This is a genomic window from Roseibium sp., from assembly GCF_965232425.1.
Taxonomy (GTDB): Bacteria; Pseudomonadota; Alphaproteobacteria; order Rhizobiales; family Stappiaceae; genus Roseibium.
Window position 1 is genome coordinate 1145094 of the sequence record NZ_OZ246971.1, and the last position, 115343, is coordinate 1260436.

Here is a 115343-nt window from a genome sequence, read left to right on the forward strand (position 1 = left end):
GCACGCTTCTGGTCTCCGCAGGCAGAAAAACTTGTCGGTCCGCCAATGACAGGAAGCCACTACCTGATCGGCGATAACCCGCGAGGGCCTTGGCAGATCGCTCCCGGTCCGATGCTGGACGGCGGCAATCGATACGCGGCGCGTATTCTCAACACGAGCGGCTCTCTGAAACTGATGGGCTTCCTCATGGATGATGCCGAGACGGGCGCGTTCAGAGGCATCATCGATGACCCGGCCGAAGTTCACGTGACTTCGGATCAACGCCTGACACTTACCGAAACTGTTTAGAAGGAGCGAAGCAATGGCAGACGTGCTTCTGAAAGACATCAGGAAAAGCTATGGATCGGTCGACGTGATCAAGGGCGTCGACATCGACATCCGCGATGGCGAGTTTGTCGTGTTTGTCGGCCCGTCCGGCTGCGGCAAGTCCACGCTCCTGCGCATGATTGCGGGACTGGAAGACATCACCGGCGGCACCCTGGAAATCGGCGGGCGTGTGGTCAACGACATTCAGGCATCGGAGCGCGGCATTGCCATGGTGTTCCAGTCTTATGCCATATTCCCTCATATGACCGTGCGCGAGAACGTTGCCTTCGGCCTTACAATTGCAGGCGCTTCCAAGGCAGAGAAGGATGCGAAAGTGGCCGATGCAGCGCGGATCCTGCAAATGGAACACCTTCTTGACCGACGTCCGAGCCAGTTATCGGGAGGTCAACGACAGCGCGTCGCCATCGGCCGTGCGATCGTGCGCAAGCCGGAAGTCTTTCTCTTTGACGAGCCCCTCTCCAACCTGGATGCGGCCCTGCGGCTCGACATGCGGATTGAGATCGGAAAGCTTCACAAGTCGCTCGGTGCCACCATGGTCTATGTCACGCATGACCAGGTTGAAGCCATGACGCTGGCCGACAAGATCGTGGTTCTAAAGGACGGTTACGTACAGCAGATCGGCGCGCCGATGGATTTGTATCATCGGCCAGTCAACCGCTTCGTCGCAGGCTTTATCGGCGCACCGTCAATGAACTTCCTGGACGTGGAGGTTGCCGGGCGCGATGGCGAGAATGCACGGGTAAGATCCGATCTTGTCGCCGAATTCGCCGCGCCGGTCTGGCGAGACGGCATACCGTCAACGGGCCGCGCGACTCTCGGCATCCGGCCGCAGGACCTTTATACCGTCGACAGTGGCGGGGTTCTGCGCGGCCACGTCACCCTCGCGGAACGGTTGGGTATCGAGACCGTCGTCGACGTGGCTCTGAACGATGGTACGCGACTCCTCGTGTCGCTCGCGGAGGATCGGATTTTCGAACCAGGGCAAGCCATCGAACTCGGCTTCGATCCGGCCCATGCCCATCTGTTTGCAGCCGATACGGATCCGCTTCGGGACGCGGCCTGACCATGAAACCTTCGCTCATTCTGGATCAGCATTTTCGAAAGCTCGAAGAGCTCTTCAGCGCAAGCACTTTCGAGGCGCTGCGAGACCTGTGCGAGGTACATGGCGGTCAGAACTGGCCCATGCCGAACACCAGGATCGATGAGCTTTTGCCAAAAGCAGAGTTTTATGTCGCCGCGCAACCGGTCTTGTCAGCATCTGGTGTTGCACGTGCACAGAATCTGCGGGCAACTATCGAGGTTTCGGGCGCCTTCCGGACCGGTCTTGACTACGAGGCCTGCTTTTCAAGGGGCATTGAAGTCCTGTCCTGTTCTCCAGGTTTCCGAACCTCGGTTGCCGAAATGACCCTGGCCATGATCCTGGCAGGCGGTCGCGGACTTGTCGCAGAGCACGAAGCTTTCCGGCACGGTGCCGAAAGATGGCTGGATGACCGCGAATCGACCGATTTTTCTCTCTATGGACAGACGATCGGTTTCATCGGCTATGGGCAGATCTCGCGCGAAACGCATCGGTTGCTGGCTCCTTTCGCTCCCAACGTACTGGCCCATGATCCCTATCTCGCAGGTGAAACGGAGAACGTCACACTGTGTGATCTTGAGACGCTTGTTGCGCGATGCCGCGTCGTCGTGGTCGCCGCAGTTCCTTCCGAAGACACGCGCGGCCTGTTGAGCGCTAAACTGATCGAACGCCTCCGGCCGGGAGCTCTGGTTGTCTTGATCAGCCGCGCCTGGTGTGCCGACTTCAATGCCCTGGTCAAGGCTGCCGAAAGTGGACGCATAACCGTCGCGACAGATGTCTTCCCCGAAGAGCCCCTGATGGCAAATGATCCCTTGCGCCAGGCCCGTAACGTCATCCTTTCCCCCCACAGGGCAGCGGCTGTGCCAGAAGGACGGCAACTGATCGGAGACATGATCCTTCATGATGTCACAGCCATTCTAGACGGACGGCCTGAACGTCAGTTGAAAGCCGCAGATCCGGACTTGGTTCAAGGTCTGGTCAGCGCACAAAACAACATAGGGGTGCTTCCCAACACCTCATGAGCGGGAGTCGCTATGCGAGATCCGAAAGCCTGCGCCGTTCTGGGCACTGGTGACAGCAGTCTGTTTCCAACGATCAGGTGTGTTGATTTGGGTTATACCGAGCCGTTCGCAGGAATATGCTGGAGATTTGCGCTTGCGAAGCAATTCTGGAATGTCCGCTTCGGGCCGTTTCCGACCAAGTCGCGTTCGGGCGGAGAGTGTGAATTCGCTGCGCTCCGCACAAAGGTCCGAAATGCGGACATTGCTGTCATTTAGGCTCGAAAAAGACTGTTGGCCTATTTCTCGTTGCTGCATAAGGTCAACTGGAAGGAGGACCTGTCGATGCGCCACGTTTTTTTGTCGTTCGCTTTGGCTATATGGGCGTCAGTTCTCCAAGCCCAATCATATGACCTGGTCATTCTGAACGGTCGCGTCATCGACCCGGAAACTGGACTTGACGCAGTGCGGAACGTCGGCATCGATGATGACAAGATCGCGGCCATAAGCGAGTTCGATATGGACGGGGCAAAGGTGATCGACGCCACTGGTCATGTCGTATCTCCGGGGTTTATTGACCTTCACGCGCACGGGATGAACGTGGGCGACATGCGGATGCAAGCGATGCAGGGCGTCACGACAGTCTTGGAGCTTGAATCCGGCATCTTGCCGATTGCGGACTGGTATGAGGAGATGGAAACACAGCAAACACCGCTCAATTACGGCGCATCAGCGGCTTGGACATTCGGTCGTATCGCGGCGTTCTCCGGCGAAGGTCCCGAAGCATCGATTGATTACTTTCAAGACGCTCAAGGGCGGAGCGACTGGAAATTGCAGATCGCCGACCCGTTACAGGCAGCTGAGTTAATGAACCACGTGGAACAGGGCCTGAAGGAAGGGGCTTTGGGGATAGGCATTAATGCGGGATATGCCCCGGGATATGGACAGAAAGAGTATTTTGCGCTTGCGCAAATGGCGGCCGAATACGGCGTAGCGACGTACACACATGTGCGATATGCCTCCAATCTGGAGCCCCAAAGCTCATTTGAAGCGATCAAGGAACTCATTGCGAACGCAGCTTTGACCGGCGCGCATATGCACATCTGCCACATCAACAGCTCATCTCTGCAAGACATTCATGCAACGCTCGACCTCGTTGAACGCGCACAAGCCGAAGGCATCAATGTCACCGTAGAAGCCTATCCATACGGAGCCGGAAATACGGTCGTCGGGGCAGCCATGTTCTCTGGCGAAGGTTGGCGAGAGCGCATGAGTTCCACCGCGCAGAATTTTCAACTGGGCACCGACCGAATGACTGAGGACGAGCTTGCAGACTATCAGGCAAATGAGCCCGGGACGTTTATCACATGGCATTTTCTGGATGAGGATGACCCTGAGGGGTTAGCATTGCTGGACGCATCTGTGACGCATCCATCGGTAATGATCGCGTCCGATGCGGTCTTTTGGTCCTACTTTGACGAGAATGGCGCTATTCAAAACTATGACGGGGACGCATGGCCTTTGCCGGAAGATGTGTTCAGCCACCCGCGTTCGGCTGGCGCATTCGCGAAAATACTACGCTCTTACGTGCGTGAAAGAGGATTATTGTCACTCGAAGACGCAATCAGAAAGATGTCACTCATGCCCGCGCAAACACTAGAAGACTTCGTCCCACAAATGAGATTGAAAGGTCGTCTTCAGGTTGGGATGGACGCGGATATCGTCGTGTTCGATCCTGAAACTATTGCTGATCTTGCAACCTACGAGAATGCAAACCAAGCAGCAGTTGGTGTAAGAACGGTCTTGGTGAATGGCGCTATGGTTGTTGATGATGGTGCGCTTGTTCTCGACGCAGACGCAGGTGTGCCCATCAGGAGAGACGCCGCTCGATAACCAATTAGCCTTACTTGGCATTTACGCTAACTGGTCCGAAAGTAATTTCCGCTTCGGGCACGTTCCTGACCTTTGCCGCACGTTGCACCTAGGTCGCCTCCGGGCCGAATCGTGCCGGAGCCGTCAATTGATCGCAGGCAAGTCTAGACCTCTCAAGCGAAGCGGATACAAAAAGAGGAAGCGGATGGCCGCTTCCCCTCGTGTTGTTTTCCCAATGATCCCCTGGGTCGGGAGGTCAGCTCGAGAACAGATCGGTGCCCGACAGGTCGAGTTGGGCCAACAGCGGATCGTGATCGCTGGCGCGCGTGTCCGTTTCGGCAAACTCGGAGTTCACGTGGACAAAGTCGAAAGACGCCCCGTCGGCAAGATGATCACTGACGAGAATATGATCCAATGCCTGCGAATTGCCCTGGAAGATGAAGCTGTAAATCTCGTCTTCATCGACCGTGTTCGTCAGATTGACGAGGCCGCCTCCGCTGTTTTCGAGGGTCTCGAGCGGGGAGATGAACTCGAATTCGTTCATGTCGCCAAGGACAACGATGTTCGCATTCGGGTCTTCATCGGCAATTGCGTCAACGAAGCCGGCAACGGCCGCCGCCTGGGCCTGGCGTTCGTCCAGGCTGCCGTTGACAGTGACATCTTCCTGCCGCTCATCGAAGGGCTGCTCGGTGCCGAGGATCGGCGCCGATCCGCCCTTTGACGACAGGTGATTGTTGACGATGGTGACCTCGTCGCCGCTGAAGTCGAACGTTGCTGCAAACGGCAGCCTTGCCCCGTCGAAGGCACTGCCTTCGCTCTGGTCACCGACAGGTACAACGGACCCTTCAACCAGTTCGACGCGATCCGTGTTGTAGAGGAACGCCGTGCGGATGTTGCCGCCCGGTTGGCCTCCGGACGCGTTGTCGGTGATGAAGGTGTTGTCGATGAACGCGTAGTTCAGGCTGCCGTTCACGAGACCATCGTCAGCCTTGTCGATTTCGTCGACTAGAAGCTGCAATGTCTGGTTTGCCGACACAACGCCGTCGTCGACGGACCCACTGTTGTCCTGGATCTCCTGCAGGCCGATAATGTCCGGCGTGGCAAGGTTGTTGACGATCTGCTCCGCAATCTTGGTGAACCGGCCGTTGGCAACGTCCATGTCGCTGTCGGTATCGTTCGGATCGAGGTTCAGGACGTTGTAGCTGGCAACCGTCAAGAGATCTTCAGAACCGGTGATTTCGGTCGTCTCTTCCTGGAGAGCGGCGGAAACGATCTGATCGGTAAAGTCGACCGTGGGAGCGATTTCGAAGTTGCCGAAGTTGTAGGTCACCACACCGGTCACGTCGCCGAGCTGGTAGCCGACATTCACATCCGGGAAGTCGAAATCGAGGATGTCACTGTCGAAGTCGATTTGCACTTTCTCCGGATTGAAGTCGTCCGGAGAAATGTTGAGCGTTCCGCGAGAACTGATCCCGGTGGCATCAGCGCCCTGGTCAACAACGCCGAAGATCTCACCGAAGCGGTTGGTCCCGGCGACTGCGACAACGTCCTGGGCTGTGACAAGCATTCCTTCAAGGCTTTCAAAGAAATCAATGCCGTCGGTTTCAGGATCAAAGCCGCCGTTTCCGGAAATCGTGCCGAATGCGTCGTCGTCGATGACCTCGCTCGGCGGGACGCGTCCGCCCTGGCCGATGACCGTTGCCGCAATTGCAGCGCCCGTTCCCGTCACCGTGACGACCGGGCTGACAAGCTGGGTCGTGGAGAGGTTGCGGGTGCTGACACCTCCCGGCGTGAACTCGGCAACCGATGCCTCGACATCGACGGCGTCCCCAACGGCCACCGTCGGGGCGCTGCCGGTGAAGACGAAGATGCCGTCCGAGGTGGCGATATCACCGTCACCATCCGGATCCTGCATGTAGAAACCGTTGGAGTCGACCGCCGTTACCACGCCGGAGGTCATGACGGTCTCGCCTTCGAAGGCAGATGTATGACCAGCGCCCTGGATCTCGTAGATTGCCAATTCCTGTGGCCCGTTGCCACCGCCGTTGTCCTCGTTCCCGGGTGTCGGGGTATTGACGGCCGGGTTGTTGAAGAAGTCGAGGAAGTCCCAATCGGCTTCCGTGTCCGTGTCGACGCCATCAGCGATGCGGCCGACACCTGCTGGGAAGAAAGAGCCATCAGGCCCGAGGACCGGTGCGTCGAAAAAGAAGCTGTCCGTTTCGCCGCCATCGCTGACGCCAACCGTATCGACAACGATTTCCGACCCGGTGACGGTTGTCCCGGTGATACTTGCGGTCTCGACAAGCGCGATCGTGTAGGAACTGTTTTCGATGAAGTTATCCGGAATGGTGTCATCGGCATCGACGCCATATGTCAGTTCCGCAAGGTCGTTGGCGACAAGGTAGAAGCCGTTTTCACCGATAACGGCGTCGTCCCCGAAGTCGAAGCGGCTATCAATGGTGCCGTTCGACGCCTGGTCATCACTTTCGACAACGATCAGGCTAAGGCCCGCGAGCGACTCACCCGGTGTTCCGAACAGTTCGATATACTCGCTGTCGGAGCCTGTCGTGCTGCCTAGAACCTCGTTGATGACCAGTTCCTGTTCAGTTGACAGTGTCAGATCGTAGACCAAGGTTGTGCCGGAGATCTCGTAGGCGACGGCGATCTGCGCGTTGCCGGTCGTGCTCTCATCTGCCGGGATGAAAGCGATGGTTTCAGGCCCATGGCGCGCCACGTCTTGCGGACCGGCATTGTCGATATGAATTGGCGGGATATAGTCCACGAAGGACGCGTTCGCCGGATCATCGATGTTGTAGATCATGATGCCGCTGTCGCGTTCCAGCCCGATGAACGCATAAACGCTCCCGTTGACCGTGCCCGTGATGATGGCCTCCGGCTCCGGCCCCTTTGCGTCTGAGCGGTTTTCGCTGTCATCACCGTCGTCGGAGTTGAAGCGTTCAGGCGCAATTTCCGCGATTTTCTCTTCGAACTCTGAGCCGCTGTCGAAAACCAGATTGCCGTCTTCATCGAAGATCGAAAAGGAGCGCGAGGAGAAGGTGTGAAGGACATCAATGTCTCCATCACCGTCCGTGTCGCCATCCAACGTCGAAACCTCGAGCCGTCCGAGACCGAAGTCTTCGTTCGACAGGTCAAGCTGACCGGAGTCGATCAGCTGCTGCTGCACCGTCGGGTCGATCAGGCCGTCCTGTGCGAGGTCGAAAACCCGATCCTCGTCAAAGTCCCGGCTGTCGCCTTCATTGGCCGTCAGAACATAGGTCTGACCGCCGATCTCTGCCGTTGCAATCGCATCGGGCATGCGGAAGCCAACGAGATTGTCGAACGTCCGGATGTTGATGGTGCCGTCGTCAAGCGGATCAAGGCTCACCTGGCTGTAATCGGTCACACCCAGATCGAAGACATCGATGATTAGCTTGGATTCAAGATCGATTTTGGCGATTGCGTTGTTTTCCTGCAGCGAGACAAAGGCTGTCTTCCCATCCGGGCTGACCGCGATGTATTCCGGCTCGACGTCAGCGGCGAAGTCGACACCTTCCTGAATGCGCAGACCCGCCGCCCGTGCGGCATCCTCAAAGCCGTTGAAGGCCGTAAAATCAAGGATGTGGGCGCTGAAGTCGCTGACATCAATCAGGGCAACCGTGCCCAGCGGGTTTGTCGCAACACCGTCGTCAATGCTGTCTTCGTTGAACTGACCTTCACCCGCAACCAGCAGCATTGTGCCGTCATTGTTGAAGGTCAGCATATCGGGAAGATTACCGACTTCGACCGTGGTAACCAGCGCAAGGGTTTCGGCGTCGAAGAGGGCAACGAAGCCTGGCTGTTCCACAAGTTTGGTCACGCCGAAGTTGGTGACCTCAACCGGCGCTCGGGAGATGGCCACTGCGACAAGGCCGTTCTTGACCGCGACCGATTGAACACCGTCATAACCATCCAGACCACCCAGCGGGATCGTGTTCGCCAGCGTGTCGCCGGCAATGTCGAAGATGTCGATCCGGTCGTTGGCACCGTTGGTGACGTAAAGCAGGCCATCTTCGTGTGCAACCACTTCGGACGCCCCTTCCGGATCGTCCGGATCACCGCTGTCGCCCTCAAACGCGGCCGCGATGGCAAATGCCTTATCATCGTCGAAGACGATACCCTCGAAGACTGTGTCTTCGCGGAAGGTGAGGTTCTGGATGCGCTCGTCGTCCTGTGGGCCTGTGTCGGCTTCGTCGTAGGCCGAGCCGCCGTTGTCCGGGTTGAAGTTGTCATCCAGATACTCGGCCAGAGCATCCTGCTCCGATCCGTCGGCGGCAAACGTGGCGTCGCCGGTGAAGGCGTCGTCGTCGTTGCCGTCCGCATCGAGGTCGATGAGGTCCACCCGATTCGGATTGGAGAGGGTCGACAGGATCTCGTCACCGGCATTGGCGAGGAAGTTCAGCGTCACGATGCGGAAGCTCTCCGCCGGATCGCCGACAATCTGGCCATCGCGGACAATCGCGGAGATCAGGTTGCCGTCGGCATCGAAGATGCCCGCATTGATCACACGCTCACCGGCGGTGTCGATGTTGCCGTCGACATCGTAGGTCTGCGCGGTTCCGGTTTCGTCGAAGGAGAACTTCAGGCCGGAGATCTGCGGGAAGCCGCCGGAGACGCCGTCGGGCAGGGCGCTGACCGCGCCTTCCAGGAAGGCCTTGATCTCGGTCTTGGTGATGTCAAGCAACGTCAGACCGTTGTTGAAGGCCAGAGTGGTGGCAATGTCGTTCTGGCTGATGCCGCCTTCCGGTTTGACTACATTGCCGTCTTCGTCGAGGATTTCCTCGTTCGGAACACGTTCGGCCTCCGTGCCGCCGGCGGGCACGACGATCTGGCCGATATTAGCGCGAATGCCGCCGCCGTTCTTGATGGAGATGACGACTTCGTCGCCAAGGCCTTCGGCTGCGATGATCTCGTTGGCATAGGCAAGGTTGGCATCCGCGGTCAGGTTGCCGAGATTGGTCTCCTGGGTGCGCACGCCATCGGGATCATCTGGAGCGAAGGTGCCCGAGCGGTTGCCGTTCAGGAACACGTCCGAGACGCCGAAGACGTTGGATTCGGTCGCCACGATCTGCGCCTGAATGGCGTCCGTGATCGCGTCGATTTCCGGGTCGATCAGATCTTCCGCGTTGAGGTCCGCAACGCCCTGGTCGTCGGTGGCATAGGCACCGGAGACGTTCTCGTCGTAGCTGTCGGCGATGATGTTGCCGTCTGCGTCGAAATCGACAACCAGGCGGCCGACATATTTGTAGTTGCCGTCGGTGTTGACCACGGCGGTTGTGGTGCCGCCGGCATTGGTGATGAACTGCGGGTATTCACCCTGATCGCTGTCGCCGTCGCGAATGCGGTCGTTGTCGTCGAACAGACGGGTGTTGGAACCGCCGGCGACAATGATGTCGACGTTTTCAAGACGCGTTGCCAGATCCTGCTCGATGCTGATCTGCTGCATGTGGCTCAAAAGGATGACTTTGTTGAGTTCCGGATTGTCGCTCAGCAGCTGGTCGACCTCGGCCTGGATGATGGCCGCAAGTGCGTCGAGTTCTTCATCCGTCGGCGAGCCGCTGGCCCAGGCCGGGGAGATGCCCAGATCGTCTCCGGGGCTTGAGATTGACCGGATCGTGGGAACGGTCGCGCCGATGATGGCTATCTTTTCGCCGTTGACATCGGAAATGGAGGAGGAGGTGACAATGTTCTGGAGCGTTGCCGTGTCCTGACCGCCGGCCACCTCGAGCGGTGCAAGGTTGGGATCGGTGGAGAAGTCCAGGTTGGCCGAGAGATAAGGGAAGAGTGCGCCTTCAAAGTCGGCGCCTTCCAGATCCGTGCCGTCAAACGCGCTGTTGGTGAAGCCGCCGGTCGCATCGCCGCTGATCAAGCCGGCAAGCAGCCCGGTGCCGAGGTCGAACTCGTGGTTGCCAAGGGCGATCGCCTGGACGCCCAGCTCATTCTGGATCTGGATGTCGGCAATGCCCTGCGAGCCGAAGACCGCTTCAGACGCATCGAAGAAGAGGCCCGGAATGATCGCATCGCCGGAACTGAGGGTCAGGGTGTTGTCGGCAATGCCGTCATCACCGAGATCTTCAGCGCGCAGCGCGTTCAGAACGCCGGACAGGTTGTCGATGTTGTCGATCGTTGCCGCGTTGGCTTCCTGATCGGCGAAATGCAGAAGCTCAAGCGTGAACACTTCAGGTTCGATCAGGCTGATCGTCATGTCCCTGAATTCGAGATATTCGATGTTCACGAACGTGTCGGTACCGTCCTTGTTGCTCTTGCGGAGATCCCTGACCGTGCCGGCATCGAGGTCAACTTCGTAGTGTTTGCGTTTTCCGGAGAAGATGAGCGTGTCGATGCCTTCGCCGCCATCTGCGAAATCGTTGCCCCGGCCACCCTTGATGTTGTCGTCACCACGATTGCCGAAGAGGTTGTCGTTACCCCGGCCACCGTTGATGTCGTCGTCGCCGCGATTGCCAAAAATCGTGTCGTTGCCGCGACGGCCGAAAATTTCGTCATCGCCATTCAGGCCAAAGATGGTGTTGCTCTTGTTGTTGCCCTTGATGGTGTCTTCACCTCGGGTGCCAATGATCAACCGGCCGAAGTTGAAACCGTTGCCAAAACCAAAGTCGAAAGGCTGGAAGATACCGCCGAAAATGGAGGAGTGATGATGGCCGCCGAGCCCAAACTTGGCAGAGTGGTAGCCCTCAAGACAGGCCGAAAGGCTGCCCTGTGCGTCTTCCATCTGCTTATTGTGGCGTTCGCCGATCTCGTGTGTTCTGGAAAGGAAGTCACGTGAAATCTTGGACCTGAAGTGGTAACCCATAATCAACCCTCGCCCTGTTGTTTGAAATATTCATCTTGAGCGGACGTGTCTTTAGTAATGCTTAAGTATAATTTTACGCAAAACTAAATACATCATCAATAATACTCGAAGAATGCCCGAATTTTTGTAGGGTTCGGGTCATAGCAGTCTTTCTTGACACATTAATGAATGGTTAATGACGTAAAAATTCTGGACTAAATACCACTTAGCCGAAGAACTACTATTCCCTGTGAATGGAAAGGATTGTAGGGTGAAAAGTCGCTTCGAGGAGGGTGTGGATAAAATTCAAAAAAAGCGGTTGTTGCCACTTTTGCACACTCGGTTAGAAAAGTGAAAATTGTCAGTCGTGCAGCATTCACTGTACGGGGCACCAACGTCCGCTATGGGCGAATTCCGTTGAAAAACTCCTGTTGTGCTGAGCCAAGCGCGCTGATTCAATCTCCTTATTGATTTTGGAGATCCGCGCGATGATGGGTCCGAGACAAGAAGCGCAAGGCGCTTTGTTTTACGCGTTTTCGGTTGATGATCATGTGCCGAAGGATCATCTGCTGCGGGCGATTGACCGGTTCGTTGATCTGGCAGATCTTCGCAAGCATCTGGCTCCGTTTTACAGTTCCACTGGCCGCCCATCGGTCGATCCGGAACTGATGATCCGGATGCTGATCGTCGGCTACACGATGGGGATCCGCTCGGAACGTCACCTTTGCGAAGAAGTTCATCTCAACCTTGCCTATCGTTGGTTCTGCCGTCTTGACCTGGCGGCCCCAATACCGGATCACTCGACTTTCTCAAAGAACAGACACGGGCGGTTCAGCCACGCCTGGATGGGGTTCGTTGGCTACACATTCGACACGCTCGCCCATTGCAGAGACGACAACGGCCTTTATTTCGCAGCTGGATTTGCGGGTCAGGCGTCGGCTTGGCCAGCTATCTCGGCATGCGCATGGGCAGGAAAGCCTCCGGCCTTGAAACCGCACCCTCCGTATTCGAACGCATTCCCTTCTCGACCCGCCGACTCTATTCCGGATACCCTTGGTTCTTGGCACCGGCGCTGCTGGTGTACCAGCTGAGGGACAGGCTTGGCATCTGAAACTTGCGGGTCGCGTGTCGCCAGCGAACTAAGCGCGAGATGGCTCCAACGGCGGCGAAACCAAACGTCTCGCCTGTCGGAGGTGGTCAGGCCGTTTTTTTGTGGCAATGCCGGGAATGGCTATCGAGGGCCGGAAACGGCAATCAACTCTGGCCTGATAATTCGAGGGTTGGGCAAGGCTCAGCTGCCGACCCTAGGGCTCATCCCCAAGGCGCAATCGCGGTTACTCTAGGATACCAGTATCTGACTTATAAAATCGGCCATTGGCCCATGGGGACGATACAGTCGGCAGGCGTTGCTGTTCTGTCTCCAAAACCCATGCTCGCATCATTCAGCAGCGATAGAGTCTTCCAACCCGCAATGCTTCAACAGTAAATTCGTCTGGTTAAATTGTTTATTGCCAGTAATCTCGCGTCCCACCCAACTCGGCTTGTCAAAGCACTGATCCGCACTGTGCAGTTCGATTTCAGCAAAAAGCAAGCCGCCCAACGTGCCATGATACTCATCAATACACCAAAGCCCATAACTCACCGGAACATAGAAACGAGTCTTTCTCAGTATTTCCCCAATCCGATGATCCCGAAGCATTGCAACTCCGTCTTCCTTGGGGATCTCATACTCAAATTCGTCTCGTGTGATGCCGTTTTTGGGCCCTTTAACAGTCAGGGTCGCGCGACTATCGTAGAGCCGGACCCGGATTTTCCGTCCTTCGTGGATCGCCAAAATCCCATCCTGGATTTCCACGCTTCCCGAGACATGCCGCCTCCACTCATCCGATACAATAAGAAATTTCCGTTCAATTTCTTTTGCCATATCGAGGCCCTATTCGCTTACTCCGAGATACAATCTGACTTAACTGTAATTCCTAGACATCTGACTGAAAAGAAAAACTTTATTGTCCCTGATGTGCTGCAGAAAGAATTAAAGGCAGCTCGCCCTCAATCGGGCGCGCTGTGTCACAAATGAATATGATGTGGTTTCCTGCGCCCGGATAAGGCGGCTATATTGCCGTGCCGATGACGAAAAATCGGCGCGGTCGAACACGAGACCCGATTCATTACCCAACCGACCTGCCACAATGAACCGGAAGTATATGCAGGCATTTGGTGAAACTGCCTCTGCAGACATACTTAAGACCGTCTTTGCCTCCAGGCGGCAAGGCCAGTTTGCGTTGCGCAAAGGCAACATCTCGCGATCAAACCAACCAAGCGTCAGTTTTTTGGCTCGCGTAACCATGCGGTGTCATCTTTGCCCTGCATGCTAGCGGCAGTTCCAATCTCGCGTCTCGGAGTTTCAAATGACACGTCTTTCCGTTCTCGGGGCAATTGCCGGCCTGACGGTCGTCTCAACCCCGCTTCACGCTGCCGATTTGCCGGTAGCTCCGGAACCGGTCGACTATGTACGTATCTGCGATGCCTACGGTGCGCGCTTCTACTACATTCCCGGCACAGAGACCTGCCTACGGGTCCGGGGACGGGTCCGCACCGAATTCCGCGTCCGGAATTTCGGGGATTCCCCAAATGCCTGGGATCAGCGCGACACGGACGGTTACCAATGGCGAACACGCGGTTACATGTACCTGGATGCGCGCACGGCAACCGAGTTTGGCACGCTGCGCACCTATATCGAATGGTACATGCAGCAGCAGAACAACAGCGGCGGCTTTTCCTTCGAGAAGGGCTACATCCAGTGGGGCGGGGTGCTTGCCGGTTACACGAGCTCGAACTTCGATTTCTTCACCGGATACTCGATGGATGCGCAGATCGAGTCCTATTCCGACCAGACGATCAACCAGCTTGCTTATACTTTCGCATTTGGCAACGGATTCAGCGCAACACTCGCCCTGGAAGACCGCTCAAGCCGCGAAACCGGCATTGGCCTGAATGGCAGCGTTCTCGACTATGGCGGCACACGGATGCCGGACGTTGTCGGCGTATTGGCCGTCAGCCAGGGATGGGGCCAGGCGCAGCTCATGGGTGCCCTGCATCAGGTTTACCCGAATTCGACCTATAACGGCATCACCGGCGGATCCGAGGACGAACTCGGCTGGGCTATCGGAGCGGGTGTTGAACTCGACTTCGACTTCGCCGCAGGTGTCAGCGTCGCGCTGCAGGGCGTTTATACCGACGGTGCCAGCGGCTATGGTTCGACGGGCTGGGTCGACCAGATCACAGATGCTGTCTGGGACGGCAACAGCACCGAAACGACCAGAACCTGGAACGTCTTTGGCGGCGTGAGCGTCGGCCTCAACGATCACTGGATCGTCAATGCCGAAGGCGGTTACCACAATGTGGACGCTGGAACGGACGCCTATGACTTCACCCAGTGGAGCGCCACGGGCAACGTCATGTGGGAGCCGGTCAAGGGTTTCGAGATGGGCCCGGAAATCCAGTATCGCGACATCGACTATGATGCGGCATCAGGTTTGGACGATACCCAGCAAATCTTTGGCACTTTCCGGCTTCAAAGATCTTTCTGATCAGACCGAGGAGGCATCTGAAAACTCCGGGCCGGCGGCCCGGAGTTTTTGTTTCAAGGGTGCTTGCCGGTCCATTTTTCCCGGATCATGTCCCAAAAGCGCGCTTCCAAAGATCACCGTGGCCCGCGCCTTCGGCGATCAGGAGTTCCTTGGGGTCGGATGCATAGCCACCAGATACCGGTACTGCGGACAGATCTGCCGTTGGTGGCAACTGAACAAGCGACGGCAATCCGGAGACAGCCTGGGAGTTGCATGCGACGGTTGGCTGAGACATGCACGTTAGTCGCCTCGAGCAATGCCCGCTTTGTCCGCATTTCGGACCTTTGTGCGGAGCGCAGCGAATTCACACTCTCCGCCCAACTTAGACCTTTGACACGCGACTATTGTCACCTCGCTACTCTGGAAAATCTTCGATGCACTTTGCCAACGCATTTGCCAGTTTCTGGAGTTCCACCGCCTCTTTCGTGCGCCCACCATGCTTGTAAGCTGGACTTGCCTTCCCGGGCTTCGAGCCACCACGAGCACCATGCATGCGGCAAACGGACCAGCCCTTCACTGCGGGGTTCTTGCATGGCTCACCCGTCCGCTTTGAACGCGCCGTGCACCGTGGCGCCTTGTGCATGGGGTATGCGTCAGCTTTTTTCATTTCCCGCATTTCCGCTGTTCACGTTGCCGACAATCGCCTGACCGCCGTCAGAGACGTTCACATCCCGAACTCGAACAGGATCAGCGCGGTACTTCTTCAGTGTTTCAATTTGGGTCGTGAAGGTACGGCAGAGCTTGTTCAAGGTTCTTTCGGCACTGTCGACCGCCTTTATGTCTTTGTTGCCGTAGAGCATCCATCGGCTAGCCCGCATGATTGCAAAGTGCGTCGCAGCCATTTGGGTAGCTAGCATGCCCTCAAGCTGATCGCGCGGCTCAATTCCTTCCACGATCGAAGCCACATATGCGCTCGTCCGTTCATCGAGGTCTTCGGTGTCTTCGTTGGCGATCGCCAAGATGTTCGCGGCAATGCCATGGATAAAATCCTCGTCCTTCGAGCCAAATAACAAAGCGCCAGCTTCGGGGCTCTTGAGCTCGATAACTCCATCATCGCGTATGGTCAGTGGTTTCCGTTTCGACCCTGATTTTTGTATCGCAACATCGTCCGACATGGTCCTTCAGTTCCTTTTGAATATGGGTGTTTCGGGAAGTAATGTTCAGTTACCGTCTGCAAGCTGCCAGGGGGCGGTAACAGCGGTAACAACGGTAACTTTGCCTGTTCCAGGACTTAGAAACTGTTGGAATTCGGAGGATTGTTACCGCTGTTACCGCTGTTACCGGGGGTGGGGATTCCCGGTTCTTCGGTAACGAAATGCGCATTTTCCGGGTGGATATACTGACCGTGCCCGGTTTTCTGCGCTTCTCCAGCCGCAACCATTTTGATCAGAAGCCGCCGAACGTTACCGGGCTTCATACCGGTAACATCTGCGATAACGTTTGGCTTCCATGGTTCGGTAGCATCGCGAAGAGCAGACAAAATGCGAGATCGCTCTTTGGATCGATGCACTTCGGCAGCATCGCCCTGGATAGTCCAAAGGCCGCCGTCAAAGTGCATTGCGACATCTATTTCCGCGAGGTCTCGGCCGCGACCATAAAGAGTGGTGCCGTTTGAATCCTTGTCGAGCAGGAAGGTGGTATCTGCGACCGCAGAAAGACCGTTGGATCCGGACAGGGCTTCAAGCGGATCGTCAGCACCACCCTTCTTGGTATGATGCAATGCCAGAAGCGCGACATTCCTCGCCTTCAACCAACGCTGGAGAGGTGTGAAGATCCGGTAGTCTTTCTCGTATGCGTTCTGTGAACCACGGCTTACGGGTTTGATGTGGGACAAAACATCAATAACGATCAATCGCGGCTCCGGTACGGATCCCAACCAGTTTCCAACCGCGTCGGTAAATCCGGCATCGAGCGGAATAACCTCGGTCGCCCACCTCAGCCGTCCGAGATCCGGCGCTCCATCGGGAAAGAAGGTTCTGATCCGATCCTGAATGCGCCTGGGGCCATTTTCCATATCGATATAGAGGACATCGCCTTGCTCACAGGGGATCGACCCCATCGCACATCCACCGGTCGCGACGGCCACTGCCCAATCGATCGCAAGCCACGTTTTGCCCAACTTCTGACGGCCTGCAAGAACCGAAAACCCCTCGGGTAAATAGCCCGGAATAGCCCAACATATTTCTGGGTAGTGGGTTTCCAGAATGGTGTTGGTGTCGAGGACGGTGAAGGTTTTGCCTGATTGAGATTTGGCGCCTTGCTGGCCCTGCAATAGGTCATGGGTGATGTTCTGTCCATTTGCCTGAACCCATTCTTCTGGGGAGACAAGTTCGCTCATGCCGCCCTCCTGTCGGCAAAGTCGGTGCCGACGACCTTTGGTGCAAGGATACGAACTTCTCGGCCAGCGTCATGCCAACGCCCCGCGCACTCCGCAGCCGCTGCCTGACCCGTTCCGCTCTTGTCGTTGTCCGCAAAGACCGTCAGGGCCTCTATGCCTGACAGTATAGGAAAGGTTCTCATGCCACCCGCAGAGAGGCAGGACCAGAGTGGTCGAAAGCCAGCAGCAAGTAGCGCGAGACCTGTCTCGATACCTTCACAGATATGCAGGCCCTCAAGGACGTCCTCATCCGGAGAAAGCTTCACACAGCCGCCGCCGACGGGCCCCAGCATCTTTTTGTCCTTCGGATTGAGGCGAGTCCTGTGAATGGCCCGAAAGGTGTTTGTCTTGACGTCAAACACCGGAGCGATCAGCGCAGCGACTTTCTCACCGCCGAATGGGCACGCAGGATGAAATCGCAGCGCCGCAGTCTCGGGCACCGCCGAAAGGCCCCGACCCAAAAGATAAGCCTCAACCGGGGAGCCAATGGCCGATCGTGACTGGTCCCAGATCCGTTGGGCAAACGCCGTTCGATCTGTTTGGCTGGTCTGCTTACGGTTCGATGTCGCAAGCGGCTGAATGGGTTTCGACCCGGAAACCCCGAGAAGTTCGCGAACATGCTTACGGCACTCTATGGGATCGTCGCCAGCGAAGGAGTGTACCAAGAAACCATCGGGTGCAGTGGGCTTGAACGATACATGAAGGCTACGGTCCGAGCCGCTGTGACCTGGACCCGGGATCAGGATGCCGTCATGAGTTGGGTTGCCTCGGAGCCGCGACTGGTTTGAGCTCAATCTCAGCATCAATCAGCCTCCCAGTACTTGAGAGGTTGAAACTCGTTTGGACGCATTCAACCAGGTGTCAACGTCGCTTTGGCGATAGAGCACCCGACGGCCAGCCTTGAGATAGGCCGGTCCGGTTCCTTCAACGCGCCAGCGTTCGAGCGTGCGCTCTGAGATATCAAGTCGCTCGGCGACGGTTTTTTGGTTGCAAAGTGGATCTGGCCGCATTTCCAACAATCCTTTCGATCATGAGCGCGTCGTTGCGCCGATGAGCGAAAGATTGTCGGTTGTCGCTCAGAATGCGATCCGGCAAAGGGTTCGACTGTTTCGGGTGAAAGGGTTCATCCCTTTGAATAAAGGCCTGAAACTAAATGTCTTTCATCCTCTTGTTCCCACCCTTCTTATCCTCAGGGCGGCGGAGGAACGTGGCCATCTTCTCTATTTCGTCGTTTCTCCTGTTTGGGTCGAGCGCACCAAACTCAGAAGGCCAGTTGGCAATCAGCCATTCCTTCACATTGTCCTTGATCGGCATGTTATCCGGATGGATCTCAAGTTCTCTGGACGCTCTGATCATGAAGTGGATGTAGGGCGAGAGGAATGGCGGCAAAGAATCTGAAGCAAACGATGGCACTTGGTGAGACGCAATTCTTTCTACTCTTGATTGGAGAGCGGCAAAGTCAATAGTCACATCCGCAAAACTAGTCTTCCATTGCCAACCTTCGTTTCTCGGGCACCTCAACTGAATTTTTTTCAAGGTCTCATTGTTTATCAACCACGTAAACTCTGGTTGTGACACTTCTATTTCTGAAAGCGAAAAACTGACGTCTTTAAGTAATATACGCTCTGGATCAATTTGATGATCGCGTAAATATCTAACTGGTGGGCTCCAATCTTTCAGTTCCGGCTGATCGGCGGAATTAAGGTAGTAATTATGGGCCTCGAATGTCAGATCGCCTTTCAATGCAATCTTGTTTGCGACCATCATTAGAAAGAAGGCGCGCCTTTGATCGTCTGGTTCATCGACAAAGACGGGGGCCTGTTTAAAAACTTTGTCTGGAAGCGGCGTGACATTCTCGTTGAACCAAAGAAAGGCCTGCGACAGCAGACAACGGTCAGGAACGTCAAACATAGCTTTTCCTAAGTGCCACATCTTGTGAGGAACTATGGCTCGTCCTAAACAAAAAAAGCAAGGCCATGCGGTTGCTAGTTGGTTGCTAGCAAACTCTTAGCGGCCTGTTGCCCTGACATAACACATTGAAAAATTTGGCGCACCGGGGAGGATTCGAACCCCCGACCCCCAGATTCGTAGTCTGGTGCTCTATCCAGCTGAGCTACCGGTGCTTCGGGTGCAGGGACGGTCATTCAGGCTATCTTGAAGCGAATAACGGTCCTGCGCAGCGGGGCCGCGTGTGCCCCGGACAGGGCGCTTACCTACTGCGCCCCGAGAGGGAATGCAAGGGACTTTTTGAACTTTTTTTCAAGGAATTGTCACGCGGTTCCAAAACTTTCAGGAAAGCCAAGGAATTGGGCGCAGGCACAGGCAACGCCTCGTGCCGGGATCCCGTTCAGGACCGGCGGTCGGGAACCTTGAGACGGAAACAGGCGCCCGGTCTGGTCTCGTCCAGATCGATGCTGCCGCCATGGGCCTTGAGCAGTTCGGCGACGATGGCGAGACCGAGCCCGACACCGCCCTTCTTTGAGCCGCTGTGAAACGCCTTGAAGAGCGCTTTCCGGGTGTTTTCGGGAATGCCGGGCCCGGTGTCGGAGATCACCACGTGCACGCATTCCCCCTCACGCATCGCCTCCATGGTGATCCGACGAACAAGCGTCTCGTCCTTCTCCGATTCAAGGGCCTGCAGCGCGTTGCGCACGAGGTTGAGCAGCACGCGGAAGATCTGCTCCGGGTCCGCGTCGATCTCGATGTGCTCCGGTACCTTGTTCTCGAAACCGACCGTGTCATGGTCGTGCAGCCCGAGAACGTCGGCAACATCGTCCCCGACCCGCTGCAGGGCAAGCAGGCGGCGCTGCGGCGGGCGTTCCTGCGCCTTGCCGTAGGACATCACCGCCTGGGTGTAGCCGACGGCCCTGTCGAGGGTCGCAAGGATCTTCGGCGCCAGCCGGCTGACCGTCGGATCCGGCACGTGTTCCAGGCGTTCCAGGAACAGTTGCGCGGAGGCCAGAAGGTTGCGCAGGTCGTGATTGATTTTCGAGACCGCGAGCCCGAGATCGGCAAGGCGCTGCTTCTGCTGCAGCGCCCGCGACAGGGCCTCTTCCATCGCGGCGAGCCGGATCTCGGCATCGCCCAGTTCGTCCTGACGGCCGGAAACCGTGATGATCCGGCTGGTGTCCTCGGGGTTCTCGGCAAAGCGCTCCATGGACCGCGTCAGGCGGCGGAGCGGGCGGATGAAGAGCGCGCGCAGGGTGATGTAGACAAGGCTCGCGGTGATCACGGAAATGAACAGCGACAGCGCGAGGATGCGGCCGGAAAAAGCCAGCATGTCCTGCTGCAGCAGGGTCACGGGCAAAACCACGTCGACACGCTCCGTGTGGCCCATCTGGCCGACACCGATCACGCGCATGACGCCGTCTCCGCTGTAGGTCAGGATCTGGAAACTGCCGATGATCGAGGAAAGCGCCGAAACGTTGGCCATGTCGACCACGAAATCGACTTCTCCGGGCACGTCGTTCATGGCGATCAGACTGCGCCGCGTTCCCTGGTCGAGCGAGATCGCAACCGCGCCCGTCGTCTGCAGCAGTTCTTCCTGCAGCCTCGGTGCGATCGTGCTCGTTTCGGCCAGCACGGAAGCGGCAACACCGGCGGTCGTCAGCCGGTCCATCAGCCAGGTGTTGCGGTAGTTGGCGATGGACGGAACATAGATGAACACTTCCGACAGCATCACGAAGACGACGGTCAGAAGCAGGAGCTTTCCCGACAGGCCGCTGAGTCGGGGCCGTTCCGACCGGTCAATCGCCCGGGGTGTCTTTCCCGTATCGTCTGCAGGGACCGCTGCGCCTTCCGGCGCGCCCTCATGCTTCATCTTCTGTCCGTCCCAAGAATCACTCTGTCATAGGCTCATAAAATAAGCCGCAATTGTCTGAAAATATGACCTAAACCGGCAACAACAACGACAAAACTCATCCGAACTTGCGCAAGATCGCAAGCAACCGGCGCAGCCAAACATTCTTTGGCGCGTCCGCATAGTACGAAATTGCCGCGCGCCGCACCAGTTCTCCAAGCGTCGGATAAGGCGCAATGAAACCGGCCAGGTCCTTCATCGTCATCTTCTTTGACAGGGCCAGCGAAAGCAGATTGAGAATTTCGCCGGCCTGGGCTCCGACGATATCCGCCCCGGCCAGTCGTCCTCCCGGACCGACGATCAGTTTCAGTTTTCCCATGGTTGCACCTTCCGCCTGGGCTCGGTCATTGCCGGCATACTCGGCACTCAGGACCTTCACGGCGCCGCTATAGGCCCGCTTGGCTTCGGTCACCGTCATGCCGATATGCCCGAGCTCCGGCGAGGTGTAGGTCACCCACGGTACGAGTGTGTTGTTCATCTTGACTGGCATGCGGAACAGAATCGAACGGATGACGAGGCCCGCCTGGTATCCGGCGACATGGGTAAACTGCAATCCGCCGGCGACATCGCCGATCGCGTAGACCTTGCGGTTGGTCGTGCGCAGACCAGCGTCGACCTCAATCCCCTTGCGGTCGAACCTGATCCCGGCCGCCTCCAATCCGAGATCCTCGACATTCGGTGCCCGGCCCGTCGCAACGAGCAGATGACTCGCCTCGGTCTCCAATGGTGTTCCGTCGGCGGTCTTCGCAAAAATCTTCACCCCGCCGTCCGCAGCGGCGACGCGCTCGACGGCCGTCTCTTCGAGGATCTCGATGCCTTCGTCCCTGAGCGACTGGAGAACGATGCCGGCCAGCTCGGGATCGTCCTTGCCGAGGGACTTGGCCGCCTCGAAAACGGTGACCTCAGCGCCCAGGCGGCGGTGTGCCTGCGCCATCTCCAAGCCGATCGGCCCGCCGCCGATAATCGCCAGGTGACTAGGTGCCTCGCGCAGTTCGAACAGGGTCTCGTTGATGAGATAAGGCACCTCGTCCAATCCGGGGATCGGTGGCACCAGGGCCGTCGACCCGGTCGCGACCACGAAACGGCGCGCCCTGATCCTGACATCTCCGACCGCGACCGTTTTTTCGTCCGTGAAGCGGGCGGCCTCGCGCAGCACCGTGACACCGAGACCTTCGAAGCGCTCCTGCGAATCATGCGGCTCGATCGCCGCAATCACGCTGCGCACATGATCGTTGGCCCGGGCAAAGTCGATTTCGATCCCTTCCGTATGAATGCCGAACCGGTCCTGCGCCCGGTTTCCGGCCGCGGCTTTCGCCGCGGCGAGCAGCGCCTTGGACGGCACACAGCCATAATTGAGGCAATCGCCACCCATGAGGCCCTTTTCGATCAGCACGACCTCAACGCCGAACGCGGCAGCAGCGGCGGCCACGGAGAGGCCACCCGAGCCGGCACCAATCACACAAATGTCGGGGGTGAGCAGTTTTGCCATTGAGGGCTCCGGTTGCGGTGAATGAGACAAAAGCGAAGGTTTCGGCCGCGATTGTCAGGCCGAGCGAATTCTTTTGAGGACGACCGGGATAAGGCTCGCGATCCCGAGCGCGAAGAAAGCCGCCAGCAGCTGAGGGGTCACCAGCGCAGATATCTCGATTTCGCAGGTCCCGGCCGACGCGCAACCCGGATTTGCAGCTTCCTGCGCCTCGATGACGCTGTCGAGGCCGGACCCGATGAAGGCAAAGGCGAAGGTTCCCGGGATGATGCCGATGAAGGTCGCCAAGGCGTAGGTGGGAAGACGCACCTGAAAGATCGCGGGTGCAATGTTGACGAGCCAGAACGGAAACACCGGTGTCAGCCGCAGGAACAGGAGATAATTGAAACTCTCATTGCGGAACCCTTCGGCAAGGCGTGACAGGAACGGGCCGGCGCGTTTTGTCAGGACTTCCCCGAAAGACGACCGTGCGACGAGGAAGACAGCACATGCCCCGATGGTGGCCCCGACAACCGTGACGGTTCCACCCGCGATCCAGCCAAACAGGAAGCCGCCGGCGATCGTCAGAAGCGAGGCTCCGGGAAAGGACAGCGCGACGCAGACGATGTAGGCCAGACAGAACACGGCGAGCGCCGAGAGCAGGTTCTGGTCGACAAAGCCGATGAGTTCCTGGCGCTGCATGATCAGGTTGGACAGGGTCAGCTGCTTGTGCAGGCCCTGGGAAAAGGCAACGATCATCAGGACGACCAGGACGACCAACGGAAGCCACTTCCTGAATCTGCCCGAGGCGGACGGTTTTCCCGTTTCCTCGATGTCCTGTTCCGTTTGCTTCGGCCCGGTCATTCGGTCAGCCTTTTCCCCCAGCATGTCACGCCCCATGAGAAGTTCGTTTGCGGCGATTCTTGATGACGCCGTAGTGGTCTTTCTGCCAGATGTACCTTAAACGTCTTAAAAAGAACCGTGCTTCACCGATAAGTGACGCCATGGTGTCGTCGGTTCACCTGTGCGTGAACGGATTTTCCGCCCGAGATTCTTGGCCCACAACGTTGACTTGAGACGGCGCGGCGCTTATAAGCGCGCACGACTGGGACATGCATTCGGACCCAAGGCTGTTTTGAGCCGCGCTCTTCCAGCGCTTCGGATGCTTCCACCAAAGAATTTAAAAATGAAAAGGGCCGCGCACGAACCGCGCGGGTAAGAACGATGAAGCGTACGTATCAACCGAGCCGTCTTGTCCGCAAGCGCCGCCACGGATTCCGCGCACGTATGGCAACCAAGAACGGTCGTCAGGTGCTCGCACGCCGGCGTGCAAAGGGTCGCAAGAGCCTCAGCGCCTGATCGGCAACCTGTGCGCAGTGCGCCGGGTTGGCGGCTGCTGCCAACACCAATCCGCTGCCATGGACACTTTGAAAAAGCGCTCCGAATTCCTCGCGGTTGCCAAAGGCGGCCGATTGGGTCGGCGCGCTTTCGTCGTTCAGGGACTGAAGCGCAACAGCGACGCGGCATCGCGGGTCGGCTACACCGTCACGAAGAAAACCGGTAACTCCGTCATGCGCAGCCGCATCAAGCGGCGCCTGCGGGCGGCGGTCGGTGAGCTTTGCCGTGACGATATTCCGCAAAATGCGGATTTTGTGCTGGTTGCACGCGATTCCGCGCTCACTCTTCCCTTTCAAAAACTCGTTGCAGACCTTAAGTCAGGCCTAAGCCAAGTGCTGGATCCGGAGACACCGCGCGGACGGGGAAAACCGCGCCGGGGAAACCGGTCGTCTCAACCGACACCGCGCAGGAAACAGGGGTAATACCAGTTGATCTCCGAAAACCGAAACACGATTCTGGCAATCGTACTGTCCCTGATCGTCCTGCTCGCCTGGCAGTACTTCGTTGCCACACCGGAACTGGAACGCCAGCAGGCCGCCATCGAGGCGCAGCAGCAGGCGGATGCCGCACGTCAGGCCGCAACGGCCGGCGGCGCCAATCCCGATGCGCCGCAACCTTCGGCGTCTTCGAGCGGGAACGCGGCCCTTCCGGCGCAATCAGTGGGTCAGAATGCCGTTTTCGGCAGTCGTGAACTGGCGGTTGCCGCCAGCGACAGGGTCGTGATCGACACGCCGCGCCTCGAAGGTTCGATCAACCTCACCGGCGCCCGCCTCGACGACCTGCGTCTCAAGGACTATCACGAGACCGTCGACAGAAGCAGTCCGACAATCGCGCTGTTTTCGCCCAAGGGCAGCCCGCAGCCCTACTACACGGACTATGGCTGGGTTGCCGACCCGGGCACGAATGTGGCACTCCCCGGACCCGACAGCGTCTGGACCGTGGAAGGCACTGCGACACTGACTCCGTCGACACCCCTGACGCTGAGCTGGGACAACGGCACAGGCCTCGTCTTCAAACGTACCTTCTCCGTCGACGAGAACTACATGTTCACCGTCGCACAATCCGTCGACAACAGCTCCGCCGAAGCGGTAACGCTTTATCCCTACGGGCTCATTGCGCGGCAGGGCATTCCGGAAACGACGGGTATCTGGATCCTGCATGAAGGCCTTCTCGGCGTGTTCGGCGAAGAAGGCCTCCTTGAGGTCGACTATTCGGACCTCGAGGAAGAGGGCATGAACCGCCCGGCCAAGGTCGACAATGGCTGGCTCGGCATCACCGACAAGTACTGGGCCGCGACGCTTATCCCGGTTCCGGGGCAGGAGTTTCAACCCAGTTTCAGCTTCTCCAGCGTGACCGGCAATTTCCAGGCGGACTATCTCGGCAACGGCGTCGCCGTTCCGGCCGGGGGAACCGCGGAAACAAGCTCCTACCTGTTTGCAGGCGCCAAGGAAACGAAGCTCATCGACGCCTACGAGGAGTCCATCGGCATCAACCGGTTCGAACTCCTGATCGACTGGGGCTGGTTCTACTTCCTGACAAAGCCGATGTTCTTCGCGATCGACTATTTCTTCCATCTTCTCGGAAACTTCGGCGTCGCCATCCTGGTCGTGACGGTCATCATCAAGCTGATCTTCTTCCCGCTGGCGAACAAGTCCTATGTCTCAATGAGCAAGATGAAGCTCGTGCAGCCGCAGATGACCGAAATCCGGGAAACCTACAAGGATGACCGGCAGAAGCAGCAGCAGGCTCTCATGGAGCTGTACAAGAAGGAAAAGATCAATCCGCTGGCGGGCTGTCTGCCGATCCTGATCCAGATCCCGGTGTTCTTCGCGCTCTACAAGGTCCTGTTCGTCACCATCGAAATGCGCCATGCGCCGTTCTTCGGCTGGATCCAGGATCTGTCCGCACCGGATCCGACGTCGCTGTTCAACCTCTTCGGGCTCATCCCCTGGGATCCGCCGCAGCTGCTGATGCTCGGCGTGTGGCCGCTGCTGATGGGCATCACCATGTTCATCCAGATGAAGATGAACCCGGCGCCGCCCGATCCGACCCAGCAGATGATCTTCACCTGGATGCCGGTCGTGTTCACCTTCATGCTGGCCTCTTTCCCGGCCGGTCTCGTGATCTACTGGGCCTGGAACAACTTCCTCTCCATCACGCAGCAATATGTGATCATGCGCCGCCAGGGAGCGAAAGTTGAGCTATGGGACAATCTCGGGTCCATGTTCAAGCGAAAGAAGCCGGCCTCGGACGACGAGGCTGACAAGGCCGAAAAGAGCTGATACAACCCAAGGCCCCGCCACCCGGCGGGGCCTTTCGATTTGACAAGAAAACCAAAGGAGCCTGCAATCCGATGATCCGATGAAGCAAGACCTAATCCGCAAGGCGAAGCCGCCAACCGGCAGGTCGAATGCGTTCGATACGCAACACACCCTTCCCTTGTTTCTTGCTTACCGGAGGTCTCATGCACGGCCCTTCTCCAGACACGCTTCATCCGTTCCACGGCGAAAACCACACCGTTTTCCTGAAAAACGTCATCACCCGGCCAAACATCGAGGTGGGTGACTACACCTACTATCATGATTTCGAGAACGCTCTCGATTTCGAAAACCGGAACGTGCGTTACCATTTCGACACTATCGGCGACCGGCTGAAAATCGGAAAGTTCTGCGCGCTGGCGTGCGGAACCAGCTTCATCATGAACGGCGCCAATCACGCCCTGACGGGGTTCACCACCTATCCGTTCCACATCTTTGCGGAGGAATGGATGGAGAAGTTCGACCCGGAAACCATATTCGGACATCTGCGCGGCGACACGATCGTCGGCAATGACGTCTGGTTCGGGACCAATTCCACAATCATGCCAGGTGTCACGATCTGCTCGGGCGCCATCATCGGCGCGCATGCGGTCGTGGCCTCCGACGTTCCGCCCTACGCGGTCGTCGTCGGCAATCCGGGGCGGGTCGTGCGGCTCAGATTCGACGAAGCAACCATCGAGCGTCTTCTCTGCGTTTCCTGGTGGGACTGGCCGATCGAAAAGATCTCCCGTCATCTCAAGGCGATCTGGGGTGCGGATATCGACGCGCTCGAACAGGCAGCCCTTGAGACCGAACACGGCCTCGACGGAAGATCAAAGGCAAGCTAAAAGCAGCCCATGAGCGACGAACAAACCTATTCGCAGGAAGACCTGGAAGCGGGCCGGCTGATGTTTGCCCGCCCCTGGGACTTTCTGACCAGCGTGACCGACATGTCCAACCTTCCGGACGCGGCGGGCACGGAAATCGCCTTTGCCGGCCGGTCCAATGTCGGCAAGTCCAGCCTGATCAACGCGCTGACCGGCCGAAAGGGTCTTGCCAGAACCTCGTCGACGCCCGGCCGGACGCAGATGCTGAACTTCTTCGTTGCCCCCGATACACCGCTGACGATCGTGGACATGCCCGGCTATGGCTACGCGCAGGCCCCGAAGGAACTTGTCGACGCCTGGACCAATCTGGTCTTTTCCTACCTGCGCGGCCGCCCCAACCTGCGCCGGGTGATCCTGCTTGTCGACAGCCGGCACGGGATCAAGAAAAACGATCTGGAGGCAATGGCGCTGCTGGACAGAGCTGCCGTCGTCTACCAGGTGGTGCTGACGAAGTCCGACAAGATCAAGCCGCCGCAACTGGCCCGTCTCGTTTCCGAAACAGAAGCAGCACTTGCCAAGCGCGTCGCGGCGCATCCGCTGATTGTCGCGACGTCCTCGGAAAAGAACCGGGGCATCGATGAGCTGAGGGCCGAGCTCTGCAATCTGGCCAACCAGTAGAGTTAGAACCCAGCCGTCAGCAGGCGATTTGTGCCGCCCTGACAAACCGGTTATAGCAGGGACCCTCTGATCGTGTTCTTTAGGTGATGGACCCATAAATGAGACTGAAATGGCATGCGAATTGGCGAAATCCCGTTAGGAAGGGTGTGCGGAGCGGGCTTCCTGCCCGGTCAGCCGAGCTGACGCCACGGGGTGAAACCATTTTCATGTCCTTCGGATTTGACCGGCTTGCGCCTCCTCCGCGTTGCGAAAGGCTTGAAAATGAAGCACATTTTCCGCGCTTCCGCGCCTTGACGATAAGCAATCCGCCTCAAACCCTTTCGGCCTCATTTATGGCTCCATCACCTATGCCCAGTTGAGTAGTAAGCCTCGATGACAAATCCCGACATGTCCAGCCGCGCGCACATCATTGCGCATGCCCTGCCCTACATGCAGCGCTACGACGACAAGACCGTTGTCGTGAAGTACGGCGGCAACGCCATGGGTGATCCGGCGCTCGGCCAGGCCTTCGCGCGCGACATCACGCTGCTGCGTCAATCCGGCGTCAATCCCGTGGTCGTTCACGGCGGCGGGCCGCAAATCGGCAGGATGCTGCAGCGGCTGAACATCGTGAGCGAGTTCAAGGGTGGATTGCGCGTCACCGACAAGGCCACCGTCGAGGTCGTGGAGATGGTCTTGGCCGGGTCGATCAACAAGGAAATCGTCCAGATGATCAATGCGGAAGGCGGCCGCGCGGTCGGCCTTTGCGGCAAGGACGGCAATCTTGTCACCGCGCGCAAGCTCAACCGCACCGTTGTCGATCCGGACAGCAATATCGAGAGCGTGGTCGATCTCGGCTTTGTCGGCGAGCCGGCACATGTCGATCCGACCGTCCTGAGGCTGGTGCTGAAGGAAGCCATCATTCCCGTCGTCGCGCCGGTGGCGCACGGCGAGGACGGTGAGACATACAACATAAACGCGGACACGGCTGCCGGCGCGATCGCCGGCTCCCTGAGTGCAAAGCGGCTGCTTTTCCTGACGGATGTTCCCGGTGTTCTCGATAAGGAAGGCAACCTGATCAAGCAGCTCACCGTTTCAAAGGCCCGCGCACTGATGGCCGACGGAACGATCTCGGGCGGCATGATCCCCAAGGTTGAGACCTGCATCGAGGCGCTTGACCGCGGCGTGGAAGGCGTGGTCATCCTTAACGGCAAGGTGCCGCATGCGGTTCTTCTCGAACTGTTCACCGACGGCGGCGCAGGGACGTTGATACGCCCGTGACCGGAAAACGCATCCTGCCCGTAGAGGGCCAGCACGCACACCGCCAGGACCTGCGGGTGTTCAAGGGCGTGGAGGCCTGGGTGTTCGACCTGGACAACACGCTTTATCCACACGAGGCGGACCTGTTTTCGCAGATCGATGAACAGATCTCCCTTTACGTCCAGAGGATCATGGACCTCAACCGCTCCGAGGCGATGGTGCATCAGAAGGCGCTGTATCACGAATACGGCACCACGTTGCGCGGGCTGATGACGACGCAGAACATCGATCCGGACGACTATCTGGCCTTCGTGCACGACATCGACTACTCCGGACTTGAGCCCAATCCGGATCTGGCGGCGGCGATCGAGGCCCTGCCCGGAAAGAAGTTCATCTTCACCAACGGCGATCGTCCGCATGCGGAACGCACCGCAGCCGCGCTCGGTATCTCCGATCATTTCGAGGACATCTTCGACATCGTGTCCGCGGATCTCGTGCCAAAGCCCAATCGCGAGACCTATGACAAGTTCATCGAACTGACGGGCATTTCTCCGGCCCGGGCCGCGATGTTCGAGGACCTGCCGAAAAACCTCAAGGTTCCGCACACGCTCGGAATGCGCACGGCATTGATCATCCCCACGGGATCGCGCGCCGTCTTCGAGGAAAGCTGGGACCTTGAGGGCGATCCCTATCCCCATGTGGATTTCGTTACCGAGGACCTGACCGGTTTTCTGAAGGCGGTTCTGGGGTCCCTGCGCTAGAGCGGGCCGCAGATCGGTTACAGCATATACAAAGGCTTTCCGTTGCCGCCATCCTTCGAGACAGCGCTTTGCGCTTCCTCAGGATGAGGGTGCAGAGTTTGTCATGCGCTGCAACGGTTCCTTCGTCACCCCGGACGAACAGCGTGAGATCCGGGGCCGGGGAGCCCGGGTGTGCCGGGACGGGCATCGTACAAACCGCCGGGCGTGTGCCTCTCCGATCTCGGCTCGCGCTACGCTTGGCCGGGATGACGAGGGTGCGGGACGATTCGCTCGCGCCATTCCTCGGACCAGCCGTCTCTCCAACGAAGAAAAATGCTGTCTCGAAGGATCGGCGGAAGCGTCTGTTCAAGATTACAGTCTGGTGCCCGGTTCACCATCGCACTAACGCGGTGCTACCAAGTCCGGTGAAACTCCTTTAGATTGAGGAAAACTCAATCAACCGGAACGCGTTCGCACATGGCTTCCCTTCGTGCCCTTCACGCCTTTTCCCTGCTGGCCCGCCATGGCCGCGCGTCGATTGCGGCGGAAAAGCTCGGCGTTTCTCCCTCCGCGCTGTCGCACCTCATGCGCAAGTTGGAGAGCGAACTTGGGGCAACACTGGTCAATCGCGATGGACGGGGGCTGACCCTGACGGATGAGGGGCAGCGGCTTGCGCTCAGTCTCGGCGACGCCTTCGACCGGATCGAAGAGGCTGTCGACAGCTTCAAGCGGCGCGGACGCACGGAACTCAGGATCAGCACGGTCTCCACCTTCGCGACGCGCTGGCTGATCCCGCGGCTGCCGGACTTTCAGGCCGAGCAGCCCGATGTCGAACTGCTCCTGTCGACCTCAACGCGCATGGTGGACCTCGATCGCGAGAACTATGACTGCGCGATCCGGCTGGGGACCGGCAACTGGCCAAGCGTCGAAAGCCATCTCCTGTGGCGGGAACATCTCGCCGTTGCCATGGCGCCCGGCCTCGTGAGCGGCAAGGACCCTTCAGATCCCGCCGTCCTGGAGAGCCTGCCTCTCCTGCACAGTTCCGCCCGCAGGAGCGACTGGACCGAATGGCTTGAGACGGCCGGTATCGCGCATCCCGATATTAACTCCGGAACAGTCCTGCAAAGCCGCGACCTTGCGATCCAGGCGGCGATTGCCGGCATGGGCGCCATCGTGATCGACCGTCGGTTCGTGTCCCAGGAACTGGACGCGGGACATCTGGTTTCGCCCGATTGGACGGTTCGGGAACTGGAAACCGGATACTGGTTCGTCAGGTCGCCCGTGAGGACATTGACCCGGCCCGTTGCCGCGTTCCGGGACTGGCTGCAAGGATCGGCAAGCGCCTAGGGCCAAGATCATATCCGCGCAACGCCATGGCCGCAGAAGGGCCGGTTAACCGGAATCGACCTAACTTTTAATAAATTTATTGTTAATTTGCACCATCTCGTTTTTTACACTAACGTGGCGGAAAATAATTTTGTGCAGTGCAGTTGATGCCGCGTGCATCCAAGGAGTGACAATGCGTTCTGCGATTATGGGATTGGCATTTTGCCTTTCGGCCGCGCTTGTACCCGCGAGCGGACAGGCCATGGTTTATACCTTTGATTTCGACGAGTTCAGCGGCGGTGACGTGATCACGTCCGTCACGCGCGGCGCGCTGAGCGCCAGCGTTTCGGCGACCGGAGGTATCGGCGAGGTCGTCGCTTTCGACACGAACAATCCGACCGGTGGCGATAGCGATCTGGGCGCCGATATCACGGATCTGTCCGGGACACCCAAGGCGTTCGGCTTCATCCCGATCATCCAGGAAAACGGCAGCGTGAACAACGGAACAGTCAGTGATCCGGATGACGCAGCCGGTGGCGGCACATTCACGTTTGTGTTCAACCAGATGATCCGTTTCCTCGGTGCCGACTTCATCGATATCGAAGAGCCCGGCGCGACCATTCTTCTGGATGGCGTTCCCATCCTCGGCCCGGTCGGCGCCAGTGGCGACCGGCAGTTCGCAAGTGTCGACGGCGACCCCTTGAACCGGTTCGGCACAACACTCTCGATCCAGTTGGTAGGTTCCGGTTCCTTTGACAACCTGTCCGTTGCCACCGTGCCCCTGCCGATGGCCGGGTGGCTGCTGATCAGCGGGGTTGGCGGACTTTTCCTGATGGGCCGGCGCAGGAAAGCAGTCTGAGCGCATCCTTCTTAAGGACATACCGTTGCCCGCAGCGCTTCAGGTGCTGCGGGTTTCGCGTCTTCACGCCCACATCCATTCCTCGGGTGCGGACGTCCCGAGGTAAACCCTAGCGTTTTTCAGTTGGCTTCGATCAGAAGATCGCCGAGCGACTTCGCGCAGTCTGTTGCCTGGTCACCGTGTAGCGGCCAGTCCTGCATCAGTCCTTCGACGATCAATGTGATCTCTCCTTGCCGGTCCGGAAGACCCGACAAATCGGCGACTGCCTGCGCCACCTCGTTCTTATGTTTCGCAAGCAGGGCGCGGAGCCTCTTGTCCCGTGGCGCGGCGGCGACCGCGGCGTGAAACAGGCAGCCGTGGGCGGCCTCCGACGCCATCCAGCCGGCTATTCTATCAATGAGTGTATGCAGCGCCGGTTTTCCTGTTGCCGGCACGTTGGCGAAGACGAATTGCATGTAGCGCCGATGGCGGTGCTCCAGCGCGCACAGCACCATTTCCTCCCGCGACGGCACGTATTTGTAGAGCGTCCTCAGGCTGACGCCGGCCGCCTCGCGCAGGCTGTCGATATTCGGCTCCGCAAATCCGTTTTCCGCAAAAGCGCGCTCAAGCCCGGCTGCGATCCTGGTTTTCGTGTCGGTCATGGTTGACGAGGTAGAATAAATCCTCTACCTGAGCAAGTAGAACAAACATTCTACCGGAGAAATTCCATGTCCGTTCCCGAAAAAATGCATGGTGTGGTCCTGATCGGACACGGCGGTCCAGACATGCTGCAGTGGCGGGAAGATCTCGACACGCCGCGCCCGGCGCCCGGAGACGTGCTCGTTCGCGTGCTTGCAGCCGGTGTCAACAACACGGACGTCAACACGCGTATCGGCTGGTATTCAAAGGGAGACAATGACGCGGAAGACGCGGCCTGGACGGGCGTTGCGCTGAAACTGCCGCTGGTTCAGGGCGCGGATGTATGCGGCACGATCGTTGCCGTCGGTGAGGGGGTCGACCCGGGACGGATCGGCGAACGTGTCCTGATAGAGCCCAGCCTGGTGGAAGCCGACGGCAAAACGCTCGCCTCACCGTGGTATTTCGGATCGGAATGCAACGGCGGCTTTGCCGAGTTCACCAAGGTGGCCTCGCGCCATGCCCACACGGTTACTTGCGATCTGACCGACGCCGAGCTGGCCTCGTTTCCCTGTTCCTATTCGACGGCCGAGAACATGCTCGAACGCACGGGCGTCAAGGCAGGCGACACGGTGTTCGTGACCGGCGCTTCCGGCGGTGTCGGCTCGGCAGCGATCCAGCTTGCCAGGGCCAGGGGCGCCAGGGTGATCGCAGTGACAAGCCCGTCGAAATCCGATGCGCTGCTGGCGCTTGGCGCTGACAGGACCCTCACCAGGGATGCGGACTATGCCGGTGAACTCGGGACCAGTTCCGTAGATGTGGTGATCGATCTTGTCGCCGGCGAGAAGTGGCCCTCCCTGCTCGATATCCTGAAGCCACGCGGGCGGTACGCCGTCTCCGGCGCAATCGGTGGCCCCATGGTGGAACTCGACGTACGCACGCTTTACCTGAAGGATCTGTGTTTCTTCGGCTGCACGGTTCTGGAACCCCAGGTCTTCGGCAACCTTGTCAAACGGATCGAGGCCGGGGAGATCAAGCCGCTTGTTGCGGAGACCCATCCCTTGCGCGACATCGCCATTGCGCAGGACGCATTCGGGAAAAAGGGTCACATCGGCAAGATTGTTCTGGAAGTCGCTTAGGTGGATCTCCGGGTCCGTCCGGCGCGGCGTCAGCCCGCCAGGATGATGCCGACGACGGCCGCGACGATCAAAAGGCAACCGAAGATCTCCGAGCGCGTGATCACCTCCTTGAAGACCAGCCAGGACGCCAGGAAGGTGAAGACCAGTTCGATCTGGGCGAGGGCGCGGACATAGGCGACATTCTGCAAGGTCATGGCGGTGAACCAGCCGATGGAACCTGCGACACCCGAGGCGCCGACCCAGATCGCGGCGCGCCAGGCTTTCAGGCTGGCACGCAGTTCTTCCGGTTCGCGCATGCGCATCCAGATGGTCATCGCGAGGGTCTGGAACAGGGTCGCATAGACAAGGGCCGTCGCCGCCTGCATCGCGACGGTCGTCCCTTCCAGTGACAGGGACGCAGTGCGATAGGCAACCGCGGATGCGCCGAACAGGGCTGCCGAGGCCAGCCCGATCAGGGCGGGCCGGCCGAAAAGCGATGAGCGAACGGCCGAAACGGTCAGCGGCACACGCGCAAGCGAAATGACAATGACGCCAGCGATACCGATCATGATGCAAAAGGCGGCGGCCCAGGTGACACGTTCGCCCAGAACCACAAGCCCGAACAGCGCCGCCTGGATCGGTTCGGTTTTCGAATAGGCCGTGCCAACCGCAAAATTGCGGAAGGAGAACAGATAGATCAGCAGGAAGGTGGCACCGATCTGCGCCAGTCCGCCGAGCGCGCCTGCGATGAACAGGGTCGCAGTCGGTTCCGGCAGCGGACTGGCGAAGACAAAATGCAGGACCGCGGCATAGACCAGGGCGAAGGGTGCACCGTAGCCGAAACGGACGAAGGTCGCGCCGGTGTTGCCGAGCCTGCCCTTCAGATGCTTTTGCATCGCCGTCCGCAGGTTCTGGCAGAAGGCGGCAAATATCGTGATGGGGATCCAGAGTTCCACGTCCGTGCGCTCGCTTCAGTTGATGTCAGATCACCTTATGCTGTCCGCTTTCTTTGGAAACTAGCGCAAACGGCAAGGGTCACGTTATTTTTTCTCAACAGAGACCAAACGCGGAAGCGACGGGTTCCACGTGGAGACCGAGGACAACGCGCCTGTCTCGCGGCTCCCCGATCCCGGCTCTGCGCTGCGCTTGGCCGGGATGACGACGGAAGGCAGACACGCATCCAGAGGAAGCGCGAAGCCCTATCCCGAAGCAACATGCTTGTGTTGCCAGTCCCCTCTCTCCAATGTCACCCCGGACAAGCGAAGCGATATCCGGGGCCCACTCGTTTCCAGAGCCTTGATCGTAGTGCGCGTGGTTCGGACCTGACGCCAACACGCCTGCCATCGATTTGCGGCACCGTGGATTGGATCCCGGATCAAGTCCGGGATGACAGCAGATTTCAGTTCACCGCCCTCTCCTCGGTCGTCACCCCGGGCGAACAACGTGAGACCCGGGGCCGGGGAGCCCGGGTGTGCCAGGACCGACATCGCACACACCACCAGACTTCTGGCTCCTCGATCCCGGCTCTGCGCTGCGCTTGGCCGGGATGACGACGGAAGGCAGGATCAAGTGAGCGCGAGAAAGTCGCGTCTCGAGGGAGGCCGACAACCTGTCCCGCTGGTCAGGCCATACACACCTTGTCGTCCCGGTTTGCTGCGCAAGCGGCAAGGCCGGGAACCAGTGGTCCGTGCGGTTGGCCAGTGATAAAGACGGTCAGGCAAGAGTTTACTGGATCCCTGCCTTCGCAGGGATGACAACGAAAGACTGTGCCACAGACGCTTCCGCCTCACATCCGCAAGACCTCATCCTGAGGAGGACCTTCAGGTCCGTCTCGAAGGACTGGCGGCAGGATCCGGACGCGCGGCATGTTCTTCAAGACAGCGCTGATGCGCTTCCCAGGATGAGGCCATGGATCAGAGGGACGGCAGTCAGGAGCAGGACGGTCGGAGCGCGCACCTCGTCCATCGTTTGCCCGGGCGACGTGCATGCGCGGAGCGGCAATGTCGCCTTCGGAACACTTGGTATCCCGGCAATGCTTGACAGGGCTCGGTCCGGCGGCTTAGGTCCGCGCACGCATTCATCAACGCCCGGAGAGTTCATCCAGATGACCCACGACCTTGCCGCCCTGTCCCAGATTATTGACGCGGCATTTGAAGACCGCGCTTCCATCGATACCTCCACCACGGGTGACGTCCGCGATGCCGTCGAAGCGACACTGACCCTGCTCGACCACGGACAGTTGCGCGTTGCGGAAAAGAAGGACGGTGACTGGATCGTCAACCAGTGGGCCAAAAAGGCGGTTCTGCTGTCGTTCCGGCTCAACGCCATGGAAGTCATCAAGGGCGGTCCGGGCGAAGCCGTGTGGTGGGACAAGGTTCCGTCCAAATTCGACAGCTGGAGCGGGCTGGAATTTGAACAGGCCGGTTTCCGCGCCGTGCCGAACTGTACCGTGCGCCGTTCCGCCTTCATCGGCAAGGGCGTCGTCTTGATGCCGTCCTTCGTGAACCTCGGCGCCTATGTCGACGAGGGGACCATGGTCGACACCTGGGCGACGGTCGGTTCCTGCGCGCAGATCGGCAAGAATGTTCACCTTTCCGGTGGCGTCGGCATCGGCGGTGTGCTGGAGCCCCTGCAGGCCGGTCCGGTGATCATCGAAGACAATTGCTTCATCGGTGCCCGCTCGGAGGTTGTCGAAGGCTGTGTCGTGCGCGAGGGGTCCGTCCTCGGCATGGGTGTCTATATCGGCAAGTCGACGCGGATCGTGAACCGCATGACCGGCGAGATCAGCTACGGCGAAGTGCCGCCCTACTCCGTGGTCGTTGCCGGTTCGATGCCGACCGCCAGTCTGATGGGCAACGGCGAAGCAGCTCCCAACCTCTATTGCGCCGTCATCGTGAAGACGGTTGACGAACAGACCCGGTCGAAGACAGCCATCAACGAGCTGTTGCGCGACTGACCGTCGTCACGCCGCCAGGATCCGGAACCCCGCCTCACAAGGCGGGGTTTTTCATGCCCGCCAGAGAATACCCACCACCTGCCCGATCACGAGTGACAGAAGGATATCGAGAACGACGACGCCGATCGCCAGACTGATCGATGCCTGAAGCACGATCCTGGCGATCAGGAAGTGGTACCAGAGGATCACACCCAGACTGGTCAGCGACAGCAGGACTGCAATCCCCGGCGATATGATGCCGAGCAGGAACAGGATGTAGGTGATCATGTAGGGTACGGCGGTCAGCAGGCTTGTCCAGTTGCGGACCACGATAAACGGCACATAGCGCTGGGAAATACCGATGGGGGCGGCAATCAGCGCCAGGATGACCGGCAAGGCGAGCCAGTTAACGCCATGCCCGAAAAACTGTGCCGTCCAGAAGGCGCTGTCGGGGAACCCCTCCGGATGAAACATGTTTTCCGCGATATAGAGTTGCTTTTCGAACAGACCGCTCAGAAGAAACAGCGGGATCAGTAGAAAGATTACCTGAAACGAGCGCCAGAAGCCCTGGAGCGACTGATCGAAATACGCCTGACCTTCCGGACGGTTGCGCAACAACAGCCAGGACCCGTCGAGAGCCGCACGGATTTCGTTCATGCTGATCAAGGTCGAGCCGCTCCCGGTTCCATTGAAAAGTACCTGATGAGAAATCTTTTGTAGATTGCGGTCAGGCGGTCAAGATCCTCCAGGCTCACGCATTCATCAACCTTGTGCATGGTCTGACCGACCAGCCCGAACTCGACAACGGGGCAATAGTTCTTGATGAACCGGGCGTCCGAGGTGCCGCCGCCGGTGGACAATTCGGGCCTTCGCCCGGTTTCCGACTCAACGGCCGCGCCCAGCGTCTCGATCAGCGCGTCGTCCTTCGTTAGGAACGATTCGCTGGCGTCTCTCTTGAATTCCAGCTCGAGTTTCAGGTCGCCAAGTGCAACGGCGGCAAGAGTGTCCTGGATCTTTGCCTTGAGACCTTCAAGCGACCATGCGTCGTTGTAGCGAATGTTGAACCGGGCCTCGGCATGCGCCGGGATGACATTGAAAGCCGGATTGCCGACGTCGACCGTGACGATTTCCAGATTGGAGGGCTGGAACCGCGCGTTGCCCGTGTCGAGTTCCAGGGCTTCAAGCGCTGTCAGAAGCCGGACGAGCCCGGGAATGGGATTGTCCGCGAGATGGGGATAGGCGGCATGCCCTTGCGTGCCGGACACGGTTATGGTGCCGGAAAGCGATCCCCTGCGGCCCACCTTGATGGCGTCTCCCAGACTTTCCGGGTTGGTCGGTTCCCCGACGATGCAGGCATCGAAGCTGTGGCCCTGCTCTTCGGCCCACTCTAGCAGCTTGACCGTGCCGTTCACGGCGGGCCCTTCCTCGTCGCCCGTGATGAGAAAGGAAATCGCCCCACCGAAATCCGGACCGGCCTCGCCCAGGAACTCCAACGCAGCGGCGGCGAAGGCGGCAACTGCACCTTTCATGTCGACCGCGCCGCGGCCATAAAGGATGCCGTCGGAAATGTCGGCGCTGAACGGTCCGTGGGTCCAGTCGTTCTCGGCGCCTGCCGGCACGACGTCCGTATGCCCTGCAAAGACAAAATGCGGACGTCCGGACCCGATCGTCGCAAACAGGTTCTCGACGTCGGGCGTGTCCACGTCTGAAAAGACGACCCTGGAGACTGAAAATCCGGCTTCCTCCAGGAGTTCCTCGAGCCGGGCCAGTGCCCCGCCTTCCGCGGGTGTCACGGATGGGCAGCGAATAAGGTCCTGGGCGATGGAGACGGCATTTGACGGCATGACGGGCGGGATCTCACGACAGAATTATGATGGAAATTGGATGGCGTCAGCTCTTGCGCCAATAGCTGTTGGGCAGCGGGCCGTTCTTGTTCGCCTGCATCTGGCTGGGAATAAAGCCGAGAACCAAAACAACGATGAGATTGATACCCGGCAGAAAAATGAGCAGAGCCCAGAAACCGCTCTGACCGATGTCCTGAAACCGCTTGATCACGATGGCGAGTTCGAACCATTGGAGCACGAAAAACAGAAGCGGGAACAACGGATTTGAACCGGCAAAGGCGCTTGGCGTCACATCTTCCGGGTTCGGAATACCCGGGATGGACAAAAACCAGATGCGAATTGCGATGCCGATGATGACCCAGACAAGCGCAAAACAGAGCCAGTAAGGCTCCCTGCCGATCCGGCCGAAGGGACTCATGAGGGCCCATACCGGACCTGGTGCGATATTCGCGCTCTGAGGGGGCGTGTTCATTCAATCCGGCTCGCGTAAATTAGTCTTGGACACGGAGGTAGACGCATAAGCGCCCGGGATCAAGCACCGTCGTTCCGTCGAACATTCGCAAAAGCCGGCTGGTGTCGCCGCAAGATCACGAAAAGTGTCCACATGCTGGAATTTACGCGGCGGAATTTTTATGGATTATGCACCGCAAGCATGTCTAGTTTAATGTGATTCAAAAACAACACCGTCGGGGGGCCCCATCATGACCGGTGCTATACAAAAACTCATATCCGCCTGCACTTTAGCATTCTTTTTTTCGATAGCCGTTTTGACAGTGTCAACGGGAATGGCTCAGGACGCATCGTCCGAGCTGCCGCCACCGCTGCAGCCCGAAGCCATGGAAAAACTGGTGTCGGACCTTGATCCGGAACAGGTCGAGGCGCTCACGGACCTGATGACGCTGCTGCAGCAAAGCGCCGCAGCAGGCGAAGCTGCGGACGCAGTGCCCGAAGGCCCGGGGCTGATCGCGCAACTGCAAATGGCTGCGGGAAATTTCGGTGGCATGGTGGTCGGGCATTTCCAGAACCTTCCCGACCTGTTCACCAGTCTGTTTTCGGCCATCGGAGCGCTGTTTTCCGGATCGATCGCGGGCCCGATACACTTTCTGATCGGCGCCATCGCCATCATTCTTGCCGCTGGCTTTGCCGCCGAGTTCCTGGTCAACCGCCTTGTGGCCAGCCGGCGTGACACCATCCAGAGCAAGTCGCCGGAAAGTCTCTTTGAAACCGTCAAGCTGGTGTCCACGCGCGCCGGTTTTGATCTCGGCGGCCTGATCGTCTTCGCCGTTGTCGCGCTCATTGTCGCGCGGGTCGCGGTTTTCGATCCCGTCACCCGCTCCTATGCACTCGGCGCGGTCTTCTGGATCGTGTTCATGCCGCGGCTGGTCGCCGCGCTATTGCGCTTCGCCCTGGCGCCAAACAGGAGCGAACTGCGCCTCGTCACGGCTGACGATCCGACGGCGAAGTCGCTCTACCACAGCTTCACCACGCTGTTTGCCGTGGTCGGCGTCGCCTTCTTCCTGCGTAACCTGATGGAAGGCGCCGGAACGGATGCCGGCGGAACCTTCCGCTTCTTCGTCGGCTTCGGTGTCAATGCCTGGATCATCGCGGTGATCTGGAAAGCCCGCCACGGACTGACCAGCATTATCCTGGGCGACGAGAACGATCCGACCTCGGGTCTGGAGCGGATGGCGCGGTTCTGGCCCTATTTCTCCATGGCCTTCATTGCCTTCAACTGGCTGCTGGTGCAGTTCACCGCGAGCATGGGTGTCGACGCGTTGACCGCGGGGCGCTCGCTCGCCGTGATCGCGCTCGTCGTCTTTGCGCCGTTTCTCGACACGATGGTGCGCGGCATCGTTTCCCATATCGTGCCGCCCATGCAGGGAGAAGGCCCGGTTGCCGAGGCGGCCCACATGCAGACCCGGCACAGCTACGTCCGGATCGCCCGTGTCGCGCTTCTGGCGTTTCTCGTTCTGGTCGTTGGCCGTATCTATGGCCTCAACCTGCTTGCGCTCGGCGGCGATGACGGATCCGCCGTTGCCCGCAACAGCGTCATTTTCCTTCTGATCCTGGCGGCCGGCTATCTTGCCTGGGAAATCACCAACCTCTGGGTTGCGCATCAGCTGGCAAAGGATTCGCCGCCCGCGGAGTCCCAGGACGACGACGCGGAAATGGGTGGTGCCGGAAAATCACGGCTTGCCACGATCCTGCCGCTGATGCGGGTGGTTCTTCAGATCACCATCATCACCCTCACCGCGCTTCTCGCGCTCAGCCAGCTCGGCATCAACATCACGCCGCTCCTTGCCGGTGCGGGCGTGATCGGCCTGGCCATCGGTTTCGGGGCGCAGACGCTGGTGCAGGACGTGGTTTCAGGTGTGTTCTTCCTGATGGACGACGCCTTCCGGCTCGGCGAATTCATCGATACGGGCGGCACCCAGGGCACCATCGAGAAGATCTCGATCCGCTCGCTCCAGCTGCGCGGAACGAAAGGCGCGGTTCATATCGTTCCCTATGGCCAGATCCCGAAACTGACCAACCTGTCGCGCGACTGGGTGATCATGAAGCTGAAATTCACGGTCCCGTTCGATACGGATGTCGAAAAGGTGCGCAAGCTCTTCAAGAAGATCGGCCAGGAAATCATGGAGATGGAAGAGTTCAAGGACGACCTGCTGGCCCCCTTCAAGGGACAGGGCGTCGCCGACGTGGACGATGTCGGCATCGTCGTGCGCGGCAAGTTCACCACCAAACCCGGCAAACAGTTCGGTGTGCGAAAGGAAATCTACAAGCGCGTGCAAAAGGCGTTTGAAGAAAACGATATCCAGTTCGCACGCAAGGAGGTCCGGGTTCAGCTTCCGGAAAACGCCAATCTCGACGACAAGCAGAAGGAGGCGCTCGCGTCCGCCGCTGCTGCAGCCTCGGCCGCGGAAACGGGCAAACCGCCTGCGTAACCGCGAGATTTCCCGAACCGGCGGGCCGGCCTTGTCGGATCCCGCCTGTTCGGACTTGCCCAATCTTTCGAAATGGAATGCTCCGGCCCGATCGGCGGGCCGGCGCGACGTAAGCCTTTCTCCTCATTGAGCGATGCCGCCTTCCATGCCTAAAATCGGCTGTCTGTAGGAGGGCAGTCTTCTTTTAATCGGCTTTGGGAGGAAGCTGGCACATGAACGAGAATACGACGACCCCGGTCGAGCACGGGACAGACACCGCGCCAGCCGCCGGGGCATCAGGAAACGCCGCGAAAGATAAGCTCCGGCCGATGCCGCTCGTCAACAAGATTACCGCCGACGATGTGATCGATGCGCTGGCCAGCGGACTTGCCGATTTCCGCAAGGCGCCGGTCTACGGCCTCGCGATCGGCGCCCTCTTTGCCGCCGGCGGCCTGTTTGTCATCCTGAGCGCCGCCGCCCTGAAAATGAGCTACCTGTCCTACCCGGCCGCCGCCGGTTTTGTCCTGATCGGCCCGTTTGCCGCGGTCGGCCTCTATGAAGTCAGCCGGCGTCTGTCGACGGGCGAGGAGCTCTCCTGGTCCGCCATCCTGGGGACCATGTGGGCGCAGAAGAGCCGCGAGCTGTCCTGGATGGCCTTTGTCGTGCTTTTCATCCAGATCATGTGGATGTACCAGGTCAGGCTGCTGCTGGCCCTGTTCCTCGGGTTCAAGTCCTTCGCGACGTTTGATGAGTTTCTGACGGAGGTCATCACCACACCGGAAGGCCTGATGTTCCTCGCGGTCGGACATGTCGTCGGTGCCATCCTGTCGCTGATCCTGTTCTCCCTGACCGTGATTTCCTTTCCGCTGCTGCTGGAGGAAGACCGGGATTTCATCACCGCGATGATCACCAGCGTGCGTGCCGTCGTCACGTCCCCGATCCCGATGATCGGCTGGGCGCTTGTCGTGACGGCGCTGCTGATCGTGTCGATGGTGCCGGCGTTCCTCGGCCTGATCGTGGTCCTGCCCGTTCTCGGACACACGACCTGGCATCTCTACAAGAAATGTGTCGTAATCCCTGAAGAGAGTTCACAAGGCGCGGTAAATTAACGAAGGTTTGCGGTGACCTCGGAATAGTCTTACGTTGAATAAACGCTGCCTTAGCCCGAGTGTGGCACAACATGACGGTTATGCGGGATCACCAGCTTTGCAAGGACGGCGCATGAGCGAAGCAGCAAAATCAGCAACACCCTGGTCGGGTCTGGCCGGCATGGCATTCGGCGCCCTGGCGCTTGTCCTGGCGCTTTTTCTGCACAGCGCCGGACCGCTCGATCCCCAACCGACGATCGGCCAATCAATCGGCGAGATCGCGGCGGATATCCGCACATCTGCGCTGAAAGGCCTCAAGGGTGAGGAACTGCCGGAGCCGCAGGCCCAGGCGTGGAGCCTCGACCGGACGCTCGCGGTTGTTGCCTATGTCCTTGCCGGACTTGCGGTCGTCCTTGGTATCGTCGGTCTCGTTCTGAGAGAAAACCGGCGCGTTGCCGTCGCGGCCCTCGGCTTTGGCGGCATCGCAATCGGGTTTCAGCTGTTCGTCTGGACGGTCATGATCATCGCAGGCGTGATGATCATCGGATACATTCTGACCCATCTCGGCGACATCTTCGGCGGATTTGGCTAGGGACAACAGTCTGTCGCTTCATTTATGGGTCCGCACCCTAGTCCGCTTCGATGTTCTCTGCCTTCTTGTCCTGCCATTCCCGCAACAATTCGATGTCGGTTTCGGCAGGGCGGTAGTCGACGCGCGTCAGATAAAGTCCATCGGCGGGCGCGACCGGGCCGCAGGCCTTGCGGTCACGGGCCTGAAGCGCCTTGGTGATGGCGCCCGGACCCCATTTGCCTTCGCCGACAAGCCGCAGCGAACCGACCATCGAGCGGACCTGATTGTGCAGAAAAGACCGGGAGGAACACTCCGCGATGACGAATTCGCCGTCCCGGAAGACCCGAAAATCCTCGAGCGTTTTTTCCGGGCTCTTCGCCTGACAGCGCGCGTGCCGGAACGTTGTGAAATCGTGGTGGCCGACAAATTCCTGCGCGGCCTCGTTCATCGCGTCCGCATCGAGATCCGGCTTCACGTGCCAGGCAAGACCGAGCTGATGGGTCAGCGGCGGCACGCGGTTGTGGATCCGGTACCGGTAGGACCGGCGGATGGCCGAAAAGCGGGCATCAAAGCCCTCATGCATTTCGGCGCAATCCAGGATCACGACCGGATCCGGCTGGCAGTGAAAATTCATCGCTCCCATGATGGTCCGGACGGGCCAGGGTTTCGAAAGATCCGCATGGCAGACCTGTCCGGTCGCATGGACCCCCGTGTCCGTTCGCCCGGCCCCGCCGATCGTGACCTCTTCGCCTGAAAACGCCTTAATGGCGCGCTCGATCACGGCCTGAACGGATGGTCCGTTGGCCTGCCGCTGCCATCCGCAAAACGGGCGGCCGTCATATTCCACGGTCAGCTTGTATCGCGGCATTCCGGAAAGCTCTGTCTATTCGAATTCTTGGAACGGAGTGGCAAAGGCCACTTCGATGGGGAGATCCCGGGAGCCCGCGTCGGTCAGAGCCAACGCCATGAAAGCGTCGCCCGCATATGGTCCCTGAACCTTGCGCGCCAGAACCGGATCGAAGCCGAAGCGCGGATAGTAGGACGGCGGACCGAGCACCAGAACAAGATCCTCCCCGATCTCCTTCAGCCGGTTCAGCGACGCGGTGATCAGGGCGGAACCGACGCCCTGCCGCTGGTCTCCCGGCCAGACGGAAACCGGTGCAAGGCAGGCAACCTGGAGCCCCTGCCCCGGACCGATCGCTGCCGGTGTGACACGGCTATAGGCGACATGGCCAACCGTCTTGCCGTCTGCATTCACCGCGACCTGCTCAAGGACCAGGGCGCCGCAGTGACGCAGTTTCTCGACAAGCCGTGCTTCCATGTCGGACGGAAAGGCAGCTGCCACGAGATCGCGGACGGTGGCTTCATCCTTTGCCTCCACTTCGCGGATCGTCAGGCCGCCGGCAGTGGTGTCATCGCTCATGCGTGTCTCCTGTCGCCTGCATCTAAGGGTACGGACTCATGAATGAGGCCGAAAGGGTTTGAGGCGGATTGCTTGACCGGGAAGGAAGCCCGCTCCGCGCACCCTTCCTGACGGGATTTCGCCAATTCACATGCCATATCGGTCTCATTTATGTGTCCGTACCCTAGTGCGGTGAATTTGAAGTTCGTTCGAAGCCCGCTGCAAATGAGTCGAACTTCAGATTCAGGTGACTAGTCCAGGCGTGCCCCTTCAGAAAGAGATGCGCCGCGCAGGAAGTCGGCCCCGCTCATCGGCTTCTTGCCCGCCCTTTGCACCTGCTCCAGGCGGACGGCACCGGAACCACAGGAGATCACCGGGACCTCGGCCATGTCGATGACGGTGCCCGCCGCTCCGGACCCACCGGCAACGGAGCTCCTGAGGACTTTCACACGTTCCGGCTTGCCACCAAGCGGCATTTCACACCAGGCACCGGGAAAGGGCGACAGACCGCGAATGTGATTGTGCACCTCTTCGGCCGACTTCGACCAGTCGATCCTGGTTTCCTGTTTCGACAGTTTCGCCGCGTAGGTGACGCCCTCCTCCGCCTGGGGCTGCTCGCCGAGCGCGCCGCGTGACAGGGCCGCCAGGGCACGGACCATGAGGTCACCCCCGAGGCCCGAGAGCTGGTCATGCAACTCCCCGGCGGTCATGTTGGCGCCGATCGCAACGGTTTCCGACATGCAGACCGGACCGGTGTCGAGACCTTCTTCCATTTGCATGACCTGCACGGCGGTTTCCGTGTCACCAGCCATGATGGCCCGGTTGATGGGGGCAGCGCCACGCCAACGCGGCAGCATCGAGGCGTGCAGGTTGAGGCAGCCGTATTGCGGAGCGTCGAGCACCGCTTTCGGCAGCAGAAGGCCATAGGCGACGACGACGGCAACATCCACGTCCAGCGAGGCGAACTTTTCCTGCTCTTCAGCGTCCTTCAGGCTCTTCGGCGTAAAGACCGGGATGGCGAAGGACTCGGCGGCCTCGTGGACCGGGGACTTCTTCAGGTCCATGCCCCTGCCAGCCGGCCGTGGTGGCTGCGAATAGCAGGCAATGACGTCATGCCCCTGTCCGACGATTTCCATGAGGGTCGGCACCGAAAATTCAGGTGTACCCATAAAGACGACGCGAAGAGACATGTGGCTCCTTTGAGCTTCACCGTTAATCCCGAGTTTCGCGCCCCTTATTGCGCCTTAAGCCGCTGCGGGCAAGTGCGCAGGTGGCTACCGACGAAAACGGACTTCTTTCCAAGTGCAATCGCTCGCAAAATAAAGGTGTCGCTCTTCCAAAGGTGTCATCCCGGCCAAGCGCAGCAAGCCTGCGCACTGATTCTGAATGAACTTTTCTGCTGCGCCGTCCCGGACCTGATCCGGGACCTCCGGTGTTCAGCCCAAACAGGCCCCGGTTCGAGACCGGGGCGGCGAAGCCGGTGTGAGCGAGGCGAACACTCTTGTCGGTACCACCAATAAGTCGCGCCTTCGGCGCGAAATACCCCTGGTTTCCGGATCGGCGCGCAGCTTGCGCTGCACTTGTCCGGAATGACAAACTTTTCCAACAGTTTGTCATCCCCGCCAAAGGCAACGCGGGCCGGGGACAGGCAACTCCGTCGAAGCCTAAGCCAGACCGGGCCACAGCACCTTGAGACTGTCCGTCATCATTTCCATTGCGATGGCGGCGAGGATCATGCCCATGAGGCGGCTCATGACGCTGTTTGCGGTTTCGCCGAGAAACCGCTGCAGAAACGGGGCGGAGAAAAAGGTTGCGATCAGGACGGCGATCGACGCGGCGACGGCGGCGATATAGGCGATTTCCTGACTGAAGTCGTGCACCTGCCCGCGAAAGATGATCATGGTCGAGATCGACCCGGGGCCAAGCAGGATCGGCACGGTCAACGGGTAGATCGCCGGATTGTCCTGCGCCTTCATGTTCGCCTTTTCCTTGTCTGATCCGTGATGCACCGGGGTGCTCTGGCCGCGAATGAGGTCAAGTGCGATCAGGAGGATCAGGAAACCGCCGGCAAGGCGGAAGGCATCGAGGCTGATGCCGAAGACCTTGAGGATGATGTCGCCGGTCAGGCCGATCACCAGTGCGCCCGCGGACAGGCTGATCAGCAACGTGAAGGCGACCTTACGTTCGAACGCAGGTCCGCGGTCCGAGGTCAGGGCGAGAAAGACCGGCAGATTGGCGATCGGGCTCATGATCGCAAAGAGCGCGGCAAAGGTCTTCAGGAACAGTTCCTGATCCATACGTCCGCTCCCCTTTCCGCTGTCAGATCTTGCCGGCGAGTTTTGCCTGCTTGGTGAATTTCTTGACGACCCGGTCGCGCTTCAGCTTCGACAGGTAATCAATGAACAGTTTCCCGTTGAGATGGTCAAGCTCGTGCTGAATGCAGGTCGCCAGCAATCCGTCGGCCCTGATCTCCTTCTGCGCGCCGTCCCGGTCGAGAAACTGCACGGTCACCTCGGCCGGGCGTTCGACATCCTCGAAATATTCCGGGATCGACAGGCAGCCTTCCTGATAGACCGACATGTCTTCGCTCGACCAGACGATCTCCGGATTGATGAAAACCATCGGTTCCTTGGGCGCATCTTCCTTTGCGACGTCCAGCACGAACATGCGCTTCAGAATGCCGATCTGGCTCGCCGCCAGACCGATACCGGGGGCATCGTACATGGTCTCCAGCATATCGTCGGAGAGCGCGCGGATGTCATCGTCGACCGTCGAGATCGGCGTACAGACCTCGCGCAGGACCGGGTCCGGGATTGTAATGATCGGGCGTTTTGTCATGCGCCTGACATAGGCAAAAGCGCGGCGGGGGTCAACGCGGAAATCAAGGGCTTCAGGCGTGTTTTCAACGTTTCCGGATCCGGTTGCGGATGTGCCTTGCGACCGAATCGTTCTATGTTTGTTTCATGAACGAGATTCTGTTTGAGGTGAGTGGCCGTCCGGTGACGGCGCTTGAGGCTGCCATTGCGGGCGGCCTGTTCCTGCTTGCGTTGATTGTCTGGCTGGTACTGAAGACCATGCGCCAGATCCGCGAACGCGCGGACGCGGACAGTGCCGCGACGGAGCGTATCCACGAACTGGAAAGCCATCTGTCGCAGCTTCTGAAATCCCAGGGCGAAATGACGGGCCGCATGCAGACGATGGCGGAAGTCTTCGGCACGCGCCAGTCTGACATGATGCGCGCCGTCAACGAACGTCTCGACGGCATGGGGCACAAGCTCGGCCTGTCCATGTCCGACACGACCAAGAAAACCCAGGACGGCCTGAGGCAGTTGCACGAGCGTCTCGCAGTCATTGACCGGGCACAGCGAACCATCACCGACCTGTCCGGGCAGGTCGGCCAGCTGCAGGCGATCCTGTCGAACAAGCAGACGCGGGGTGCCTTCGGGCAGGGCCGGATGGAAGCGATCATCCAGGACCAGATGGCGCCCAGCACTTACTCGTTCCAGGCGACGCTTTCCAACAACAGCCGCCCGGATTGCCTCATTCACATGCCGAACGGCGCACCGTCCCTGGCAATCGATGCGAAGTTTCCGCTCGAGGCCTTCAACCTCCTGCGCAACGCGGAAACGGAGGAACAGCTGAAATACGCGCAGTCCCAGTTCCGCCGGGACTTTGCCAAACACATTCAGGACATCAGCGAGAAATATCTTCTGCCGGGCGAAACACAGGACACGGCGTTCCTGTTTGTTCCGTCCGAAAGCGTATTCGCGGAGCTGAACGAGGGCTTCGAAGACCTGATCCAGAAGGCACACCGGTCCCGGGTGGTGATCGTGTCACCGTCGCTGCTGATGCTGTCGATCCAGGTGATCCAGTCGGTCCTGCGGGATGCCAAGATGCGTGAACAGGCGCATCTCATCCAGGCGGAAGTCGGTCACCTGATTACGGATGTCGGCCGTCTCAACGACCGGGTCGGCAAGCTGCAGTCCCATTTCGCGCAGGCGAACAAGGATATCGACCAGATCCTCATCTCTACAGACAAGATCACCAAGCGGAGCCGCAAGATCGAGGACCTGGAGCTCGGAGAAGCGGAAGCGCAACGCGAAGAGGTGGCCGAGCCCCGTGAGCCGCAGCTGTCGCTGGCTCCGAAAGCCTAGGTCCGAACCCCAGCCAAATCCGTCAGGGCGTGTCCAGCCGGCGGGCGTTGGTGACCGCGCCCCATTCCGTCGCAGCAATACGCTCGACCGCGCTGTCGAGCGGCTCGTAGGCGACCGTCATCGTAAACCCGTTTGCATGCAGTAGCATGTTGGGTCCGGTGACAATCCCGACATGCCCCTTCCAGAACACGAGATCCCCGCGCCGGAAAGCCGATGGATCATCGTGCGGGATTTCATGCCCGGCATTGTGTTCCTGCATGTCACTGTCGCGCGGGATGTCGATACCACCGGCCTGCGCGGCCAGCTGGACAAGCGCTGAGCAATCCAGCCCCACACTGGTGCGCCCTCCCCACAGGTACGGGGTGCCCAGCATTTCCTCGGCAACGCCGACCCAGTCCGTCGCAACGTCGTCAAGGCCGACCAGATGCTTGCCGACAACCGCCGAGCCGTCGCTCAACAGCGCATATGTCAACCCGCGCGTTTCCGTTTCGCCGACGACCGTCACCTTCGAGCCGATCGAGAGAAAGCCCAGCGGCGGGAACTTCAGATCCGGGCCCGGATAGCGATAGGTTCGAAGCGCCCGAACCCGGTGCGTTGCCGCCTTCACCGGTCCCAGTCCGTCCGAAGAAATCCAGCCGACATATCCGTCCGTGTCCAGTTGACCCCACGCCCAGCCTTCCGCGGTCTTCTCGTAGACGGTCATCCACTCACCGCAAAGGACCTCGGTATCGATGGGACAATCCGGCCGGGGGTCCGGCCGCATGGCGAGACTGTCGGCCGTTACCTGCAGAACCTCGCCCTCGACGAAGCGCTCGGCTTCGACCCGCCCCTGATAATCCAGTGCCGCCAGATCGAGGCGGACCGGGTGAAGGCGGCGGTCGAACAGGTTTTTCATTTTCAAATCGGTTTCCAAACAGGCATGTGACGGCTATCGGGGGAGTTCCCGGGCCTTGTCTACCACGAGATCGCCCAGGTGTTCGAGGTAAAGAGCGCCCTCGACCGTACGCGTGATGATCACGTTGCGCTTGTCGGCCTCGTCGCGCTTGCGCGACAGCAGCCGGAGACCGCCGAGCGTGTCAAGTGCCCGGGTGATGGCCGGCTTGGTTACGTTCAGCTTGGCGGCAAGACCGCGCACCGTGTGCGGCGGCGGCTCGAGATAGACCGTCAGGAGGATCGTCAACTGGCGCGCCGACAGGTCCTGCTCGCTGTCCCGCACCAGCGCCAGGTTGACTTCATGCAACAATTTCAGTGCCTGAGAGGCGCGTATGTCGACAACCATGACCGAACCGATTTTACTCCTTGGCCATGGGTATCGAAACACAAAAACGTTTCGGACCCGTTATTGTGAGGTGGCATATCGCTCGGAGATGACGTCGAAGAGACACCTGATGCCCTGCGTATCGCCACCTGCCGTCTTGCCGGGCTTGTCCGCAGGTGCCCATCCGTAGATGTCGAAATGCACCCAGCTCTCCGTGTTCTCGACAAAGCGCGACAGGAACAGGGCGGCGGTGATCGAGCCGGCAAAGCCGGTGCCGGACGTGTTGATGTGATTGATGTCCGCAACCTTGCTGTCGAGATACTTCATGTAGGGCTGCCAGAGCGGCAGACGCCACAGGGGATCGGCCGAGGCTTCCGAAACGACGGCAATGTCATCGGCAAGGCCCTCGTCATGCGTGTAGAAAGGCGGCAGATCCGGTCCGAGGGCAACGCGCGCCGCACCGGTCAACGTTGCCATGTCGATCATGAGATCCGGCGTTTCCTCGTCTGCGAGCGCAAGCGCGTCGCCCAGTATGAGCCGGCCTTCCGCATCGGTGTTGCCGATCTCCACGCTCAACCCCTTGCGGCTCGCCAGCACGTCACCCGGACGGAAGGCGCTACCGGCAACGGCATTTTCGACGCAGGGGACAATAACACGCAAACGCACGGGCAGCCCGGCCGCCATGATCATCGAAGCAAGACCCAGGACGTTTGCCGCTCCGCCCATGTCCTTTTTCATCAGCGACATGGAGTTGCCCGGCTTGAGATTGAGACCGCCCGTATCGAAGACGACCCCCTTGCCGACAAGCGTCACCTTGGGATCGGTGTCCTTGCCCCACGTGAAATCGGCAAGGCGCGGCGCCCTGGAGCTGGCACGCCCGACCGCGTGCACCATCGGGAAATCCTGCGTCAGCAGATCCTCGCCCACGACAATGTGCCCCGCGCCGCCATGCTTCTGAAAAAGATCGGCGACAGCAGCAGCCAGTTCCTCCGGACCCAGGTCATTCGCGGGCGTGTTGATCAGATCGCGCGCCAGCTGCACGCCATCCAGAATGATGCCGATCCGGTCCAGATCGACATCCGTGCCGACGCCCAGCCGGGAAACCTTGCCGGACGGCTTCAGGTAGCGCTCGAAGCGATAGGACGACAGGCCGAACCCGAGCGCGGCCTGGTCCGGATCGGGGAACCCGTCTGCAAGGGCGTAGTCCCCTTTCGGCAGGCTTTTGACGAGCGCGCCAAGCGCAAAGGGGTGCGGCAAGCCGCTGTCTTCAACGCCGAACAGAACCGCTGTGCCATGCCTTTCGGCCCCGGGGATCAGCAATGAGGACGCGGGTTTGCCCGTGAATGCATTGAAACTGCACCATTGGCCTGCACTGTCCCCGAGCTCTGAAAGAGTGCTGTCAAGCGTCGCCTCCGTGACCGCAATGATCGGGGTTGCGTTGGGCATGTCGGACTTGCGGACCAGGGATTCGCGCACGTTTGAAACTCCATGAAACGGGATTGCCGGTCTCCACAGGTAAGCCGCCTTCGCGAAAGACGCAATACGGGTGTAAATTCGCCCACCTTTCTTGCAAATCGCAACGGTGCTTAACCATCCATTAGGGTTAATTATTTATTTCTCTAAGGGACCTTCACAGCTGCGGACAACAAGGATGTTGAAAATGCAAGCGCCCAGAACAGGATCCGTCTCACGCCGCAACAGAGTGGCGTCTGCGCTCGTGGCCTTGACCGCACTTGCGCTGGTAACCGGATGCGCGTCGAACAAGTCCAATACCGGCACCTATTCTCCTGCCAACGGCACGCACACCGTCAGCCCGGGCTCAAACCTGGCGCGGGCGGAAGTCTCCAAATGGGCCAAGACCTACGAAAAAGACCGCAGCAACCGGACCGCGGTGCTCGGCTACGCCAACGCGCTCAACCAGAACGGCCAGATCGAACAATCACTGGCAGTGCTGAGAGCAGGCGTCATCGCGCACCAGAAAGACCGCGAGATTGCCTCCGCCTATGGCAAGATCCTTGCGATGAACGGCCGGTTTGACGAAGCCCTCAACGTGCTCCGCCGCGCACAGCGGCCCGACCTGCCCGACTGGAAGATCATGTCGGCGGAAGCCGCGATCTACGACCAGACAGGCAAGCATGAAAAGGCACGCAGCCTTTACAAGCAGGCGCTCAAGATCGCGCCGGACGACCCGAGCCTCTTGAACAATCTCGGACTGTCCTATCTCCTGTCGAACAAGCTGCCAGACGCCGAATACACCCTGAGACGCGCCGCCAGCCTGCCCGGTGCGGATAGCCGCGTACGCCAGAACCTGGCGCTCGTTCTGGGCATTCAGGGAAAAGTCGAAGAAGCCGTCGAGGTTGCCACCTCCGAGCTTGATCCGCGGCAGGCCAAGGCGAATATCGCCTATCTGCAGACGATGATGCAGAGCCGTCAGCGCAGCTGACGCAGACCTGCGAGCGGCAGCACCCGTCTTCCCCCTCATTTATGGGTCCATCGCCTAGTCCGTGATCCGTACCCGATCGCTTTCCAGCAGGTCCCCGACCCAGTCGGGGACACGCATTCCGGCGGCTACCCTTTCGTCCTGCGCGTGTTCTGCCGCGCGCACTTTTTCAAGGCTGGCAATGACATCGTCCAGTCTTTCGAACGGGACGACCACCACGCCATCCCGGTCGGCAACGATCATGTCCCCCGTCTCCACCTCCTGTCCGCCGATCTGGACCGGCATGCCGACGGTTCCGGGTCCTGACATGTGCGGCGATGCCGGCGTTATGCCGGCGCACCAGACCGGAAGGCCGACCTTCACGATTCCGGTGTAGTCGCGCATCGGGCCATCGGTAACGAACCCCGCCGCCCCGCAATTCCTCATCATGCCGACGAGACCATCGCCACCGGCGGCGCAACCGGTGTGAGCTGCAAAGGCAGAGACCACGATATCGCCGGGCCGAATGTATTTGAGCGCGGCGAATGCGGCCAGCACGTCGGCAGCGCCGCAATCGGCGGTGAGTGCCGGTCCCGCCGCAACGCAGTCCAGGTCCCGTCCAAATCCGACGGGCGCGATGTTGCGCGACAAGGCGCCTCCGCCGTGAAGCGCATCGACCACAAATCCGGTCGATACATCCTGAAAAGACGCGATCTGCTGCTCCGTCGGCCGCCTCATCGAGGCCTTGATCGTGAGGATTGGAGGGGCTTCGATCATGTCGATCTCCTTCGCCGTTGTCATGACATCCCCGGCAGTTGTCGGATTCCGCTGCCGGATTGACAAGTCACTTCGGACGAAGAACAGGACGGCAAAAACGAAAAAACCCGCCGGTCATCAGATACCGGCGGGGTTTTTCGTACTTGTGCATTTCAGCGGGCCGGTTCGGGCCCCCTTTTTGATCTTCAGAAACCTTCCAGGTCCATGACCTGCATGACCGCCGGGCTCATGATGATGAAGAACAGGACCGGCAGGAAGAAAATGATCATCGGAACCGTCAGCTTCGGCGGCAAGGACGCAGCTTTCTGTTCGGCGAACAGCATGCGCTGCTCGCGCGTATCGTCCGCCATCGTGCGAATGGCGGTGCCGACCGGCGTACCGTACCGTTCTGCCTGAACAAGCGCCATCATCACGTTCTTGACACCATCCACACCCGTGCGTTTGGCAAGGTTTTCGTATGCCGTGCGGCGTTCGCTGAGATAGGACAGCTCGGCTGTCGTCAGCGACAATTCCTCGGCCAGGTCGACTGACTGGATCCCGACCTCTTCAGCGACCTTCTGAAAGGCGCCCTCGATGGACATGCCCGATTCGACGCAGATCAGCATGAGGTCGAGCGCATCCGGCCAGGCACGCTGGATGTTGAGCTTGCGCTTGTCGATCTTGTTCTTAAGGAACAGGTTCGGCAGAAACGCGCCGACGCCGGCGACCGCAATGGACAGGCACACCTTGGTCACCGTCGGCAACCAGTCCGGGATAACCACGAGCGAATAGAACAGCGCAATGACCAGCAGCACGACCGGAATGGCAACGCGCGCCGTCAGGTAATAGTAGAGCGGCGCAGTACCGCGATAGCCGGCCATTCTCAACTTGTCGTTCGTGCTTTCATCGGAAAGCATTTCCCTCAGGTTGAGCTGGTCGACCAGGCTCTTCATCTGAGCCTTCGGCTGATTGCGAAGGGACGCGCGAGCGTCCTGTTGCTGGTTGGCCTGCAACCGTGCGCGCTCCTTGGCGCGCAGCTTGTCGCGCTCCAGGGCGACCGACTTCATGCGGGTCTTCAGCGTGTCCCGCGACAGGATGGGTGCCACCAGCGAGAAGATCGTGCCGGTGACCGCGACCATGGCGAGCAACCCTGCAAGAAACTGGCTCGATGCAATTGATTCCAGATCCATGCCGCCCCCTTAAAAGTCGAAGTTGATCATGTGACGCATGACCATGATGCCGATGAACATCCAGAAGAGGCATCCGCCGATGATGATGTTGCCACCCGTGGTGGTGAACAGCAGGCTGATGTAGTCCGGCGCAATCAGGTAGATGATGCCGCCAACACCGAACGGCATCGCGCCGATGATCATCGCTGACGACTTGGCTTCCGAGCTCAGTGCCTGGATCTTACCCTTGAGCGATTTGCGGCCGCGCAGAACCTTGGACAGGTTTCCGAGCGCTTCGGCCAGACCGCCACCGGCCTTTTGCTGAATGGCGACCACGATCGCGAAGAAGTTGGCCTCCGCGACCGGTACACGTTCTGGCAGCTTGGCAACGGCATCTGCAAGGGAAAGGCCCATGACCTGGGTTTCGGTGATCTTGCGGAATTCGGTTGCCACCGGCTCGCGGGATTCGCGGGCAACCACCTTGATACAGTCCGCAAGCGGCAGGCCCGCCTTCACGCCGCGCACGATGATATCCACACCGTTGGGCAATTCCGCCAGGAACTGGTTGAAGCGGCGCTTGCGCTTGTTGCCGACATACCAGCGCGGAAAGCCGAGAGCACCGGCGAAGCCGGCCGCGAACGTGATCCAGAGGTTGCCGCTGGCAACGAACCCGACCACGAGGAAGATCAGGCAGGAGAAGATGCTGAAAATGACGAAATGCTTCATCTCCCAGCCAAGGCCCGCCTGCTCCATCTTGACCTTCAGCGACACTTTCTGCTGCCGGTGGTGCTTGGCCTTCTGCCTTTCCTCGAAGTCCTTCAGCTGATCCTGGATCGACTTCTTGCGCCGGTCATTGTCCCGGATCTGCTTCCGCTGTTTTTCAGATTGCGGCCGTGCCGCCACCGCCAGCATGCGCTGGTCGCGGCGTTTCGTTCCGGAAAGCGAGGGCGCGAACAGGCTGAAAATCAAACCGCCGACGGCGAACATGACGAGAAGCGCTACGGCGATCCCGGTCACCTGTGGGGTCAAAAAGTCTTCAAATCCGGACATCCGCTTCTCATTCCGCTACATAGTCAGGCAGTTCGGCAGCATCGAGTGCCTGTGCCAAACGCGATTCCTCGCCAAAATAACGCGCACGCTCCCAGAATTTCGGCCGTCCAATCCCGGTGGAACGGTGGCGGCCGATGATGCGTCCATTCGGATCTTCACCGACAATGTCGTAGAGGAAGACGTCCTGCGTCGTGATGATGTCACCTTCCATGCCAACCACTTCGGTCACATGGGTGATACGGCGGGATCCGTCGCGCAGGCGGGCGGCCTGAACGACAACGTCGATCGACGAGACGATCATTTCCCGGAGCGTTCTGGACGGCAGCGAGAAGCCACCCATCGTGATCATGGATTCAAGCCTGGAAAGGGCTTCGCGGGGCGAGTTGGCGTGAAGCGTTCCCATCGAACCATCGTGACCCGTGTTCATGGCCTGCAGCAGGTCGAAGGCTTCCGGTCCGCGCACCTCGCCCACGATGATGCGCTCAGGACGCATACGCAGACAGTTCTTCACGAGATCGCGCATCGTGATCTCGCCCTCACCTTCCAGATTGGGCGGACGTGTCTCAAGGCGCACGACGTGAGGCTGCTGGAGCTGAAGTTCCGCGGAGTCCTCGCATGTGATGATGCGCTCGGTGCTCTCGATATAGGCGGTCAGACAGTTCAGGAGTGTCGTCTTGCCCGAACCGGTACCGCCGGAAATCAGGACGTTACACCGTGAGCGCCCGATGATCTGGAGGATCGTCGCCCCTTCCGGGGTTATCGAGCCGAACTTGGTGAGCTGGTCGAGGGTGAGCTTGTCCTTCTTGAACTTACGAATGGTGAGCGCGGGACCGTCGATCGAAAGCGGCGGCGCAATCACGTTCACGCGAGAACCGTCGGGCAGGCGCGCGTCACAGATCGGGCTCGCGTCATCGACGCGGCGGCCGACCTGGCTCACGATCCGCTGACAGATATTCATCAGCTGGGCATTGTCGCGGAAGTTCACGCCCGTCTGCTCGACCTTGCCCGCAGTCTCGATATAGACCGTGTGCGCCCCGTTCACCATGATGTCGGCGATGTCGTCGCGCGCAAGAAGCGGTTCCAGCGGCCCATAGCCCAGAACGTCGTTGCAGATGTCCTCCAGCAGGTCTTCCTGCTCGGCGATGGACATGATGACATTTTTCAGGGCGATGATGTCGTTGACGACGTCCCGGATCTCGTCACGGGCATCTTCGGCGTCGAGACGGGCCAGCTGCGACAGGTCGATCGCTTCGACAAGTGCGTTGAAGATCTGCGCCTTGGTTTCGTAATATTCGTTGTTCTTCTTTTTCGGTGCGGGCGCAGGTGCCTTGGCTTCCGGTGCCGGCGCAGGCGCCGCTGCAGGCGCAGCTGCCGGAGCGGGTGCCTTTTCGCTCTCCGCGGGCTTGGCCTGGGCTTCCGGCTCAACGGACGGGGCCGGAGTTGGCGTTTCCGCAGACGGTTCCGGTGCGCCCCCGGGGACGCCTTCCGGACGTGCTGTCTGCGCTCCAGACGATGAATTGCCGCGTCTTCCAAACATAGCGATCTTTCAGCTCCGCTTACGAACCAGTTAACCGGACTTTCGTTTCAATTTAGAAAACAAGCCACCTAGCCCAGACCGCGTCACCTTCGGCGGCTGAACCTTGCCGGAAATGGCATTTGCGAGGTCGTCGAACTGACGAGCCACGGCGTGCTTTCCGTCCATTTCACTGATCATCTGGCCGTTGTTCGCCGCTGTTCCGAACAGGTGCGGCTCAAAGGGAATGGCCGCCTGGACCGTGAGCCCGAGGGCACTTGCAAACTCGTCCGGCTTGATTTCCGGCCGCTTGGGAACATTGACCTTGTTCATGACGAGATGCGGCGCACGGTCATTGGGACGCAGTTGCTTCAGCATGTCGACGGCATTTTTCGCATTGCGCAGATTGGCCAGATCGGGTTCCGCCACGAGAACGATCTCGTCCACATTCAAAAGCGTATTCTTGACCCAGGCGTTCCAGGTATGCGGAACGTCAAGCACGACGTTGGGCACACTGGCGCGCATCGTTTCAAACAACAGCTCGAACGACTTTTCGCTGTGGTCATACGTTCTTTCCAGCGTGGCCGGTGCTGCCAGCAAGCTCAGATGCTCGCTGCACTTGGAAAGGATGCGGTCGAGATATGTTTCATCCAGACGGTCGGGCGAGGAAATCGCTTCAAAGACCCCCTGCAGCGGATCCTGGTTGTAGTCCAGGCCCGCCGTTCCGAACGGCAGGTCGAGATCCGTGACGACGACTTCACTCTGGAAATTGCGTCCCAGCACCCATGCGCAGTTGTGTGCGATGGTGGACGATCCGCAACCGCCCTTTATGCCGAAAAACGCGGTCGTCCGGCCCAGAGGTTCGGATTCGGGATCCGCGTACAACTCCGCGATCGCGCCGATCAACTGATAGACATTCACGGGACTGATCAGATATTCGCTCACGCCGCGCGCGATCAGCTCGCGGTAGAGAAGAACGTCGTTCATGTTGCCGATCACGATCACCTTCGTGCCCGCGTCGCAATACTCGGCCAGCTGATCGAGACTGGTCAGGAGCTCTTCGCGCTGCCCGTTGGTCTCCACCATGATCAGGTTGGGCGTCGGTGCCTGGGCGAAGACGTCGATGGCCGCGGGTATGCCGCCCATTTCCAGCTTGAGATGCGCCTTCGCCATCCGGCGGTCTTCCATCGCCGTTTCGGCCATGTGCATGGTCGCATCGGTCAGGCAGAAGCCGTGCACGGTAATCCTCGGCACAGATCCGATATTCGCCGTATCCTCAGCCCCTGCGTACTGGTTTTCAGCAGGTTCCGACATAGGATCGAGATAGCCCGGCGTGTCCTGTAGTTCTGCGTTCGTGCTCATGCTTCCACCTATTCTGAGACTTCCGCGCCGACACCCTCAGTGTATGTGCTGGTGGTGTTGGAACCCGTGCGGTAGTTTTCGATCACGACGGCGCGCCGTGCCTGATCAGCCGGAGTAGACGCCCGCGGCGTCAGCAGGTCCGAAGGATTGTCGACCATCGCCGCGAGGTTCGATTGTGTCGCACAACCGAAGTTTTCGTATTCGGTGTTTTCGCCGATGCCGCCGCCGATATTTTTCGGCCAGGCCCCGCAAGGTCCGGCGGTTGCCTGCATCGCCGCATAGGACAGGCGGATCGGCGCTTCGGCCTTGGGATCCTGTACCGCGTAGGTCCGCGTCGAGATCCGGGACCGGCTGACGCCACCACGCTGCAATGCGTGCCTGATGTCTCCGGTCACCGCGTGAACGGCGGCTTCGTTGGCACCACCCGAGGGCACGAGAATTTCAACGGCCCCATTTCCCTTTCTGCGGGATTCGACGGCAAATGCCGTGATCGTGCCTTCGATCGGACCGTACAGATTGCGCGTGTTCTGCCCGATCGGCAGGTCCAGCGTCTCCGGCTCCTCCGTGATGACGATCGGATGCCTGTACCGATAGTCGTGAGAGGCGAGCAATTCCGCGTTGCTCTGGGTCCTGTTCTGGCAGCCTGCGACAACCAGGCACCCTGCGAACAGGAGGAGGGATTTGGATGCGGCAGATAACCGGACTGTCTTTTTCGTCTTCATCCGTCCGTCCTCACTTGTAGATAAAGCCGACCTGGCCGTGGTACTCGCTCTGAACCACGTCACCCGTCGGATTGAAGATTTTGTTTAGCCGGTTCAGGAAGATCGTCTCCGCGTCCGACGGCGGCATCAGGTTCTTGTCCGGCCGTACGACCTTGTTCCGTGCGATCGGGCGGACGACGTAAGGTGTCACGAAGACCGTCAGCTCCGTCTGATCGCGCAGGAAGTCACGGCTCTTGAAGAGGGCTCCCAGGATCGGGATCTGCATCAGTCCGGGAATGCCTTCGATGGACTGCTGGTAGGATTCCTGCAGCAGTCCTGCCATCACCAGCGTACCGCCCGACGGCAGTTCCACCGTTGATTCGGCCCGCCGAACCTTCAGCGCGGAGATGGTGATGCCGCCGGCGCTCACTGCACCTTCATTGCTGAGCTCGCTCACCTCCGTCAGGACGCGCAGGCTGATGCGGCCTTCCGAAAGAACCACCGGTGTGAAGTCCAGGCCGACACCGAATTTCTTGAATTCGACGGTGACCGTGTTGTCTTCCTGGGCAATCGGGATCGGGAATTCACCACCTGCCAGGAAGCTTGCATTTTCGCCGGAAATGGCTGTCAGCGTCGGTTCCGCGAGGGTCCGGATGACACCTTCTCTCTGCAGGGCCTCGATCTCAGCGTTGATCGACGCCGCGCCGCTCAGGAAACTGACACCTGCGGTGGCCTGGTTGACGATCGACGGGTTGACGTTGAAGCCCGGCTGGTTGCTGAAGTTCGGCGTGAAGTTCCCGGTACCGACACTGCCGTTGAACTGGACACCGAGCTGCTTGATGATCGACCGCTCGACCTCGGCAACGGTCACTTTCAGATGAACCTGATCCTTGCCTTCGACGGTAATGAGATTGACGACGTCCGTCGCGTTGTCATCGCCCTGGAAACGCGCCGCGATGTCGGCTGCCTGCTGCGCCTCCAGCGTGCTTCTCGCAGTGCCGCTCAGGATGACGTTGCCGTTGACCGATTCAGCGGAGATGTTCGAGCCTGGGATCAGTTTCCGGATGATCCTGGCCAAATCCGAGGTGTCGCTTTCCACGCGGATATCAAAGCTTGCCAGTTCGCGGCCACTGCGGCTGAACAGGACCAGTCTGGCCTGCCCGGCCGTGTTTCCGAGAACGAAGATCCGCCGCGGCGTTCTGAGCACCGCATCGGCGATTTCCGGGTTGGAGATCAGGACATCCGCCGCGTCTTCCGCCAGATTGATGACCACCGAGCGGCCGATACCGACATTCAGGATCCGCCCGCTTGCACGTTCACCTGCAGCAACATGGACCTGGCTGGGAAAATTGCTTTGTGCCTGCGCTGCCGGCACCGTTGCCGAAAGGAAGGCCGCCAGGATTGCAGCAGCGGCTGCAAATCTGAGAATTTGGTTTTTCATCGCGCCCCTCATGCTTGAGGTCCTCGTCAGATCCGGTTTCATCTCGAGACCTTCTTGCTGGTGATGCCGTACTTCACGTAACTCACATCGTTACGGCGGCTTTTGTCTTCTTCGGCGTCGTCCGCCGAGTCCTGTGCACTGCGCAAAGCAAGGGAAATCGTTCCTGTCTGCTGCGCCTGTGCGACAATTTCCGATTCAGCGAGCGTCAGCTCCAGGGTGGCCGTCTTCTTGGGCGACAGGTTCTTCTGGTCCTGTTCGCCAGCCGTGGTCGCGTCGATCGCCAGGACCCGCTTGTTTTCCAGGATCGTCTCGCTGAAGACGATGTCGTCGAGGTTCCGCGTCAGGATGAGGTCCACCTTGTCACCCGGCAGGATGAAGCCGCCGGCGGTCGTCTCTTCTTCCACGCTCACTGCGATCGCGCGCTTGCCCTTCGGCAGGATCGCCGACATGAAGCCCTTGTCGGTATTGATCAGACGCTCCGGCCGGATCGGTTCGCCGGCGAAAATCGGCGCCTTGGCGATTCGGCCCAGAAATTCCTTTTCCGCGGTCGGGTCGGTTGTCTTGGTGACCGACCCCCTCGGCAGCGCCTCCTCTGGCCAGTCGGCCCAGGCGAAATTGTCATTGGTCAGCTTCCCGCCGAGCGGAATGTCGACTTCCGCGACCAGAACCTTCACCTTCGATGTCTCGACAGGTGCCTGAACAATTTGTGGAGCGGGTTCGCCGCCACCTGACAACATGACCATACGAAATGCCAGCAGCCCTGCTACCACCGCGACGACCAGTACTAAGATTCGAGCGAATTTCATGGCAAAAACCCAATGATCCTGTGCGCAAATGCGTTTTGTGAGCATAGGATGACGGGTAATTGGTCAAAACATGGTTAACCAGGAGTAGAAGTTTTTGGTTAATTTCCGTTAACTTTACTAAAAAACGTCTAAATCGCTTTCAATTTGCGAAAATGAGAACGAATTGGACCGAATACGCGGCCATGAGCGCACCATTCTTCAACAGTTTTCTTCGAACACAATCAGCTCGGCCGGAGCACGCATGGCCGACAAAACGGCATTTACGTCAACAAATGCGGTTTCCCGGGAAGGATTCAGCCGGGTGCGGGCTCAGTCCAAGCCAGGGAATCGGTCGCGGCATCGTATCAAGGGGGCGTTGAGCGCGCCAAGCCCGGGACGGGCTCACCTCTACCGCGGGAACAGTTTCCGAACATAAAGACGGGTTCGACTGTGCCGATCCGCGCAGCCGGAAGTGCGTACGGGGCAATTCACCTTGTCTTGCAGATCCCGCAACACCGCTCTTGGGCGGTTCAAAGCCATACGGAGTTGGCGAAGCGGCCTGAAAAAAGAACCGGCGCAAATGTGAAGGCAGTTTCTTGCGGCAATCGGGGGGCTGTGAAGACGCTATATATATAGGTGGGCTTTCCGCGGCATCGGAAAGTACCCCTAGTAACCGGTACCGATCATCTGGAACCAGGTGGTCATCGGATAGATCTGCAAACCTGCAATCGCGATCGCGATTCCATAGGGGATCCCGCTTTTCCTGTCATGCAGCCGCACAATCCATTCCTGTCTTGCGAGCGCGTTGGGCAGAACGACGTTGGTCCTCATATAGAGCAGACCCATCGTCAGGAACATTCCGTAGACCGACACGAGCAGAACAAAGCCGGCAAGTTCGGGCGTGAAGCCGATCCAAAGGGCCATCGCGGTCAGGAACTTCGCATCACCGCCGCCCATCCAGCCAAGCGTCCAGAACAAAAAACACACCGGAAACACGACAAGCGCGCCGAGCCCGTGCGTCCCCCAGGCTACCAGCGGCAGTCCGCTCGCAAGGGACAACGCGACGAATCCTACGATCAGCAGGATCGAAACCCGGTTCCGAATGGTCATGGTCAACAGATCCGACGCCCCGCCGAAGGCGACCAGCATCGGAAATACGACCAAAAGTGCAGCTTCGAGCATGAAGCACCCGTTTCTTGTTTCGTCGGGTCGATTTTAGGCAGGCCAGGTTAACGAAAGACGGACAGGCCAACAAAAAACGGGCGGTAAACCGCCCGTTTTCGTTTCAGAGCACCTGACCAGGTGCCGTAAAGTCGTTCGACGATTACTTGATCGAATCGTCGAGCTTGCCAGCGATGTTGCTGAATACGGCAGTCAGGGACGTACCGGCCAGTGCAACAGCGGCGATGATGACGATGGACAGAAGACCAGCGATCAGGCCGTATTCAATTGCAGTTGCGCCAGATTCGTCTTTAGCGAAACGGTTCATAAGAGATTTCATTGTATTTGCTCCAAGTACCACTGAGTTGACAGCTTCAAGTTCGCCGGATCTTTTTTTGGTCCGTTCGAACATGAACTCACCTTAGGGCTCAGAGCTTTCCAACCAGTTAAAGCGACCACAGAAACCAGCATTAATCGTGATATGTTTAACTATAGTTAAAATTTGGTATAGATAAAAAATAGTTAATGCATACATAGTATTGAAGTATTATTATAAACGAAATCCGTTTTTCTTTATATTTTCTAATTTTTCTTATTTCTGAGTAATTCTTTTCAAAGGCGAGAGTGTAGTTTGCCAACCTTCTGCCAACGCATACTTTCAAGCCGCTCGAATAGACGGCCGATTCCATTCTCTCGCGCGCAGTTTCTTCGGAACTGTTTCGAAAATCATCTCAAAACAATTCGAACGCAACCAGCCCCCTGACAATAAAGTCAGTGTTTTCTAATTTTCGCGGCGTTAGCAGATCGTTCACCACGTTTGCGGCATCATCTCGAAAGGATCGACACGAATGGAGTATTCATAAGCATGTTTATGAACCTAATCAGATGGACTGGCGTGCTTGTGTTGGCAGTTCAAGCAAGCACCGCAATGGCTCAGGACGGACCGGTAATGGTGACAGTGGATCGTGCGAAAATCTTCCGGATTGAAGATGGCGCGTCTGCCGTGATCGTTGGCAACCCGTTCATAGCGGACGTCTCGCTGTTCGACGACAACACGGTTGTCGTCACCGGCAAGAGCTACGGTTCGACCAATCTGGTCATTCTGGACGCCGACAGCAAACCGATCGTCGATGAAGTCATTACAGTGCGCGCTTCCGACGAAGACGTGGTTGCCGTCTACCGCAAGTCCATGCGCACATCCCTTTCCTGCAGCCCGAGCTGCGAGCCGACGCTTCGCTTGGGCGATGGTCTGGAAGCTTTCAAGAATGCAGCTGATCAGGCCACCAACAGGAATTCACTGGCGGCCGAGGCTGCGGGCGTCGAGTAACCGCCCAGAAACGTGAGAGAACGATGATTGGCAGATTGAGACGCACGTGCTTCCCAGGCAGGAGAAAGATCAAGTCTTTCGCGAAGGACCGGGACGGTGTGACCGCTGTCGAGTTTTCGATGGTGGCTCTGCCATTCTTCATTATCGTTTTCGGTATCATCGAAGTCGGCGTGTCGATGTTGGTGAACCGCATGGTCGACAACTCGGTGATCAGCGCCGCCCGCATGATCAGAACCGGCCAGGCGCATACGAGCGGCTTGACGGCCGAGCAGTTCAAGACCCAGATCTGCGATTTCATGCCTTCATTCATGTGCGATGCCGACCGGATCGTCGTTGAGGTCGACAGCGTCGGGTCATTCGCCGACGCGGGATCGACCGACAGCCTCTACGACGCCGAGGGCAACCTGAAGGATGACGACGATCTTGCCTACAATATCGGCGGCGCCGGAAACATCGTCATCGTCAAGGTGATCTACAAGTGGCCGATGATGACGTCGGCGCTGAATCTCGCTCTTGATGACAATGGTACGGAACGTTATCTCACCTCAACCTTGGTATTCCGCAATGAACCCTGGGAATGATGTCAGAAACAGCTTCATTGACACGAAGCAAATCACATCGGACGCCGCGAAAGGGCTGTGCAAGGACGAACGTGCCGTTTCGGCGGTCGAGTTCGCCATGATCCTGCCCTTCATGTTCCTGCTGCTGATCGGCATGACCGAACTGGCAGAGGCGCTCAACCAGGACCGGAAAGTCAGCCGTATCGCGAACTCCATCGCCGACTTGATCGCCCAGGAAGAGGGTGTCTCGACCGGTGACCTGGATTCCCTCCTGGTGATCGGCGAAAAGATTCTGGATCCCTACCCCGCCGACAATCTCCAGGTCATCGTCGCCAGCATCACGTTCGATGAAGACGGCGATGCCACCGTCGACTGGAGCCGGGACTCGGCCGGTACGGAGCCCTGGTCTTCGGGAGCCGTCCCACCGATCACGCTTCCGGGAACAGTTGCCGTTCCCAACTCCTCCATCGTGGTTGGACAGACAAACCTGACCTACACACCGAGCTTCACCGGTCTGTTCACGGGGATTTTCAACTGGAGCCCGTCGGCGCTCGACCTCAGCGATACCTATTATCTTTCGCCGCGGATCACCGGAACGGTGACCTGCAGCAATTGCTGAGCTGATCATTTCGCCCCGATACCAAAACTTGCGTATTTGTATCGTCGTACAATCCGGGTAATCTCAGGCATGGATGTTGCGCTGCAATATCTCCTGTAGATCCTGGGTGAGACGACCGATGCCGACAAACAAGACCTTCGAACAGATCAACGTGGGCGACTGCGCGGAAATCGTGCGGGAGTGTTCCAGCAACGACCTGCTGGTATTCGCGCACGCCTCGGGAAACCACAACCCGATTCACCTGCCCGACACCGACTGGACCGGCGACGGGGTCGTCGACAAACCCGTCGCGCCCGCGATGTGGGTCGGTTGCCTGGCATCTGCGGTTCTGGGAAATATCCTGCCGGGGCCGGGAACCATCTACAAGTCGCAGTCCTTCCGCTTTCTCGAAGGTGCCGCCGTCGGTGACCAGCTGCACGTGAAAGTGACGGCAAAGGAAAAGCGACCGGAGAAAATCATCGTTTTCGACCTGACCGTGACGCGTGGCGACGGTGTCCGGCTGGTGGAAGGCGTTGCCGAAGTCAGGGCGCCGGGCGAAACCATCGAGTTCGATGCAAGCAACATTCCTGCCCTGCTCGTTCAGCGGCACCGCCATTTCAACAAGATGATCGAGCTTGCCAAGACGCTGCCGGCGCTGCCGACGGCCGTGGCTGCACCTGATGATCCCAACTCGCTGGAAGGTGCGCTGATGGCCGCGCGCGAAGGCCTGATCCACCCGATCCTGATCGGAGCGAGGGACAGGATCGAAGGCGCCGCGAAGGAACTCGACGAAGACATCAGCGCCTTCCAGCTGATCGATATCGAAGACGAGATGGAGGCCGCGGGCCGCGCGGTCGCCCTGGTGCACGAAGGCAAGGTCAAGGCGGTGATGAAAGGTCATCTGCACACAGACCACCTGCTCCATCACGTGGTGAAACGTGACGGCGGACTTCGCACCAAACGCCGGATCAGCCACGTGTTCGCAATGGACATCCCGGGCCGGAAAACACCGGTCCTCATCTCCGACGCGGCAATCAACATCACACCGGACCTCAACACCAAGGTGGACATCACCCAGAACGCGATCGACGCGGCGATTTCGATCGGCCTCGAAACGCCGCGCGTCGGCATTCTGTCGGCCATCGAGACCGTCAATCCAGCCATACCGTCCAGCCTTGATGCAGCGGTGCTGTCGAAAATGGCCGAGCGCGGCCAGATCACGGGTGCGATCGTGGACGGGCCGCTGGCCATGGACAACGCTATCGACGTGCAGGCGGCCCGGACGAAGGGCATCACGTCGCTGGTCGCGGGTCACGCGGAAGTTCTGATCGTTCCCAATCTCGAAGCAGGAAACATGCTCGCCAAAGAGTTGACATTCATCGCCCATGCGGAGGCCGCCGGCCTCGTCATCGGCGCCAAGGTGCCCGTGATGCTGACAAGCCGTGCCGATGATGGCCGGGCGCGTCTGGCCTCGTGCGCGCTCGCAATGCTCTATACGCACTGGCAGACTACCGGGAGCCCCGCCGGGATCCTGGACCGCGAGGCCGACTGAACATGGCCCCGGTCATCCTCGTCCTCAATTCAGGATCCTCGTCCATCAAGTTCACCCTGTATCACGGAACGCAAACGGAACTCTCCGGGCAAGTGTCCGGGCTTGGTGCGTCCCCGCATCTCAGTCTCACCTCGCACGCCGCGTCGCTGACGATCGACCGCGACCTTTCCGAACATGACGGGCGCAACCACCACGACGTCCTCATCGCCCTTCTGCCGATCCTGGAAGCCGCAATGAAGGGACGGAACGTCGATGCGGTCGGGCACCGGGTCGTGCACGGGGGAACCGACTATGTGCAACCGGTGCGCATCGATGCGTCCATTCTGGACAAGCTCAAGGCGCTCGAGCCTCTCGCTCCCTTGCATCAACCACACAACATCGCCGGCATTCTGGCCGCGCAGGATGCCTTTCCGGAGGCCGCGCAGGTCGCCTGTTTCGATACCGCGTTCCATCGCAAACATCCGTGGGTCAACGACACGTTCGCCTTGCCGCGCTCCTATTACGAGGAAGGTGTCAGGCGCTATGGATTCCACGGCATGTCCTATGAGTATATCTGCGACTATCTGAAACGAAATCACCCGGACGCATACGGCGGCAGGGTCGTTGTCGCCCATCTCGGCAACGGAGCCTCCATGTGCGCAATCCGGAACGGACAGAGTGTCGGCTCAACCATGGGCTTCACCGCCCTCGACGGGCTGCCTATGGGAACGCGCTGCGGACAGCTTGATCCCGGTGTCGTGCTCTATCTCCTGACAAGCAAGGGCATGTCAGCGGACGAGGTGTCGGATCTGCTTTACAAGGACTCCGGCCTGAAGGGCCTGTCCGGGATCAGCCAGGACATGCGCACGCTGTCGCAGAGCAGCGATCCCCGCGCCAGGGAAGCGATCGACTATTTCGTCTTTCGCATCAGGCGGGAACTCGGCGCCATGTCCGCCGTGCTGAGCGGTCTCGACACTTTTGTCTTCACCGGTGGCATTGGCGAGAACGCGGCGAATATCCGTTCGCGCGTGTGCGCCGGTCAGGACTGGCTCGGAATGGAGATCGATGAAGGCAGAAATGACGAAAACCGGATCGACATCAGTACGGACGCCTCGCGCACCAGCGTGCTGGTCATTCCGACGGACGAGGAAGAAATGATCCGCAGACACACCGAGGCGCTGATGTGACGTTGTGACTTTGGCAGTGCGCGCCGTCAATCGCGCGCAAGGACCTTGGCGAAGTCGTCTTCATAGGTTCTCAGAACGGGTCTGTAATCGGCGTGCACGACCGGCTCGAAGCCTCCGGGCAGATCCGGTTCGATAGCGAGATACGCATCGGGCGCTTCGCGGCGCAGATCCATCAGGCCGGCGCGAAGGCGGCGCTTGAGCGCGTCCGGCAGGTTCTTGGCGACCACGTGCGCCGAATAGGGAATGGGGGGCGACCGCCAGACAATTTCAAGATCGCTGAACCCCTTTGCGCCGGACACGTAGTAGTCGTTCAACGTTCCGGCCGTGAACCCGTTCTTGGCCTCTCCGGCCAGGCTCGACCACGCGAGCGACGCCTGCACACGTCCGTCCAGGATCGCTCTCAAGCCCTCAAGCGGATTCTGGACTTCGACCAGGGTCTGGAAATGCGCGCGGGCGTTGACCCCGTCCGCGGCCAGGTTGGCCAGGGGCACCCGGTACGCGGCCACGGCATGCTTGTTGCCGACAGCGAGACGCGTGCCCTTGAGGTCTTCAAGCGACGTGTTCCCGGCCCCGCGCTTGCTGACCAGAATTGCATAGAACCGGGCCGGAAAGTCGTCGGGGCCTGCGGTTACGAGCGGCTCGACACAGTCGCAGATCCTGTGTGCCGCCGCATATGCGGACGGGGACAGGCGGACGTAGTCGATTTTTCCGTCCACGATTCTCTCGATCGCATCTCCGAGCGTATCGAGCAAAAACAGGTCAACCGGCAGGTCGACAATCTCTTCCATGGCGAGCCGAAAGGGTTCCACACGGTCACGGGCAGTGTCATCCGCTGCCACGACCACGCCGAGACGCAAACGATCCGGCATGTCCCCGGATGCTTCGGCCTGCGCGGCATTTACCCAGCCGAAGGTGAAAAGAATCACTGCAACAATTTTCACAAACCTGGTCAGCAAGGCCACAGTCCTGTCATAAACCTTTGAGTAAGTTGCGAAAAATTCCCGGCATGGTCGATCACCCGACCACCATCAATTTGGATCGAATTATGAACAATTCTATCACGACGGTTGTCTTCGATATAGGTAATGTGCTGCTCGAATGGAATCCTGAACATCTTTATAAGAAACTGATTCCCGATGCGCCCGAGCGAAAGCGCTTTCTTGACACGGTCTGCACGCCGGACTGGAACCTCCAGCAGGATCTTGGCCGCACCTGGGAAGATGCCGTTCAGACCTTGTCAGCCGAACACCCTGACAAGGCCGATCTGATTGCCGCCTACTCGGATCGCTGGCACGAAATGGTTCCGGGTGAGGTTCCGGGCGTGCGAAGCCTGCTGCTCAATCTGAAGTCCCGCGGCACGCCGCTTTACGCCATCACCAATTTTTCGTCGGAAAAATTCGCGGAAGCCCAGGACCGGTTTCCGTTCCTCAAATCGAGCTTCGCCGACATCGTCGTGTCTGCGGAGGAACGGCTTCTGAAACCCGATCCACGGATCTACCACGTGCTGTTCGAACGCAATGCCCTTGCGCCTGAAACCTGCTTCTTCATCGACGATTCAGCGGCAAATGTTGACGCGGCCCGCAGCGTCGGCATGGCCGCTCACCACTTCCGGACAGCGGACGCACTCGCGGAGGAACTCGCACAACTCGGCCTGTTGCCCGACGGGGAAACGCGGTGATGCCGAACCAGCGTACCGACCCATGAATGAGGCCGTCTCCTAGTGCGATGAGGTTGAAGCTCGTTCGAAGCCCGCTGCAAAGTGAACCGAACTTCAGATTCAGGTGACTAGCCTGCGTAACCGTCCAGGACATTCACGCAATTCGTGCCGAGCTCTTCCACGGCGTAGCCGCCTTCCAGGATGAACAGCGTCGGCACGCCCACCTTGGCGAGCCGTTGGCCGAGCAGAAGGTAGTCGTCACTCTTGAACCTGAACCCGGCGATCGGATCCTTCTCGAAACAGTCCAGCCCCAGCGACACGATCAGGGCGTCGGGCTTGTAGACCAGCAGCCAGCGGCACGCCTCTTCCAGTGCGGGAACATAGCTCTCCCAGTCCGTTCCGTGCGGCAGGGGCCAATTGCGGGTGAAGCCTGTTCCGGCGTGTTCACCGGTCTCGTCGGCAAATCCGAGGAAATAGGGATATTCGACCTTCGGGTCCGCATGGATCGACAGGAACAGAACATCCGGGCGGTCATAAAAGAGCGCTTGCGTGCCGTTTCCGTGGTGATAATCGACGTCCAGGATGGCAATCCGGTTCATGCCGCCGTCACGAAGATATTGCGCCGCAACGGCCGCGTTGTTGAAAAAGCAGTAGCCGCCGAAGAAGTCGAAACCCGCATGGTGTCCGGGCGGACGGCACAGCGCAAACGCGGAGGTTTCACCTTCCAGGAGCAGCTTTGCCCCCGTCAGGGACGTCTCCGCCGACGCGCGCGCGGCCGCGAAAGTGTGTTCCCCCAGAGGTGTTCCGGCATCCATCGAGTAACGGCCGAGCAATCCGTCGATATGTTCTATCTCCACGTCCTGGCGCAGGCTTCGAATGGGCCATACGAAGGGAAAGGCTTCCTTGGTCCGTCCGGCCTCGGTCCACTTGCTCCAGAAACTTTCAAGGAAGGACACGTAATGCGGTGCGTGCACCCGATGGAGGCACCGCATGGCAAAACTTTCGGGCGCAATGATCTCGCCCAGTTTGCGATCCTTCACGGCGTTGAGGACAAACTCGGCCCGGGAGGGTATTTCGACCGCCGGTTTCAATTCGCCATCGGATATTTCCTGTAGCGGCGCATGGGCGAGCTGAAGGTCAGAAAAAACCGTTTTCATGATCCGTCCCTTCCGTTGCCACCGTTTCGCTCTGTGTCTGCCTCAGACAGTCTCAATGTAACCCATCTCAGGAAAAACGGAATTCCGTTACATGCGTGTATGTCTCGGACGGATGCAGCAGGACGGGGGTGAAGTTGTCCCGGTTGACGCTGTCCGGCCACCTTTGCGCCTCCAGGCACAGCCCGGCATGCGCCCCGTAGGTTTTGCCCCCGAGACCGGGAACGGGAATATCGAGACGCGCCGCATCATAGAGCTGCAGACCGGGCTCCGTCGTCCAGACTTCCATGCGGCGCTCGCCGTCCCGGTCCTCAAGGGCCGCTGCGAACTCGACGGTCTGCCGCGGTTGCCCGTCCAGGCAGAAATTATGGTCGTAGACGACGTTCTCCTCACCGGATCGGCGTTTCAGCCTGCGGCCGTCGCGAAAGTCATACGGGGTCCATTCCACCCTCCGGACCTCACCCGTCGGGATCAGGGCATCGTCGACCGGAAGATAGTTTTCCGCCGCTATTTCAAGACTGTGACCCAGAATATCGGCACCGCCGTCCAGATTGAAATAGCTGTGCTGGGTCAGGTTGACCGGCGTGGTCCGGTCGGTCGTCGCTGTGATCTTCACCCGCAGCGCACCTGCTCCGGTCAGGGTGTAGCGCACCAATGCCTCGACACGTCCGGGATACCCCATCTCGCCGTCCTCCGACACAAGCTTCAGGAGCACGCTCGCCTTGTCATGCTGTTCCAGCTGCCAGTTTCTGCCGGAGAACCCCGAAGCACCGCCGTGCAGGTGGTTCCGGCCACCGTCATTGCAGTCAAGCTGATACGCCGTTCCGTCGACAGTCATCCTGCCGCCGGCAATGCGGTTGGCGCACCGTCCGGCAATCGCACCGAAATAGGGAGAATGGTCGAGGTAGCTTTGCAGGTCTTCAAAGCCGAGAACGACGGACTGGCCATCGACCTTCAGGTCGCGGATGATCGCGCCGAAGGTCAGCACGGAGGCTTCGAGCGGTCCCTTTTTCAAGGTGACTTCCCGAACGGGTGAGCCGTCCGGCAACGTGCCGAATTCAGTGATCATGTCGTCTCCCGGGAAACCCGCCTGCCCCACCGCAAGGTGATCGCGGGCGGGACACAAAGCAAGTCCTAAATCGTCTGGTTGTAGTCACCGACTTCAGTGTTCTCGCGCAGAATGCCATCCACGGCCCTGAACATTTCGTGGAGACGTTCCTCGGAAACCGGGCTCTCGACCACGACCACCAGTTCCGGCTTGTTGGAGGACGCGCGCACCAGACCCCAGGTTCCGTCATCGCTCACGACCCGGATGCCGTTCACGGTGATCAGGTCCGTGATCGCCCTGCCTGCGACGGTGTCGCCGTTTTCCTTCATCTGCTTGAAGCGCGCAATGACCCGGTCGACGACATCGTATTTGACCTCATCCGCGCATTTCGGCGACATCGTGGGCGAGCCCCAGGTCTTGGGGAGATCCCGGCGCAGATCCGCCATCGACTTGCACGGGTTCCTGTCCAGCATGTCCAGGATCGCGATTGCAGACACCAGACCGTCGTCATAACCGCGCCCGATCGGCGCATTGAAGAAATAGTGACCGGACTTTTCAAACCCGACAATTGCGTCCAGTTCGTTGACGCGGCGCTTGATGTAGGAGTGCCCCGTCTTGAAATAGTCCGTCTTCGCGCCGTTGGCCTGCAACACAGGGTCGGTGTTGAAAAGACCGGTCGATTTCACGTCAACGACAAACTGGCTGCCGGGATGAATCGCTGAAATGTCCCGTGCCAGCATGACACCGACCTTGTCGGCGAAAATCTCCTCGCCCTCGTTGTCGACGACGCCGCAGCGGTCTCCATCTCCGTCGAAGCCCAGTCCGACTTCCGCACCCACTTCCAGAACCTTGTCCCGAAGCGCGTGCAACATATGCATGTCCTCCGGATTGGGGTTATAGCGCGGGAACGTGTGATCGAGCTCTGCATCCAGCGGAATGACCTCTGCGCCAAGCGCTTCCAGGATCTTCGGCGCGAACGCACCCGCCGTACCGTTGCCGCAGGCTGCCACGACCTTGATCGGCCGCTTGAGTTTCGGCCGGTCCGTGAGTTCCCTGGCATAAATGTCGGCAAAGCCGTCAACGAAGCGGTAGCTGCCGCCGCCCTTGAGTTCGAAAGCGGCCTCCAGAACGATTTCCTTCAGCCGCCCCATTTCTTCGGGCCCGAATGTCATCGGCCGGTCGATGCCCATCTTGACGCCCGTCCAGCCGTTGTCGTTATGCGAGGCGGTGATCATGGCGACCGCAGGCAGATCCAATGCAAACTGTCCGAAATAGGCCATCGGCGACAAGGCCAGACCGATATCATGCACATTGACGCCCGCCGCCAGGAGACCGTTGATGACGGCCATCTTGATCGACGCGGAATAGCCGCGGAAATCGTGACCGACAACGATGTCGGGACGCACGCCGCGTTCGTGAATAAGTGTGCCGATTCCCATCCCCAGGGCCTGCATCCCCATGAGATTTATCTCTTTTTCGAAGAGCCAGCGCGCATCGTACTCGCGAAAGCCCGTCGGCTTCACCATCGGCAGGCTTTCATATTCAAGCGTGTTCGGCGTCAGGCTCGGGAGGGGTTTGGGAAACATCGGTTCCTCGCATTGGATTGAAGGATAGGGTCGGGACCCGCATGCCGGCTCCGGGTCAGAATCACTGGACTAGCACGAGTGTACCACTGGAAATGTCGAACCGCTTCAGCTGGCCGAGAGCGGACATGCCGAGCAGCGGCACGCCCAGGCTGTCGTCTTTCAGAACGATTGCCTCGACATTCCGGAACCGGATGGCACCGATCCTGATCTTGTCGATTTCGGCGCGCGCACCGTAGACCGTGCCGTTTGCCGTACCGATCGGATGCTTGTAGTCGGAGGCGGACAGGAAGATCCCGATGTCACTGGCAACCGAGGCGGGCAGAGCCGTCAGGGTCGCACCGGTGTCGACAAGCATGTCCACGCCGCGCCCGTTCAGGTACGCATCGGCGACATAATGTCCCCGGCGGTCAACGGAAATCCGGTGCCGTCTCGGGCCGGAGCTCTCCTCCTCGTCCCCGCGCTCCCGTTCGGCGCGCTCTGTCCGGTCGGCTGCTCCAAGCCGCGCCTCGACGAGGCTCGGCACCACAGGTGCCAATCCGACGAGCAACAGCAGAATGACAAGGTATCGCAGCATGGGGTTACCCGGGTCTTTCCAACGGACACCCGGCTTACCACGGTTTCCTTAGCGGCCAGTAAAGCCAATTCAGACGATTTGATCTGCGAGGCGGCGAATGTCCTCGCGGCGCGGCGCGCTCGACTGCGCACCCGTCGCCATGCAGGCCAATGCTCCGGCGGCGACGCCTTCCTTTAAGGCACGCCCGATGGGTGTTACCGCATCCAGTGCAGCGGCCAGCGCCCCGCAAAATGCATCGCCCGCGCCGGTCGTGTCGACGACCCTGAGTACCGGAGAGGCAACCTCGAAACGGTCCCCGGCAACGCCCGCCTTCACCCCTTTCGCACCCAAGGTCACGACGACCCGGCGGGTGCCTGTCGCAAAGTGTCCGATAAAGGCATCGAGATCCGCAGCCAGGCCTGCGCGCGCGGCGATGTCCTGCGCCTCGCTCTCGTTGACGACCAGCGTGTCGACGGCATCGAGGCTCGAAACGATGTCTTCCCGCGGCACCGGTGCCGGGTTCCAGAATACGGCGGCGCCGGTCTCGCGGGCACGCCCGATTGCCCGCGTCATCTGGCCGAAAGGCACTTCTCCCTGCAGGAGCAGCGTATCGGCATCGGAAAGACAGCCGTCGAGCCAGTCGGCGTCAACGCGGGCATTGGCGCCGCTGGCGACGATGATCTGGTTTTCGCCCCTGGCGTCGATCCCGATGAAGGCAAGGCCCGACGCGCCGGGCAAGGAGCGGACCGCCGACAGATCTACGCCGGCGTCGCGCATATTGGTCAGGGCGAGCGGTCCGAAGGCATCCTGACCGACCGCGCCGACCATGCGGACCGACGCCCCGGCGCGGCGCGCCGCGAGCGCCTGGTTCGCGCCCTTGCCTCCCGGGAAGGTCTGATGATCCGGCCCGCTCACTGTCTGCCCCGCCCTCGGCAGTTCCTGAACGGCGACGACAAGATCCAGATTGATGGAGCCAAAGACCGTGATCATGACCGGCCCGCCGGGTTACTTGGTGCCGTACATCCGGTCGCCAGCATCACCGAGACCGGGAACGATATAGCCTTTTTCATTCAGCTTCTCGTCGATCGCCGCGGTGTAGATCGGCACGTCCGGGTGCATCTCGTTGAATTTCGCGACACCTTCCGGCGCGCCGAGAAGGCACAGGAAGCGGATGTTGTTGGCACCGCGTTCCTTCAGTTTTTGAACCGCGGCAATGGCGGAATTCGCGGTGGCCAGCATCGGGTCGACAACGATCACCAGGCGCTCGTTCAGGTCTTCCGGTGCCTTGAAGTAGTATTCGACCGGCTGAAGGGTCTCCGGGTCGCGGTAGAGGCCGACATGTGCGACGCGCGCAGAGGGGACCAGTTCAAGCATGCCTTCCAGCAAACCGTTGCCTGCGCGCAGGACCGAGGCGAAGACGAGTTTCTTGCCCGCAAGCGTCGGTGCCTGCATTTCGGCAAGCGGCGTCTCGATGGTCTGGCGGACCAGCGGCAGATCGCGGGTGACCTCATAGCACAGCAGTGTGGAGATCTCGCGCAGCAGACGCCGGAAACCCTGCGTCGATGTTGCCTTGTTGCGCATGATGGAAAGTTTGTGCTGAACCAGCGGATGGCTGATGACGTTGGCTCCGGACATAGAAGCAGACCTTTCGTAACACATTGCGGCCATTTGCAAACTCAAGAGACTGATGTCAAATGGCTTTCCGGCGTTGTTATTGCTTTTGGCAGCCGCCTGCGACCATCGATAGCGGCCTCGTCGGAGGCTTTGTCGGGTATCGGATCGCAGATTGAGCAGCTACCCCTGTAAGGGTGTTCTTACCTTGGTAGCACGCGGAAAGAAAATACTAAAAGCAGCAATAAGAACTCAGCGCCCGGGCTGTGAAAAAGCCGCAGCGCTCGCGGCGGCATATCCGGGCACCATCCTCAGATCGCCGGGTAGGGTTGCCGCGAAAAGTGTCTTGTCCGGATGGTCGAAGCCGCGTTCGGTGCGTACCGCGCTGCCGGCGGAGACGCTTCCGTCTGCGTGGACGTCTTTCCCCGCTGGTCCCTCACCCTTGCGACGATCCACTCGCCCACACCCCAATTTATGAAAAATGTCGCGACGATCGTGACGGCGTACTGGATTGTTATGGCTTCAAAACTCCAGTCTGCCGATCCGGCAATCGCGCCTGATGCCAGCAGAAGGCGCGCCGTCACGACCATCGCAAGACAGGCGTAGCTGCGGATGATCCAGGCAATGTGCCGCTCCAGATCACCGGATACGATCGCGTGAACAGCCATGAAGGTCGCGAGGCACCAACCGGCGGCGCCCGCCGTATAGGCAATGCTGGTCACCAGCATGTCATGGTGAAGCGTCCATGCCAGCGGAACCGCAGTCGTGGATGCGATCACCGACGACACCACGTAGGTTTTTCCAAGAACCATGTGCCAGCGTGACTTGGTACCGCGCAGTATCAGGAGGAACTGGACAGCGCCGCTGACCATGGCGAACGTGCCCGCAATTCCGTGCGCAAAGAACGGCAATTTCGGATGCGCTGCAGCCATCTTGAGGAACATGACCGTTCCATAGACGAGGGGAAAACTGTCCCGGACAGGCGCACCCAGTTGCCACGCGACGTAAAAGATCATCTTCCAGGCCATGAAGGCCGCAAAGACCAGGCAGAAGAGCAGCAAAAGAGCCGCCGTGACCCGCATTGCGTTTTGCCGGCCCGCCACGTTTCGCAACATGACTGCACAGTCGTTGGCGTAATCGATTGGCGCTGGTCGCATCAGAATGTCCTCATCGGTGTTCAGCGCGGCAAACAATTTGCCGTCCCCAAGGACAATCTGTGCGTTAAAGAGGCTGCTTACCTGTGATGCGGGACACTCCACAAATGCAACGTTTCCGACGCTTGCAATGAAGAGAAGAAAATGCCGGATCCCAGGGTACGGACCCATAAATGAAGCCGATTTGGCGGCAGAAATGGCAAAATCTCGCAAGGAAGCGTGCGCAGAGCGGGCTTTATGCCCGGTCAAGCGCGGTGACGTTGCGAGGTGAAGCCATTTTGCCGTCCTTCGGATTTGGCCGTTTTGGCCATCTGCCACGTCGCGAAAGGCTTGAAAATGAACCACATTTCCTGCACTTTCGCTCCTCGCAGTTGGTCAAAACGATCCAAACCAAATTGACTTCATTTATGGGTCCGTACCCTAGGCCCCGAACGGCAACCAGAAAACACCGCCGGGATTGAGAAAACGCCCGAGTTTTTCCAATTCGCCTTCGGATTGCTGCAAGGCGCGTTCCCCGGCGCGGCTCGTTCCCCCTTCCAGAATGCAGGTCAGGGGCAATTGATCTTCCGGCACCTCGAGTTCCGTCCTCAAAAGGTCCGCGAGCCTGTCGGTCAGCGCGGTGGTCACGCCGCGGATCTCGACCATCCTGTCGCGCACGCTGTCCTCGGTCGGGGATTCCGGACCATCCTTGATCTTCAACACACCCGAGAAGACAAACAGCGCGGAGTGCATGTCGTCCGCCGGGGCCGTCAGAAGCTCCAGGTCCGCGACCTCCAGACCGGCCCACGCATAGGGCTCGACCAGGGCGTAGACCATTTCCTGCGCCGCCATGTGGAAGGGATAGATGCTCGCGTTTTCCGCGCCGTTCAGCGCCGAATGCGCGAAGCTGTCTCCGAGCGTGATCTCACCGCTCTCCGCCCCGCCCGGCCAGACCGGCGCGAGCGCTTCGAGCAGTCTGTCCAGCAGGTTGCGCGCGCTGACGGCACCTTCCGCCTCCCGCGCGGCCCGGACCACGAGAAGGCCCGGACGCGTGAAATAGCCTTCCGAAAACAGATCGGACCGCAACGCCAATGCCTCGCCCAGGCGCTTGAGGTGTTTCTGCATGGCATCCAGCAGATCCGTGTCGTCCTGAAGGTCCCATTGCAGGCCCGATGCGAGCTCGTCCTTTTCCATGCGAATGAGCGTTTCGGCATCAACGCGATAGGGATCGGTCATCTCGCTGGAAAACGATCCGGCCGCGAACATGTGGAAGGCCGCGAGCGCGGATGCATGTTTGCCGGACACGCGCGTGCCCGTCATGGGATCCTCGAACGTCCACCCCGGCGGATGCATCGTCTTCATGTATGCGGCGAGGATTGCCAGGTCGGCGGCTGCGGTAAGCATGTGTTCCGCACCCTCGAACGAGCGCGCGTCCGCGAGAGCGGCCCAGCGGTCGATGCCGCCGGCCTCGAAGGCGCGCCAGACCCCGTAAGGCGGGATATGAAAGTCAGGATAGGTTTCCTTGGTGGTTTCCAGCAGAACCAGCAGCGCATCACCAAGGTGCGACAGATCCACCTGAACGTGTCTGAGTTTCCCGTCCGCGGCAAGCGTGAGCAGATCCTGAGACCTGCGCCGAATTTCGCGCGGATCAAAATAGGCCAGTGCCGAACTTTCGCTCGCCATGCCGGGTCACCTCCCTCAGTTGCCGCTGGTTTCCTGTACTGCGCTTTCCAGCCTCACCAGCAGCCGGTTCCTGGTGGCCGCATCGCAGAAAGCGGCTTCGATTGCCGTCCGCGTCACCGCGATCTGATCCTCAAACGACCAGTTGAATGTTTTTGCGACCGAGCTGTATTCCTTGCCGAGCGTCGTTCCGAAGAATGGCGGGTCATCTGAATTCAGGGTGATCTTCACCCCTTCCCTGCGCAGGATGTTCACCGGGTGAAAGCGCAAATGGGAATAAACACCAAGCGCGACATTGGAGCCCGGACACACCTCGAGGACGATCTCCTCGTCGGCAAGTCTCTTGACCAGCTCCTTGTCTTCGATCGCTCTGACACCGTGCCCGATGCGCTTGACCCGCAGAAACTCAAGAGCTGCGATAACGCTGTCCGGCCCGCCGAATTCACCGGCATGCGCGGTCGTCCCAAGCCCGGCCTCAGCCGCCATGCGGAAGGCCCTGGAAAAGTTGGCGGGATGACCGGAGCGTTCGTCTCCGGCAAGACCGAAACCGGTCACCAGCGGATGCGGGGTCGCGATCACTTCCTTGGCGACGCGCTCCACCGAGGCCGATCCGAAATGGCGCACGCCAATCGCGATCATGCGGCCCTCGATCGCAGTTTCCGTCTTGGCCCGCTCGATCCCGGCAGCCAGCCCTTCGACATAGGATTTGTAGGACAGTCCGGCAGCCTGGGCGTGATCCGGCGAGATCGTGATTTCACCGTAGATCGCGCCTTCGGCTGCAAGCATGCGGAAATAGGTTTCCGCCAGCAGCGCGTAATCGGACGGCGTCTTGAAAACCGAACTGGAGACGTCATAAGCCTTCAGAAAAGTGGTGAAGTCCGACCAGACATACTTTCCCTTGCCGTCGATGATTTCGCTTACGTCGATATCATGCTGCCTTGCCAGCCTGCGGACCAGGCTCGGCGGGGCCGCCCCCTCGATGTGACAATGCAATTCAGCCTTAGGAACGTTCACGTTTCACCCATCTCCGGCAGACCGGGGCATGACCTTTCAGCGAGGTTTGCCACCCTGATCACTATCAAAGAAAACTCGACCCGTGGGGACCTTGCGCAATTCCGAGATGATCGGCAATGCTCTCGCCGATATCCGCATAGGTCTTTCTGCCACCAATGCCCCGGCCCGTCACGCCGGGTCCGGTCGCGATTACGGGAACATGTTCGCGCGTGTGATCCGTTCCGGCCCAGGTCGGATCGCAGCCGTGATCGGCGGTCAGCAGCAGCAGATCGCCGTCTTTCAGCCGGGAAATCATCTCCGGGAGCCGCCTGTCGAAATGCTCGAGCGCGGCGGCATAGCCGGGCACATCCCTGCGGTGTCCGTAGAGAGAATCGAAGTCGATGAAATTGGAAAAGACGAGGTCACCGTCTTCCGCCATGTCGATTGCCTCGAGTGTCCGGTCGAAAAGCTGGTCGTTGCCTGCCCCTTTCAGCACTTTCGCGACGCCCTGGTGCGCAAAGATGTCCGAGATCTTGCCGACACCGATGACGGTCCGGCCCGCTTCGCTCAAGCGGTCAAGCAATGTCGGTTCGGGCGGCAGCACGGAATAGTCGCGCCTGTTGGGCGTGCGTTCGAAGGTCTGCGCGCTGTCGCCCAGAAAAGGACGCGCAATCACCCGGCCGATATTATAGGGGTCGGCAAACTCCCGCGTCGTCTCGCACAGCTTCAAGAGCCGGTCGAGGCCGAAATGGTCTTCGTGCGCCGCGATCTGAATGACGGAGTCGGCGGAGGTATAGAAGATCGGCTTGCCCGTTCTGACATGTTCCTCGCCAAGTTCGGCGATGATCTCCGTACCGGAGGCATGCTTGTTGCCCAGAACACCGTCCAGCTGCGCTGCGGCACAGATCGGATCGATAAGGTCCGCCGGGAAAGTCGGAATTGTGTTCGGAAAGTAGCCCCAGTCGAAGCGGACCGGTACGCCGGCGATCTCCCAGTGACCGGACGGCGTGTCCTTGCCGTTCGACACTTCGGCGGCATAGCCCCAGATCCCTTCGGGAGTGCCGTCATGGTCGAGCCCGGGCACGTCCTTGCCGGTCGACAGGCGCGCAGCAGCGCCCAGCCCCAGACGATCCATGTTGGGAACGGCAAGGGGACCGCGGCGCAGTCCGTCCCGGTCGCCCTCGCCACGCGCACAGCATTCGGCTATGTGACCCAGCGTGTCGGATCCGGCGTCACCGAAGGCTGCAGCATCCGCCGCACCGCCGATGCCGAAACTGTCCAGCACACACAGGAATGCTCGAGGCATGGGTCTCTCCTCAGTTCTCTCTCTTGCCGGTCGTTGGAACCGGAGGGCCGGGACAAGTGCACCGGCCGGCAGTTGCTCAGGGCGCGATGCGATCAACCACGCTCGGATGATCTTCAACGTCGATGGCCGATCCGACGGAATAGGCGTTTCTCACTTCGATTGCCGCCGCCTCGGCTTCTTCTTCCGTTCGCGCGTGCACGATGGCCAGCGGCGCATCCGCATCCACGGTGTTGCCGATACCCGCAAGATCGGTGAGACCGACCGAGGGGTTGATCACGTCGGCCGCGGCCCTGCGTCCGCCGCCAAGTGCGACGACCGCGACGCCGACGGCACGGGCATCGATTGCCGTCACGACCCCGTCCCTGTCGGCGTAGACGGGTGCCTGGACCGGCGCCTTGGCGAGATAGAGTTCGCTTTTTTCGATGAAGTCGGCGGGACCACCGAGGGCGTGCACCATCTGCCCGAATTTTTCCGCTGCCTTGCCGCTGTCGAACGCCTCGCGCATCATCTCCGCCCCGGTATCCGCCGTCGGCGCGATGCCGCCCGTCGCCAGAAGTTCACCGCCCTGGGCAACGGTCACGTCCCACAGGCGGTTGTCGACAGACGTGCCTTTCAGGAAGTCGACCGCGTTCTGCATCTCAACCGCATTGCCGGCTGCCGAGGCGAGCGGTTCGTTCATGTCCGTCAGCAGGGCGGTCGTTTTCAATCCGGCTCCGTTGGCAACGAGAACGAGGCTCTCGGCGAGTGCACGTGCCTCGTCCAGGGAGGCCATGAAAGCACCGGTGCCCCATTTCACGTCGAGCACGAGACCTTCCAGCCCGGCCGCCAGTTTCTTGGACAGAATGGACGCGGTGATCAGGTCGATGCTCTCCACCGTCGCAGTGACATCGCGAATGGCGTAGAACCGCTTGTCCGCCGGCGCCAGATTGCCCGTCTGGCCGATCACCGCACAGCCGATGTCGCGCACCACTTTCTTGAACAGCAGATTGTCCGGCTGGGTCTGGTAACCGGGGATGGTGTCGAACTTGTCGAGCGTTCCCCCGGTGTGTCCGAGACCGCGCCCCGATATCATCGGCACGGCAGCGCCGCATGCGGCGAGCGCTGGCGCGAGCATCAGAGACACGTTGTCTCCGACGCCACCGGTGGAATGCTTGTCGAGGACCGGCGCCTCGATCTCCTGCCAGTTCATCACGTCGCCGCTGTCGCGCATGGCAAGTGTGAGGGCGACACGCTCATCAATGGTAAGTCCCTTGAAGAAGACCGCCATGGCAAGGGCGGATACCTGCCCCTCCGTGACGGTTCCGTCTGCGAGACCCTTGACGAAAAACGCGATTTCCTCCGCGTCGAGTGCGCCCCCGTCGCGTTTCTTCCGAATGAGTTCCTGCGGCAGCATTTTGTTGGATCCTTTTTGGTGCCGTTAGTAGCCTTGGGCCGGTGCCGGCTCCGTGCCCTCGATCGTCGCGATCAGGGCGTCCAGAAGACCGCTCGCCCCGAAACGGAAGGTGGAGGCGGAAGCCCAGTTGTGCCCGAGGATCCGGTCGGCGAGCGCGAGATAGGCCTCGGCATCCTCGCTTGTCCTGATGCCACCGGCAGGCTTGAAGCCGATCACCCGTTCGGCGTTGTCGCGGCGGGCTTCCTCGATTGCGGTGAGCATGATCTCCGCCGCTTCAAGAGTCGCGTTGACCTTGACCTTGCCCGTGGACGTCTTGATGAAATCGGCCCCAGCTGCGATGGCAACGTTCGACGCCGCGTGGATCAGGAGCGGATCCCCGATTTCTCCCGTCTCCAGGATGACCTTCAGGATGGCCGGTGCGGGAATGGCTTCCTTGACCCTGATGATCTGCTCTTCAACGAAGCCCTTACGGCCCGCGACAAAGGCCTCGTACGCCATGACGTGATCGATCTCGTCGGCGCCGTCCTCGATGGCTTTCAGCGTTTCGGCGACGACGGCGCCGGTCTCCACACCGCCTTGCGGAAAGTTCACCACCGTTGCGACCTTCACGCCGGTCCCGGTCAGTTCCTTCGCGGCCTGCGCAACGAACCGCGGCCAGACGCAAACAGCGGCGACCGAGCCATGATCGGTGACGGTGCGTTCCGTCAGCTTCGAAATGTCGTCCGGCGTGCAATCGTCATTCAGGTTGGTCAGGTCCACCAGCCCGAGAGCCCGTTTTGCGTTTTCAATCCTGTCGCTCATCAGCCGACCTCCTTCACGAATGCCCGTACCAGCTGTTTCATGCGTTCCATGCCTGTCAGCGCGACGCTCTTGGTTTCGTCGTGGGACAATTCGTGGGTCTGCATTCCGGCGCCGTAGTTGGTGATGATCGACATGGCGACCACGCGCAGTCCCAGGAACCTTGCAACAATGACTTCCGGCACCGTCGACATGCCGACCGCATCGGCGCCCAGCATCCGTGCAGCGCGGATCTCTGCCGGGGTTTCGAACGAGGGCCCGGAGAACCACATGTAGACACCGTCCGCGATCGGATCACCGGTCTCGGCGGCAACCTTCTTCATCGCCGCCTGCAGGTCCCTGTCATAGGCGGCGCTCAGATCCAGAAAGCGCTTTTCGTCTTCTTCACCGATCAACGGGTTCTTGCCGGACCAGTTGATGTGATCGGAAATCAGCATTGGCGAACCGGGGGCGACCTCCTCCCGCAGCGAACCGGCGGCATTGGTCGCCAGCAGGATATCGCAGCCGAGTTCTTTCAGGGTCTCAACCGGTGTGCGCATGACCGTCGGATCACCGCTCTCGTAATAGTGCGCCCGTCCGGACAGGATGACCACCGGAACACCGGCGAGCGTTCCGGCGACGAGTTCGCTGGAATGCGACGTCACGGTGGACACCGGGAACTCCGTCAGGTGTCCGTATGGTATCCGGACAGCATCCTCGACTTCTTCGGCAAGGGCACCGAGGCCCGAACCGAGGATCATGCCAATCTTGTAGGAACCCTTGCGGGCCGCACGGACTATGTCAGCGCATTCACGGCCGTAACCACTCATGGTGGGTCAGTCCTTCTATTTTTGCTCTAATTCAAAAGCGGCAGGCAGCAGTTCCTCCAGCGTGAAACTGCGCTTGATGCCGTTCAGGTCCGCGACATGGACAACGAGATTGTCCGTGCCGAATTCGGCGAAACGCTGGCGGCAGACACCGCAAGGCGTGCAAAGGGCCGCGTCGCCGACAACCACGGCTTCTTCGATCTCCCGGTAACCGGCGGCGATCATGGCGCTGACCGCGCCCCCTTCGGCGCAAACACTGACGGGGTAGGAGGCGTTCTCGACATTGCAGCCGGTAAACACCGTCCCGTCAGGCGTTCTGAAGGCCGCCCCGACGAGAAAGTTCGAATAGGGGGCATAGGCCTTCTCGCGGACTGCCTTCGCAGCATCGAAAAGCGCGTCCAGATCGCTCATGACCGCTCCTTGAGATACGGGATACCGGCCGCCTTCGGCGGGATCGCCTTGCCGATGAAGCCGGCCAGCAGGATAACCGTCAGAATGTAGGGCAGAGCCTGGAAGAACTGCACCGGGATCTCGCCGACACCGGGAAGCTCCTGACCCTGCATGCGGATCGCGACGGCATCGAGGAAGCCGAACAGGAGGCAGGTCAGCATGGCGCTTGCCGGCCGCCACTTGGCGAAGATCAGCGCAGCGAGCGCGATGAAGCCCTTGCCGGCGGTCATGTTGACGCCGAAACCGGCTCCCTGCGCGATGGAGAGATAGGCCCCGGCAAACCCGCACAGGATGCCGCAGGCTATCACGGCGCGATAGCGCAGCCAGGTCACCGAAATACCGGCGGTATCAACGGCCGCCGGGTTTTCGCCAACGGCGCGCAGGCGCAGACCGAAACGCGTCCGGAACAGGATCCACCACGTCAGCGGCACTGCAAGGAAAGCGGCGTAGACGAGGATGTTGTGGCCGGACAGAAGCTCAGAATAGATCGGCCCGATCACCGGGACGTCGCGCAGCTGCTCGGACATCGGCCAGGTAACGTCGGTAAAGCGGCCGCCTTCGGGCAGGGCCGGCGTGCGCCCGCCCTGGCGGAACCAGGTCTGGCCGAGCAGCGCCGTCAGACCGGCGGCCAGAAAGTTGATGGCGACGCCCGACACGATCTGGTTGCCGCGGTTGGAGATCGACGCAAAACCGTGCAGCAGTCCGAGGGATACGGACACGCCGATACCGGCGAGCAGACCAAGCCAGGCATTGGCGGTGATATAGGCCACCGCCCCTGCCCCGAATGCCGCGCCGAGCATCTTTCCTTCCAGGCCGATGTCGACGACGCCGGAGCGTTCCGAATAGAGACCGGCAAGGCAGGCAAGCAGAAGCGGCGTGGACAGGCGAACGGTCGAATCGAGGATCAGAATGAAATCTTCAAACATGATTACGCCTCCTTGGCCTTGAGTGCCTGGGAAGGCGTGAACAACTTGATGATCGCTGGCCGGAACATGTACTCAAGAGCGCCTGCAAACAGGATCACGAGACCCTGGATGACGATGATCATGTCGCGGGTGATGTTGGGCATTTCGAAGGAAAGCTCGGCCCCGCCCTGGTAGAGCATCCCGAAGAGAATGGCTGCCAGGATGATGCCGACCGGATGCGCGCGGCCCATCAGGGCAACGGCAATGCCGACGAATCCATAGCCCGTCACGAAGTCGATCAGGAGACGGTGCTGGGATCCCATGATCTCGTTGATCGCCATCATGCCGGCCAGGCCGCCGGAGATCAGCATCGTGATGACGATCGTGCGTACCGGCGAAATGCCGGCATAGACAGCTGCCGTGGCATTGGCACCGAAGGACCTGATTTCGAAGCCGAGCTTCGTGCGCCAGATCAGGAGCCAGACGAGCAGACAGGCACCCAGCGCCAGGAAGAGCGACAGGTTGACCGGCGCATAGCCAAATCCGAAAGACGGGAAAATGTCATTGAGGAACGGCAGGCGGCCGCCGTCTTCGAAGGTTCTGGTCTCCGGCTGCATCGAGCCCTGTTCCTTCAGCATGCCATTGAGCAGATAGACCATAAGCGACGACGCGATGAAGTTGAACATGATCGTGGTGATCACGACATGGCTGCCCCGGGTTGCCTGCAGCCAGGCCGGAATGAAGGCCCAGGCTGCGCCCGTCAGGGCCGACCCGATGACGGCAAAAGGCAACGTGACGTACCAGGGCACAACGCTGTCGAACGCCAGGCAGGCAAACGCGACGCCCAGGCCGCCGAGATAGGCCTGGCCCTCGCCGCCGATATTGAAGAGACCGGCATGAAAGGCGACCGCGACCGCCAGTCCGGTGAAAATGAAGTTGGTTGCGTAGAACAGCGTGAACCCGATGCCCTCGCCGTAGCCAAGCGATCCCCAGACGAGGATCTGCACCGCTTCAAGCGGGTTCTCGCCGATAAGGACAACGACCAGGCCCGACACGAGAAACGCGGCAGCCAGGTTGAGGAAGGGAATGAGGCCGAGATCGACCCAGCGTGGAAGCTGACCGGCAGTCATTGCACACCTCCCTGCGCGGACGGGGTATTGTCGACGCCGGCCATCAGCAGGCCGAGGTCACCTTCTTCCGCATTGGCTCCGCGTTCACCGACGATCCTGCCGTCGAACATCACCAGGACCCGATCGGACAGCGCCCGGATTTCGTCCAGTTCGACCGACACCAGCAATACGCCCTTTTCGGCGTCGCGCAGTTCCACCAGCCGCCGGTGGATGAACTCGATCGCGCCGATGTCGACACCGCGCGTCGGCTGGCCGACCAGAAGCACCTCCGGGTCCCGCTCGATCTCGCGCGCCAGAACGATCTTCTGCTGGTTGCCACCAGAAAAATTCGCGGTTTTCAGCATCGGGTTCGGCGGGCGAATGTCATATTTCTCGATTTCGGCGACCGCGTTTTTCTTGATGGTGCCGAGATCCATCAAAAGGCCCTTGGAATAGGCCGGATCGCGGTGATATCCGAGGATGGAATTTTCGTATTCGGTGAAGCTGTTGATCAGCCCCATCCGGTGGCGGTCTTCGGGAACGTGCCCCATGCTCTTTTCGCGCATGTCGGCAGCATCAAGCGTGCTTGTGCTGAGATCGATCGTTTCCCCGTGGATTTTCAGGGTGCCGGTGGTCGCGCGGCGGATGCCGGAGAGCGTTTCCAGAAGTTCGGACTGGCCGTTGCCGGAAACGCCCGCAATGCCGACGATTTCGCCGGCCCTGACCGAAAACGACACGTCCTTGACCACCTGAACGCCTCGGCTGTCGGTCACGGTGAGGTTGGACACTTCCATCACCGGCGCTTTCGGTTCCGCAGGCTTCTTGTCCACCCGCAGCAGCACCGAGCGGCCGACCATCAGTTCGGCGAGTTGCTCCATGGACGTGTCCTTGGTTTCCACCGTGGCCACCATCTCGCCGCGCCGCATGACCGAAACCGTGTCCGTGATCGCCATGATTTCACGCAGCTTGTGCGTGATCAGAAGAACGGTCTTGCCTTCGTTCCTGAGGACTTCGAGGATCTTGAAAAGGTGGTCCGCTTCGGCCGGTGTCAGGACGCCTGTCGGCTCATCGAGAATGAGGATCTCGGCGCTGCGGTAGAGCGCCTTCAGGATCTCGACCCGCTGCTGAAGGCCAACGGGAAGATCTTCAATCAACGTGTCGGGATCGACCCTCAGTTCGTATTCTTCTTCCAGGCGCTTCAGCTCGGAGCGAGCGCGAAACAGGCCGCCGGCGAGCAACTGGCTGTCTTCGGCACCCAGCACGACATTTTCCAGGACGGAGAAATTGTCCACCAGCATGAAGTGCTGGTGGACCATGCCGATCCCCATCGCGATCGCCGCCTTGGAATCGGGGATCGTCTGTTTCGCACCGTCGATGAGAATGTCTCCGTCATCGGCGTGATAGAAGCCGTAAAGGATGGACATCAGGGTGGACTTGCCTGCGCCGTTTTCCCCGATGATGCCGTGGATGGACCCTTTCTTCACGACAAGGTCGATGTCCTTGTTCGCGTGAACCGGGCCAAATCGCTTGTTTATCTTTCGCAGCTCGATTGCCGGCGTTTCGCTCATGCCTTCCCCCAGGCCCGACGGTTGTTTCCTGTCATTCTTCCTGCCCCCAGTCGACGCATCTGCGGATCAGAGCGGACACGCGCCTTCGGTCACCACATCATGCACCTTGATACGGCCAGCGGAAATGTCGGCGACCGCCTTGTCGGCAGCGGCTTTCATGTCGTCCGAAACGAGATCCGCGTTGTTTTCGTCCAGCACCCAGTCCATGCCGCCCTCGGCGAGACCGAGCACCTGGATGCCCGGTGCGAAGGTGCCGTCCCGGGCGGATATGAAACTGTCGAACACCGCATTGTCGACCCGCTTGCGGATCGAGGTCAGCACCTTGCCGGGATGCAGGCCGTTCTGGTTGCTGTCCGTGCCGATCCCCAGGATATCCGCATCCGCGGCAGCCTGGAGCACGCCAAGCCCCGTTCCGCCGGCGGCCTGAATGATCACGTCGGCGCCACGCTGGATCTGACCGATTGCAAGTTCGCCGCCGCGCACCGGGTCGGTGAAGGCCGCAGGCGTGTCCCCGGTCATGTTGAAGACGACGCTGACTTTCGGGTTCGCGGCCTGCGCTCCCTGCTTGTAGCCGCACAGGAACCTCTGGATGATCGGAATGTCCATGCCGCCGACAAAGCCGATGGTTCCGGATTTCGTCGCCATGGCCGCAAGCAGACCCGCGATATAGGCCCCCTCCTGTTCCTTGAACACGTAGGAGCGCACGTTCGGCTGGTCGACGACCATGTCGACGATCGCGAAATCGGTCTCCGGAAAGTCCGGCGCGACCTGCCCGAGCGCGTTGGCCTGGTTGAAGCCGATCGCGACCACCGGTTCGCTGCCACGGCTGGCAAAGTTCCGCAGGGCCTGCAGGCTCTGGGAATCCCGTTCCAGGGCAAACTCCCGCACGGCCGCACCGGTTTCATCCTGAAACCGCTGCACGCCCGTGTAGGCACTTTCGTTGAAGGAGCCGTCGAACTTGCCGCCGACGGAATAGACGATCGCGGGATCCGCGAAGGCAGCCGACGCGGTGAATGCCGCGGCCAGGGCCGCTGTGAACAGTCCAGATTTCAAGCTGATCATCCGATCCCCCGGCAGAACGTTTGGGCGGCAGGTGATATCAGGTGGATGCCTCCGCGCCCCTGGGCGCGGAGGCTGAGTTTTCGAGAACCCTCAGTTCGGGCAGGATTCGTCGGACATGTAGTCGTGGACGACGATTTCGCCGGAGATGATCTGCTGGCTCGCCTGCTCGACGGCGGCTTTCATCTCGTCGTTCACGAGTTCCGCATTGTTGTCGTCCAGCGCCCAGTCGACGCCGCCTTCCTTGAGGCCGAGGACTTCGAAGCCGGAGGACCAGCTGTCGTTTTCCGCGTCTTCGAACGCCTGGTAAACGGCAATGTCGACTCGCTTCAGCATGGAGGTCAGAACGGAGCCGGGGTGCAGTCCGTTCTGGTTGCTGTCGACGCCGATGCCCAGCTTGCCGGCATCAGCTGCCGCCTGAAGAACACCGATGCCGGTGCCGCCGGCTGCGTGATAGACCACGTCGGCACCGCGGTCGAACTGCGACTTGGCCAGTTCACCGCCCTTGACCGGGTCGTTCCAGGCCGCACCGGTCGTACCGGTCATGTTCTCGAACACCTCGGCATCCGGATTGGCGGCTGCCACACCCTGCTTGTAGCCGCAGGCGAACTTGCTGATCAGCGGGATGTCCATGCCGCCGACAAAACCGACCTTGCCGGTCTCGGAGGCCATGGCGGCCAGAAGACCGACGATGTAGGAGCCTTCGTGCTCCTTGAAGAGAATGGAGCGGACGTTGGGCAGGTCGACGACCATGTCGACAATCGCGAATTGCGTGTCCGGGAATTCCGCGGCGACCTTCTCGACCGCGTTGGCCTGCGAGAAGCCGATGGCGACGATCGGGTTCATGCCGCGCTTGGCAAAGTTGCGCAGCGCCTGTTCGCGCTGGCTGTCGTTCTGGATCTCGAAATCGCGGTACTCGATGCCGTAGTCCTGCTTGAATTTCTCAGCACCGGTGTAGGCTGCCTCGTTGAACGACTTGTCGAACCGTCCGCCGAGATCGTAAAGCACGGCCGGCTTGGTTTCAGCCGCTGCGGTCGCGACGGTAAAGGCCAGTCCGGCAAGCGCCGTGCCGATGGTTAGAAGCTTCTTCACGTTTATGTCCTCCGACATGCGGGGGCCTGCTTTTTGTCAGACCCGTTTCCCCTCGTGACCCAGCCGCTTCATGCGGACTGTGCCAGTTGCAATCCGGCCTTCGCACTCAGAGCCCTCGCGAGGGTCTCGTCCGTGACAAGGTCGGTAATGACACCGGTGCGCAGTGCGGCAAGGGTTGCATCCACCTTGCTCAGCCCACCCACCAGCGCAATGACGCGGCGCCCGCGCACTTCGTCGAAGTGCAGACCCACGGCGCAATCGCCGAGCGAATTGGGAGCCAGTTTTCCTTCAATCGTCAAAAAGCGGCCCATCAAATCACAGACGGCGCCGCATGACATCAATTGTTCCTGTTCCTGCTTTGAAATCATGCCGCGCTGGACCAGGTGCCCCTCGTTCTCGACCGACCCGATGCCGATCAGGAAGGCATCGGACTGGCGCGCACGCGCCATCAGGTCCTGGACGCTGCGCTGGGTCAGGAACATGGCCTTTTCGTCGGGATTTTCGGCAAAATACGGTACGGGCAGATAGTAGCCGATCCCGCCCGTGCGTTCCTGCATCTTCTGCACGATATCATAGGGGTTCGCTGCCAATGTGCGCGTCAGCGAGCCGCAGATGGACATGATTTCCAGATCCTGGCGCGCTGTCTTGGGCAGGGCCTCGACGGAGGCCTTCATGGTGCGGCCCATGCCTACACCGAGACGCTTGACGCTCGGGCCGGACAGCAATCCGGTCAGGAACTGTGATGCCGAAACGGCGACGGCGCGCAGAACCCCTTCATCATCTCCGCCGCCAAGATCGGGCGCGATGATGCAGTTGGTGAGATCGAAGAAACGCGTGAGTTCCTTTTCCAGCTGCAGGCATTCCATCGGTCTGCCGTCGACCTGAAACTTTACGTAACCTGCTTTCTGCGCATGCGCGATCAGCCGATGCACCTTGGCCGGCGAGACGCCCAGCTGAGACGCGATCTCGCCCTGGGTGCGGCCGCCCACGAAAGACAGCCATGCCGCCCGGATGGCCATATATGATGTCCAGTCGTCTTCGTGCGCCTGCATGTTACGTCGACACCTTCCCACGGCCGGATCAAAGATGCTCCGAACCCGCCAACGAATCCGGCCCTTTCAACGGGCCCTTGTTTTCTTCCGGTGCGATTTTCAGATCGCACCGAAAAATTCTTCACCAAGTGAGAATTTATTCAGATCATGACCAGTGCACTTGGGTTCGTCAACCAAAAAAGCTCCCGAATTTTAAGCAGAATGCTTCATTTCAGGGCATTCATGCAGCTTAGACCAAAAAATCCGGCCCGGCAGTTTTTGCCGCCTGATGCCGGAAACGTGACAGCACCCGGCAAAATCTGCCTAGCAATCCGGCAGAAAGTTCCTATCTGTGGAAGATACGCACTCCGTGCACATTTGATTTTGCCAGTTAATTTGATTTCAGCTAGATTTGGCACGTAGCTTGCTAAGTAAATCCTGAAACAAACCCAAGGCGATTCGCACGCATTCGCAAGAATCACAAGGACTGTAAAGACGAGTAACAGAACAACAAAATAACACTGGGGAGACGTGGCACCGCGGTCGAAAGGCCGGAATAAGGAGAAAACAATGCGTCTCGACAAAATAAAAGACTGTGCACTGACAGTAGCGAAAGTGCTGTCCCTTCCAGCAGCGGCCATGCTGCTCATCCTTCCCGCCGAAGCCCGGGACCTCCGGCCGGCGATGCCTTCGACCGCAAATCTCTCGTACGATCCGGCCAACGAGGTCGACGTGGAACTCGTGCTCGCGGTCGACATCTCACAATCCATGGACACCGAAGAACAGGAAATCCAGCGGGCGGGCTATGTCGCCGCGCTGACCTCGCGCGAATTCATCGATGCCATCCAGGTCGGACCGATCGGCCGCGTCGCCGTGACCTACATGGAATGGGGCGGTGTCGATGAACATTTCATCGTCGCCGACTGGACCGTCGTGAAGGATGCGGCAACCGCCTCGCATTTCGCGTCCAAGATCGCCGAAGCGCCCCTCAGGCAGGTGCAGCGGACGTCAATCGTGTCGGCGCTCGAAAAATCCGTCGAACTGGTCCAGACCAACCAGTATATGGGGCTGCGCCGCGTCATTGACATTTCCGGGGACGGCCCGAACAACCAGGGTGGCTCCGTGACGGAAATGCGCGACCGCATGGTTGCCGCCGGCGTAACGATCAACGGGTTGCCGCTGATGATGAAAACGAACAAGAACTCCTGGCAGGCCATGCTGAACCTCGATCACTATTACGAAGACTGCGTGATCGGCGGCCCCGGCTCGTTCGCGATCCCCGTCCGGTCGAAGGAAGGGTTCGCCGATGCCATTCGCATGAAGCTCGTCCTGGAAATCGCCGGGCTGCATCTGAAAGAACCCGACCCCTATTTCCGCCGCGTTTCAGCGCGTGAACCGGTCCGGTGCAACCTGTTCGACTAGGGTCCGCACCCCAGACCAGCCACGTCTTCTCCCTATCGACTGCCGCGCTCCGTGGAGGGCGCGGCTTTTTTTTGTCTCCCGAATTTTTTCGCCGGAATCGCGCCTTTCCGCAATCTTCTGGCGGTTCCCCCTTTGCGCGCAGCCCACTTTGCGGCTAATAACCAAGCCGCCCATCGGTCTTGCCGCGAGAGGAACCCGAATGCCAGCCACGCCGACACTTGCCCTTGTTGCGCATGACGCAAAAAAGGATGCGATGGTGGACTTCGCCCTGCGCCACCGCGAAAAACTGGCGGCGTTCAACCTGGTCGGGACCGGCACGACCGGCGGCCGCGTGCTGGAGGCCTGTCCGGAACTCCGGCTCGAGCGCCTGAAGAGCGGTCCTCTCGGCGGAGACCAGCAACTGGGCGCGATGATCGCGGAAGGGAAGCTGCAGGGCCTGTTTTTCTTTGTCGACCCCCTATCCCCGATGCCGCATGACGTTGATGTCAAAGCGCTGATGCGGCTGGCACTGGTCTACGACATTCCCATGGCGCTCAACGAATCCACGGCAGACATCCTGCTCCGGTCAGCGCGCCTGCAGGGCCTTCAGACAACATCCGATACACCTGAGGTCGGTACGTCCAAGTCATGAATTGCAAGCCAGGTTCTAAATCCTTCGCGTATCCCGTTCTCGTTGCCGATATCGGCGGCACCAATGCCCGTTTCGCGCTTGTCGACAGCAGTGACGCGCCCACACGCATGTGCGGGAAGACGGCAACAGCCGATCATCCGGACATTTCCTCCGCCATACGTGCAGCCGTGTTTCCGGAAGCCGAAGCGCGACCCCGGACAGCGATCATTGCCGTTGCCGGCCCGGTAACCGGCGATGCCATCCCGCTGACCAACGCCGCCTGGGTCATCGAACCTCTGAAGATGATCGCCGATCTCGGCCTGGAAGAGGTCGTGGTTCTCAATGACTTCGAGGCGCAGGCGCTTGCCTTGCCGGGATACAGCGGCGGCGATATCGAACAGGTCGGGACCGGAGCCATCCGCACAAACAGTGCCAAATTCGTCCTCGGTCCCGGAACCGGGCTCGGTGCAGCGGCAATGATCTTCGCGGCCGGAACCTGGGTTCCCGTACCCGGCGAAGGCGGACATGTCGAACTCGGACCGGTGAGCGAAGAAGATGTCCAGATCTGGCCGCATATCGAGCGGGTCGGCGGGCGCATCGGCGCGGAACAGCTTCTGAGCGGGACGGGGTTGCCGCGCCTGGCACGGGCCGTCGGCGTCTGGATGAACGCCGAACGGTCCTTCGACACGCCCGCCACGATCACGCAGGCGGCCGAAGACAACGATCCGGTCGCGGTCAAGACGCTGAACATCTTTGCCAGAAGCCTGGGACGCGTTGCCGGCGACTGCGCTCTTACCGTCCTTGCGCGTGGCGGTGTCTACCTGACCGGGGGCATTACGCCCCGCATCACGCGGTTTCTGACCGATGGCGATTTCAGGTCCGCGTTCGAAGCCAAGTCACCTCATGAAACGCTCATGGGCAAGATACCGACCTTCATCGTGCGCCATCCCGATCCGGCGCTTGAAGGGCTTGCCTCCTTCGCACGCGAGCCGAACGCCTTCGCGGTCGACATGCAGGGACGGCAGTGGACAGCCGACAGCACATCACCTGCAGCTTAGAGCACCAGGCCATGGCCGTGTCCCGCATCTTCTCGTCGAGACTTCCGATAGACGCGGTTCTGCCGGACCTTCTGCACACGCTCGAAGAAAGACCGAACGCGGTCCTGGTTGCGGAACCGGGTGCGGGCAAGACGACACGCGTTCCGCTCGCCCTCCTGGATGCGCCCTGGCGCCGGGATGGAAAGATCCTGGTTCTGGAGCCGCGCCGGCTTGCCGCGCGCACGGCGGCGCGGCGCATGGCGAGCGAGCTTGGCGAACGGCCGGGAGACACCGTCGGCTACCGGGTGCGCATGGAAACCAAGGTCAGCTCCAGAACCCGCATCGAGGTGATCACCGAAGGCGTGTTCACCCGGCTGATCCTCGACGATCCGGAGCTGACCGGCGTTGCCGCGGTCCTGTTCGACGAGTTTCACGAGCGCTCGCTCGACGGGGACCTCGGACTTGCTCTGGCACTGGACGTGCAATCGGCGCTTCGCGAAGACCTGCGCCTCGTGCCGATGTCGGCAACGCTTGATGCCGCCTCCGTTTCCAAACTGCTCTGCGACGCGCCCGTCCTGGAAAGCAAGGGGCGGAGCTTCCCGGTCGAAACGCGCTATCTGGGCCGCGATGCCAAGGCCAGGATCGAACCGCAGATCGTCGGTGCCATTCACCATGCCTTGCGCGACGAAGCGGGTTCGCTGCTGGTGTTTCTCCCCGGCCAGGGCGAAATCAGGCGTGTCGCGGACCTCCTTTCCGGCAAGGTCCCGGTACATTGCACCATCGCACCGCTCTATGGCGGGCTGGACGCAAGATCACAGGACGCGGCCATCCGGCCGGCCGAAGACGGAACCCGCAAGATCGTGCTCGCCAGCGCCATCGCCCAGACGTCCCTGACGATCGAGGGCGTTCGCGTCGTGATCGACAGCGGTCTCGCGCGCGTTCCCAGATACGAACCCCAGACCGGCCTCACTCGTCTTGAAACGGTACGCGTGTCGCGCGCTTCCGCGGACCAGCGGCAGGGACGCGCGGGCAGAACCGAACCCGGTGTCTGTTATCGTCTCTGGGATGAAGCCCAGACAGCGGCTTTGCCAGCGGCCGAGGCTCCGGAAATCCTGGAGGCCGATCTGACCGGGCTCGTTCTGGATCTCGCTGCCTGGGGAACGCTCGATCCGGGAAGCCTTGCGTTCGCGGACCCGCCGCCGGCAGCCGCCTGGAAAGAAGCGAAATCCCTTCTGGAGGATCTTCACGCAATCGACGCGGCCGGTCGCCTGACGCGCGCGGGCAAGGCGCTTTCAAAGCTGCCCCTGCATCCGCGCCTTGCGCATATGGTGATCGAGGGCATCGGCCAGCGGCTCGGATACACGGCGGCGCTCGTTGCGTTGTGCCTCTCCGAACCGGGTCTCGGCGGACGCGATCCGGATTTGCGCGCACGGTTGCGCGCCCTGCGGTCCGACAAGGGCCAGCGTGCGAAGGACGGCCGGGCCCTCGCGACCAGGTGGCTGAAACAGGCCGGGGGCGCCGATGCCGATACCGACATCGACAGCGCAGGGCTTTTGCTTGCCCTTGCCTATCCGGACCGGGTTGCGCAGGCACGCGGGCAGAGCGGCCGTTTCCGCCTCGCCAATGGACGCGGTGCAGAGCTGGAGCCGGAACACGCCCTTGCCGGGGAACGGTTCCTCGTCGTCGCGGACATACAGGGCAAGGCCGCCAATGGCCGCATTCAACTGTGCGCGCCAATCTCAAGGGAAGAGATCGAGGATCTCTTCACCGGGGAGATCGTCGAGGAAGACGATGTTCAGCTGACGCCCGACGGCGCGCTCAAGGCCCGGCGCGTCACCCGCTACAAGGCGGTGGAACTGCAGACGGCCGCGATTAAATCCGCTTCACCGGAGGCCGTTGAAAAAGCTCTCACGAAGGAGATCCGCCGGCGCGGCATTGCCCGGCTGCCCTGGAGCAAGGAACAGAACCGCCTGCGCAAACGGGTTGCCTACGCGCGGGACAACGGCGCGGCCGATCTTCCCGAACTCGGCGACCAGCATCTTCTGGAAACGCTTGAAGACTGGCTGCAGCCGTATCTGTCCGGGCTGACGGCGATCGGCGCCGTCGATGCCGGGGTCCTCGGAAACGCGCTTGCCGGATTAATGCCTTATGATGCATCGGCGAGACTGGACGCTCTTGCGCCCTCTCATTTCACCGCTCCGACCGGCAGCAAGGTTCCGATCGACTACGGCGCTGCGGCCGGGCCGACGCTCTCGATCCGCGTCCAGGAACTTTTCGGTTTGACGGAGCACCCGAGCGTCTGCGACGGCAAGCTGCCGCTGATCCTGGAACTGCTCTCGCCTGCGCAACGTCCCATCCAGGTCACCAAGGACCTGCCCGGCTTCTGGGCAGGGTCGTGGGCGGATGTGAAAGCCGACATGAAGGGCCGCTATCCGAAACATCCCTGGCCGGACGATCCGACAGAGGCCGAAGCAACGCGGCGGGCGAAGCCGAGAGGGACGTGAGCTTGTGCACCTTCCTTTCCTTCGGGCCTTGACGCTGCGGAATAGAGGTGTGGTGACCAAGGAAACTGGGCGGTTCCGTCTCAACCGGCGTCAAGCCGTGCCACGATCCACTGCTGTCCGGATTGATCCGGGAATGATCTCTTGAAACGATCCCCAGTCAATGAACTTGTCATTCCGGCTGACGCGCAACGGAAGGCCGGAAGCCAGTAGCCACTTGTTTCTCCTTCTTCTTTTAACTTCTCGTCATAGGGATACTGGTTCCCGGTCTTGCCACATATGCGGCAAATCGGGACGACAAATCCGGAAAAAGCGTATCCAGATTTGACATCGATCGGAATTATGCCGCGTTCTCAACGATATAACCGCGAAAGTATTTTCCAGTCCGGACAGCCGTGGACCCGATCATGGCATCCATGCCGTTTCGCCTCACTCGGACAGGAACTTGCCGGAAACACCCGTGGCATGGATTGCAGGGTCACGCCCTGCAAAGACGGAGAGGGGGATGGGCAAGGCCTCATCCTGAGGAAGCGTGGGAGCGCTGTCTCGAAGGATGGGCGGCAAATTCTGTGCCCTGTCTTCCATCCTTCGAGACGGACCTGACGGTCCTCCTCAGGATGAGGTTGTTTTATTGGGCGAGCCGTGGCGGCACTTAAGGGATTGGCGGACCATTGCCATTTCGTCGTCCCGGATCTCCGCTCCGCTGGGTCCGGAGTGACGATGGAGGGCCGTTGCGCAAGAGACAGAGCGAAATTTCCCTCTCCCAGTGGGAGAGGGTCAGGGTGAGGGATCAGACGACTGACTATCCCGCAGCGGATTGTCCCCTCACCCGGCGCATGCGCGCCGACCTCTCCCAATGGGAGAGGTAACAGACGCTCAGCGGGCAAGTGGATCGTTCGACGGCGATCAGAAGCGTGTCAATCATCCGATGCCGCGACGAGGCTGGCGTTGCCGCCGGCGGCGGCCGTGTTGATGGAGACGACCTGTTCCAGCGCGAAACGGGTCAGATAGATCGGACCGCCCGCCTTCGGCCCCGTTCCGGACAGGCCAGAGCCGCCGAAAGGCTGGGTTCCGACGACCGCGCCGATGGTGTTGCGGTTGACATAGACGTTGCCGACGGAGAGACGGTCGACGACCTTCTTGACCGTCGCGTCGATGCGGCTGTGAACGCCGAGGGTTAGCCCGTAGCCGGTGGAGGCGATCTGGTCGAGCACGCTGTCGATGTCGCCTGCCTTGTAGCGCACCACGTGCAGGACCGGGCCGAAGACCTCGCGGGTCAGCGCATCCGCGCTGTCCAGCTCGATGATGTGCGGCGCGACCCAGGAACCGTTGGCGAGGTCTCCATCCGGTACTTTGCCGGCAAACCGCAGCGTTTGCGTTTCGCTCATGTCGTGGATGTGGGACATGATGTTGTCGCGCGCCTCCTCATCGATCACCGGACCGATATCCGTTGACGGCTGGCGCGGATCTCCAAGACCGAGTTCCTTCGCCGCGCCTTCCAGCATCGCGAGCAGCGTGTCGGCGACATCGTCCTGGACATAGAGCAGGCGCAATGCCGAGCAGCGCTGGCCGGCGGAACGGAAGGCGGACATCATGACATCGTCGCAGACCTGTTCCGGCAGCGCGGTGGCATCCACCAGCATGGCATTGATGCCGCCGGTCTCGGCAATCAGCGGCACGATCGGGCCGCGTTTAGCCGCGAGCGTTCCATTGATGGCCCAGGCGGTCTCGGTCGACCCCGTGAAGGCGACACCCGCGACGGCGGGATGTGCGGTCAGTGCCGCGCCGATATCGCCCTCGCCCGGCAGAAGGAAAAAGGCGTCTTCGGGAATGCCGGCCTGGTACATCAGTCTGGCGGTTTCAAAGGCGATCAAAGGCGTTTGCTCCGCCGGCTTGGCGACCACCGCGTTGCCGCCGAGAAGCGCGGCGCTGATCTGTCCGAGGAAAATGGCGAGCGGGAAATTCCATGGCGAAATGCAGACGAAAACACCCCGGCCGCGGTAGCGGTAGCGGTTCTCCTCGCCGGTCGGCCCCGGCATCAGCCGGCCTTCGCCGAACAGCGTTCTGGCCTCATTGGCGTAGTAGCGGCAGAAGTCGACTGCTTCGCGGATTTCGGCAATGCCGTCCGGAAGGCACTTTCCGGCTTCCATGGAAAGGATCATCATCAGCCGGTCGCGGTTTTCCTCCAGCAGATCGCCCAGCCGTTCAAGTGCCGCCGCCCTTTCGTTGACGGGTTTGCGTGACCAGGCCTCGAAACCCTTCCGGGCCGTCTCGATCGCCTTGCGGGCGGTCTCGGTGTCGGCGAACCGGACCGTGCCGACCCTTGTCGTGCCGTCCATCGGCGCGAATACCGGGTGCGCCTCACCGCCCGGGACAAGGCCCTTGCCGAGCGGGCCGGCCTCCGTGAACGGTGCCTGCGTCCGGGCCATGCCCTCGACAAGCGCATTGCGCTCGGCGGCGCAGCCGAATTCGACTCCTTCCGCGTTGCGTCGGCTGTCGCCGTAAAGGTCGATCGGCAAGGGTATCGAGCGATTGACCGCATGGTGGCCGTTGTCGAGGATTTCAGCCGGGCGCTTCAGCATGGATTCAACGGAGACGGAAGCATCGCCGACAATCGTCACGAAGGACGAATTGGCGCCGTTTTCAAGAAGACGCCGCACGAGATAGGCAAGGAGATCCTTGTACCCGCCGACAGGGGCGTAGATCCGGGTCGGAAAGCCGTCGCGCTCGCAAACGGACTTGTAGAGACTTTCGCCCATGCCATGAAGACGCTGGAACTCGTAGCCTTCGGACGATCCGCCGGCAAGCTCGATGATCTGCGCGACCGTCAGGGCGTTGTGGGTGGCAAATTGCGGGTAGAGAACATCCCTGGCCGCCAGCATGCGCTTGGCGCAGCACAGGTAGGAAAGATCCGTCGCCGCCTTGCGGGTGAAGACCGGATATCCGTCGACACCCTCTTCCTGGGCCCGCTTGATTTCCGTGTCCCAGTAGGCGCCCTTGACCAGGCGGACCATCAGCTTCCGGCCGGTCTTGCGGGCAGCGTCGACGAGCCAGTCGATCACGTCGGTGCCGCACTTCTGATAGGCCTGGACCGCAAGGCCGAACCCGTCCCAGCCCTCCGTCACCGGATCGGTGAGCAGCGCGGCGATCACATCAAGAGAAATCTCCAGCCGGTCGGCCTCCTCGGCATCGACCGTGAAATTGAGGTTGCGGTCCTTCGCCATCTGCACGAGTTCCCGCAGTTTCGGCAGCAGTTCGTCGCGGACGCGTTCGCCGTTGACCGCTTCATAGCGCGGATGCAGCGCAGACAGCTTGACGGATATCCCCGGCCGGTTGGGCAGAGCTTTATCCCCTGCCGATTTCCCGATGGCTTCGATGGCGTTGGCGTAAGACCGGAAGTAGCGCTCGGCGTCCTTCGCCGTGCGGGCGCCCTCGCCAAGCATGTCGTAGGAATACCGGTAGCCCTTGGCTTCCTGCGCCTTTGCGCGCTCTAACGCTTTCTGAATCGTTTCGCCCAGAACGAACTGATGTCCGAGAAGGGTCATCGCCTTGCGCGTCGCAACGCGCACGGTTGGCATGCCCATCCGCTTGACCAGGCTGGACAGGATGCTTTGAGGCGTATCGCCGGGATGAAGCAGGCGGGACGTCACGCCCAGCGCCCAGGAAGAGGCGGAAACGAGCCAGGTGTCGGACTTGTGGCCGGACGGGTCGTCAAACCGGGCGGCAGCCAGCTTGTCTTCAATGAGCTTGTCGGCGGTGCTCGCATCCGGCACGCGCAGCAGCGCCTCGGCCAGCACCATCATGGCAAGACCCTCACGGGTCGTCAGGCCGAACTCCCGCATGAAGTCCTCAACGCCGCCAAGACCGACCTGAACGGCGCGCATGTCGTGAATATAGCCGCGCGCGCGCTGATCGATCAGCTTCTCCACGACCGGATCTCCGGCGGCATCCTTCAGCATCGCCTCCACCGTTTGCCGTTCATCGGGGGCATAGGCGGATCGGAACGGCACCAGATCGCTATCGTTCATCGTTGTCACTGCGGCAGCGGCTGCGGTCATGAGCACCTCCCAAAACGCCTCAACAGGCGCATCCAGACTATTTCCCTAAATTAACGGAAAATGTACGGATGTTTTCACTATTTTTCGGTCTCAATTCAGTTTATTCTCCATTAAACTTGAAATTTACAGGGATTTCCCCAATGCTCAATGCCACTGACCGGAGAATTTTGAAGGTGCTGCAGGAAGACGGCCGCGTCACCAATACGGACCTCGCAGAGCGGGTCAGCCTCTCGCCGACGGCAACGGCAGAGCGTATGAAGCGTCTTGTCCGGGAAGGGTATATCGAAGGTTTCTCGGCGACACTCGATCCAAGGAAGGTCGAGCGCGGCTTGCTGGTGTTCGTCGAAATCCGTCTTGAAAGAACGTCGCCCGAAATCTTCGATGCGTTCAAGCGTGCGGTCGAACGCGCCCCGGACATCCTTGAGTGTCACATGGTGGCCGGCGGGTTCGATTATCTCATGAAAAGCCGTGTCAGGGACATGGAAGCCTACAGGGCCTTTCTGTCCGACGTGGTTCTGGCCCTTCCCGGCGTGCGCGAAACACATACCTATGCCGTCATGGAAGAAATCAAGGACACGCATATATTGCCTGTCTGAGGGCCCTCCGGACACAACACACGGGGCCGTTTCGACACGCCTAATTCACAAAGCCTTGTGTTGACCGTGTCGGGCCGGATGCGCGAGGGAACGGGCAGCAAAAAAGAACCAAAATTGGGGACATGGATGAAGCGACTGCTTTCCACCGCCACCGGCCTTGCCGGGCTCCTTCTTGCCACGCTTGGGGCGCATGCCCAGGATCAGGACTGGCAGGCCGTCCTTGACAACGCCAAGGGACAGACCGTCTATTTTCATGCGTGGGGCGGAGAACCGCGCATCAACGCCTACATCCAATGGGCGGCGCGCGAAGTCGAGCGCGACTACGGCGTCCGGGTCGTCCACGTGAAAGCGAGCGATACGGCGAATGTGGTCTCGCAAGTGCTTGCGGAAAAGTCGGTCGGCAAGGAAAACGGCGGGGCGGTCGATCTCATCTGGATCAACGGCGAGAATTTCGCGTCCATGAAGAAGAACGGACTTCTGGCGGCGCCGGGCTGGGCGCAAACCCTGCCCAACTGGCAATATGTCGATGTTGAGAACAAACCGACCGTCGCCGTCGACTTTACCGTTCCGACCGACGGTCAGGAAAGTCCGTGGGGCATGGCCAAGCTCGTGTTCATGTATGACAGCGCCAGACTGGAGACGCCGCCATCCGATCTGAACGGGTTGCTGGACTATGCAAAACAGAACCCCGGTCGGTTTTCCTACCCCCAGCCGCCGAATTTCTATGGCACCACCTTCCTGAAACAGGCGCTTGCCGACACGGTTGCGAACACGTCCGTCCTGTCGTCCCCGGTGGATGAAAGCACATTCGAGGAAACGGTCGCACCACTGTTTGCCTTCCTGGACGATCTGCACCCGCATTTGTGGCGGCAGGGCCAGGCTTTTCCGAAGAACGCGGCCGACATGCGCCAGCTGCTGGCCGACAGCGAACTGGATATTGCCTTTTCCTTCAATCCGGGTGACGCCTCCGGTGCGATCGCAAACGGGGAGCTGCCCGAAACGGTGCGGACGTTCGTTTTCGATGGCGGCACGATCGGCAACACCCATTTCGTGGCCATCCCCTTCAACAGTTCCAACAAGGCCGGCGCGAAGGTCTATGCGAATTTCCTGCTGAGCCCCATGGCGCAAACGCGCAAGCAGGAGCCCGAGATCTGGGGCGATCCGACCGTCCTTAACGTCGCCGCGCTACCCGCGAACGAGAAAGCCCTGTTCGATGCGATGGATCTGGGACCGGCGACACTGGCGCCCGAGGATCTCGGATCGGTTCTGCCGGAACCGCATCCAAGCTGGGTCGCCGCAGTGGAGGAGGCGTGGACCGCGCGCTACGGCGCCGGCAGCGAGTAGGCCATTGCCGGCACAGAGCCGCATATTCAACCTTCCGACCCTGATCGTGGTGATCCTGCTGGCCGGCCCGGTTCTCGCTGGACTGGCCGGGACCATCCTGCCCGCCTTCGGGTATCTGCCGGTGCTGGGCTACACGTCGCTTTCGCTCGCTCCGCTGCACAGTCTTCTGGAGATGCCCGGGCTTTCAAGATCGGTCCTGCTCAGCTTCGGCACCGGATTGGCAGCCTCGCTTCTGTCGCTGGCCATCGTCCTGGTCTTCACCGCCGGCTGGGCAGGCACCCGCACCTTCCAGCGTGTGACCCGCTTCCTGTCACCGCTTCTGTCCGTTCCACATGCCGCCGCGGCGATCGGGCTCGCGTTCCTGATCGCGCCATCCGGTTTTCTCGTCCGCCTTTTCTCGCCTTGGGCGACCGGATGGAGCAGACCGCCGGACGTCCTGATCCTGAACGATCCCGCAGGTCTCGCGATGACCTTCGGGCTCGTGGCGAAGGAAGTCCCTTTCCTGTTCCTGATGACGCTCGCAGCGCTCAACAGGCCGTATATCAAGGATTTCTACAAGGCCGGAGCGAGCCTCGGCTATGGCCGCATGAGCGTCTTTTTCAAGGTGGTTCTGCCGCAGATCTACCCGTTGATCCGCCTGCCGATGCTGGCGGTGATCGCCTATTCGACCTCGGTGGTTGACGTGGCGCAAATCCTCGGACCCACGACGCCGCCCCCGCTCGCACCCCGTCTCGTCGCCTGGATGAACGACCCCGATCTGAGCAAACGGCTGATGGCGTCCGCCGGTGCCCTCTTGCAGCTTCTGGTCAGTGCGTTCGCCTTGCTGACCTATCTGGGCATCGAACGCCTTGCGGGGCTCTGGCAAACCTCGCGATACGCGAGCGGGCATCGCCGGCGGCGCGACTTTCCTGTCCGGCAGGCCGGCCTCATTCCGATGATCCTGATTGTTGCCGTCATGACGTCGTCCATGGCGCTGCTGGCCATATGGACGGCAGCAAGATCCTGGTGGTTCCCCGCCGTCCTGCCGCAGACATGGAGCCTCGAGCGCATGGCGGACGCCTTCGGCATGGGAGCACCCGCGCTTGCGGCAACGCTCGCTCTTGCCTTTGCCGCGGCGGGCGCTGCCACGGCACTCGCCCTGTGGCTGCTCGACGCACGCAGTTTCCGCGGCCTCCCGGTGCGGGGACGGCTCAACATCCTGATCTTTCTTCCTCTGCTGCTGCCGCAGATCAGCTTCCTGTTCGGGCTGCAGATGCTGTTTCTTCTCGGTGGTTTGAGCGGGACGTTCCAGGCGGTCCTGCTTGCCCATCTCGTGTTCGTGTTTCCCTACGCCTTTCTCGCCCTGAGCGATCCCTGGAACCGGCTCGACCCGCGCTACGCCAAGGTGGCCATGTCCATGGGCGCATCCAGGTTCAAGGTATTCTGGCAGATAAGGCTGCCGCTTCTGCTGCGCCCCGTCCTGGTGACATTCGCCGTGGCGGCCGCCGTCTCGGTCGGGCAATATCTTCCAACACTGATGATCGGTGCGGGACGCGTTGTGACGGTCACGACGGAAAGCGTGGCGCTGGCAAGCGGCGGCAATCGCCAGGTCGCCGCGCTCTATGCGGTTCTCCAGCTGATCATTCCGCTCGCCGTTTTTGTTGTCGCGGCCCTGGTTCCTTCTCTGGTATTCAGAAACCGTGCCGCGATGCGGCTGGAAAGGTGAATTCGGATGGGTGCACAAGAAGACACATCCGGCCTCGTTCTGGAGGCGGTCTGCCTCCGTCTGGACGGGGCACCGCTCATCAGCATCGACTGCCGGATCCGGCCGGGAAGCATTCTGACCATCATGGGGGAAAGCGGCAGTGGAAAGTCCAGCCTGCTGGACTTCATCGCCGGTTTCCTGAAGCCGGACTTTCAGGCGGAAGGCAGACTTTTCCTGGACGGCGAGGACGTGACCGAGCGGCCCGCGCAGGAGCGGCATATCGGGCTGATGTTTCAAGCGCCCCTGCTCTTCCCGCACATGTCGGTATTGCAGAACCTTCTGTTCGCGATTCCAGCCTCTATCAGAAAGCGGTCCGAAAGGGTGGAGATTGCCCAGAAAGCCCTTGAAGACGTCGGTCTTTCGGGATTTGCAGGGCGCGATCCGGCGACGCTTTCAGGCGGACAGCAAACACGTGTCGCCCTGATGCGAACGCTACTCGCAGACCCAAAAGCGCTGCTGCTCGACGAGCCTTTTTCGAGCCTCGACCAGACCCGCAGGGCCGGTGTCCGCGATCTTGTTTTCCGCCTCGCGCGGGAAAAGAACCTGCCAGTGCTTCTGGTGACCCATGATCAGGACGATGCGGTGGCGGCCGGCGGCATGATCCACTATCTCGATGGCCGGGACCCCGGCACGGGATGCTCCGGGTCCACCCGGCCGCAGCCGGTTTCGGCTCAAAGCTGACGCGTCATTCCGCCTGGTCGGCCGACTTCGCCTGCAGCAGGGAATAGTTGTCGATACCGATCCGCTCGATGAGGTCGAGCTGGGTTTCCAGAAAGTCGATGTGGCTTTCCTCGTCGCTCAACAGCTTTTCGAAGAGTTCCATGGAAACATAGTCGCCGATGTCACGGCAAATCTCGCGGGCTTCGTGGTAGAGGGCCCGCGCGACATATTCCGCCGCCAGATCTCCTTCCAGGCATTCCTTGACATTCTGCCCGATCCTGAGCGGATCCAGCGTCTGCAGGTTCGGAAGACCTTCCAGGAATATGATCCGGTCCATGAGGTCCTGGGCGTGCTGGCGTTCCTCGTCGGCTTCTTCCAGTTCCTTGTCGGCGAGCTTGCCGAAACCCCAGTCGGCGAGGAGCCGCGCATGGACCCAGTACTGGTTGACCGCGGTCAGTTCGTGACGCAGAGCCTTGTTCAGGTATTCGATTACTTGTGCTTCACCCTTCATCAGGCTCTCCTCTTCCTATCGCCCCGCGGCGCGTTTCAGGGTTGCAGGCCCGGCCTCGGCACCACCTGCTTCTTCAGACCCCTTTTCATGAATGATGTCAATCACGGACGGAAAACAGCTGCCGCATCTCGGCCGGCAGCCCAGATGCCGGAACACAGCGCCGGGTGTCGGCACCTTGCCGTTCGGGTCGGCACGCATTTCCTCCGCCGCTTCACGAAGCTGCTTCTCAGAAAGGACATTACAGGAGCAGACGATCATTGTAGGGTTCGCACAGGGTCCGGCTATCCGACCATATTGGCATTCGGGGTTTCATGCGCAATAACGAAACCCTACTATAAGAGTCAACTTTTTCCGACTCGTCCCTCAACTGACAGGAAACCGACATGAGCGGCCAGGACACATCCGACACCCGCCCGACACTCGTCCTGACCGGCGCAAGCCGCGGCATCGGGCACGCGACCGTCAAGCGGTTTTCCGCGGAAGGCTGGCGCGTCATCACCTGTTCGCGCCAGGCGTTTTCGGACAAATGCCCCTGGCCCATGGGACCGGAAGACCACATTCAGGTCGATCTTTCCGATCCGGAGAACCTCGGCTTCGCCGTTCAGGAAATCCGCAAGCGCCTCGAGGCAAACGGCTCACGGCTGAATGCGCTGGTGAACAATGCCGGCATCAGCCCGAAGGGATCCGAAGGAGAGCGGCTCAATTCGCTCAACACGGCGATGCACGAGTGGCGCACCGTCTTCCAGGTCAATTTCTTCGCGCCCATCCTGCTCGGCCGCGGCCTCTTCGAGGAACTGAAATCCGCCGGCGGCTCGGTAGTCAACGTGACATCCATTGCCGGGATGCATGTCCATCCCTTCGCGGGCACCGCCTATGCGACCTCGAAGGCCGCCCTGGCCGCCCTGACCCGCGAGATGGCCGCGGACTTCGGACCGCACGGCATCCGCGTCAACGCGATCGCGCCGGGCGAGATCGACACGTCGATTCTTTCGCCGGGAACCGAGAAGCTGGTGGAGGACATTCCGCTGAGGCGACTGGGCCTGCCCGATGAAGTTGCCGACACGATCTTCTATCTGTGTTCCGAGCGAAGTTCTTACGTTACGGGATCCGAAATCCATATCAACGGCGGACAACATGTGTGAAAATCCGGCCGAAAAGGTCTTGTGCCGTTTTTGACAAAAAGAAATATCGACGAATACGCATTAATTACAATCAATATGTATACCCCCGGGGTAGAAATACGTATCCAATTTACGCAAAATTCATTGCTTCCCGCGACACTCCCTGCAGGGAAACGCTGTAATACAGCCATGCGGGGATCGTATGAAACAGATTCTGAAATCTTTGGTCGACCTGAAGTTCGGCTTCAAGGTCGGTGGCGGCTTCTTCGCCGTTCTGCTCCTGACAGCCGTTGTCGGAGCCGTCGGCTACTTCGCCATCCAGAACCTCTCGTCCAGTTTCGTGGTTGCCGATCATGCTGCCAAGGTCGCCGGCCAGGTGCAGGCAACCTCGATCAAACGGGAAGACTATCTCAACAACCCGACAGCGGAGTTGAGCGAGGCGGTCAACCAGGAAATCGGCAAGCTGAGCGCCTCTCTTCAGGAACTGGAGCACGAAGTCGCGGGCAATCCGGAAGCCGAAAGCCAGGTGGCCGGCGCAAAGGAAGCCGTGACCAAGTTCGAGACAACGTTCGGTGAAGTGGTCGCCCAGACGAACCAGCAGGCCGAACGTCTCGCAACGCTGCAGGACAGCACGTCCGACCTCGGACAGCTGGCCTTCACCATCAGCGATGCCGTGCTGACCGAGGAAAAACAGGTCAGCGCGGAGGCATTTTCCGCGGACAGCCGCCTTGACGATGCCGCCGCCATCCAGCGCGGGATCTTCGAACTGAAAGACGGCGTCACGCAGATCCAGCTTCTCTACCTGGAAGGCAACGGCAACCTGCAAGGCGACGCGCTGCAAACCGCCATCCAGACTGCGAGCGAACTGGTCGCATCGGCAAAGCAGATCCGGATGAAGCAGATCGAGGGCATGCAGCCCAAGACGCTGGCACAACTCGCCGCGAAAACCAAAAACCTCCTCGATGTCGTTGAAAACCTCAACAGGGAACTCGGCTTTTCGGAAGGCTACGAAGCGCGGCTTGCAGTGGGTACGGGCATCGAGGAAATGAACGCCCAGACCGACGAGGTTCTGAAGCAGGTTGCACCCGTCGTCGAGACGGCAAAGAGCGACGCCCTCACGGCGTCGACGCGGCTCGCAACGATCCGTGCGATCTCGGACAAGGCCAAATCGCTGAGCAAGGCATCGGAGTCGGCGCGTGCGGAATTGCTTTACCTGTTCGGATCCTTCGGCGTCGAAGACAAGTCTGCGGTTGAAACCCAGATCTCCAATGTGGTCGCGCTCGAAGAAGAACTCGTCAAATACGCCAACGTTATGCCGTCTGCTGCGGAAGCCATCGAGGCAATCGCGACATCCGTCGCAACGCTGGACAGGTCCTTCAAGGAAATGCTGACGGCGAAAACCGAGCTTCTGGCAAAGCGCCAGCAACTCGACGGCCTGACGCGCCAGGTCAGCGGCGACATTGCCGCGATCTCCAGCGAACAGTCCAAGGCAGCCAACAGCGCCGCAGGCTCTGCCGAGCTGCAGATCATCATGACGATCCTGCTCGCGATCCTCGGCGGCGTCGGCCTTGCCTTCATCCTCAACATGGCGATCACCAAACCGATCCAGACGATCACGAATGTCATGGACAGGCTCGCCAACGGCGACAATGAAGTCGACATTCCGGGCATCGAGCGCGGCGATGAAATCGGCAACATGAGCCGCACGGTTCAGGTGTTCCGCGACAACGCGGTCGAGCGTGCGCATCTGCAGGAGCAGAACGCTCACGAGGAAGAAGCCCGTCACGCCCGTCAGCAAAGGGTCGACGACCTGATCAACGGCTTCCGCGCCACCGCCGAAGAAGCGCTCGGATCCGTTGCCTCAACGGCCGGCGGTCTCGACAACACCGCCCAGGCGCTGACGGAAATCGCGCGTGACAGCGCCGGCTACGCGAACGAGACACAGTCGTCGTCCAACGAGACCACGACGAATGTTCAGACGGTTGCCAGCGCGGCGGAAGAGCTTGCCGCCTCCATCGGCGAGATTTCACGCCAGGTTGCGCAGACCACGGAGATCGTGGGACGTGCGACAACCGGGACACGGGAGACCAACGAAAAGGTCGAAGGTCTGGCGGAAGCCGCAACCAAGATCGGTGAAGTGGTCACGCTGATCCAGGCCATTGCCGAACAGACCAACCTGCTTGCACTCAACGCGACCATCGAAGCGGCCCGCGCCGGCGAAGCGGGCAAGGGTTTTGCGGTTGTCGCCGCAGAGGTGAAGGAGCTGGCGACGCAGACGTCACGGGCAACCGAGGAAATCAGCTCCCAGATCACCGAGATCCAGAACGCCACGAAGGAATCGGTCGTCGCCATCGGGGAAATCGCCGAAACCATGAACGAGGTCAACAGCTACACCACGGCGATTGCGTCCGCGGTGGAAGAGCAAGGCGCGGCAACTGCGGAGATCTCGCAGAACGTCCAGCGTGCCGCCCAGGGCACCGGTGCCGTGTCCTCGTCCATGACCCAGCTGTCACAGGCCGTCGACCAGACATCCTCCTCGGCCGACATGGTGCTGTCGGCCTCCGGAGAGCTGACGGAAAAGACCGACCAGTTGAAGCAGGAAGTCGAACAGTTCCTGTCGGAGGTCGCCGCGGCCTGATCAACCGGGCCATCCAATATCGGGGCGGAGTGCCGGGCACTCCGCCCTTTTTCGTTCTCCGGCCCGCTCGGTGATTGACCTTGCCCGCCCGGGGGACTATGCGGAAACGGACAAACCCGAATTCCAGCGAGATACCGTCTTGGCGAAGCAGATCGACGCCGCAGCCTTTGCCCCCCATGGCAGCCCTCCCGAACAATCCTGGCCGGTGATCCTGGAAACCAGGGGCTGGAAGGATTATCGCCTCCTCGACATGGGCGCGGGCGAAAAGCTCGAGCGTTACGGCCGCTTCACCATCGTCCGGCCGGAGCCCCAGGCGATGGGAACGCGCAAACTCAAGGACAGTGTCTGGAACCGCGCGGACGCGGTCTTCTCCGGCGATACGGAGGAGGAAGGGCCGGGACGCTGGAAGTTTTCCGGCAACGTGCCCGAAACCTGGCCGATGTCCTATGGCCCTGTCCGCTACAACGGCCGTTTCATGTCCTTCCGCCACGTCGGCGTCTTTCCGGAGCAGGCGGCGCACTGGGACTGGGTCAACGGCAAGGTGCGCGCCGAGCGGGAGCGCACTCCTGACAGGCCGCTGAAGATCCTGAACCTGTTCGGCTACACGGGCCTGGCGTCGCTTCTGCCGGCCACCGAGGGCGCACAGGTGACCCATGTGGATGCCTCCAAGAAGGCCATCGGCTATGCGCGCGAGAACCAGGCGCTCTCCGGACTGGAAGACCTCCCGATCCGGTGGATCTGCGAGGATGCGGCGAAGTTCGTTGCCCGGGAAGTGCGACGCGGCAACGCCTATGACGGCATCATTCTGGATCCGCCAAAATACGGGCGCGGGCCGAAGGGGGAGGTCTGGGATCTCTACACCAGCCTGCCGGGCATGCTCAGCGACCTGCGCCAGTTGCTGACCAGCGACTCGCTGTTCATGATCCTGACAGCCTATGCGATCCGCTCCAGCTTTCTTTCCATCCACGAGCTGATGGCGGAGACGCTCGCCGACCAGGGCGGACTTCTGGAATCGGGTGAACTCGTCATCGGCGAGGAAGGCGGAGACCGTGCGCTTTCAACCTCCCTCTTTTCCAGGTGGAGCAGCCGCTGAGCGCGGCTACTCTGCCGCGATCGCCGACCGGTAATTGTCATTCGACCATGTTTCGTCCGACTTGACGGCCTCCTCGTCCGCGGCGGGCTGCGCTGCGGTGGTTTCACCTGACTTGCGCCGGCGGGCGTAAACCATCGCGAACATGGGCGGGGCGAAATAGAACGAAATCACCGTCGACAGCAGGACGCCGCCGGCGATCGACATCGCAAAGGGCGGCCAGAAGCCGCCGCCGCCGAGGATCAGCGGCAGAAAGCCGCCGAACGTCGTCAGCGTTGTGGACACGATATGGCGGCTCGAGCCCATGACCACGTCGACCATTGCAGCCTGGTCGCCGTTCGCCGCGGCCTCGTTCTGCTGCATGCCCGTGAGGATGATGATCGCCGCGTTGATCGAGACGCCGATCGACCCGATCACGCCGATGATCGCGTTGATCCCGAACGGGTACTGGAACACCGCAAGCGCAAAGATGCTCAATCCCGCGGACAGACCGGCGACCGCAAGCGTTACGGCAGCAAGACGGAACGAATTGAAGGTCAGGACGATCGCCGCGATGGAGAGCGGCACGATCAGACCGAGGGAACCAATGAGGTTTTTCAGCGTGTCGTCCCTCGCGTCTGAATCTCCGCCTGTCTCCATGCGGTAACCGTCGGGCAGAGCGTATCCGGCACCTTCCAGCTCCGACTGGAGTTTTTTCAGAGCTTCTTCCGGCAGGACGCCATACTGGACAAAGGCCTGGACCGTGTTGGTGCGTTCACCGTTGCGGCGGTTGATCTGTCCCTCGGAGGGCTCCACACGCAGGTCGGCGATTGCGGACAGGGGCACCCCTTCGTAACCGGCCGTCCCGGGTACGCCGCTGCCCGGCAGGAGCGGCAGGCTGGCAATGCGCGCGAGATCACCCCGCTTCGCATCTCCCACGCGCACGCGCACCGGCAGTTCTTCCGTGCCCTCGATGAGGCTGCCCCCGGTCGCCCCCTCCAGTGTCGCTTCAAGCTGCCGTGCGACATCTGCGAGCCCGAGACCCAGAAGGCGGGCCTTGTCCTCGTCGACCGACAGTTTCAGCTTCGGGGATCCGCCGTCCAGCGTCGTGCGCACGACGGTTACTTCCTCGACGCGCGCCGCCAGGCGGCGCAGGATGTCCCCCTGCTCGCGCAAAACCTCCAGCGACGGGCCGACGAGGCGCAGCTCGACCGGCGCGTCCACGGGCGGGCCCTGAACCAGATCCCGCACAAGTATCCTCGCATTCGGAAACCGCGCAGACAGGTCCGCCTGGAGATCCGGGACAAGACGCGTGGTCGCGTCTTCGGACACGGTCGTGACAAGCGCCTGCGCGAAGGCCGGGGCCTGATCCCGGTTGCCGACAATGTTGTAGTAGAAGGCCGGGGCGCTTTTCCCGACGACCCAGGTGATCTGCTCAACGCCCTGTGTCCCGGCAAGCACCTGGTCGATTTCGCGGGCGGTCGACATGGTCTGCGAGATCGCCGTCCCATCCGCAAGCTCGACCTCGACGTGAAACTGGTTCCGGTCGACGCCCGGGAAGAACTGCGCGGTGAGCGTCGGCATGCTCATGAAGCCGATCACGGGCAACACGAGCGCGAACGCGACAGAGCTCGCCGGATTGCGCATCGCCATCTTCAGCGAGAACCGGAACGGGACCGACAGGAGCCGTGCCGGCGAGAACCCGCTGCGCCGTGCCTCTTCCGGACGCACGGGGAGCACCCAGCCGGCAATGGCGGCCGTCAGCGTCACGGCGACGACAAACGACCACAGCAACATGATGATCACGGCAATCGCGATCGCGCCGACAAAGTCTCCCGCCGGTCCCGGCAGCAGCACCATCGGCATGAAGGACAGTGCCGTCGTGACTGTTGACGCCAGCAACGGGGCGAACAGACGTCGGACCGCATTCCCGACCGCCTCGCGCCGGCTCAGCCCGCGTTGCAGCGCCTGCCCGATCTCGTCGGTCATGACGATCCCGGCATCCACCAGCAGCCCGAGCGCAACGATCAGGCCAGTCAGGGACATCTGGTGAAGCGGCAGGCCGATCATGCTCATCGTGGCGAAGGACGCGAGCGTGACCACAGGCAGCACCATGGCGACGATCAAGGCCGACCGGAACCCCATGGTTACCAGCAGAACCGCAACAACGAGACCCATGCCGATCGCGATGTTGAGGCCGACATTGGACAGGCGATCGATGGTGTAGAGGCTTTGGTCGAACACCAGCTGGTGTTCGATGGAATACGGCATGTCCGCTTCGAACCCGGCAATCTCATCACGTACCCGTTCCATCCAGGCGTCGACCTGGAGGCCGTCGGCAATTTTTGCGGCAACGAGGATCGCGGGCCGTCCGCCCGAAAAGGCGCGCTCCTCGACGGGTTCCCGTTTGCCCTTGCCGACCGTCGCAATATCGCCGACACGGGTCACGATACCCGTCCGGCCGGTCGTCACCGGGATCTGGCGGATCCTGTCCAACGCGGTGATTTCGCCTTCCACCTCGATCAGGAATTCACGCTCGGAGGCACGCAGGCGGCCGGCGCGCACCTTTGCGTCCGCGGATCTGATCGCAGTCGATACCTGTTCAACCGTCAGCGACAGGGATGCCAGGAGCGCCGGATCGATCCTGACCAGAATTTCCTCTTCCACCTCACCGAAGATCTCGACGGATTTCGTTCCGGGTACATTCCGCAGGACGTCGGACAACCCTTCGGCATAGCGCAGAAGGACCGCATCCGACACGCTGTCATGCCGCGGGACAAGGGCGCTGATCGAGGCAAACGCGCCCGCGCCTTCCGTGCTGAATTCCGGTTCCAGGACGCCTTGCGGAAATTCGCGGGTGGCATCGCCGATCTTGTCGCGGATCTCCGACCAGACCTGTTCGATCACATCGTCCTGCAAGGTGTCGAGGAGTTCGATCTGGATGATGGATATTGAGGAAGAGGACGTCGATTCGATCACGTCGATCTCTTCGATCTCGCGCAGTTCCTCTTCCACCTTCTCCGTCACCAGCGCTTCGACGCGCGCCGGGTCGGCACCGGGATAGACGGTGGTCACGGTTGCGAAGAGATTGGTGATCGTCGGGTCTTCCTGCCGGCCGATCCCGACCAGGGCGGACAGTCCGGCGGCAATGATGACGAGGATCGTGAGGGCGACCAGGCGCGGTTGCCTGAAGAACATCGTGTACATGCTCATGCCCCCTCACCGCTCAGGCCGACCTCTTGACCGACGACAACCCGGTGCACGCCCTCCGCAACGATGTTCGTGTCACCCGAAATCGTGCCGCGCACGAAGGATCGCGTCGCATCGGCGTGAAGCACCTCGACGGCTTCCCGCCGGATCTCAAACCTGTCTTCACCGGTGTCGGTGCGGATTTCGACCACCGCCAGCAGTGTCCAAAGGCCGCGTGGCCCTTCTTTCAGCGCTGCGGTCGGCACCCAGTAACCTTCGGTCTCGATCCGCTCTGTGAGCGACAGTTCGGCGAGGCGGCCGAATTGCGGCGCGGCATCTGCGCCGTCGAGCTCAAACAGGGTTTCGATCGTGCGCGTGCTGGTCTGAAGATCCGGACGCAGACCGGACAACCTTGCCTTGAACTGCCGTTCGGATATGCGGATCTGAAACGTGCCATTGCGATCGAGACGATCGACGACTTCCGGGGCCAGGCCGATACGCACCGTCGGTTTTGCCACTTCCAGCAGGCGAAGCACGGGCGCGCCGGGCGCGACGGTTGCCCCCTCGTCCAGCAGTCTCTCCCCGACCGATCCGTCGAAGGGAGCCGTCAATACGGATTTGTCGAGACTGATCTCGATGGCCTCGATCGCCGCATCAATCTGATCAAGCGTGGCGTCGAGCCGGGAGAGGGCAAGGCGGGCTTCATCCAGGATTTGGTCGCTGACATGACCGCCGTCGCGCAGTTTCTGGCGGCGCTCCAGCGTCAGCGTGGCAAGTTCCCTGTCGCTCTCCGCCGCCTTGCGGTTGGCGGTCTGACGCCTTTTTTCGGCTGCCAGCGCGCGGGTGTCCAGAACCGCGATCACCTCGCCCTTCCTGACGGGATCACCCTCATCGAACTCTATGGCGAGGATCGTGCCGGACAGTTCAAACCCGAGATCGGTCCGCCGGGCCGGTTCCAGGCGGCCGACAAAACTTCTGGTCACCTCGTATCCGGCCTGATGCTCGGGTTTGACAGGGCGAACCTCGACGAGCGGAGCCGCCTCCACGGCAGGTTTTTCCGCGGCGCGCATCTGGATCGTGGTGACGCCTATCATCACGGCCGCCGCCGCGATGCCGATATTGATCGAGAACGTCGTCAGGCTGACGAGCCTGCGGCCCAGTCTTTTCAGAAATCCATTGCCGGTCTTGCCCGTATCAGAAACAGAACTCTCGCTCGACATTGCTTTGTCCTCATCTTCCGTTTGACGGCAACCGCTCAAAGCCCGCATGAATCCTGAATGTGAACGGCTCTAACTATGTTATTGTTGCTAACATATGTTAGAAGAACTAACTTCGACAAGGGATTCGACGGAAAAAATTTCAGAAACAGCGAAAAATGGCCGAGAGTAAAATCAAGAAAAAGCGCGCCTATCATCACGGCGACCTGCGCGGACAGCTTCTTTCAGCAGCCAGAAATCTGCTCGAGGAACACGGGCCCGACGGGTTTTCCATGTCCGATGCCTGCCGTCTTGCGGGGGTCAGCACCGCAGCCCCCTACCGCCACTTCGCGAACAAGCAGGACCTGTTGCTCGAGGTCGCCAAGGACGGCCTCCAGAGGCTCGGAGCCGAGATGGAGGAAAATGCGTCGAAGTACGACAGAGGCACGGTGCCGTCGATTTCGGCCATCGGGCGCGTCTATGTCGATTTCGCGATCCGGGAACCGCATACCTTCCGGCTGATGTTCAGCACACGCTCGCATTCAGGACGCATCGAGGAACTGCGGGAAGTCGGCCGCGCCTCATATGGCGTGCTCCTGCGCGAAGTGGCGCGCTACCTGGGTGAGCAGGACATCACCGAAACCGTCACCCGTGCAGCCTTTCCCCTCTGGACACAGGTGCACGGTCTTTCCTTTCTGGCGATCGACGGCAAACTGGAAGTCACGGCCTTTCCGGTCGACATCGACGAGTCCATTCTGATCGCCACGGAACGGCTGCTGCCGCCCGCAGCCGACACCAAAGCTTGACCGGATCCCGCCTTGCGCCTAATCCAACGCGCAGGATCATCATTTCAAAACGCGGCTCGTCCGATGGCCGCCGGAGCGGGGCATGTCCCAGACAGGCAGAGACAAACGTCAGGGCGCGGTGAAACAGATCACCAGCCACGCCAACCCGATCGTCAAGGAGATCAAGGGACTGGTCGCCCAGCGCAAGCATCGCAGTCAATCCGGACTGTTCGTCGCCGAGGGCCTGAAGCTTGCGACCGACGCGCTGGAAGCCGGCTGGGAGGTGCGGTATCTCGCACTCGGTCCGGAAGCCAGGGAAAACCCGGTCGCCCAGAAGGCAGCCGCAACGGCGAAGGCCCGTGGCGCACTCATCCTGGAAGTGTCGACGGCCGTGATGTCCGCCATGACGCGCAAGGACAACCCGCAGATGGTTGTCGGCGTCTACGAACAGAAAATCCTTGATGCGAAGGACATCGACCCGACCGGGAGCACGCTCTGGGTCGCACTCGACCGGGTCCGGGACCCCGGAAACCTCGGCACGATCATCCGGACCGTGGACGCCATCGGCGGCAGCGGTGTCATGCTGGTCGGCGATTGCACGGATCCATTTGCGGTCGAAACCGTGCGCGCAACGATGGGGTCGCTGTTCCATGTTCCCTTGGCCAG

100 protein-coding genes, 1 tRNA gene and 1 pseudogene (2 of these 102 cut by a window edge) are annotated in these 115343 nt (G+C 60.4%); 41 read left to right on the forward strand and 61 right to left on the reverse strand.

Going from position 1 to position 115343, the window contains the following annotated elements:
- The 4 genes from ACO08A_RS05280 to ACO08A_RS05295 all read left to right on the forward strand — a co-directional run.
- Nucleotides 1-288, forward strand: the 3' end of a protein-coding gene (locus ACO08A_RS05280; protein WP_422040152.1) for a hypothetical protein. It extends 672 nt beyond the left edge of the window; the window shows 288 of its 960 coding nt (coding positions 673-960); the start codon falls outside the window, past its left edge; the stop codon is at nt 286-288.
- A 13-nt stretch (nt 289-301) separates the two neighbouring features.
- Entirely contained in the window at nt 302-1390 is a 1089-nt protein-coding gene (locus ACO08A_RS05285; protein WP_422040153.1) for an ABC transporter ATP-binding protein, read from the forward strand.
- Between the two features lie 2 nt (nt 1391-1392).
- The gene (locus ACO08A_RS05290; protein WP_422040154.1) at nt 1393-2427 is read left to right on the forward strand and encodes an NAD(P)-dependent oxidoreductase; all 1035 of its coding nucleotides are present in this window, start codon (nt 1393-1395) and stop codon (nt 2425-2427) included.
- Nucleotides 2428-2697: 270 nt separating this feature from the next.
- Nucleotides 2698-4296: an amidohydrolase family protein gene (locus ACO08A_RS05295; protein ID WP_422040155.1), complete on the forward strand. Its 1599-nt coding sequence runs from the start codon at nt 2698-2700 to the stop codon at nt 4294-4296.
- Between the two features lie 235 nt (nt 4297-4531).
- On the opposite strand, the gene ACO08A_RS05300 is transcribed toward ACO08A_RS05295, so the two are convergent.
- The gene (locus ACO08A_RS05300) at nt 4532-11122 is read right to left on the reverse strand and encodes a choice-of-anchor I family protein (protein WP_422040156.1); all 6591 of its coding nucleotides are present in this window, start codon (nt 11120-11122) and stop codon (nt 4532-4534) included.
- 467 nt (nt 11123-11589) lie between these two features.
- Here ACO08A_RS05300 and ACO08A_RS05305 point away from each other — a divergent pair.
- Nucleotides 11590-11938, forward strand: a pseudogene (locus ACO08A_RS05305) (transposase); the annotation flags it as partial.
- A gap of 601 nt (nt 11939-12539) precedes the next feature.
- Here ACO08A_RS05305 and ACO08A_RS05310 read toward each other — a convergent pair.
- Complete coding sequence (locus ACO08A_RS05310; RefSeq protein WP_422040157.1) at nt 12540-13025, reverse strand: CYTH domain-containing protein; 486 nt, start codon at nt 13023-13025, stop codon at nt 12540-12542.
- A gap of 484 nt (nt 13026-13509) precedes the next feature.
- Here ACO08A_RS05310 and ACO08A_RS05315 point away from each other — a divergent pair, with 484 nt between their 5' ends.
- Entirely contained in the window at nt 13510-14691 is a 1182-nt protein-coding gene (locus ACO08A_RS05315; RefSeq protein ID WP_422040158.1) for a porin, read from the forward strand.
- A 394-nt stretch (nt 14692-15085) separates the two neighbouring features.
- Here the strand turns inward: ACO08A_RS05315 and ACO08A_RS05320 are convergent, their stop codons facing one another.
- The 10 genes from ACO08A_RS05320 to ACO08A_RS05365 all read right to left on the reverse strand — a co-directional run bounded on the left by ACO08A_RS05320 (nt 15086) and on the right by ACO08A_RS05365 (nt 23295).
- Nucleotides 15086-15346 (reverse strand): HGGxSTG domain-containing protein, encoded by a 261-nt coding sequence (locus tag ACO08A_RS05320; RefSeq protein WP_422040159.1) that lies wholly within the window; start codon nt 15344-15346, stop codon nt 15086-15088.
- Nucleotides 15324-15845 (reverse strand): hypothetical protein, encoded by a 522-nt coding sequence (locus ACO08A_RS05325; protein ID WP_422040160.1) that lies wholly within the window; start codon nt 15843-15845, stop codon nt 15324-15326. Before ACO08A_RS05325 ends, ACO08A_RS05320 begins: the two co-directional genes overlap by 23 nt.
- A 116-nt stretch (nt 15846-15961) precedes the next feature.
- Nucleotides 15962-17068: an AAA family ATPase gene (locus ACO08A_RS05330; RefSeq protein WP_422040161.1), complete on the reverse strand. Its 1107-nt coding sequence runs from the start codon at nt 17066-17068 to the stop codon at nt 15962-15964.
- Nucleotides 17065-17910, reverse strand: a complete 846-nt coding sequence (locus tag ACO08A_RS05335; RefSeq protein WP_422040162.1) for a DUF7146 domain-containing protein — start codon at nt 17908-17910, stop codon at nt 17065-17067. The genes ACO08A_RS05330 and ACO08A_RS05335 overlap by 4 nt, the downstream gene beginning before the upstream one ends.
- A gap of 3 nt (nt 17911-17913) precedes the next feature.
- Nucleotides 17914-18117, reverse strand: coding sequence for a helix-turn-helix transcriptional regulator (locus tag ACO08A_RS05340; RefSeq protein ID WP_422040163.1), 204 nt, complete (start codon nt 18115-18117; stop codon nt 17914-17916).
- 139 nt (nt 18118-18256) lie between these two features.
- On the reverse strand, nt 18257-19018 hold the full coding sequence (locus tag ACO08A_RS05345; RefSeq protein WP_422040164.1) for a hypothetical protein: 762 nt from the start codon (nt 19016-19018) through the stop codon (nt 18257-18259).
- A gap of 135 nt (nt 19019-19153) precedes the next feature.
- A tRNA-Arg gene (locus tag ACO08A_RS05350) sits at nt 19154-19230 on the reverse strand.
- 224 nt (nt 19231-19454) lie between these two features.
- Entirely contained in the window at nt 19455-20927 is a 1473-nt protein-coding gene (locus ACO08A_RS05355) for an ATP-binding protein (RefSeq protein WP_422040165.1), read from the reverse strand.
- 97 nt (nt 20928-21024) lie between these two features.
- Nucleotides 21025-22455 carry a dihydrolipoyl dehydrogenase family protein gene (locus tag ACO08A_RS05360; RefSeq protein ID WP_422040166.1) on the reverse strand — a complete coding sequence of 477 codons (1431 nt, stop codon included), beginning with the start codon at nt 22453-22455 and terminating at the stop codon, nt 21025-21027.
- A 54-nt stretch (nt 22456-22509) separates the two neighbouring features.
- Entirely contained in the window at nt 22510-23295 is a 786-nt protein-coding gene (locus ACO08A_RS05365; protein WP_422040167.1) for a TVP38/TMEM64 family protein, read from the reverse strand.
- Nucleotides 23296-23655: 360 nt separating this feature from the next.
- Here ACO08A_RS05365 and rpmH point away from each other — a divergent pair, with 360 nt between their 5' ends.
- The 9 genes from rpmH to ACO08A_RS05410 all read left to right on the forward strand — a co-directional run bounded on the left by rpmH (nt 23656) and on the right by ACO08A_RS05410 (nt 31795).
- Nucleotides 23656-23790: a 50S ribosomal protein L34 gene (gene rpmH / locus ACO08A_RS05370; protein ID WP_006934271.1), complete on the forward strand. Its 135-nt coding sequence runs from the start codon at nt 23656-23658 to the stop codon at nt 23788-23790.
- Nucleotides 23791-23849: 59 nt separating this feature from the next.
- Entirely contained in the window at nt 23850-24251 is a 402-nt protein-coding gene (rnpA, locus tag ACO08A_RS05375; RefSeq protein ID WP_422040168.1) for a ribonuclease P protein component, read from the forward strand.
- Between the two features lie 9 nt (nt 24252-24260).
- The gene (yidC, locus tag ACO08A_RS05380; protein WP_422041715.1) at nt 24261-26111 is read left to right on the forward strand and encodes a membrane protein insertase YidC; all 1851 of its coding nucleotides are present in this window, start codon (nt 24261-24263) and stop codon (nt 26109-26111) included.
- Nucleotides 26112-26293: 182 nt separating this feature from the next.
- On the forward strand, nt 26294-26974 hold the full coding sequence (locus ACO08A_RS05385) for a CatB-related O-acetyltransferase (protein ID WP_422040169.1): 681 nt from the start codon (nt 26294-26296) through the stop codon (nt 26972-26974).
- 9 nt (nt 26975-26983) lie between these two features.
- Nucleotides 26984-27631: a ribosome biogenesis GTP-binding protein YihA/YsxC gene (yihA, locus tag ACO08A_RS05390; RefSeq protein WP_422040170.1), complete on the forward strand. Its 648-nt coding sequence runs from the start codon at nt 26984-26986 to the stop codon at nt 27629-27631.
- Nucleotides 27632-28003: 372 nt separating this feature from the next.
- Nucleotides 28004-28891 (forward strand): acetylglutamate kinase, encoded by an 888-nt coding sequence (gene argB, locus ACO08A_RS05395; protein ID WP_421981428.1) that lies wholly within the window; start codon nt 28004-28006, stop codon nt 28889-28891.
- Complete coding sequence (locus ACO08A_RS05400; protein WP_422040171.1) at nt 28888-29631, forward strand: pyrimidine 5'-nucleotidase; 744 nt, start codon at nt 28888-28890, stop codon at nt 29629-29631. Before argB ends, ACO08A_RS05400 begins: the two co-directional genes overlap by 4 nt.
- Nucleotides 29632-30087: 456 nt before the next feature.
- Entirely contained in the window at nt 30088-30957 is an 870-nt protein-coding gene (locus ACO08A_RS05405) for a LysR substrate-binding domain-containing protein (RefSeq protein ID WP_422040172.1), read from the forward strand.
- A 172-nt stretch (nt 30958-31129) separates the two neighbouring features.
- Complete coding sequence (locus ACO08A_RS05410; RefSeq protein ID WP_422040173.1) at nt 31130-31795, forward strand: VPLPA-CTERM sorting domain-containing protein; 666 nt, start codon at nt 31130-31132, stop codon at nt 31793-31795.
- A gap of 119 nt (nt 31796-31914) precedes the next feature.
- On the opposite strand, the gene ACO08A_RS05415 is transcribed toward ACO08A_RS05410, so the two are convergent.
- A complete protein-coding gene (locus ACO08A_RS05415; protein WP_422040174.1) occupies nt 31915-32436 on the reverse strand; it encodes a TetR/AcrR family transcriptional regulator in 522 nt (173 codons plus the stop codon).
- A 66-nt stretch (nt 32437-32502) separates the two neighbouring features.
- Here ACO08A_RS05415 and ACO08A_RS05420 point away from each other — a divergent pair, with 66 nt between their 5' ends.
- Nucleotides 32503-33549, forward strand: a complete 1047-nt coding sequence (locus ACO08A_RS05420; protein ID WP_422040175.1) for an alcohol dehydrogenase family protein — start codon at nt 32503-32505, stop codon at nt 33547-33549.
- Between the two features lie 29 nt (nt 33550-33578).
- Here ACO08A_RS05420 and ACO08A_RS05425 read toward each other — a convergent pair whose 3' ends face one another.
- Nucleotides 33579-34484, reverse strand: a complete 906-nt coding sequence (locus ACO08A_RS05425) for a DMT family transporter (RefSeq protein ID WP_422040176.1) — start codon at nt 34482-34484, stop codon at nt 33579-33581.
- Nucleotides 34485-35632: 1148 nt separating this feature from the next.
- On the opposite strand from ACO08A_RS05425, the gene dapD reads away from it, so the two are divergent.
- Nucleotides 35633-36484, forward strand: coding sequence for a 2,3,4,5-tetrahydropyridine-2,6-dicarboxylate N-succinyltransferase (dapD, locus tag ACO08A_RS05430; protein WP_422040177.1), 852 nt, complete (start codon nt 35633-35635; stop codon nt 36482-36484).
- A gap of 51 nt (nt 36485-36535) precedes the next feature.
- Here the strand turns inward: dapD and ACO08A_RS05435 are convergent, their stop codons facing one another.
- The 3 genes from ACO08A_RS05435 to ACO08A_RS05445 are packed head-to-tail and all read right to left on the reverse strand — an operon-like array spanning nt 36536 to nt 38779.
- On the reverse strand, nt 36536-37120 hold the full coding sequence (locus tag ACO08A_RS05435; RefSeq protein WP_422041716.1) for a hypothetical protein: 585 nt from the start codon (nt 37118-37120) through the stop codon (nt 36536-36538).
- 5 nt (nt 37121-37125) lie between these two features.
- Nucleotides 37126-38307, reverse strand: coding sequence for a succinyl-diaminopimelate desuccinylase (gene dapE, locus ACO08A_RS05440; protein ID WP_422040178.1), 1182 nt, complete (start codon nt 38305-38307; stop codon nt 37126-37128).
- Nucleotides 38308-38353: 46 nt separating this feature from the next.
- Nucleotides 38354-38779: a DUF805 domain-containing protein gene (locus ACO08A_RS05445; protein WP_421981420.1), complete on the reverse strand. Its 426-nt coding sequence runs from the start codon at nt 38777-38779 to the stop codon at nt 38354-38356.
- Between the two features lie 313 nt (nt 38780-39092).
- On the opposite strand from ACO08A_RS05445, the gene ACO08A_RS05450 reads away from it, so the two are divergent.
- The 3 genes from ACO08A_RS05450 (at nt 39093) to ACO08A_RS05460 (ending at nt 42911) form a co-directional block, all read left to right on the forward strand.
- Complete coding sequence (locus ACO08A_RS05450) at nt 39093-41252, forward strand: mechanosensitive ion channel family protein (RefSeq protein ID WP_422040179.1); 2160 nt, start codon at nt 39093-39095, stop codon at nt 41250-41252.
- Between the two features lie 308 nt (nt 41253-41560).
- Entirely contained in the window at nt 41561-42340 is a 780-nt protein-coding gene (locus ACO08A_RS05455; protein WP_422041717.1) for a DUF2189 domain-containing protein, read from the forward strand.
- Nucleotides 42341-42452: 112 nt separating this feature from the next.
- Nucleotides 42453-42911, forward strand: a complete 459-nt coding sequence (locus ACO08A_RS05460) for a hypothetical protein (RefSeq protein WP_422040180.1) — start codon at nt 42453-42455, stop codon at nt 42909-42911.
- 37 nt (nt 42912-42948) lie between these two features.
- Here the strand turns inward: ACO08A_RS05460 and truA are convergent, their stop codons facing one another.
- From truA to def, 5 genes are all read right to left on the reverse strand, one after another.
- The gene (truA, locus tag ACO08A_RS05465; RefSeq protein WP_422040181.1) at nt 42949-43758 is read right to left on the reverse strand and encodes a tRNA pseudouridine(38-40) synthase TruA; all 810 of its coding nucleotides are present in this window, start codon (nt 43756-43758) and stop codon (nt 42949-42951) included.
- 15 nt (nt 43759-43773) lie between these two features.
- A complete protein-coding gene (locus tag ACO08A_RS05470; protein ID WP_422040182.1) occupies nt 43774-44313 on the reverse strand; it encodes a GNAT family N-acetyltransferase in 540 nt (179 codons plus the stop codon).
- A 230-nt stretch (nt 44314-44543) separates the two neighbouring features.
- A complete protein-coding gene (gene fmt, locus ACO08A_RS05475) occupies nt 44544-45482 on the reverse strand; it encodes a methionyl-tRNA formyltransferase (protein ID WP_422040183.1) in 939 nt (312 codons plus the stop codon).
- Between the two features lie 474 nt (nt 45483-45956).
- Nucleotides 45957-46589, reverse strand: coding sequence for a MarC family protein (locus ACO08A_RS05480; RefSeq protein ID WP_422040184.1), 633 nt, complete (start codon nt 46587-46589; stop codon nt 45957-45959).
- Nucleotides 46590-46611: 22 nt separating this feature from the next.
- Nucleotides 46612-47130 carry a peptide deformylase gene (gene def / locus ACO08A_RS05485; protein ID WP_422040185.1) on the reverse strand — a complete coding sequence of 173 codons (519 nt, stop codon included), beginning with the start codon at nt 47128-47130 and terminating at the stop codon, nt 46612-46614.
- A 125-nt stretch (nt 47131-47255) separates the two neighbouring features.
- Between def and ACO08A_RS05490 the strand changes: the two genes are divergently transcribed.
- On the forward strand, nt 47256-48446 hold the full coding sequence (locus ACO08A_RS05490; protein ID WP_422040186.1) for a DNA recombination protein RmuC: 1191 nt from the start codon (nt 47256-47258) through the stop codon (nt 48444-48446).
- Nucleotides 48447-48468: 22 nt separating this feature from the next.
- On the opposite strand, the gene ACO08A_RS05495 is transcribed toward ACO08A_RS05490, so the two are convergent.
- Genes ACO08A_RS05495 through ACO08A_RS05505 form a run of 3 tightly spaced genes read right to left on the reverse strand, consistent with a single transcriptional unit; the run spans nt 48469 to nt 51180 of the window.
- Complete coding sequence (locus ACO08A_RS05495) at nt 48469-49341, reverse strand: C40 family peptidase (RefSeq protein ID WP_422041718.1); 873 nt, start codon at nt 49339-49341, stop codon at nt 48469-48471.
- 33 nt (nt 49342-49374) lie between these two features.
- Nucleotides 49375-49725: a MarR family transcriptional regulator gene (locus ACO08A_RS05500; protein ID WP_421981411.1), complete on the reverse strand. Its 351-nt coding sequence runs from the start codon at nt 49723-49725 to the stop codon at nt 49375-49377.
- A gap of 60 nt (nt 49726-49785) precedes the next feature.
- The gene (locus ACO08A_RS05505; protein ID WP_422040187.1) at nt 49786-51180 is read right to left on the reverse strand and encodes a leucyl aminopeptidase family protein; all 1395 of its coding nucleotides are present in this window, start codon (nt 51178-51180) and stop codon (nt 49786-49788) included.
- A 184-nt stretch (nt 51181-51364) separates the two neighbouring features.
- Here ACO08A_RS05505 and ACO08A_RS05510 point away from each other — a divergent pair, with 184 nt between their 5' ends.
- Nucleotides 51365-52147 (forward strand): tetratricopeptide repeat protein, encoded by a 783-nt coding sequence (locus tag ACO08A_RS05510; protein ID WP_421981409.1) that lies wholly within the window; start codon nt 51365-51367, stop codon nt 52145-52147.
- A gap of 54 nt (nt 52148-52201) precedes the next feature.
- On the opposite strand, the gene ACO08A_RS05515 is transcribed toward ACO08A_RS05510, so the two are convergent.
- The 10 genes from ACO08A_RS05515 to ACO08A_RS05560 form a co-directional block, all read right to left on the reverse strand.
- Nucleotides 52202-52924, reverse strand: a complete 723-nt coding sequence (locus tag ACO08A_RS05515) for an RraA family protein (RefSeq protein WP_422040188.1) — start codon at nt 52922-52924, stop codon at nt 52202-52204.
- A gap of 161 nt (nt 52925-53085) precedes the next feature.
- Nucleotides 53086-54069 (reverse strand): type II secretion system F family protein, encoded by a 984-nt coding sequence (locus ACO08A_RS05520; RefSeq protein WP_421981407.1) that lies wholly within the window; start codon nt 54067-54069, stop codon nt 53086-53088.
- A gap of 9 nt (nt 54070-54078) precedes the next feature.
- Complete coding sequence (locus tag ACO08A_RS05525; RefSeq protein WP_422040189.1) at nt 54079-55098, reverse strand: type II secretion system F family protein; 1020 nt, start codon at nt 55096-55098, stop codon at nt 54079-54081.
- 7 nt (nt 55099-55105) lie between these two features.
- Nucleotides 55106-56635, reverse strand: coding sequence for a CpaF family protein (locus ACO08A_RS05530; protein WP_422040190.1), 1530 nt, complete (start codon nt 56633-56635; stop codon nt 55106-55108).
- A 30-nt stretch (nt 56636-56665) separates the two neighbouring features.
- On the reverse strand, nt 56666-57973 hold the full coding sequence (locus tag ACO08A_RS05535; protein ID WP_422040191.1) for an AAA family ATPase: 1308 nt from the start codon (nt 57971-57973) through the stop codon (nt 56666-56668).
- A gap of 8 nt (nt 57974-57981) precedes the next feature.
- Nucleotides 57982-58695 (reverse strand): CpaD family pilus assembly protein, encoded by a 714-nt coding sequence (locus tag ACO08A_RS05540; protein WP_422040192.1) that lies wholly within the window; start codon nt 58693-58695, stop codon nt 57982-57984.
- Nucleotides 58696-58705: 10 nt separating this feature from the next.
- On the reverse strand, nt 58706-60115 hold the full coding sequence (locus ACO08A_RS05545; RefSeq protein ID WP_421981402.1) for a type II and III secretion system protein family protein: 1410 nt from the start codon (nt 60113-60115) through the stop codon (nt 58706-58708).
- Nucleotides 60116-60153: 38 nt separating this feature from the next.
- Complete coding sequence (gene cpaB, locus ACO08A_RS05550) at nt 60154-60921, reverse strand: Flp pilus assembly protein CpaB (protein WP_422040193.1); 768 nt, start codon at nt 60919-60921, stop codon at nt 60154-60156.
- Nucleotides 60922-61566: 645 nt separating this feature from the next.
- The gene (locus ACO08A_RS05555) at nt 61567-62082 is read right to left on the reverse strand and encodes an A24 family peptidase (protein ID WP_422040194.1); all 516 of its coding nucleotides are present in this window, start codon (nt 62080-62082) and stop codon (nt 61567-61569) included.
- Between the two features lie 142 nt (nt 62083-62224).
- Nucleotides 62225-62473 (reverse strand): Flp family type IVb pilin, encoded by a 249-nt coding sequence (locus tag ACO08A_RS05560; protein WP_421981399.1) that lies wholly within the window; start codon nt 62471-62473, stop codon nt 62225-62227.
- A 537-nt stretch (nt 62474-63010) separates the two neighbouring features.
- On the opposite strand from ACO08A_RS05560, the gene ACO08A_RS05565 reads away from it, so the two are divergent.
- The 5 genes from ACO08A_RS05565 to ACO08A_RS05585 all read left to right on the forward strand — a co-directional run bounded on the left by ACO08A_RS05565 (nt 63011) and on the right by ACO08A_RS05585 (nt 67264).
- A complete protein-coding gene (locus ACO08A_RS05565; protein WP_421981398.1) occupies nt 63011-63388 on the forward strand; it encodes a pilus assembly protein N-terminal domain-containing protein in 378 nt (125 codons plus the stop codon).
- A gap of 98 nt (nt 63389-63486) precedes the next feature.
- Nucleotides 63487-63969 (forward strand): TadE/TadG family type IV pilus assembly protein, encoded by a 483-nt coding sequence (locus ACO08A_RS05570; RefSeq protein WP_422040195.1) that lies wholly within the window; start codon nt 63487-63489, stop codon nt 63967-63969.
- Nucleotides 63953-64567, forward strand: coding sequence for a TadE/TadG family type IV pilus assembly protein (locus ACO08A_RS05575; protein ID WP_422040196.1), 615 nt, complete (start codon nt 63953-63955; stop codon nt 64565-64567). Before ACO08A_RS05570 ends, ACO08A_RS05575 begins: the two co-directional genes overlap by 17 nt.
- 118 nt (nt 64568-64685) lie before the next feature.
- On the forward strand, nt 64686-66098 hold the full coding sequence (locus ACO08A_RS05580) for a bifunctional enoyl-CoA hydratase/phosphate acetyltransferase (RefSeq protein ID WP_422040197.1): 1413 nt from the start codon (nt 64686-64688) through the stop codon (nt 66096-66098).
- A 2-nt stretch (nt 66099-66100) separates the two neighbouring features.
- Nucleotides 66101-67264, forward strand: a complete 1164-nt coding sequence (locus ACO08A_RS05585; protein ID WP_422040198.1) for an acetate/propionate family kinase — start codon at nt 66101-66103, stop codon at nt 67262-67264.
- Nucleotides 67265-67290: 26 nt separating this feature from the next.
- Here the strand turns inward: ACO08A_RS05585 and ACO08A_RS05590 are convergent, their stop codons facing one another.
- Nucleotides 67291-68190, reverse strand: coding sequence for a phosphate/phosphite/phosphonate ABC transporter substrate-binding protein (locus ACO08A_RS05590; protein WP_422040199.1), 900 nt, complete (start codon nt 68188-68190; stop codon nt 67291-67293).
- A 119-nt stretch (nt 68191-68309) separates the two neighbouring features.
- On the opposite strand from ACO08A_RS05590, the gene ACO08A_RS05595 reads away from it, so the two are divergent.
- The gene (locus ACO08A_RS05595; RefSeq protein WP_422040200.1) at nt 68310-68942 is read left to right on the forward strand and encodes an HAD family hydrolase; all 633 of its coding nucleotides are present in this window, start codon (nt 68310-68312) and stop codon (nt 68940-68942) included.
- 107 nt (nt 68943-69049) lie between these two features.
- Here the strand turns inward: ACO08A_RS05595 and ACO08A_RS05600 are convergent, their stop codons facing one another.
- The 20 genes from ACO08A_RS05600 to ACO08A_RS05695 form a co-directional block, all read right to left on the reverse strand.
- Nucleotides 69050-70078 (reverse strand): histone deacetylase family protein, encoded by a 1029-nt coding sequence (locus ACO08A_RS05600; protein ID WP_422040201.1) that lies wholly within the window; start codon nt 70076-70078, stop codon nt 69050-69052.
- Between the two features lie 67 nt (nt 70079-70145).
- A complete protein-coding gene (locus ACO08A_RS05605; protein ID WP_422040202.1) occupies nt 70146-71144 on the reverse strand; it encodes an aldose epimerase family protein in 999 nt (332 codons plus the stop codon).
- Nucleotides 71145-71209: 65 nt separating this feature from the next.
- Nucleotides 71210-72709: a phosphomannomutase/phosphoglucomutase gene (locus ACO08A_RS05610; protein WP_422040203.1), complete on the reverse strand. Its 1500-nt coding sequence runs from the start codon at nt 72707-72709 to the stop codon at nt 71210-71212.
- Between the two features lie 61 nt (nt 72710-72770).
- Nucleotides 72771-73283 carry a retropepsin-like aspartic protease family protein gene (locus ACO08A_RS05615; RefSeq protein ID WP_422040204.1) on the reverse strand — a complete coding sequence of 171 codons (513 nt, stop codon included), beginning with the start codon at nt 73281-73283 and terminating at the stop codon, nt 72771-72773.
- 69 nt (nt 73284-73352) lie between these two features.
- Complete coding sequence (locus ACO08A_RS05620) at nt 73353-74252, reverse strand: ribokinase (RefSeq protein WP_422040205.1); 900 nt, start codon at nt 74250-74252, stop codon at nt 73353-73355.
- A gap of 15 nt (nt 74253-74267) precedes the next feature.
- A complete protein-coding gene (gene upp / locus ACO08A_RS05625; protein WP_319385794.1) occupies nt 74268-74897 on the reverse strand; it encodes a uracil phosphoribosyltransferase in 630 nt (209 codons plus the stop codon).
- Between the two features lie 287 nt (nt 74898-75184).
- Nucleotides 75185-76030: a DUF2306 domain-containing protein gene (locus ACO08A_RS05630; protein WP_422040206.1), complete on the reverse strand. Its 846-nt coding sequence runs from the start codon at nt 76028-76030 to the stop codon at nt 75185-75187.
- 417 nt (nt 76031-76447) lie between these two features.
- Nucleotides 76448-77689, reverse strand: a complete 1242-nt coding sequence (locus ACO08A_RS05635) for a DUF1688 family protein (protein WP_422040207.1) — start codon at nt 77687-77689, stop codon at nt 76448-76450.
- 15 nt (nt 77690-77704) lie between these two features.
- On the reverse strand, nt 77705-78700 hold the full coding sequence (locus ACO08A_RS05640) for an adenosine deaminase (RefSeq protein WP_422040208.1): 996 nt from the start codon (nt 78698-78700) through the stop codon (nt 77705-77707).
- A 64-nt stretch (nt 78701-78764) separates the two neighbouring features.
- The gene (locus ACO08A_RS05645) at nt 78765-79985 is read right to left on the reverse strand and encodes a phosphopentomutase (RefSeq protein ID WP_422040209.1); all 1221 of its coding nucleotides are present in this window, start codon (nt 79983-79985) and stop codon (nt 78765-78767) included.
- Nucleotides 79986-80061: 76 nt separating this feature from the next.
- Nucleotides 80062-81378, reverse strand: a complete 1317-nt coding sequence (deoA, locus tag ACO08A_RS05650; RefSeq protein ID WP_422040210.1) for a thymidine phosphorylase — start codon at nt 81376-81378, stop codon at nt 80062-80064.
- A 24-nt stretch (nt 81379-81402) separates the two neighbouring features.
- Nucleotides 81403-82179 (reverse strand): deoxyribose-phosphate aldolase, encoded by a 777-nt coding sequence (gene deoC / locus ACO08A_RS05655; protein WP_422040211.1) that lies wholly within the window; start codon nt 82177-82179, stop codon nt 81403-81405.
- Complete coding sequence (locus ACO08A_RS05660) at nt 82179-82985, reverse strand: purine-nucleoside phosphorylase (protein ID WP_422040212.1); 807 nt, start codon at nt 82983-82985, stop codon at nt 82179-82181. Before ACO08A_RS05660 ends, deoC begins: the two co-directional genes overlap by 1 nt.
- A gap of 15 nt (nt 82986-83000) precedes the next feature.
- Nucleotides 83001-83393, reverse strand: a complete 393-nt coding sequence (locus ACO08A_RS05665) for a cytidine deaminase (protein ID WP_422040213.1) — start codon at nt 83391-83393, stop codon at nt 83001-83003.
- The gene (locus tag ACO08A_RS05670; protein ID WP_422040214.1) at nt 83390-84358 is read right to left on the reverse strand and encodes an ABC transporter permease; all 969 of its coding nucleotides are present in this window, start codon (nt 84356-84358) and stop codon (nt 83390-83392) included. The genes ACO08A_RS05665 and ACO08A_RS05670 overlap by 4 nt, the downstream gene beginning before the upstream one ends.
- A gap of 2 nt (nt 84359-84360) precedes the next feature.
- Nucleotides 84361-85467 (reverse strand): ABC transporter permease, encoded by a 1107-nt coding sequence (locus ACO08A_RS05675; RefSeq protein ID WP_421981377.1) that lies wholly within the window; start codon nt 85465-85467, stop codon nt 84361-84363.
- Nucleotides 85464-87014 carry an ABC transporter ATP-binding protein gene (locus ACO08A_RS05680; protein ID WP_422040215.1) on the reverse strand — a complete coding sequence of 517 codons (1551 nt, stop codon included), beginning with the start codon at nt 87012-87014 and terminating at the stop codon, nt 85464-85466. Before ACO08A_RS05680 ends, ACO08A_RS05675 begins: the two co-directional genes overlap by 4 nt.
- 66 nt (nt 87015-87080) lie before the next feature.
- The gene (locus ACO08A_RS05685) at nt 87081-88076 is read right to left on the reverse strand and encodes a BMP family lipoprotein (RefSeq protein ID WP_422040216.1); all 996 of its coding nucleotides are present in this window, start codon (nt 88074-88076) and stop codon (nt 87081-87083) included.
- Nucleotides 88077-88166: 90 nt separating this feature from the next.
- Nucleotides 88167-89165, reverse strand: coding sequence for a BMP family lipoprotein (locus tag ACO08A_RS05690; protein WP_421981374.1), 999 nt, complete (start codon nt 89163-89165; stop codon nt 88167-88169).
- Between the two features lie 68 nt (nt 89166-89233).
- Nucleotides 89234-90217 carry a sugar-binding transcriptional regulator gene (locus ACO08A_RS05695; protein WP_421981373.1) on the reverse strand — a complete coding sequence of 328 codons (984 nt, stop codon included), beginning with the start codon at nt 90215-90217 and terminating at the stop codon, nt 89234-89236.
- A 549-nt stretch (nt 90218-90766) separates the two neighbouring features.
- Between ACO08A_RS05695 and ACO08A_RS05700 the strand changes: the two genes are divergently transcribed.
- The 4 genes from ACO08A_RS05700 (at nt 90767) to hrpB (ending at nt 95769) form a co-directional block, all read left to right on the forward strand.
- Entirely contained in the window at nt 90767-91618 is an 852-nt protein-coding gene (locus tag ACO08A_RS05700) for a DUF1194 domain-containing protein (protein WP_422040217.1), read from the forward strand.
- Nucleotides 91619-91817: 199 nt separating this feature from the next.
- Nucleotides 91818-92249 (forward strand): methylglyoxal synthase, encoded by a 432-nt coding sequence (locus tag ACO08A_RS05705; protein ID WP_422040218.1) that lies wholly within the window; start codon nt 91818-91820, stop codon nt 92247-92249.
- On the forward strand, nt 92246-93286 hold the full coding sequence (gene glk, locus ACO08A_RS05710; protein WP_422040219.1) for a glucokinase: 1041 nt from the start codon (nt 92246-92248) through the stop codon (nt 93284-93286). The genes ACO08A_RS05705 and glk overlap by 4 nt, the downstream gene beginning before the upstream one ends.
- An 11-nt stretch (nt 93287-93297) precedes the next feature.
- A complete protein-coding gene (gene hrpB, locus ACO08A_RS05715) occupies nt 93298-95769 on the forward strand; it encodes an ATP-dependent helicase HrpB (RefSeq protein ID WP_422040220.1) in 2472 nt (823 codons plus the stop codon).
- Between the two features lie 914 nt (nt 95770-96683).
- On the opposite strand, the gene putA is transcribed toward hrpB, so the two are convergent.
- Nucleotides 96684-99824 (reverse strand): bifunctional proline dehydrogenase/L-glutamate gamma-semialdehyde dehydrogenase PutA, encoded by a 3141-nt coding sequence (putA, locus tag ACO08A_RS05720; RefSeq protein ID WP_422040221.1) that lies wholly within the window; start codon nt 99822-99824, stop codon nt 96684-96686.
- Between the two features lie 140 nt (nt 99825-99964).
- Between putA and ACO08A_RS05725 the strand changes: the two genes are divergently transcribed.
- The 4 genes from ACO08A_RS05725 (at nt 99965) to ACO08A_RS05740 (ending at nt 104189) form a co-directional block, all read left to right on the forward strand.
- Nucleotides 99965-100420: an Lrp/AsnC ligand binding domain-containing protein gene (locus ACO08A_RS05725; RefSeq protein WP_306141277.1), complete on the forward strand. Its 456-nt coding sequence runs from the start codon at nt 99965-99967 to the stop codon at nt 100418-100420.
- A gap of 126 nt (nt 100421-100546) precedes the next feature.
- Nucleotides 100547-101764 (forward strand): ABC transporter substrate-binding protein, encoded by a 1218-nt coding sequence (locus ACO08A_RS05730; RefSeq protein WP_422040222.1) that lies wholly within the window; start codon nt 100547-100549, stop codon nt 101762-101764.
- Between the two features lie 4 nt (nt 101765-101768).
- Entirely contained in the window at nt 101769-103469 is a 1701-nt protein-coding gene (locus ACO08A_RS05735) for an ABC transporter permease (RefSeq protein WP_422040223.1), read from the forward strand.
- 6 nt (nt 103470-103475) lie between these two features.
- The gene (locus ACO08A_RS05740; RefSeq protein WP_422040224.1) at nt 103476-104189 is read left to right on the forward strand and encodes an ATP-binding cassette domain-containing protein; all 714 of its coding nucleotides are present in this window, start codon (nt 103476-103478) and stop codon (nt 104187-104189) included.
- 4 nt (nt 104190-104193) lie between these two features.
- Here ACO08A_RS05740 and bfr read toward each other — a convergent pair whose 3' ends face one another.
- Both bfr and ACO08A_RS05750 read right to left on the reverse strand, forming a co-directional pair.
- Entirely contained in the window at nt 104194-104679 is a 486-nt protein-coding gene (bfr, locus tag ACO08A_RS05745) for a bacterioferritin (protein ID WP_422040225.1), read from the reverse strand.
- 15 nt (nt 104680-104694) lie between these two features.
- Nucleotides 104695-104877, reverse strand: coding sequence for a (2Fe-2S)-binding protein (locus ACO08A_RS05750; RefSeq protein WP_422040226.1), 183 nt, complete (start codon nt 104875-104877; stop codon nt 104695-104697).
- 185 nt (nt 104878-105062) lie between these two features.
- Here ACO08A_RS05750 and ACO08A_RS05755 point away from each other — a divergent pair, with 185 nt between their 5' ends.
- The 3 genes from ACO08A_RS05755 to ACO08A_RS05765 all read left to right on the forward strand — a co-directional run bounded on the left by ACO08A_RS05755 (nt 105063) and on the right by ACO08A_RS05765 (nt 109531).
- A complete protein-coding gene (locus ACO08A_RS05755) occupies nt 105063-105821 on the forward strand; it encodes an SDR family NAD(P)-dependent oxidoreductase (RefSeq protein WP_422040227.1) in 759 nt (252 codons plus the stop codon).
- Between the two features lie 181 nt (nt 105822-106002).
- Nucleotides 106003-108438, forward strand: a complete 2436-nt coding sequence (locus tag ACO08A_RS05760) for a methyl-accepting chemotaxis protein (RefSeq protein ID WP_422040228.1) — start codon at nt 106003-106005, stop codon at nt 108436-108438.
- A gap of 139 nt (nt 108439-108577) precedes the next feature.
- Nucleotides 108578-109531, forward strand: a complete 954-nt coding sequence (locus ACO08A_RS05765; protein ID WP_422040229.1) for a class I SAM-dependent methyltransferase — start codon at nt 108578-108580, stop codon at nt 109529-109531.
- Between the two features lie 6 nt (nt 109532-109537).
- Here ACO08A_RS05765 and ACO08A_RS05770 read toward each other — a convergent pair whose 3' ends face one another.
- Nucleotides 109538-112720, reverse strand: a complete 3183-nt coding sequence (locus ACO08A_RS05770) for an efflux RND transporter permease subunit (RefSeq protein ID WP_422040230.1) — start codon at nt 112718-112720, stop codon at nt 109538-109540.
- Nucleotides 112717-113916 (reverse strand): efflux RND transporter periplasmic adaptor subunit, encoded by a 1200-nt coding sequence (locus tag ACO08A_RS05775; RefSeq protein ID WP_422040231.1) that lies wholly within the window; start codon nt 113914-113916, stop codon nt 112717-112719. Before ACO08A_RS05775 ends, ACO08A_RS05770 begins: the two co-directional genes overlap by 4 nt.
- Nucleotides 113917-114071: 155 nt before the next feature.
- Between ACO08A_RS05775 and ACO08A_RS05780 the strand changes: the two genes are divergently transcribed.
- Together ACO08A_RS05780 and ACO08A_RS05785 are read left to right on the forward strand one after the other, a co-directional pair.
- On the forward strand, nt 114072-114698 hold the full coding sequence (locus tag ACO08A_RS05780) for a TetR/AcrR family transcriptional regulator (protein ID WP_422040232.1): 627 nt from the start codon (nt 114072-114074) through the stop codon (nt 114696-114698).
- An 82-nt stretch (nt 114699-114780) separates the two neighbouring features.
- A protein-coding gene (locus ACO08A_RS05785) for a TrmH family RNA methyltransferase (RefSeq protein WP_422040233.1) crosses the window boundary here: on the forward strand, nt 114781-115343 show its 5' portion. The gene runs 277 nt beyond the window's last position; the window shows 563 of its 840 coding nt (coding positions 1-563); the start codon lies at nt 114781-114783; its stop codon lies beyond the right edge, outside the window.

Bases quoted from the DNA above. Each gene is read 5' to 3' on its own strand.
- ACO08A_RS05410 (WP_422040173.1), top strand. From the start codon at position 31,130: ATGCGTTCTGCGATTATGGGATTGGCATTTTGCCTTTCGGCCGCGCTT.
- ACO08A_RS05325 (WP_422040160.1), bottom strand. From the start codon at position 15,845: ATGTCGGACGATGTTGCGATACAAAAATCAGGGTCGAAACGGAAACCA.
- ACO08A_RS05540 (WP_422040192.1), bottom strand. From the start codon at position 58,695: ATGAAGACGAAAAAGACAGTCCGGTTATCTGCCGCATCCAAATCCCTC.
- ACO08A_RS05450 (WP_422040179.1), top strand. From the start codon at position 39,093: ATGGCTCAGGACGCATCGTCCGAGCTGCCGCCACCGCTGCAGCCCGAA.
- upp (WP_319385794.1), bottom strand. From the start codon at position 74,897: ATGTCCGGAGCCAACGTCATCAGCCATCCGCTGGTTCAGCACAAACTT.
- ACO08A_RS05290 (WP_422040154.1), top strand. From the start codon at position 1,393: ATGAAACCTTCGCTCATTCTGGATCAGCATTTTCGAAAGCTCGAAGAG.
- ACO08A_RS05335 (WP_422040162.1), bottom strand. From the start codon at position 17,910: ATGCTGAGATTGAGCTCAAACCAGTCGCGGCTCCGAGGCAACCCAACT.
- ACO08A_RS05360 (WP_422040166.1), bottom strand. From the start codon at position 22,455: ATGGCAAAACTGCTCACCCCCGACATTTGTGTGATTGGTGCCGGCTCG.
- ACO08A_RS05535 (WP_422040191.1), bottom strand. From the start codon at position 57,973: ATGAGCACGAACGCAGAACTACAGGACACGCCGGGCTATCTCGATCCT.
- ACO08A_RS05755 (WP_422040227.1), top strand. From the start codon at position 105,063: ATGAGCGGCCAGGACACATCCGACACCCGCCCGACACTCGTCCTGACC.
- ACO08A_RS05645 (WP_422040209.1), bottom strand. From the start codon at position 79,985: ATGCCTCGAGCATTCCTGTGTGTGCTGGACAGTTTCGGCATCGGCGGT.
- argB (WP_421981428.1), top strand. From the start codon at position 28,004: ATGACAAATCCCGACATGTCCAGCCGCGCGCACATCATTGCGCATGCC.
- ACO08A_RS05595 (WP_422040200.1), top strand. From the start codon at position 68,310: ATGAACAATTCTATCACGACGGTTGTCTTCGATATAGGTAATGTGCTG.
- ACO08A_RS05660 (WP_422040212.1), bottom strand. From the start codon at position 82,985: ATGAGTGGTTACGGCCGTGAATGCGCTGACATAGTCCGTGCGGCCCGC.
- ACO08A_RS05355 (WP_422040165.1), bottom strand. From the start codon at position 20,927: ATGAAGCATGAGGGCGCGCCGGAAGGCGCAGCGGTCCCTGCAGACGAT.
- def (WP_422040185.1), bottom strand. From the start codon at position 47,130: ATGACAAAACGCCCGATCATTACAATCCCGGACCCGGTCCTGCGCGAG.
- ACO08A_RS05470 (WP_422040182.1), bottom strand. From the start codon at position 44,313: ATGAGCGATGACACCACTGCCGGCGGCCTGACGATCCGCGAAGTGGAG.
- ACO08A_RS05490 (WP_422040186.1), top strand. From the start codon at position 47,256: ATGAACGAGATTCTGTTTGAGGTGAGTGGCCGTCCGGTGACGGCGCTT.
- ACO08A_RS05405 (WP_422040172.1), top strand. From the start codon at position 30,088: ATGGCTTCCCTTCGTGCCCTTCACGCCTTTTCCCTGCTGGCCCGCCAT.
- ACO08A_RS05750 (WP_422040226.1), bottom strand. From the start codon at position 104,877: ATGCGTGCCGACCCGAACGGCAAGGTGCCGACACCCGGCGCTGTGTTC.
- ACO08A_RS05620 (WP_422040205.1), bottom strand. From the start codon at position 74,252: ATGATCACGGTCTTTGGCTCCATCAATCTGGATCTTGTCGTCGCCGTT.
- ACO08A_RS05365 (WP_422040167.1), bottom strand. From the start codon at position 23,295: ATGACCGGGCCGAAGCAAACGGAACAGGACATCGAGGAAACGGGAAAA.
- ACO08A_RS05480 (WP_422040184.1), bottom strand. From the start codon at position 46,589: ATGGATCAGGAACTGTTCCTGAAGACCTTTGCCGCGCTCTTTGCGATC.
- fmt (WP_422040183.1), bottom strand. From the start codon at position 45,482: ATGTCTCTTCGCGTCGTCTTTATGGGTACACCTGAATTTTCGGTGCCG.
- ACO08A_RS05420 (WP_422040175.1), top strand. From the start codon at position 32,503: ATGTCCGTTCCCGAAAAAATGCATGGTGTGGTCCTGATCGGACACGGC.
- deoA (WP_422040210.1), bottom strand. From the start codon at position 81,378: ATGCTGCCGCAGGAACTCATTCGGAAGAAACGCGACGGGGGCGCACTC.
- dapE (WP_422040178.1), bottom strand. From the start codon at position 38,307: ATGCCGTCAAATGCCGTCTCCATCGCCCAGGACCTTATTCGCTGCCCA.
- ACO08A_RS05555 (WP_422040194.1), bottom strand. From the start codon at position 62,082: ATGCTCGAAGCTGCACTTTTGGTCGTATTTCCGATGCTGGTCGCCTTC.
- ACO08A_RS05670 (WP_422040214.1), bottom strand. From the start codon at position 84,358: ATGTTTGAAGATTTCATTCTGATCCTCGATTCGACCGTTCGCCTGTCC.
- ACO08A_RS05525 (WP_422040189.1), bottom strand. From the start codon at position 55,098: ATGTCCGGATTTGAAGACTTTTTGACCCCACAGGTGACCGGGATCGCC.
- ACO08A_RS05775 (WP_422040231.1), bottom strand. From the start codon at position 113,916: ATGTCGAGCGAGAGTTCTGTTTCTGATACGGGCAAGACCGGCAATGGA.
- ACO08A_RS05605 (WP_422040202.1), bottom strand. From the start codon at position 71,144: ATGATCACTGAATTCGGCACGTTGCCGGACGGCTCACCCGTTCGGGAA.
- ACO08A_RS05345 (WP_422040164.1), bottom strand. From the start codon at position 19,018: ATGTTTGACGTTCCTGACCGTTGTCTGCTGTCGCAGGCCTTTCTTTGG.
- ACO08A_RS05460 (WP_422040180.1), top strand. From the start codon at position 42,453: ATGAGCGAAGCAGCAAAATCAGCAACACCCTGGTCGGGTCTGGCCGGC.
- ACO08A_RS05415 (WP_422040174.1), bottom strand. From the start codon at position 32,436: ATGACCGACACGAAAACCAGGATCGCAGCCGGGCTTGAGCGCGCTTTT.
- ACO08A_RS05730 (WP_422040222.1), top strand. From the start codon at position 100,547: ATGAAGCGACTGCTTTCCACCGCCACCGGCCTTGCCGGGCTCCTTCTT.
- ACO08A_RS05330 (WP_422040161.1), bottom strand. From the start codon at position 17,068: ATGAGCGAACTTGTCTCCCCAGAAGAATGGGTTCAGGCAAATGGACAG.
- ACO08A_RS05610 (WP_422040203.1), bottom strand. From the start codon at position 72,709: ATGTTTCCCAAACCCCTCCCGAGCCTGACGCCGAACACGCTTGAATAT.
- ACO08A_RS05310 (WP_422040157.1), bottom strand. From the start codon at position 13,025: ATGGCAAAAGAAATTGAACGGAAATTTCTTATTGTATCGGATGAGTGG.
- ACO08A_RS05680 (WP_422040215.1), bottom strand. From the start codon at position 87,014: ATGAGCGAAACGCCGGCAATCGAGCTGCGAAAGATAAACAAGCGATTT.
- ACO08A_RS05705 (WP_422040218.1), top strand. From the start codon at position 91,818: ATGCCAGCCACGCCGACACTTGCCCTTGTTGCGCATGACGCAAAAAAG.
- ACO08A_RS05585 (WP_422040198.1), top strand. From the start codon at position 66,101: ATGGCCCCGGTCATCCTCGTCCTCAATTCAGGATCCTCGTCCATCAAG.
- ACO08A_RS05615 (WP_422040204.1), bottom strand. From the start codon at position 73,283: ATGCTGCGATACCTTGTCATTCTGCTGTTGCTCGTCGGATTGGCACCT.
- ACO08A_RS05675 (WP_421981377.1), bottom strand. From the start codon at position 85,467: ATGACTGCCGGTCAGCTTCCACGCTGGGTCGATCTCGGCCTCATTCCC.
- yihA (WP_422040170.1), top strand. From the start codon at position 26,984: ATGAGCGACGAACAAACCTATTCGCAGGAAGACCTGGAAGCGGGCCGG.
- putA (WP_422040221.1), bottom strand. From the start codon at position 99,824: ATGACCGCAGCCGCTGCCGCAGTGACAACGATGAACGATAGCGATCTG.
- ACO08A_RS05520 (WP_421981407.1), bottom strand. From the start codon at position 54,069: ATGGATCTGGAATCAATTGCATCGAGCCAGTTTCTTGCAGGGTTGCTC.
- deoC (WP_422040211.1), bottom strand. From the start codon at position 82,179: ATGAGCGACAGGATTGAAAACGCAAAACGGGCTCTCGGGCTGGTGGAC.
- ACO08A_RS05385 (WP_422040169.1), top strand. From the start codon at position 26,294: ATGCACGGCCCTTCTCCAGACACGCTTCATCCGTTCCACGGCGAAAAC.
- ACO08A_RS05600 (WP_422040201.1), bottom strand. From the start codon at position 70,078: ATGAAAACGGTTTTTTCTGACCTTCAGCTCGCCCATGCGCCGCTACAG.
- ACO08A_RS05435 (WP_422041716.1), bottom strand. From the start codon at position 37,120: ATGAACGAAATCCGTGCGGCTCTCGACGGGTCCTGGCTGTTGTTGCGC.
- ACO08A_RS05635 (WP_422040207.1), bottom strand. From the start codon at position 77,689: ATGGCGAGCGAAAGTTCGGCACTGGCCTATTTTGATCCGCGCGAAATT.
- ACO08A_RS05580 (WP_422040197.1), top strand. From the start codon at position 64,686: ATGCCGACAAACAAGACCTTCGAACAGATCAACGTGGGCGACTGCGCG.
- ACO08A_RS05320 (WP_422040159.1), bottom strand. From the start codon at position 15,346: ATGCGGGAAATGAAAAAAGCTGACGCATACCCCATGCACAAGGCGCCA.
- ACO08A_RS05515 (WP_422040188.1), bottom strand. From the start codon at position 52,924: ATGACAACGGCGAAGGAGATCGACATGATCGAAGCCCCTCCAATCCTC.
- ACO08A_RS05285 (WP_422040153.1), top strand. From the start codon at position 302: ATGGCAGACGTGCTTCTGAAAGACATCAGGAAAAGCTATGGATCGGTC.
- glk (WP_422040219.1), top strand. From the start codon at position 92,246: ATGAATTGCAAGCCAGGTTCTAAATCCTTCGCGTATCCCGTTCTCGTT.
- truA (WP_422040181.1), bottom strand. From the start codon at position 43,758: ATGCCGCGATACAAGCTGACCGTGGAATATGACGGCCGCCCGTTTTGC.
- hrpB (WP_422040220.1), top strand. From the start codon at position 93,298: ATGGCCGTGTCCCGCATCTTCTCGTCGAGACTTCCGATAGACGCGGTT.
- dapD (WP_422040177.1), top strand. From the start codon at position 35,633: ATGACCCACGACCTTGCCGCCCTGTCCCAGATTATTGACGCGGCATTT.
- ACO08A_RS05725 (WP_306141277.1), top strand. From the start codon at position 99,965: ATGCTCAATGCCACTGACCGGAGAATTTTGAAGGTGCTGCAGGAAGAC.
- rpmH (WP_006934271.1), top strand. From the start codon at position 23,656: ATGAAGCGTACGTATCAACCGAGCCGTCTTGTCCGCAAGCGCCGCCAC.
- ACO08A_RS05560 (WP_421981399.1), bottom strand. From the start codon at position 62,473: ATGTTCGAACGGACCAAAAAAAGATCCGGCGAACTTGAAGCTGTCAAC.
- ACO08A_RS05665 (WP_422040213.1), bottom strand. From the start codon at position 83,393: ATGAGCGATCTGGACGCGCTTTTCGATGCTGCGAAGGCAGTCCGCGAG.
- ACO08A_RS05770 (WP_422040230.1), bottom strand. From the start codon at position 112,720: ATGAGCATGTACACGATGTTCTTCAGGCAACCGCGCCTGGTCGCCCTC.
- ACO08A_RS05760 (WP_422040228.1), top strand. From the start codon at position 106,003: ATGAAACAGATTCTGAAATCTTTGGTCGACCTGAAGTTCGGCTTCAAG.
- ACO08A_RS05500 (WP_421981411.1), bottom strand. From the start codon at position 49,725: ATGGTTGTCGACATACGCGCCTCTCAGGCACTGAAATTGTTGCATGAA.
- ACO08A_RS05685 (WP_422040216.1), bottom strand. From the start codon at position 88,076: ATGATCAGCTTGAAATCTGGACTGTTCACAGCGGCCCTGGCCGCGGCA.
- bfr (WP_422040225.1), bottom strand. From the start codon at position 104,679: ATGAAGGGTGAAGCACAAGTAATCGAATACCTGAACAAGGCTCTGCGT.
- ACO08A_RS05740 (WP_422040224.1), top strand. From the start codon at position 103,476: ATGGGTGCACAAGAAGACACATCCGGCCTCGTTCTGGAGGCGGTCTGC.
- ACO08A_RS05575 (WP_422040196.1), top strand. From the start codon at position 63,953: ATGAACCCTGGGAATGATGTCAGAAACAGCTTCATTGACACGAAGCAA.
- ACO08A_RS05455 (WP_422041717.1), top strand. From the start codon at position 41,561: ATGCCGCTCGTCAACAAGATTACCGCCGACGATGTGATCGATGCGCTG.
- ACO08A_RS05780 (WP_422040232.1), top strand. From the start codon at position 114,072: ATGGCCGAGAGTAAAATCAAGAAAAAGCGCGCCTATCATCACGGCGAC.
- ACO08A_RS05300 (WP_422040156.1), bottom strand. From the start codon at position 11,122: ATGGGTTACCACTTCAGGTCCAAGATTTCACGTGACTTCCTTTCCAGA.
- rnpA (WP_422040168.1), top strand. From the start codon at position 23,850: ATGGACACTTTGAAAAAGCGCTCCGAATTCCTCGCGGTTGCCAAAGGC.
- ACO08A_RS05445 (WP_421981420.1), bottom strand. From the start codon at position 38,779: ATGAACACGCCCCCTCAGAGCGCGAATATCGCACCAGGTCCGGTATGG.
- ACO08A_RS05630 (WP_422040206.1), bottom strand. From the start codon at position 76,030: ATGCGACCAGCGCCAATCGATTACGCCAACGACTGTGCAGTCATGTTG.
- ACO08A_RS05700 (WP_422040217.1), top strand. From the start codon at position 90,767: ATGCGTCTCGACAAAATAAAAGACTGTGCACTGACAGTAGCGAAAGTG.
- ACO08A_RS05495 (WP_422041718.1), bottom strand. From the start codon at position 49,341: ATGAAAAACCTGTTCGACCGCCGCCTTCACCCGGTCCGCCTCGATCTG.
- ACO08A_RS05565 (WP_421981398.1), top strand. From the start codon at position 63,011: ATGGTGACAGTGGATCGTGCGAAAATCTTCCGGATTGAAGATGGCGCG.
- ACO08A_RS05315 (WP_422040158.1), top strand. From the start codon at position 13,510: ATGACACGTCTTTCCGTTCTCGGGGCAATTGCCGGCCTGACGGTCGTC.
- ACO08A_RS05695 (WP_421981373.1), bottom strand. From the start codon at position 90,217: ATGCAGGCGCACGAAGACGACTGGACATCATATATGGCCATCCGGGCG.
- ACO08A_RS05340 (WP_422040163.1), bottom strand. From the start codon at position 18,117: ATGCGGCCAGATCCACTTTGCAACCAAAAAACCGTCGCCGAGCGACTT.
- ACO08A_RS05530 (WP_422040190.1), bottom strand. From the start codon at position 56,635: ATGTTTGGAAGACGCGGCAATTCATCGTCTGGAGCGCAGACAGCACGT.
- cpaB (WP_422040193.1), bottom strand. From the start codon at position 60,921: ATGAAATTCGCTCGAATCTTAGTACTGGTCGTCGCGGTGGTAGCAGGG.
- ACO08A_RS05510 (WP_421981409.1), top strand. From the start codon at position 51,365: ATGCAAGCGCCCAGAACAGGATCCGTCTCACGCCGCAACAGAGTGGCG.
- ACO08A_RS05545 (WP_421981402.1), bottom strand. From the start codon at position 60,115: ATGAAAAACCAAATTCTCAGATTTGCAGCCGCTGCTGCAATCCTGGCG.